Source organism: Neorhizobium sp. JUb45, assembly GCF_004343585.1.
Taxonomy (GTDB): Bacteria; Pseudomonadota; Alphaproteobacteria; order Rhizobiales; family Rhizobiaceae; genus Neorhizobium.
In genome coordinates this window covers 967,235-1,082,577 of sequence record NZ_SLYW01000001.1, presented here as the reverse complement: position 1 = coordinate 1,082,577, position 115,343 = coordinate 967,235, and the positions used below count along the sequence as shown (strand labels likewise).

Here is a 115,343-nt window from a genome sequence, read left to right as displayed (position 1 = left end):
GTCGGTCGGGCGTCTGATTTCGATCAGCGTTGGCACCAACCGCGTCGTCGCCATTTCCTATTCCATGTCGACCGAGAAGAACGAATGGATCGACGGTGGCGACAACGAATTCCGCATCGAGGTCGAACTGCTGGGCGAAGTCCGCGTCAGCCCGGACGGCCGTGAGGAATTTTCACGCGGAATTTCCCGCTATCCCTATCTCGGCGCTATCGCCCACCGCATCCGCGCGGCAGACCTCGTGCGCATTTACGATACCGGACAGAGCGAAAGCTGCGTTGTCGGCAAGCTGACGCAGGACGAAGCGATCGACGCGACAATTCATATTCCGTCGATGCTGTCGAAACACTTCGCTGTCGTCGGCTCCACCGGCGTCGGCAAGTCGACGGCGGTGTCGTTGCTGCTGAACAAGGCTATCGAAGCCGATCCTAAGCTTCGCGTACTCATCCTCGATCCGCACAACGAATTCGCGGCAGCCTTCCCGGAAAAAGCGGTCGTCATTGATACCGACACGCTCGACCTGCCGTTCTGGCTGATGCGGCTGGAAGAGTTTGCCGAGGTGGTTTTCCGTGGGCGCCCGCCGGTCGCCGACGAACTCGACATTCTGCGAGACGTCATTCCGGAGGCAAAACGCGCTTTCCGCGGCAGCGACTCCTCGCTGATGCGCCGCACCACCGAAAAAAGCTCGGTCACCGCCGACACGCCCGTCCCTTATCGCATGGCCGACCTTCTCGCCCTGATCGACGAGCGTATCGGCCGCCTTGAGGGCCGCAGCGAAAAGCCGGTGCTGCGCTCGCTGAAAATGCGCGTCACCTCTGCGATCAACGATCCGCGCTACCACTTCATGTTCTCCAACAACACGATCCAAGACACGATCATGGAGACCATTGCGCACATTTTCCGCATTCCCGGCGACGATCGGCCGATCTCAACGTTCCAGCTGGCCGGCATTCCGTCGGAAGTCGTCAATTCTGTCGTCTCCATCCTCTGCCGCATGTCGTTCGAACTGGCGCTATGGAGCAATGGCGCCATTCACATGCTGGTCGTCTGCGAGGAAGCCCACCGTTACGTGCCGGCCGACCGCGAACTCGGCTTCGTGCCGACCCGGCAGGCCATCGCCCGCATCGCCAAGGAAGGTCGTAAATACGGCGTTTCCCTCGGTGTTATCACCCAGCGTCCGGGCGAGCTCGACCAGACCATCCTGTCACAGTGCTCGACGGTTTTTGCGATGCGACTGGCCAATGACAAGGACCAGGACATCATCCGCTCGGCCATTCCCAACTCGTCGATCTCGACGACAAGTTTTCTATCGTCGATCGGCAACGGCGAAGCCATTGCCTTCGGCGAGGCCATCTCGGTGCCTATGCGCATGCGCTTCACCCGTGTCGACCAGAGCCATCTGCCGAAAGCCAATGGCGCAAGCGCTGCCCATTACGGGGATGACGAAACACCCGACACCGTGGATCTGCGTTCCGTCGTCTCGCGCATGCGCTCCGTCGCCGGCCCCGACATCAGCAATTTTCAGCGCAGCGTCAGCAGCCAGAGTTTTTCGCTCTCGCAGACGGATAACTACATCGATGATGCAGACGACGATGGCGCAAGCGATGCCGAACTGGCACGCTGGAACAACGAAATGCGCACCGAAGACATTCCACCGCTTGCACCCGGCCAGACCGCCCAGCCGCAATCGACGGAAGGTCTGGAGCCGTACCGCCCGGATATGCTGCCACGCCTTTCCCGCGATGCCGAGCCATCCCGGCCGACACGCTTTACGGAAGTCCGCCGCGACGCCGCATCCGATTTCACCGGACTTGGCCGCACAGACGCCTCGCGCCCCGCTTTCGGTCGTTCCGAAGGCAGCGGATCGCTGCGCGACAGCCTGCTGAAAAAGCCGCTCAGCAGCCTTTACGACAAGGACTGACCCGAAAAAGTTCAGTGGGCGTTGGCTGGTCCGTCAGGTCCCGGCCAGCGCTCCCAGCTGTCATCCATCTGATTGCGAAACCAGGTCATCTGGCGCTTGGCATATTGCCGGGTGAGCGCTGAGCCACGCTCAATCACCATCTCGCGACGCATCCGCCCGGCATCCATCTCGGCAATCTCGTTGACACCGATCGCCTTCATCACCGGCATGTCCGGCGCCGGCTGCAAGGCCATCAGCGCGCCAACCTCTTCGATGGCTCCGGTCTGGAGCATGATCTCGAAACGACGGTTTATCCGGTCATGCAATATCGGTCGTTCCGGCAGGACGACGATCTTTTTCGCCCGCGACGGATCGATGATCATCGGCCCCCGCGTTTCCTGAAAAGATGAAATGGAACGGCCGGTATGGATATGGGTTTCCAGCGCCCGCAAAATACGCTGCCCATCCTTCACCTGAAGTCGCGCCGCCGTCTCTGCATCGCGTGAAGCCAGTTCCGCGTGCAGAACTTCCGGCCCTTCCAGCGCCATCCGCTGGCGCAGCGATTCGCGCAGATCATCCGGTATCGCCGGCATATCCGACAGGCCGCCGGTCAGCGCCTTGAAATAAAGGCCGGTGCCGCCGACCAGAACCGGCAGACGCCCTTCGCGTTTCAGATCGGCCAGCAGCCGCTGTACATCACGCAGCCACTCACCTGTAGAATAGGCCGTTGTGGCCGGCACATGCCCGTAAAGCAGGTGCGGCACGCCTTCCATGTCTTCTTCCGCCGGACGAGCCGTCAGCACGCGCAAAGTGTCGTAAACCTGCATGCTGTCGGCATTGATCACCACGCCGTCATGGCGTTTGGCAAAATCAACCGCCAGCGCCGACTTGCCGCTGGCAGTCGGCCCGGTTATCAGGATCGCGTCGAAATCGTCCACAAGGTCGCTCATCATGGCTTTCGTTGCCACGCTCATTGCCCATCCGTCAAATCCCGTTCTGACCGCAGGGCTGGGAGAACAGGCAGCCGAAGCCGCAAACGCCTCCGGTCTTTACTGGCTGGCCGATGGTATCGCCTGCGATATCGCCCTGCGCGACGGTGCCGATCTCGTAGCGATCGAAGCCGCCATCCGGGCTGTCATTGCCGACAAGCCGATCGACCTTGTCATCCAGAACACCGAAACACGTCGCAAGAAACTCCTGCTCGCCGACATGGATTCGACCATGATCGGTCAGGAATGCATCGACGAACTGGCCGCCGAAGTCGACCTCAAGGACAAGGTCGCAAACATCACCGCCCGCGCCATGAACGGCGAGATCGAATTCGAGCCGGCTTTGCGCGAACGCGTGGCGCTGCTGAAAGGCCTGCCGATCACCGTCGTTGACGAGGTCATCGCCAAGCGCATCACGCTGACCTCGGGCGGCCCCGAATTGATTGCCACGATGAAGGCCAAGGGATTTTACACTGCACTCGTTTCCGGCGGTTTCACGGTTTTCACCAGCCGCATCGCGGCAACGCTTGGCTTTGACGAGGACCGCGCCAACATTCTTATCGAAAAGGACGGCGTGCTGACCGGTGAGGTTGCCGAACCGATCCTCGGCAAGCAGGCCAAGATCGACGCTCTGATGGACCTTGCGGAAAAGCTCGGGATTTCGCCGGAAGACGCCATGGCCGTCGGTGATGGCGCCAATGATCTCGGCATGCTTGGCGTAGCAGGTTCGGGCGTGGCGCTGCACGCCAAGCCCACCGTGGCGGCACAGGCCAGGATGCGCATCGACCATGGCGACCTGACAGCCCTTCTCTACATCCAGGGTTATCGCAAGACCGACTTCGCTCCCCTCGCCTGAAACACCGGATACAAGCCAGGGAGGCGAATGTGATCATTCTCGAGACCGAACGCCTCATTCTCCGCAACTGGCGGCCATCCGACCGCGACCTCTTTCGCGAGATCAATGCCGATCCGAAAGTGATGGAATTTTTTCCCTTCCGTCGCAGCTACGAGGAATCGGATTCTGTTCTGGAGAAGCTGAACGGCATGATCACCGAGACCGGCCTCGGTTTCTACGCGATGGCCCTCAAGGAAACCGATGAACCAATGGGCTTCTGCGGTCTGTCACCGACCAACCTGCCCGGCATTTTCCCTGAAGGCATGGTCGAGATCGGCTGGCGGCTCGCCACGCGTTTCTGGGGCAATGGATATGTGACGGAATCAGCGCTGGCCTTGCTGGACGACGCCTTGGTGAAACGCGGCATGAAGGCGGTCCTCTCCTTCGCCGTTGCCGAAAACCAGCGGTCCACGGCGGTCATGCAGCGCATCGGCATGCAGCGCCAACCATGGCTCGATTTCGAGCATCCGCGCGTGCCCGACACACACCCGCATTTGAAACATCATTTGGTGTATGCGGCGGCGACAGAATTGTGGCCCTCCAGACACGAAAAAGCCCGCTGACGAGATCACCAGCGGGCCAATATCTTTATCGGAAATCAGACTACTCCAGCGGCACCGCGACAATGCGCAATTCGCCATTGGCACCTGATACCATCATGTGCGCGAACCGGCGGCCTTCGCTTTTCAGCACCTGCACGCGCTTGGTCACATCCTCCGGGCTTTTCACCGCGTCCTGACCGACTTCAACGATCACATCGCCGGCCTTCAGGCCTTTTTCGGCAGCCGCGGTGTTGGGCTCGACGGCAGTGATCACGACACCGTTGACGGCAGCACCGATACCAAAACTCTTGCGCTGGTCTTCACCGAGAGACGACAGCGCCAGACCGAGGCTGCTGGGCGCAACCTTGTCCGCATCTGCCGGCGGCTTTACGTCCGGTGCCTGTTTTTCGGCCATATCGTTGTCCGGCTCCATGTCCTCGCCCTCGCCTTCCGGCAGGACCGGCTGGCCAGCGTTCTCCTCGGGCTCGGCACTGTCTTCCAGCTGACCGAGCGTCACCTTAACCGTCTGCTCCTTGCCATCGCGCATGACGACGACATCGACTTCCTTGCCGACCGGGCTTTCGGCCACCGCCAGCGGCAGATCACGCATTTCTTTCACCGGCTTGCCGTCGAAAGAGAGAATGACGTCGCCGGCACGGATCGTGCCGTTATCGACCGGGCCGCCCTTGATGACACCGGACACGAGTGCGCCCTGCGCCGCCTTCAGGCCAAGGCTTGCCGACACATCATCCGTTACCGGCTGAATGCGCACGCCGAGCCAGCCGCGACGGGTCTCGCCGAATTCGATCAGCTGCTTGACGATGTTTTCCGCAAGTTCGGTCGGCACCGCGAAACCGATACCAATGGAGCCACCGCTTGGCGAAATGATCGCCGTGTTGATGCCGATGACCTCACCCTTGGTGTTGAACAGCGGCCCGCCGGAATTGCCCTTGTTGATCGAGGCATCCGTCTGGATGAAATTGTCGTAAGGGCCGGCATTGATGTTACGGCCGCGCGCCGAAATGATGCCGAGCGTCACCGAGCCGCCAAGGCCGAACGGGTTACCGATCGCCATCACCCAGTCGCCGATCCGCATTTTGCGCGAATCACCGAACCGCACCGATTTCAGCGGCGCTTTCGGCTCCACTTTCAGAACCGAGAGGTCGGTCTTGGTGTCGGTACCGATCAGTTTTGCCTTCAGCTTGTCGCCGTTCGGAAAAACTACCTCGATATCATCGGCGCCTTCGATGACGTGGTTGTTGGTCACCACGAAACCGGCAGGATCGATGACAAAGCCGGAGCCGAGCGAATTGACCTTGCGGTTGCCCTCACCCTTGCCGTCACCATCGAAGAAGTCGTTGAAGAATTCCTGGAAGGGCGAGCCTTCCGGCACGACAGGCTTTTGCGGCCCCTCGCCCTCGTTCTTGACGCTTTGCGAGGTGGAGATGTTGACCACGGCATCCAGCAGGCCTTCTGCGAGATCGGCAACCGAGGCGGGGCCACCGCCGGGCGGCGGTGCGAGAGGCGAATTTGCCTGTGCCGCCTGGGCTTGCGCCCATGCCGCTGATGGCGTGACGAGAGCGCCCGAAAGCATGACGAATGCGGCACCTGCCGCAGCGGACCGTTTCAAGGACGACCGAAAGGAACGAGCCATCTATATCCTCGCTGAGAACCCGACTTATCTGGAACAGAAGCATAAGGCGGAATGAAGACCTGGGAAATTACCTTTTCGTGAGATAGCGCCGACAATCCCCACGAACAGTAGCGAATACGAAAGGGGCGGCCCGAAAGCCGCCCCTTCAATTGTCATGCCCGTGCCATCAGTTGTTGGCAGGCGCCGGCGTCTGGCCACCGGCGGCCGGGGCTGCAGGCGCGGTGCGAACCGGCCCCTGACCACCATTGCCGTCCGGGTTTGCGAAGAACCGGAAGAACTGTGAATCGGGCGACAGGACCATGGTCGTGCCGGCACCGCCAAGCGACGTGCCATAGGCCTGCATCGAACGATAGAATTCAAAGAACTGCTGATCGCGCGAGAACGCTTCGCCAAAGATGCGGTTCCGCTCGGCATCGCCCTGACCTCGGATGATTTCCGAATCACGGCTGGCCTGCGAAACAAGCTCAACCACCTGACGATCGGCGATAGCGCGACGGCGCTGTGCCTCTTCGTTACCGCGAGCACGGATCAGTTCGGCTTCCGCCAGACGTTCCGATTCCATCAGATTAAACGTCGTCTGCGAAAGCTCGGGCGTCAGGTCGGTACGGCGAATGCGAACGTCCTCGATCTTTACACCCAATGACTCGGCTGCGACGTTCAGGTCGCGGTGAATCTCGGTCATCATCGAAACGCGCTCTTCAGACAGAGCCGCCTCGAAGCCGCGAAGACCATAAACGCGGCGAAGACCGGAATCGAGACGTGTCCTCAGGCGCGACTCGGCCGACGCGCGGTCACCGGAAACCGTTTCCCGGAAACGACGTGGATCGGAGATCCGGTACACGACGAAAGCGTCGACATCGTAAAACTTACCGTCGCTGACCTGTACCCGGATGTTATCCAGATCAAGCCGCAAGGCACGTTTTTCGATATACTGGACGCGGTCGGCATCCATGAAGGCGAAAGGCAACTTCATGTAGAGGCCCGGCTCGCTCTTGACCGACTGGATCTCACCGAAACGGATGACGATGGCCTGCTCGCGTTCGCTTACCACGAACACGGACGAATAGACGATGAAAAGCAAAACGCCGAGGGCGATCAAGAAAGCGGGCAACTTGTTCGATACCATTAGTTTGCCCCCTGCTGCGTCGCTGCCGCCGCGCCAGCCGGCTGTTTCATGAGTTCATTGATCGGCAGGTAAGGCACAACACCCTTGCCGTCTTCAATGATCACCTTGTTGGAGTTTTTCAGAACGCCCTCCATGGTTTCCAGGAACAGACGCTGGCGAGTAACCTCGGGTGCATTCTTGTACTGGTCGTAAATCGCCACGAAACGCTGGGCTTCACCCTCTGCCTCGTTGACGACGCGGTCGCGATAGGCGGAAGCCTCTTCGCGGATCTGCGCGGCCTGACCACGGGCGCCACCAAGCTTCTGGTTGGCGTAGCGGTTCGCCTCTTCCTTCACCTGGTCCTCGGCCTGCGTTGCCTTCTGCACTTCTTCAAACGCGCCCGCGACTTCCTGCGGCGGAGATGCGCCTTCGATAGACACGGCATTGATGGAAATGCCGGAGCCATATCGATCCATCGTGCCCTGAATGATGTCACGCACCTGCGTCGAGATCGACTCGCGACCGGCACGGAAAATGTCCTGCGCGGGGCGGCGTCCGACGACTTCGCGCATCGCGCTGTCGCCAACCTGCTGCAGCGTTGCCGCCGGAGTTTCGATGTTGAACAGATAGGCTTTTGGATCATTGACCGTGAACAGAACGGAATACTGCACGTTGACGATATTCTGGTCGCCCGTCAGCATCCAGCCAGCGTTCGTGTTGGAACCACGTGGCGCGCCAATGTTCTGCTGCTGCTCGGTAACCTTGACGATCTCGACGGTCTCGAACGGCCACAGATGGAAATGAAGGCCAGGCATGGCGACTTCTTCCTTGGGCTTGCCGAATCGCAGCTCAACGCCGCGCTCATCAGGCTGCACCGTGTAGACCGACTGGAATGCCGCGAATGCAAGCACGACCAGCGCCAGAATGACGAAAATGCCGCCATTGAAGCCGCCGGGCATGACGCCGCGCAGACGATCCTGGCTGCGCCGGATCAGGTCTTCGAGATCGGGTGGGCCGCCATTGCCGCCGTTTCCACCGCCGCCGCCACCGCTGCGCGGTTTGTTCGGACCCTGCCCCCAAGGCCCGCCTTGATTATTGCCGTTGTTATTACCGCCGCCGCCCCCCCAGGGGCCGCCGCCATTCTGATTGCTCCAGGGCATCAAAACCTCTTTGTTGGTGTCACTCCCATGCCGGTGGCGCGCGAATTCCCCCGCACATTTCCCGATCTAGCCCGTTATAGGGTTCGCAACACGTGGTTTCAACGCGCGTTCAATAACTTCCCGGTGTTCAAGGGCTGTTTCGCAGGTCTTTGAAGCGATTTCGAAAATGAAACCTTTCAAAACACAACTTATCGGCGATGATAGGTGACGAAGCGAGTAGGGTAATTGTCTTTTTCACCGGCAGGCACAAAGAGCTCTTCGCCCCTCTCGAACACGGCCGGATCGATCGCCGGGAAAAAAGTATCGCCATCTGCGATCTCGGCCTCGACATGGGTGATGTAGAGAATGTCGGCGACATCCATCGCCTGCCGATAGATTTCTCCGCCGCCGATCACCGCCACCTGCGCGGCACCGGTCTGCGTCGCGATCTCGTCGGCGCGCTTCAAAGCAGCCTCAAGCGAGCAGGCGGTGTCAGCACCATCTACCGCCAGATCCGGATTGCGGGTCACGACCACATGCGGCCGACCCGGCAGCGGTTTTCCGCCGAATGATTCGAGCGTCTTGCGGCCAACCACAACCGGATTGCCCAGCGTGATCGCCTTGAAGCGCTTAAGGTCGGTGGACAGCTTCCACGGCATGTCGCCGTCCCTGCCGATGACACCATTGCTGGCAACCGCGACGACGATGGAAACCGGATGTTTTTTCAAACCGCCACCTGCGCCTTGATATGCGCATCCGCCTCATAATTCTCGAGCGTGAAATCCTCGAACTTGAAGCTGAAAATGTCCTTCACGTCGGGATTGATGCGCATGGTCGGCAGCGCCTTCGGCGCCCGCGTCATCTGCAATTCGGCCTGTTCGAAGTGATTGGCGTAGATATGCGCGTCACCCAGCGTGTGGATGAAATCGCCGGGTTTGAGGCCGACCACCTGCGCCACCATCAGCGTCAGCAGGGCATAGGATGCGATATTGAAGGGCACGCCCAAAAAAATGTCCGCCGAACGCTGATAAAGCTGGCAGGAAAGCTTGCCGTCGGAAACGTAGAACTGGAACAGGCAATGGCACGGCGGCAGGGCCATCTCGTCCACCAGCGCCGGGTTCCAGGCCGACACGATATGCCGGCGCGAATTCGGATTGGTCTTCAAACCCTCGATCAGATTGACGATCTGGTCGACATGGCCGCCATCCGGCTTTGGCCAGGAGCGCCACTGATAACCGTAGACAGGACCGAGATCGCCGTTCTCATCGGCCCATTCATCCCAGATGCGCACGCCGTTTTCCTTGAGGTAAGCGATATTGGTATCGCCCTGCAGGAACCAAAGCAGCTCGTGGATGATCGACCTCAGGTGCAGTTTCTTGGTGGTCAGAACCGGAAAACCGTCCGACAGGTCGAAACGCATCTGGTAACCGAAAACCGAACGCGTGCCGGTGCCGGTGCGATCACCACGGTCGCTGCCGGTTTCCATCACATGGCTGAGAAGGTCGAGATATTGTTTCATGGGTCGTGGTCGCCGATTCCTGAATTTCAGGCATACATAATAGCACGGCCGCCCCGCACCAATCACCTCCCGGTGAGCAAAAGGCGCTTTTCCCATCTTTTCATGATCATCACAACAAGATGACAAGACCTCTTTTCAACGGGCACGCAAACACCTATATCAGCCGTGCCGGACTTCGGTCCGGATATGGCGATAAATGGTCGGTGTAATAAACCTATTGGACCCGGGGGCGGTACCCGGCGCCTCCACCAAAAACCGGTCGGTCGAAATGGCCGGCTTTTGATGGGGGCGAAATAGGATCGACAAGGGCGTAAAGATCGTACTTTTGCTCGGCATGATACCGCCGTTATCGGGTCACAAGTGTAGTTGCAAATGACAACAACGCTAAGGAATACGCTCTCGCTGCCTAATGGCGGTGCGGGAATTCCGCTTTAAGTCCTTACGGTTAGCCCCGTAAGGCGGGGTTCGGAGGTACCTGGCAACAGAAACCTCCACCTTCTCCTTACCCCTGAAATTTTGTAGGATGCTCGGAATCGGGCGTGGACGGGGGCTTTTCCATAACCTTGCCCTGCCCTATAACGAGCAAACGCAACCGATCGAGAAAAGACGACAACGAATGGAAGACAGGCCGATGGGGCAGGATCATATCCGCTACGATATTCTGGCGCAGGACGCTCTGCGTGGCGTTATCCGCAAGGTTCTGTCCGAGGTCGCCACGACCGGCCGGCTTCCCGGTGAGCATCATTTTTTCATCACCTTCCTGACCGGTGCGCCGGGTGTTCGCATTTCGCAGCACCTCAAGCAGAAATATGCCGAGCAAATGACCATCGTCGTCCAGCATCAGTTCTGGGACCTGAAGGTGACTGAAACCCAGTTCGAGATCGGCTTGTCCTTCTCCGATACGCCGGAGCGACTCGTCATCCCGTTCAACGCCATCCGCGGTTTCTACGATCCGTCGGTGAATTTCGAACTCGAATTCGAAGTTCCGATGGCCGACGAGGACGAAAACGAGACCTCTGCCGAAATCACCGCATATCCCGTCGATGCCGTTTCCAAGCCTGCGGAAGGCGGCGAGACGGAGGAAAAATCCGACGAGCCGAAAAAGGAAGGGTCCGTCGTCTCGCTGGATTCGTTCCGCAAGAAGCACTGATCCAACCCACCGGCCGCATGGTCGATCCGGAGAGCACGCATATGGCCGACATCGTCAATCTGCGTCAGTTCCGCAAGACCAAGGCCCGGTCTGAGAAAGAAAAGCAGGCGGAGCAGAACCGCCTGACTTTCGGCCGGACAAAACCGGAAAAGTCTCTGACGCAGGCACTGAACGACAAGGCCGAGCGATCACTCGACCAGAAAAAGCTCGATAAGCCGGAAAACGACGCCTGATCCCGGCGTCACTGACCTTACGTTACCTCACCGCATGAACATCCCGATACGATCAGTCTCGTGTGCGAGTACGAAGCAATGATCCGCAAACATTCCGCGACCCTGCATGGGCACCGCACCAGTTTCACGCTGGAAGACGAGTTCTGGAGCGAACTCAAGACCATTGCCGTCGCGCGCCAGAAAAGCGTCGCCGGCCTGATCGCCGAGATCGACGACGGCCGCGATGCCGAAAGCAACCTGTCGTCGGCGCTTCGGGTGCATGTGCTGCGGCACCTGAAGGGTGAACACGCTTCCTGACCCGGCGACAATTACCGCTGGACGCCGGGCAGGTTCTGAAAATCGCCGTTGTTGAAATCGAGCGCTGGCGCACCGATCGCGTTGCCTGCAGGCGGCACGGTCAGGCGCGGTTCGGCCTCCTCGCGGCGACGGCGTTCTTCCGCTGCCTTTTCCTCGGCAAGACGTCGCTGCTCCTGTTCGGCGGCAAGCCGGGCCTCTTCCTCAAGACGCGCCTTTTCCTCCGCCTCGGCCTTTTCGCGAGCGATGCGGCGTTCGTTGTCGCGGAAGGCATAAAGGGCTGCCTCGCGGCGCAGGCGCTGCTTTTCAAGAACGCTCGCCTGCAAGGTCTCGACGCGGCGGCGTTCCTTCTCAAAGGCGCGCATGGAGAGGAAATTGGTCATGTCGCCAACATCAAGCGCTTCATCAGGCGCCGCCAGATCGCCGGAATAGATCAGCCTCAACGCCGAATCGCCACCGGCCAGTGATTCGTCGCCGGCATCGAAACCGAGACCGATGTCGCCGGCCACCGTCCCGTCGGCGAAATTCAGCCGCAGCGCGCCATTGAGTTTTGTCGAACCATCGACCGCGGCAATGTTTTGCGCACGCGCTTCGCCATCGGTCATGGTGAAGGGAATGGCGACATCACCGATACGGGTCTGGCCGGCATGCACGAGACCCGCCACCAGCGGCTGAACCTTTGCCGCCGTCACCTCGCCCTTGATGCCATCCGCCTTTTCGAGCAGAGGCGACAGCAGGGCTGGGTTGAGCCCGTTGATGGTGAGGTTGGAGAGGCGCACCTGTCCCGAACCGCTGGCAGAGCCGAGGAGATCGGCTACACTTTTGGCGGTCGCCTCCGCCACCAGATCGAAACCGATACCGCCGGTCGCAACCGGCGCACCATTGCCTGATTGCCAGACGACGGGCGCAAGATCGCCGCCTTCAAGCGTCAGGCGCGTCTGAAAGATGCCGACGCCCTGCCCGTTCGACATCATCAGACGGCCGCCGAGCTTGCCGCCGTTCCATGTGCCGCCAAGATTTTCGACGGTCAGATTGCCGCCACGATGGGTGATGCGACCGGCAAAATCAGTTACGGGTGCCGTGAAGTCGGTTCGCAGTGTCCCGGCCGTCACGTCAAGGGTCGCGTCCGTGCTGCCAAAAATCGGCAGGGCAAAATCCTTGCTCGACAGTTCGCCGGTGTCCGCATCGGTGAGCGGGCCATAGATCGCCTCGCCGAGCCATGCCAGATCGAGCGTATCCATGGAAAGCCTGCCGCTGGCCGCCCATGCCGGCGTGCTGCGGTCGAGACGGATTTCGCCCTTCAGCGTATTGCCTGCCAGCGTGCCGTCGAGGCCGGCAACGGTGATCGCCTCAGGCGTCAGCGCAACGTCGGCGACGAGCTTTGCCGGAAGGCCGGTGCCGAATTGCGGCAGGCCGATACCGGTCATAAGCAGATAGGGTTCGAGATCCGGGCTTGTCACCGAAATACGTGCCTTGCCGTTGCCGAAGCCGGGATCGAGAAGGTTGAGCTCTCCCTTGGCGGACATCAGCGTCTCGCCAGCCGCATAAGCGAGGTCGATCGTGGCAGGCTTGTCGCCACTGCCGGAGGCGGCAAGCGTCAACAGTCCATCACCTTCGACATCGAAGGGCAGCGGGTCGAGGCCGGCCTGGCCGAACAGCGTCGAGGCATTGGGGTTTTCAAGCGTGGCCTTCACATCGAATGTGTCGCTACCGGTGAGATCGAGCAGGTTCGGCAGGCGGATATCGCCGGCAACACGGCTGCCATTGCTGACGCCGGTGAGATCGGCGGCAAGGCCGTTGACGTTACCACCCACCGTGATCTCGGCCTTGAGGTCGGTCTGCGCATACCAGCCGGCGCTCTCCGCCAATCGCGCCAGTGCCGGGTTACGCGGCAGGTGGTCGCGCAACATCGCGAGAAACGGTGTCGGATCGGCGGATTTCAGCGAAACCGTGCCACCACCGGAATAGGCGAGCAACGAACCTTCCAGCTTGCCGCTGGCGGCGATTTCCGCACCGGCGAGATCGCCGACCGTCAGTTTTTCCAGCGACAGCGCGCCATCGGCAAAGGAAAAGGTCGTATCGACCTTGTCGGCGGCAACACCAAAGGCGTTGAAACGGTCGGCGCGCAGCGTACCGGCAAGCTTGTGGTCGAGAACGTCGCGGCCGGCATCGTCGCCGGTCAGCAGCGAGCCGAGCGCGCGCATGGCATCGATATCGATTTCGTTGCCGGACAGATCGATTGTCAGGCTGGGCGTCTGATCGGGGATGGACTGGCGTTCGATGCTGCCGGTCAGCGTGGCATTGCCGATCGCCAGTTCCAGCCCCTCGAAACGCTGGCGCTCGGTGGTGAGATCGACCTTGGCCGAAAAGCCTGCGGAACTCAGCCGGCGGATGGCCGGATCGACCTTGCCGGACAGCCAGTCGGCCAGGCCGGAAGGCTGGTTGGAGGCGAGCAGCATGCTGCCGGAAAAGGCGGCGTTGCCGACCAGTTGCAGACTACCCTTGGCCTCGACACGGGTCCGGCCTGGCAGTGTCGCCACGACATTATCGACCGCCCAGCCTTGGCCGGCCGGGCGCAAATCGAGGCGGATGTCGCGCAGCGTCGTGTCGTTGAGCACGATGGCCGGCAGGCGCAAGCTGGCCTTGCCCGGCACCTGCGGGATAGGGATCGCAGCCGCCATGCGGATCAGCGCATTCAGGCGACGTTGCGCCGACACGGCCGGATTGCGCGCCGTCTTGCCGCCCGCTTCCTCCTGCGTCAGGCGGTTGACGTCGATCTGCTGGCCATCGCCGGTGAGCAGGAATTCCGGCTTGTCGCCGGTATCGAGCGTCGCTTCGCCTGTCGTGACGTAAGGATTGTCGCCAGCGCCAAGCTCCAGCCGGTATTCGGGAATGCGGATGCGGTCATTGGTGAGTTCGAAACGGCCGCGCACGCGTGGCCCCGGCGGCGGCGGGGTGACAGGTTCCTCTTCCGTCTCTTCCGCCAGCGTCACCAGATTGAAGGCGCCCTGATAACCGGCACGACCTTCCTTGACGGCCAGCGCCCCATCGAGCTGCAATTCCACCGGCTGCTGATCGGGCCACAGACGCAGACGCAAGGGCACGCTGCCTGTCGCCGCATCCGGCTCTGCGCTCGAAAAATTGAATCGGGCATCATAGCCGTCGAGATTGGCGGTGCCATCGGCCCGCCATGGGCCGGCCAGCGATGCGGCGGCCATATCGGCATTGAACTCCGTCAGGCGACGGGTGCGGCCGGTTTGCTCGTCGATGAATTCGATCTCGGCATCGGTGATATGCACGTCTTCCAGCACGACATTGCGCGCCGGAATATCGACGCGGCCGGAACGGGTCCAGTCGAGCGTGCCGTCGCTCAGGACGCGGATGCGCGCCTTGGGGCGAACGATGCGCATGTCGAAAATGCGCGCCTCGCCGGACATGAAGGGTGCCAGTTCCATATCCATGGAAAATTCGGCGGCCTGCACCTGCGGCGTGCCATCGGTATCGCGGCCGATGCGCACGTCATGCATGGTGACCGACGGGAACGGCAGGATGCGGGCATCGACATTGCCGTGCACGGTGACCTTCTTGCCGAGGATACGGCTGGCCTGATTTTCGAACTCGGTGCGGAAACTCGACCAGTCGAGGAAGAACGGCGCAAACAGGGCCGTGAACAACGCCACGACCACGAGGCCACCGAGGAAGAGCATGATCCGTCCGAGCACTGCCTGTCGTCTCCCCTGTTACCGCTGTTGTGCCTGATCAGTCTGCCGGATGCCAGATTTTTCCCGGATTGAAAATATTGTCCGGGTCGAGGCTTTTCTTCACAGCCTGCATCAGACCCAGAGCCGGGCCGATTTCTTCGGCAAGCAGGCTCAATTTGCCCTGCCCCACACCGTGTTCGCCGGTGCAGGTGCCATCCATGGCCAACGCCCGCTGGCCGAGACGATGGGTGAAGGCTTCAACCTTGGCAACCGATGCCGGATCCTTGTCGTCGAACATCACCAGCACGTGGAAATTGCCATCCCCGGCATGGCCGACGATCGGCGCCAGCAGACCGGCTTGCTCGATATCGGCTTGGGTTTCCGCCACGCATTCGGCCAGTCGCGAGATCGGCACGCAGACATCGGTGGAAAAACCGCTGAGCGAGGGATCAAGCGCGCGGCCGGCCCAATAGGCATTGTGGCGGGCCTTCCAGAGTTTGGCGCGTTCTTCCGCATTGGCGGTCCAGACGAATTCATCACCGCCGAATTCGGCGGCGATTTCGGCGAACTGCGCCGATTGCAGTGCGACGGTTTCCTCGGTGCCGTGGAATTCGAGAAACAGCGTCGGTTTCTCCGGGTAGCTGAGATCGGAATAGGCGTTACAGGCACGGATCTGCATGGCATCCAGCAGTTCGATACGGGCGACCGGAATGCCCATCTGGATGGTCATGATGACGGCGTTACAGGCTGCCTCGACGCTTTCAAACGCACAGACACCGCCGCCGATCTTTTCGGGAATGCCCTGCAGGCGCAGCGTGACCGAGGTGATGATTCCGAGTGTGCCTTCCGAACCGACGTACAGGCGGGTCAGGTCATAACCGGCCGAGGATTTGCGGGCACGGGTGCCGACATGGATTTCTTCGCCATCGGCGGTGACGACGGTGAGCGCCAGAACATTGTCCTTCATCGTGCCGTAACGCACCGCATTGGTGCCCGAGGCGCGTGTCGCCGTCATGCCGCCGATGGAGGCGTTGGCGCCCGGATCGATCGGGAAAAACAGCCCGGTATCGCGCAGATGGACGTTGAGTTCCTCGCGGGTAATGCCGGGTTCGACGGTGACGTCGAGATCTTCCGGCGAAACGCGTAGAACCTTGTTCATGCGGGAAAAATCGATCGAAATGCCGCCATTGGCTGCATTGATCTGGCCTTCCAGCGACGAACCGGTGCCGAAGGCGATAACCGGCACCTTCTGGGCGGCGCAGGTTTTGACGACAGACTTCACGTCTTCGCTGGTTTCGACGAAAACGACACCATCTGGCAATTGCGCCGGCAGATAGGTGGTGGTGTGGGCATGCTGTTCGCGAAACGACTGGCCGGTCTGGAAACGCTCGCCAAACGCCTGCTTGAGAATGCCGAGAACGGCGGCGATGCCGTCTTCGTTGCGTTTGCCCTGCCGAACGTCCTTGATTGCCATGACCCAAAATTCCCGTTTCATCCGGGCGAACAATGCCCTCGCCCTTGTGGTATGGGAGCGGTCGGGCTTTGTCCAGTTTGAAGGCATTCAGGATGCGGCATATCCCTTCTCCCTGTCAAAACAGGGAGAAGCTGGCGGAGCGACGGCAAGCTCAAAACTCACACCCGCAAATCACACCCGCCGGCCGCAAACGACAAGCACCGCCGCCCCCAGCAGACCCGATGCAAGAGACCCCATCAGGATACCGATCTTCACATGATCCTGTACGGCCGGATTATTGAAGGCGAGCAGGCCGATGAACAGCGACATGGTGAAGCCGATGCCGCAGAGAAGCGCGGTGCCTGTCATCTGCGCCCATGTCGCCTTGGCGGGCAGTTGCGCCAGACCGAGCTTCACCAGCAGCGCCACCGTGCCGAGCACGCCGACCAGTTTTCCGGCCAGAAGACCGGCGGCGACGCCCATCGTCAGCGGTTCGGAAAACACAGCGGTGGAGAGGCCGGCCAGTGACACGCCGGCATTGGCAAAACCAAAGATCGGCACGATGACGAAGGCGACCGGCTTGTGCAGCAGGTGTTCCAGCCGGTGCAATGGCGATTCGGCGCGAGAGGCTTCCGGCGTGCCGGGTGTCAGCTTCAGCGGGATTGTCAGCGCCAGCAGCACGCCGGCCAGCGTCGCATGAATGCCGGAGGCGAAGACCAGCAACCACAGAACCACTCCAAGTGCGAGATAGACGGCAAGCGCCCTCACCTTCAGACGGTTTGCGGCAAACAGGGCGACCATCACGACGGCAGCGCCACCGAGCGCCAGAAGATCGAGATCGGCGGTATAGAATAGCGCGATGACGATGACGGCGCCGAGGTCATCGATGATGGCGAGTGCCGCCAGAAAGATTTTGAGCGAGGCCGGAACGCGTGAACCCAGCAACGAGATGACGCCGAGGGCAAAGGCGATGTCGGTGGCGGTGGGGATGGCCCAGCCGCGCAGGGCGGATGGATCGTGCCGGTTGAAGGCCACGTAAAACAGCGCCGGAAACAGCATGCCGCCGGCCGCGGCCGCACCGGGCAGAATACGCCGGCTCCATGTCGACAACTGGCCGTCGAGCATTTCGCGTTTGATCTCCAGCCCGACCAGCAGGAAGAACGCCGCCATCAGCGCGTCGTTGATCCAGTGCTGCAGGCTGAGCGGCCCGAGATAGACATGCAGGAGATGAAAATAGGTTTCAGCCAGCGGTGAATTGGCGATGACGATGGCGAGCGCCGCCACCACCATCAGCACGATGCCGCCGGAGGCTTCGTTGTCGAGAAAATGGCGCAGCGTCGAGCGGATCTTGCCTGTGGAGCCGGATGAAGACATCAGGTCGCACTCCCTTGGTGGAAGGTTGATCAAAGTCTCCGTCGGTTCCGGAAAATCCGTGGCGCACGCAGCACACGCCTTGATGAAACAGATACAGCAGACGGCGTGGGACTTCTATGAAAATCGGCGTTATCGGTGGATGTTCCATGCGAGTTGCGGCCATATATCCGTCGAACCATCGGGGCAGGATCGCCCCTCATATGGAGATTGCCTTGTTACCTTCATTCGAAACAGACCGACTTCTATTGCGTCCGCGCAAGATGGCGGATTTTCAGGCATGCCTGGCGATGGACCGCGACCCGGAAGTGACGCGGTTCGTGCCGGGACCGTGGCAAAACCCGGCTGAACATGAGGTATTTCTCCGTGGACGGATAGAGACGGACCACGGCAATGGCTTGGGTTACTGGTCGATTTTCGCAAAAAATGCGCCAGAAGACTTTCTCGGCTGGGTTTTGCTCATTCCGCGTGATGGCGTCGGCCCGGAGATCGAGATCGGCTGGCGTCTGAACAGGCTGGCCTGGGGAAAGGGATTTGCCTCAGAGGCAGCGCTGACGGTGGCGGCGCATGCCTTCCACACGCTCCGGCTTGACATGATCGTCGCGGATGTCATGCCGGGTAATGCTGCCTCGTTGCGGGTCGCTGAAAAACTCGGCATGTTACATATCGGCGAAGGGCATGACGACAATGCCGTCTTCGCATGTTATGCCGTCACGCGGGATGCATTTGTCGGCTGAAATTGCCAGACACCAAATTCAGCGCCGTTCCGCCAGAAAACCTTCGGCCATCAGGCGAAATGCTTCGATCGCCTTCGGTAGCACCGTTTTCGGATCATCGCTGGCCGCCACCCAGAGGGCAGCGTTGAGCGCCGCACCACAGAGAAGACGGCCGGCGGCTTCGGTGTCGCAGGGTTTCAGCCGGCCCGCTGCGTGGAGTTTTCGCACCGCCTGCATGGTTTCCTGAAGGCAGCTGTTCTGGCTGGGCCAGAGCGACGGATCGCCAAGCACGGCCGGGCCGTCAAGCAGCACGATGCGTTGCACTTCCGGGTCGAGCGCCATCTCGATATAGGCGGCCGCCTGTTGTTGCAGGCCCTCCCACAGATCCGCTGACTGCGCACCGATCGCCTCGGCGCGCGTCGCCATCTCGCCGTCGATCTGGTTGACCACAGCGGCAAGCAGGCCGCGCTTGTCGCCGAAATTGGAATAGAGCGCGCCGCGTGTCAGGCCCGCATCGGCTGTCAACTCATCCATCGAGGCGGCGGAAAACCCCTTTTCCGCAAAGGCTTTGCGTCCCGCCGCGATCAGTTTCGCGCGGTTTTCTTCCATTGTTTCGGCACGGGTTCTTGCCATCACAGACCTCGAGTTTCACATACGGTACGTATTTAAATTTGACATACGGCGAGTATGTCACTAGATAAATATACGCACCGTATATGAAATTGCAAACGCGACGTGACGTGCCGGCAGCACGAAGCGTGCGGTGCCCCGCAAAACCAAGCGAAACCAACACAAGGTGAAACTGATGACAAAACGCGAAGCAGTCTTTCCCGAGGGCCGGCATGCCCTTTATGAGAAACACGAATATTCGGCAGCGGTGCGCTCTGGCGAGCTTCTGTTCGTCTCCGGACAGGTGGGCAGCCGCACCGATGGCACGCCGGAACCGGATTTCGAGGCGCAGGTACGGCTCGCCTTCCAGAACCTGATCGCGGTGCTGAAGGCCGCCGGCGCGACGCTGGATGACGTGATCGACGTCACCTCGTTCCACACCGATCCGCAGGCGCAACTCGATACCGTCTTGAAGGTCAAATCAGAGATGTTCGACGAAAAGCCCTACCCGACATGGACGGCGATCGGCGTCAATTGGCTGGCCGGTTTCGATTTCGAAATCAAGGTGATTGCCCGAATTCCGTAACGGAAGGTGATCGAGACCAATCCGGCCGCGTGCGGACGCGGCCGGGATGATGATTGTCAATGACTGGCGCCGGCCATGGCCTGCAAGGTGCGTGTCACCTGAGCGTGGTCATAAGGTTTTGAGAAGAATTTTCCGTCGACCGGCATTTCGACCTCGCTGACATGGACATGGCCCGATGTCAGGATGATCTTGATCGGCGGCCAGCGGTCGCGCACGGCGGCGGCGAGCAGCAGACCGTCCATACTGCCCGGCATGTCGATATCGGTAAAAATCACCCTTATGTCGCTGCGACATTCGAGGATCTTGATCGCCTCGTCGGCATTGGCAGCCTCGACCGCCTCGAAACCGGCATCTTCCACCAGATCCACCGCCATCATGCGCAGGAGTGGTTCGTCTTCCACGACAAGGATCGTGGTTTTTGCGAACATCTGTGATTGGCCCATTATCAGCCTGCTTCCTGCAAATGCGACAGTGACGCGCGCATGATTACCATGATTCCCGGTGGCTCATAACGGATGTCGACGCCACCGGTTCCCAACAATCCCATGCGAATAAGACGCGATCCGAAACCGCGGCGCTCCGGCTCAACGACCGGAGGGCCTCCCGTTTCCTGCCAGGTAAAGGTCAGCTGTGTGTTTTCGGCTGGCCCGCTGATCTCCCAACGCGCAGTCACCTGCCCTGTTCCATTCGACAGACCGCCATATTTTACCGCATTGGTGGCAAGCTCGTGCAGGAGCAGCATGACCGACTGCGTCGCCTTCGGCCCGAGAAAGATGTTTGGGCCGGAAAGTTCCGAGCGCTCCAGCATGCCGAGCCGGTCCAGCGTGTCGGACACGAGGTGGCGGATCGAAGCCCCCGTCCAGTTCTGGTGGATGAGCACGTCATGGGCGGAACTGAGCGCCTGCAGGCGTTTTTCAAAGGATTCTATCGGGCCGCGATCGCCGATCGTTTTCAGCGTCTGGGTGGCGATGGCCTGCACCACGGATAGCGTATTCTTCAGACGATGGCTGAGTTCGCGGTTGAGGATATCCTGATCCTCCTCGGCAAACACACGGCCGATCGCCGCCTGCAGCCGGTCGCCGACACTGCGGACGAAATCGATCTCCTCGCGCCGCCAGGTATGCGGCTGATCGTAATGCACGAAAACGACGAGGTTGAAGCGTCCCTTGTCGAAAATCGGCACGTTGACCAACACGCGGATGCCGATATCGAGCAGGCTTTGGAAATGATCGCGGGTGCGCCGATCGGTGGTCACGTCGCCGATCAGCACGGTTTCGCCGCGCAGAAGATCCTCGATGAAGGAGCCGTAATCCCGAAAATGATGCAGGCCCTCCAGCGTGGCGACGCCGGGGGCGCGCCAGTCGCGATGCATCATCACCGTTTCCGCCTCGGCATCGACCATGCCGAAACCGGCGCGGGTGGCGCCCAGCGCCTGCGCCATCAGCTCGGCCGCATCGAAGGCTGCCTGCTGCACGTCGACAGTATCGCGCAACGCATCGCCAAGCCGGATCAGCGCCTGCATGCGGGCTTGGGCATTGCGCTGCTCGGTGACGTCCTGCAACGTGCCGACCATGCGCACGGCACGACCTTCGGCATCGCGGTGAAAGGCCGCGCGGCGGGAAATCCAGCGGATGCCCTCGTCCGGCGTGCGGATACGGTAGGAGGCTTCCAGCGAAGCGGTGCCATCCGTACGCGAGCTGTCGGCGGACGGAAGATGACGGTCCTCGGGCAGAATGAAATCGTAGATGATATTGGCCGGATATTCGTCCTGCACCGGCAGGCGAAAAATGCGGCAGCCTTCGGCCGAGATTTTCATCGTGCCGGTCGTCAAATCGATATCGAACGTGCCGATGCCACCGGCTTCCTGCGCCGCAATGCTGCTGGCGGCAATGGCGCGCACTTCCGAACTGATGCGTTTCTGACGGCGAAAAAGATCGTCCTTGCGGCTGGAATTGCGGCGCATTTCGAGAAGCGCCACCACCTGCCGGGCCAGCGCCGAAAGCGACCGCTTCTGCGTCAGGCTGAGGCCCTGCGGCCGCGGCTCGGTATCGATGACGCAGAGCGTGCCGATCGTCACACCATCGGGCGAGATCAGCGGTGCACCGGCATAAAAGCGGATATGCGGCGGCTGGGTAACAAGCGTGTTTTCGCTTGTGCGCGGATCGATAGTCAGGTCGGGAATGATCAGCAGATCCGGGCTCTGCAGCGCGTGCGAGCAGACCGACTGGCTTATGGGCGTTTCGGGCAGATCGAAACCGATACGCGCCTTGAACCATTGCCGTTCGGTTTCCACCAGGCTGACCAGTGAAACCGGCGTCTGACATATTTCCGAGGCAAGCAGGACGACGTCGTCGAACTCCGGCTCAGGCGGCGTATCCATGATGTCGTAGACGGCGAGCGCTTCCAGGCGTCGGGTATCGTCACGCTCAGATGTCACCGTTTACTCAACCTTTTGTCGGACTGTCTGCCAGTCGCCAACATGGCGCAAACTGCTAAAAAAGCAATATGCGCCATGTCGAACCGACACTTACTCGGCTGCCTGAAGCGGACGTTCCTTCGGGGCATTGGCGGCGCGGCCATGGGCGAGCGCCAGCTCGTCATGCAGGCGCTGCGCTTCCTGCGCATGCGGCTTGCCGAAGCGGGCGAGCAGCAGGTAGGCGACCGGGGTGATATAGAGGGTGACCAAGGTCGCCATGCCGAGACCACCGACGATGACCCAGCCGAGCGCGATACGGGCTTCAGCACCCGCACCTTGCGCCAGCACCAGCGGCACACCACCGAGGACGGCGGCAATCATCGTCATCATCACCGGGCGCAGACGAATGCTGCAGGCCTTTTCGATCGCCTCGCGGCAGGAGGCGCCGGCATCGCGCAGATGGTTGGCGAACTCGACGATCAGAATGCCGTTCTTGGCCATCACCCCGATCAGAAGCACGAGGCCGATCTGGCTGTAGACATTGAGGCTGGAACCGGTCAGCACCAGCGCGAAGACGGCGCAGGCCAAACCGAGCGGTACGGTCGACATGATGATGATCGACGACAATACGCTCTCGAACTGCGCCGCCAGAACCAGAAAGATGATCGCGATAGCAAAGCCGAAAGTGAGCGCCATGCCGGACGAATTTTCCTGCAGGGTGGCGGCTTCGGCAAGCGGGATCAGGCGCGAACCCTGCGGCATCAGCGGTTCGGCCAGCTGGGTGGCGACCTGAACGGCCTGACCGAGCGAGACGCCATCTTTCAGACCAGCGGAGAAGGACACGGCGGCCAGCTGCTGTTCGCGGCGCAGCGATGGCGACACGGCCCGCTCTTCCAGCGTGGCGACCGTGGACATCGGCACCATGCGGCCGTCCTTGGTCTTCAGAAAGATGTTTTCCAGATCGGTCGGATCGTCGATCGGTCGCGTGGTCGACTTCAGCTTGACCGGGATCGCCTCGCCATCGACGAACACATCCACCACCGAGCGGCCTTCGAGCAGCGACTGGATGGAGGTGCCGAGCGCCTTGATGTCGATACCGAGGTCGGATGCACGCTCGCGATTGACGGTAACGAAAATCTGCGCCTGATTGGGTTCATCATTGAGGCGCGGCGTGTCGAAGAGATTGGTCTGGCGCAGCGCCTCGACCAGCTTGATCGACGCTTCCGTCAGCTGTTCGTGATTGGTGCCGACCATCGCCATCTGCAGGCCGTTGCCGGCCCCGCGGATGCGCAGGCTGTTCTGCTGGATGGCATTACCGCGCAGCGCCGGAACCGAGGAAACGGCAGCGTTGATGTCCTTGACGATATCCGACTGCGTACGGTGACGCTCACTCCATGGCGCCAAAGTCAGCACCATAAAACCGCTATTGGATGCGCCGCCCTGCCCCGAGATGGAAAAAATGTTCTGGATCTCGCCACTGTCACGCAGCGGCTGCAGCTTTTCTTCGATCAGTTGCAGCTTGTCGCGTGTGTATTCGAGGCTGACGCCTTCCGGTGCAGTGGCGCGCAGCATGACCATGGCGCGGTCTTCCTGCGGCGTCAATTCGCTCTGCACCCGGCCGAACATCGTATAGGCGGCACCGGCGATGATCAGGCCGACGATGATGACCGCAAGCGGTGCGTTGAGGCAGGCCCGCAGCGTGGTGGCATACAGTTTCGCCAGCGCTGCCCCGAACCGTCCGAGCATGCCGTGATCCTCGCGCATCGGCTTGGTCAGCATGCGCGACGCCATCATCGGGCACAGCGTCAGCGCCGTCACCGAGGACAGACCGACGGCAAAGGCCAGCACGAAACCGAATTCGCGGAACAGACCGCCCATCTGGCCGGGCAGGAAGGACAGCGGAATAAATACGGCGGCAAGCGTGGCGGTCGTCGCCAGAACGGCAAAGAAGACTTCCTGCGTGCCTAGAACGGCCGCAGCGCGCGGCCCCATGCCTTCGGCGCGCCGACGCACGATGTTTTCCAGAACCACGATTGCATCGTCCACCACCAGACCGGTGGCGAGAACGATGGCGAGCAGCGTCAGGATGTTGATGGAAAAACCGACCATGTAGATCGCCACCAGCGTGCCGATCAGGGCGACCGGGATGGTCAGCGCCGGGATCAGCGTCGCCTTCCAGTCGCGCAGGAAGATGAAGATGACGATCACGACAATCAGGCTGGAGAGGCCGAGCGCGATCTCCACCTCGTGCAGCGCGCCCTCAATGAACACGGCGTCATCGCTGGTAATGGCGATACGCGTGCCTTCCGGCAGGTTCGGCTGCAGCGCCGCGACGGCCGCCTTGACGCCTTCGGAAATGCTGAGCGTGTTCGACTGCGCCTGACGCAGCACACCGAGACCGATGCCCGGCACGCCGTTGGAGCGCAGCGCCGTGGTGCCGTCATCCGGGCCGAGCATGACTGTTGCAACATCACGCAGGCGCACATTGTCGCCGATCAGGATGTTTTCAAAGTCTTCCGGCTTGGTGAGATTGGCGGTGGCACGGACGATGATGTCCTGCGTCGAGGATTCCAGCGATCCTGCCGGCACATCCATGGCGGCGGTCGAAAGTGCTGCGGACAGATCGGCGATTGTCAGACCACGGCCGGCAAGCGCCTCCTGATCGACGTCAACGCGAAAAACCTTCTCCTGATCGCCGTAAAGTTCGACGTCAGCGACGCCATCGACGGCGGCCAGACGGTCGGAAATCTCGTTTTCGACCAGCAGCGTCAGGTCTTCCATCGACAGCGTCGTAGAGGTGACGGCAAGGCGCATGATCGGCTGGCTGTCACTGTCTGCCTTGATGATGCGCGGCTCGTCGGCATCCTCAGGCAGCTGGTTGGTGACGCGGCCGAGCGCATCGCGCACATCGTTGGCGGCAACCGCGAGATCGGCGGTGTCGCTGAATTCGAGCGTCACCCGGCTCTGGCCGAAATCGGAGATCGAGGAAATGGATTTGAGACCGCTGACGCGGGCAACCGCGCCTTCGATAATGTCGGTTACTTCCTGATCCATCGTCTGGGCAGACGCACCGTCATAGGTGGTGCGCACGCTGATGACCGGCTGATCGACATCCGGCAGTTCGCGCACTTCGATGCCGACAAGGGCGGCAAGGCCGGCAACCACCAGCAGCGTGTTCAGGACCGCGGCAAGAACCGGGCGGCGCACGAACAATGCGGTAAAGGTCTTTTGGCTATCGGCGCTCTTGTCGTGGCCGGACTTGTTTTCCGTCTCGTCGTGATTGCTCATCGGCTGGCGACCTCCGGCGGCTTTTCACCGGCAATGCGGACATTGCCGTTTTCGCGGACACGCTGCAGGCCTTCGGTGGCGACGAGATCGCCTTCCTTCACGTCACCGGCAATCAGAATGGCATCAGGATTGCGCTGGATGATGCGCACACGTGCCTTGACCGACTTCTTTTCGACAATCTGCCAGACGAACGAACCCTTGCTGTCCCACTGGACGGCGAGCGGATCGACCGTCGCATAGGTCTCGCCGGGGAAGCGCATGGTGACACCAAACGACATGCCGGCGCGCAGCAGATCGTCTTCATTTTCGATCTTGGCGCGGATGCGGATCGTACGGCTGGCGGGATCGACGCGGTTATCGACCGCCTCGACCGAGCCCTCGAAGACGCGGCCCGGACGCGAGGCGGACGTCGCCTCGACCGGCATGCCAACCTTGACCTGCACGGCAAAACGTTCCGGCGCCCAGAAATCCACCAGCAGCTGCTGACGGTTATCCAGCTGCACGACATTGCTGGCAGTGGTGACGTTATCGCCGATATTGACCGCGACGATGCCGACAATGCCGTCGATCGGGGCGAGGACGGAACGGCGTTTCAGCGCCAGCTCGGCATTGGTGACGGCCAGCTGGGCAGTCTCCTTGGCGATCTGCGCATCGAGAACGTCTAAGCGGGAAAAGCTTTTCAGGGCCGAATAGCTCTCGGCCTTTTCGCGGGCGCTGCGCAGCAGGACCTGTGCCTGATCGCGCAAAATGATCTGTTCGTCGTCGTCAAGCTGGGCAAGCACCTGGCCCTTCTTGACCATGTCGCCGGACTTGACGTGGATCTCGTTGATCGTGCCGGATGCCTGCGGCATGACGATGACCGACTGGATGGCCTCGCCGCTGCCGATCGCCGAAAGCTGATCGTTGACAATACCCTTGCCGACCGGGCGGGTGGCGACGAGAACGGCCTGCTGGCCGCCGCCGGCACGCGGTGTTGCGGATCCAGCGGCACCACCGGCCGATGGTTCTGCGGAAACCGGTTCTATGGCGGCGGGGTTGATCTTTGCCACCACGCTTTCGGGAACGCCCATCGAGACCAGCGTACGGCCGGCATCTGCCGACAACCAGACCCACAGACAGAGGCCCGCAAGCAACAGTGCCACCGAGGTCAGGAGCTGGTTTCCGATCCGCATGCATTCCTCCGGCATTCAACTTGATTGGGTGAAGTATCTTCGTTTCGGCCTATTTGCGCAATGCTTGGCGAGACACCTTACCGATTTGTAACCTACGGGAATTTCACGCATATGTCAGATGCGAATGCCTTGGGCAGTTGCGATGATTTGCTGTGCATAGTGCCCGCCATAGGGCTGCCCGTTTCCGCCTTTACTGTGGCTACACCTGAAAAAGTCCACAGCGGACATGCGCAAATGGAATGAAACCAGAACATCTTTTCTGGCCTTTCGGTTCCGAATCACTACATTGGCCCCCATGAGCAACAGTTTCGATGATATTCCGTTCTTCGACGAAGAGCCGGAACCCCGCCGCCCCCAGAGCCGCGGCGCTTCAGCGCCTGTGCCGGCCGAACCGGCCCCGGCAGGCGGCGGACTTGGCCCAAGCGGTCTGGGCCCAAGCGGTCTGGGCATTGCTGCGCGTGCGATGGCAGCGCGCGGCCAGAGCCGTCCTGCCCCGGATTATCTCTCCGGCCTCAACCCGGAACAGCGCGAAGCGGTGGAAACAACCGATGGTCCGGTTCTGGTTCTTGCCGGCGCCGGCACCGGCAAGACCCGCGTGCTGACCACCCGCATCGCCCACATTCTCGAAACGGGCAAAGCCTGGCCCAGCCAGATCCTTGCGGTGACCTTCACCAACAAGGCGGCGCGCGAGATGAAGGAACGTATCGGCGTTCTGGTCGGCGGTGCCGTCGAGGGCATGCCTTGGCTCGGCACGTTTCACTCGATCGGCGTGAAACTTTTGCGCCGTCATGCGGAACTGGTGGGCCTGCGCTCAGATTTCACCATTCTCGATACGGACGACGTGGTACGGCTGATCAAGCAGCTGATCCAGGCCGAGGGTCTGGACGACAAGCGCTGGCCGGCCAAACAGTTTGCCGGCATGATCGACGGCTGGAAGAACAAGGGCTTGTTGCCGCCGGATATCCCGGAAGGTGATGCCCGCGCTTTTGCCAATGGCAAGGGCCGCGAACTCTATGCCGCTTATCAGGCGCGGCTGCGCACGCTCAACGCCTGCGATTTCGGCGACCTTCTGCTACATCCGATCGCGCTGTTTCGCAAGGCGCCGGATCTCCTGAAGGAATATCACGAGCGGTTCCGCTATATTCTGGTGGACGAGTATCAGGACACCAACACCGCCCAGTATATGTGGCTGCGGCTGCTCGCGCAGCGCCCCAAGGGCGTGCCGCAAAATGTCTGCTGCGTCGGTGACGACGACCAGTCGATCTATGGCTGGCGCGGTGCCGAAGTGGACAACATCCTCCGCTTCGAAAAGGATTTTCTCGGCGCCAAGGTGATCAAGCTGGAGCGCAATTATCGCTCCACAGAGCATATTCTGGGTGCCGCCGGCCATCTGATCGCCCACAATGAGGGGCGACTGGGCAAAACCCTGTTCACCGACCGCAGCGACCCGAACGATGAAAAGGTTCAGGTGCATGCCGCCTGGGACAGTGAGGAAGAAGCCCGCGCCGTCGGCGAGGAAATCGAGCGCCTTCAACGCGGCGACGGCCATGACGGCAAGAAACATGCGCTGAACGACATGGCGATCCTCGTGCGCGCCTCCTTCCAGATGCGCGAGTTCGAAGACCGGTTTGTCACGCTCGGCCTGAATTACCGCGTCATCGGCGGCCCGCGATTCTACGAGCGTCTCGAAGTGCGCGATGCGATGGCTTACTTTCGCCTCGTCTGCCAGCCGGCCGACGATCTCGCCTTCGAGCGGATCGTCAACACGCCGAAACGCGGCCTTGGCGACACCACCATCCGCAACCTGCATGATTATGCCCGCGCCCGCGACATTCCGATGCTGGCAGCCGCCACCGACATGATCGAGACGGATGAGCTGAAGCCGAAAGCCCGCAAGGCGCTGTTCGACGTCATCCAGAGTTTCAAGAACTGGCAGGAGCGGCTGGAAAACGCGCCGCATACCGAACTTGCCGAACAGATTTTGGAAGAGTCGGGTTACACCGACATGTGGAAAAACGACAAATCGGCGGAAGCGCCAGGGCGTCTGGAAAACCTGAAGGAACTGGTCCGCTCGATGGAGCAGTTCGAGAGCATGCGCGGTTTCCTCGAACACGTGTCGCTGGTGATGGACGCCGAAACCAACGAAAACCTCGATGCCGTGTCGATCATGACCCTGCACTCGGCAAAGGGTCTGGAATTCGACACCGTGTTCCTGCCCGGCTGGGAAGAAGGCCTGTTTCCGCACCAGCGCGCGCTGGACGAAGGAGGCCGCTCGGGGCTGGAGGAAGAACGCCGCCTCGCCTATGTAGGCCTGACGCGCGCCAAACACCGCTGCCATCTGTGGTTCGTCTCAAACCGACGCATCCACGGCCTGTGGCAATCGACGCTACCGTCGCGTTTCCTCGACGAACTGCCGCCGGCGCATGTCGACGTCGCCGAACCTTCGGATTCGAGTTACGGCGGCTATGGCGGGCGTGGCGGATACGGCCAGTCGCGCTTCGACAAGGCCGAACCGTTCGCCAATTCCTATTCGACGCCCGGCTGGAAACGCGCGCAGGCCAACAAGACCGACGCCACCCGCGACAACTGGGGCTCGCGCTCCGGTCACGCGGTGGAACGCATCGGTTACGGCGAAAGTGGCCCGCGCGGCCGCACGATCGACGGCGAACTGGTGGCGAAATCTGTCTCCGCCACGCCATCGAAATTTTTCGTCGGCGACCGGGTTTTCCATATCAAGTTCGGCAATGGCAATGTGTCGGCCGTGGAAGGCAACAAGCTGACGATCGAGTTCGACCGCGCCGGTGAAAAGCGTGTGCTGGACGGGTTTGTCGAGCGGGTGAAAACCTGATCTGAAAAGGGAAGTCGGGCATGCGTCTCTGGGTGATGTCCGACCTGCATCTCGAATTTTCCGCGCTACCGCTGCCGCTGACGATACCGGAGGCGGATGTCTGCGTGGTGGCTGGCGATGTGCTGACCAAGGGCGTGGTGCCTAGCCTTGAATGGATCACCCAAAATATAGCACCGCACATGCCGGTGGTGTTCGTGGCCGGCAATCATGAATTTTACGACGCCACCTTCGGCGAAAGCATTCTGGCTGGCAAGGCATATGCCGCCACCGTCGAGAACCTGTTTTATCTCGATGGCGAAACGATCGAGATCAGCGGTGTGCTGTTTGTTGGCGGCACTTTGTGGACGGATTTCAACCTGAACGGCTGGCAGGACAGCGCCATAGAAGACGCCAAAAGCCGCATGAACGATTATCGCAGGATCAGGCTGTCGAAAAAACCATTCAGCAAATTCCTGCCCTTTCAGAGCGTGCACAAGCACCGCCTTGACCGCACCGCCATCGAAGCAGCAACGACCGCCGAACGGAACGCCCCGCTGGCCGTCGTTACCCACCACGCACCCAGCGAACGATCACTACCGACAGCGGACCGCGGCACGCTGAGTGCCGCCGCCTATGCTTCAGATCTCACCGACCTGATTGCAGTCGGAAAGCCGGATCTGTGGATCCACGGCCACATCCATCACCACAGCGACTACATGATCGGCGACACCCGCGTGCTGGCCTACCCGCGCGGTTATCCGGGCGAAGAGACATTTGCCAATTTCGATCCGGCCTTTGTGGTGGAGGTGTAAAACCTCTACCTCACCCCCTGCCGGCGCAGAAACGCATCAACATCGGCGGTATAGATACCCGGCGTGCCAAGCCGTGCATTGATATCGCCGTGCCGCAGCGCCACAGGCAGGACTTCCGCCTTCGGGCCGGCCTTCTGCGCAAAGGCGCGGGCCTGATCGCAGGAGACGCGGCGCAGGCTGGAGCAGACAAGCAGAACCGGTGGTATGCTCCCGGCCTTATTCATCTGGGCCAGCGGTGAGGTCTTCTCCCAGAAAGCGGGGTCCTTGCCGAAAGCGCGGTCGAACAGGCGGGCGTGGCCGGCACGCATCAACGCTGTCACATCATAGGCGCCGCTGTCGAGTGCCACCGTGGCACGCCACGGCTTTACCCCTGCCGCAGCCTGAAGGTCCGGATCGGCGGTGACCAGCATGGCGACATGGGCGCCGGCCGAATGCCCCATCAGGACGATTTTTCGGCGATCACCGCCCCATGACACGGCTTTGTCCTGCACGAAGGCAAGGGCTGCCGCCACATCCTGCGCCTGCTGCAGTGGATCGGCCTTCGGCAGGAGCCTCGTTTCGACGGAGATAAAAATCACGCCCTTGGGCAGCCAGTGCGCCACCTTGTTGTCGACTACATTGGCGGCCGATTTCGATCCGAGCGCCCAGGCGCCGCCATGCACCATGACGATGACCGGCGCATCGCTGGGCAATCTGTCCGGCCGGTAGAGATCAAGACGCTGCTCCGCCGCCGGGCCATAGGCGATATCATGCTGGATGCGCACGCCCTCCGGCAGCCGGGTCGCTTCACTGACCGGCCCACCGCGACGGCGATCGGCATTGGCGGCCTCGAGTGCCGTGGCGCAACCGGCAGACAGGGAAGCGTGGTGTTCCCGAAGACAAGCGGCGATAGCTCCGCCGCCGGGACGCATGCCACGGCAGAACTGTCGATAATCGGCACGGCAGGCGGACGCTACGCCGAACGATCTTTCTGCCTGCGCCGAGACGCCGCCCGCAGCAAACAGGCTGACTGTGACCGCAAGGGCGGCGGCGGAAATGATGCGGCGCCGGCCGGTCAGGGACAAACGGCGTAGCGCAGAGCGCCAAGCGGCGCGGTATTCGAGGAACGGCAGAAACGGCATTTATCAGGGCTTTCCGGTCGCATTCGAAGTGGCTTGATTTGGGCGTGACGGATAATCGCGACCATGCAAGGCAATCGTCAAGTGCGCTTTTCATCCTGTTACAAAATGCAAACATCTGCATGCCTGAAAACGCAAAACGCCACCCTCTCGGGCGGCGCTTTCATCTGTCGGCGCCTGGTTTCAGGCGTCGTTATTGCCGCGGAACAGGTCGACCAGCGTCTTGCCGGAGGACGTGCCGCGACCGGGGCGCTTGCCGTTCCATTCATCGACGATCACCATATGGGTGACTTCGCCGCGGCGGAAGGCGGCCAGGAATTTGTCGTACTGGGCAAAGGCAACGCAGCCATGGCTGTCGCCACGGGTACGAAGCAGGTAGCTGTGGGCGAGAAGACCTGTACGGTTGAGTGGGTTCTTGCCATCGACGGGGTTCAGACGGATGGCGGCAACGCCGTGGAAAAGCGATTCGCGCATCGACAGCCTGTAGGTTCCGGCGGGCGTCGGGCCCTTCATCTTCACATGCGTCATCTTGGGGTCGTCACGCAGCTTGCCGATGCCGGAATGGGCTTCGAGCTTGCTGCCATCCGGCATGTACACGGTGGCGTTGGTGATGTCGTAGACCGCAACCTTAGTGCCGATGCCCGGCCAGTTGGGCGCCGAACGCGACGGAGCAGACGGTGCCGTCTGACGCATCGGATTATCGGGCTTGGCGTAGGCGAGAACCGTGTCGGGCTTTTCGTCACGCGCCGGCTTCTGCGGCGAAACGCGAGCGATGGCATCGAGACCGCTGCGCGGTGTGGCATTCTCGGTCGTCGGCTTGGCAGCGGCAACCACTTTTGCTGTTTCCGGACGGCCAAACGGCATCGGGCCATTTTTCGGCAGGGCATCGGCTAGAGCAAGCTCAGTCGACTTGGCAGGCGCAACCGGTTCGGCGGAAGCAAGCTCGACGGCCTCGACTTCAACAGGTTCGATAGTGTTCAGCTCGGCAACGGTGGTGGCCGGCGTGACATCCTGAAAGACATCCGGCATTTCGCCGCGCGGCGCGACGGCAACGATATTTTCCATGGCCGGCATCAGCGCATTGCGAATTGCATCGGCATCCGGCCGGGCAGCCATCAAGGCGGCGAACTGGCGTTCGTCGTCGGCAGACTTCGCCTTCTGTGCCGCCTTCGCCAGTGCGGCATCGAGACCGCCACGCACAGCATCATCGTGCGGACGCAGAGCCGCCATCACCGAGGCTTCGGCGCCTTCGAGGCGGCCCGCCTTCGGATCGACCGTTGTCGGGATCCGCGAAAATTTGGAAACATTGATCAGGCGCTGCGGATCGGCCTGTGCGGACAGCAGATGGTTCTGCTCGACCGGCACCGGCGAGGCGACACGCATGGACAGAACTGTCTGGAATTTTGGCTGCGGGGTCAGACCCGTCGTGCCGGCCATCTTGCCGACCGACAGAACCGCCGCGCCGACCCAGACGCCGCCGAGCAGCGTTGCGCCGAGAATGACGGTACCGAGGAAAGCGGCTTTTGATTTGCCCTTGCCAGCCTTGGCCTTGTGGCCAGCTTTTTTGCCGGCGGGGCGCTCATAAGGATTTTCGAAACTGTCTATCGTCAGCGCCATACTGGTTACCCGAACACTCTACGCAAACCGGGGGCGCGACCGAACGCTGCGCCACCGAAATCGGGTGAAACGCATGGCTGGAGACTCAAAGCCCCAGAACCATCGATCACCGGTTGACGAAGAGAATGCCGAATTATGGTAACCAAAATGTTGACGCCGCCCCTGATTTCGATCCCCGACCCGTATTCGACCGCGCTAATACAGTCGATTACGGACGAAAATTTAGCCAAAATGCGGCGCTGGAGCGGCAGATCATGATTAACGAGCCGCTCCCCAGGCCCACTAACCGTCTGTCCGCAGAACGTTCCGCCGCTCCATGAAGAACCATGGGCGCAGACGCACGCCGATGACATTGCCCGCAAAGGCTGCCACGGCCCAAAGGTAGCCGTGAAGGCTGCCGGATGCAATGCCTGAAAAATAGGCGCCGATATTGCAGCCATACGCAATGCGCGCGCCATAACCGAGCAGCAGACCACCAGCGACGGCCGCAAAGATCGAGCGCAGTGGAATGTCCAGGCTCGGCGCAAATTTACCGGCAAGCGCCGCCGCCAGCATGGCGCCAGCGATGATGCCAAAGTCCATGACCGAGGTGACATCGGCGAACACGCTCTGCGCCAGCGCCTTGGCATTGCCCGGCTGCTGCCAGTGCGGCCACGAGGCCACGTCGATACCGATCAGCTGCGCGCCCTTGGCGCCCCAGAGCGCGAAGGCCGAGGTGACGCCCCATGGACGACCGGCGATGGCAAGCGTTGCGAAATTGAGGATGACAAGCGCAATCGCACCGAACACCAGCGGCCAGGGACCGCGCAGATAACGCGCAAAACCGTGCCGCGGCGAAGGCGGCGCCTGTTCGAGCGCGCCATTGCGCTTCTTTTCGACGAAGACGGTGATGGCCGCGATCGCGCCAAAAATGGCAAGCGAGACGGCAATGCCACCGGCAGCACCAAAAGTCTGGAACAAAGCCGTCGGTGGCAGCGACGGCAGGGAGGCCCACCAGCCGGTATGCATCGTGCCGATCAGCGAACCGACGATGAAGAAAAACAGCGTCACCAGCATGCGGGCATTGCCGCCGCCGGCGGTAAACAGCGTGCCGGAGGCACAACCGCCACCCAACTGCATGCCGATGCCGAACATGAAGGCGCCAGCGATGACGCCGAGACCGGCAGGAGAAATGTTCCCACGCACTTCATTGCCGAACAGCGTGCCGCTGGCAAGGAAGGGAAAAAACAGGATGACGGCGAGCGCCAGCAGGATCATCTGCACGCGCAGGCCGCGCCCCCTGCCCTCGGCGATGAACACGCGCCAGGCGGAGGTGAAGCCGAAAGCGGCATGATACAGCGAAATGCCGAGTGCGCCGCCGACGAGAAACAGCGCGCCCTGCGCCGGGCCGTAAGTGGCGCCGAGTGCCAGCGTGCCGGCAACGAGGACGAGAAGTGCGCCGATGCCGGGCGCGCCAAGTGGCAGACCCGCGCGCGGTTCGGCGGGGGAAACGGATAAGGACATATAAAAACTCCTGAAACTGGAGTGGTTATAGGGTGGACGGCAAACGCTTTCGAGGCAAGATTTTCGGCAAGATTGACGCGAATGGGATTCATCTTGCTTCGATCATTCACACGGGAGAATGCACGCCTATCCGAAACGCATTTTTGAGAATTATCAAGACATGATCACTTCACTACGGCCCACGCATCCACCATCCGAACAGCGAATACCGCCAGCGGCGGAAACGGTTCCCTTTGACACTGATCCGCTTTAGACTTCAGCAAGCTGAGTGCGTCGCCCCATGGACGATGGCGCCGCGAAAAGACGAGTGGCTTGAGGGAGAAACGTCATGAAGGCGCTGTTGCTGATCGATATCCAGAACGGTTTTTGCCCCGGCGGCAATCTGGCGGTTCCGGATGGCGATGCGGTGGTGCCGGTGGCCAACCGACTGATCCGCGAGGGCGGATATGACGTGATCGTCGCCTCGCAGGACTGGCACCCCGCCAACCACGGCAGCTTTGCCTCTCAGCATCCCGGCAAGAAGGCTTTCGAGATGGGCAAACTTTCCGGTGAGCCGCAGGTCATGTGGCCTGACCATTGCGTGCAGGAAACGGTCGATGCCGAATTCCACCCCGATCTTGAGATGGATGACGTCGATTACATCCAGCAGAAGGGTGAGAACCCTGCCGTCGACAGCTATTCGGCTTTCCGCGACAACGATCATGCCGCACTGACCGGCCTTGCGGGATATCTGAAGGCACAACTCGTCAATGAACTCGATGTCTGCGGGCTGGCCACCGACTATTGCGTGAAATTTTCGGCGCTGGACGCGCGCGACATGCTGCCGGATGTGAAAGTTCGCTTCGTCTCCGATGCCAGCCGCGGCATCGATCCGCAGGGCGTCAAGGATGCGATCGAGGAAATGCGGGCACGCGGCGTCGGTATCGTCACCAGCGACGAGATCCTGGCTGACTGAGACTGCTTTACGTTGCGGCATCACCTCACGTGAGCCGCCCTGCCCGACCGATCAACGAAATCGATGGATTGAATAAGCGCAATTCGATTGCCAGCGAATGGTGTGGCTTCTACACGCTAGTTTCCAAGAAAAACGCGGGAATCGCGGCGCAGGGGAACGGCATATGGACAGACATGAGCAGTTGACGAGCGGCCTCAAAAAGGGGGCTGTGGTGGCCATTTCCTCCGCCCCTTTCGGCGTCCTGTTCGGCGCCATTGCCGTCGATAACGGGTTCAGCATCGGCGAGGCAGCGCTGATGAGCGGCCTTGTTTATGGCGGCGCCAGCCAGCTGGTCGGTATCGAGCTGTTTGGTCATCAAGTCGCCGCATGGGTGATCGTGCTCTCCATTCTGGCGGTCAATTTTCGCCATATCCTCTATTCGGCAGCACTTGCCACCATCATCGGCCGTTATCCGCATATCCAGCGCTGGCTGTCCTTTTTCCTGCTGGTCGATCCGCAATTCGCCGAAACGGTGAAGCGCGAGGAAGCGGGCAAGGCGGCGACCTTCCGCTGGTATTTTGCCATGGGTGCAGTGATCTGGGTGTCGTGGGTGATAACAACCGTGATCGGCGCCTATTTCGGCCGGATGATCGGCGATCCGAAGGCGCTCGGCATCGATGTGCTTCTGCCGGTCTATTTTCTCGGCCTGACCATGGGTTTTCGCAGCCGTCACAACTTTGTGCCGGTGATGCTGGCGGGTGCGGTCGGCTCCGTCGTCGCCTTCCATTTTATCGGCTCGCCCTGGCATATCAGTGTCGGCGCGGTTCTGGGCATTATCGTCGCCACCATCCTGCCGCCACCGAAGACACATGCGCAGCCGGATGTGTCAGAGATGGAAAAGGAGGCCATGTGAGATGGAAAACCAGATGAGCGCCCTCTCCATCGATCCGAACACGGCCCTGCTGATCGTGGTCGCCGCGATCGCCACCTATTTCACCCGCATCGGCGGTTACATTCTGATGAGCAGCATGAAGCAGATTCCGCCACGGCTGGAATCGGCGCTGAACGCCGTGCCGGCTGCCGTTCTGACGACGCTGGTAGCGCCGCCCTTCGTATATGGTGGCTGGGATATCAAGATCGCCATGGTGGTGGCGCTGGTGGTGGGCCTGCGTTTTCCAGGCCTCACCCTGCTGGCCGTCGGATGGGCGGCCGTGATGGCCGCCCGTTATGGTCTGGGTCTCGGTCTCTGATCAGGCCGCGATCGGCGCCGTTGCCGTTTCCAGCCATGCCTGCACGGCAGTATCGGTGATCAAAGGCGACAGCTTTTCACGCACGGTGACGTGATAGGCGTTCAGCCATTCCAGCTCTTCCGATGTCAACAGCGATGCGACCACCAGACGGCGGTCGATCGGGCACCAGGTCAGCGTCTCGAAACCGCGCATGGCCATGTCGCCGCCGGCAATCTCTTCCGCTTCACGCACAAAAATCAGGTTCTCGATGCGGATGCCATAGTGGCCGGGGCGATAATAACCCGGCTCGTTCGACAGGATCATGCCGGGCAGCAGTTCCTGCGTCGCAAGCCGCGAGATGCGCTGCGGGCCTTCATGCACAGAGAGATACGATCCGACGCCGTGGCCGGTGCCGTGAGCGAAATCGCCGCCTGCCTTCCACAGCGCGATGCGCGCCAGCGGATCAAGGTCGCAGCCACGCGTGCCCTTGGGGAAACGCGCCGTGCTGATGGCGATCATGCCCTTCAGCACCACCGTGAAGAAACGTTTGCGGTCCTCCGGCACAGCACCGACTGCCACCGTACGGGTGATGTCGGTCGTGCCGTTGATGTACTGAGCGCCCGAATCGATCAGAAACAGTTCGCCGGCCTCGATCGTGCGGTCGCTTTCGCTGGTGACACGGTAATGCATGATGGCGGCATGTTCGCCGGCACCGGCAATGCTGTCGAAGGACACATCGCGCAGCGGGTTCTGCATCGACTGGCCGATGCGGGCACGCACCGCCTCCAGCGCCTTGACGGCCTGGATTTCGGTGAGCGAGCCGGGCTGCGCCTGATCGAGCCAATACAGGAACTCGACCATGGCGACGCCATCCTGCACATGCGCATCGGCCGAGCCTTTCAGCTCGACCTCGTTCTTGATGGCACGCGGCAGGCGAGCCGGATCGGTGCCGTCAACGACCGTGCCACCGGCCACCTCGATGGCGATGATCAGGGACAGCGCCGTCAGTTCGGGATCGACGAGAATACGGCCGCCATCGGCTGCATAGGCGCCGATACGGCCTGTGAGCGCTGCCGGGGCATGAAGCGCCGTCAAAGGCTGCAGGTGAGCGCGGGCTTCCGTGCCGAGCTTGCGCTCATCGATAAAGAGTTCGGCCTTGCCCTCGGCGGAGATCAGCGCACGCGACAGCGGGTGCGGCGTGTGCGGCACGTCGGCGCCACGCACGTTAAAAATCCAGGCGACGGAGGACGGATCGGCGATCAGCGCCGCAGCCAGCCCCTTGGCATTCAAGCTCGCGGCGATTTCGGCGATCTTTTGCGCAGCCGGTTTGCCGGCATGGGCTTCCTGCTGCACGGCAACGGCACCGAGCGGTTCGGCCGGACGATCCGTCCAAGCCGTATCGAGCGGGTTTTCATTGAGAAGCACGATCGTACCGCCGATTTCGGACACCGCCTTGGCAAGTTTTTTCACTTCCGCACCGCCATGCAGCCACGGATCGACACCGAGGCGAAAGCCTTTTGGCGCATGCGCCGGCAGCCACAGATGCGGCGGCTCGTTGACGAGATCACCGCCGGTAAAGACCGTGCCATCCACCTGTTCGGCCAGCTGGGTGACGTAACGACCGTCGACAAACACCACCGCCTGAGATCGAGTGACGAGCGCAATACCGGCCGAACCGGTAAAACCGGTCAGCCACGACAGGCGCTCGGCGGATTTCGGCACGTATTCGCCCTGATATTCATCGGCACGCGGCACGAGGAAACCATCGATGCCGAGATCGTCGAAACGGGCGCGGATGGCATTGACGCGTTCGCGACCGAACTGCGGCATGGACGTGCTGTCGAAGGATTGAAACATGGCAATATTCCAGGTGATGTGATTCACAAAAAACGGCTGGCCACACTTAATCAATTTCGCGCCGTGATCGCCAGTGAAAGCGAAATTTACCATCCTGCCATGGCGATATTGTTGCCGGAGCCGCAGAACGCAGCCGCGCGAATGCCAAGACATGCGCTCAGCGCATGACACAAATGAAATGAGCCTACTCACTAGGCAATCAGGATTGTCTTATATTCTCCCCAGACACAGCGGCGACACCCAGCCCAAGGACGAGATCGATGGCCATTTCCTATTTCCGCAACGCCTTCAACCGTGCAGCCGCAGCGCGCAAGCATCAGGCTGACATTTTCATCAATGACACACTGATGAAATTCGACGACCGCACACTGAAGAACTTTGGCACAAGCCGCGAAGAATTGCTGCGCGATCGCTCAAAGCTCTGAGCGCAGGTTTTTCGGCACCTCAACGAACAGAATTTCTCGCTTGAGCCTCCCCTCCCGGGTTCGCGAGACGCTGGCAGCAAACCAGCAAGAGGCGGCATGAAAGTGCCGCCTCTTTTTTATATCCGGTGAACGTTACGTCACGCCATCAGCGACTGGAGAGATGGATCGTCACCCAGCCATTGCGCCAGATGGTGCGCACATGCGCGAGACCCGCGCCGGAATAAGCCGAAATCACCTTCCAGCGCTGTTCGGCCAGAATGCCCGACAGGATGACCGAGCCGCCCGGCGACAGATGATTGACCAGCTGCGGCGCCATCTTGATCAGCGGACGCGCCAGAATGTTGGCGATGATCAGATCGAACGGTCCGTAACGATCGAAGGCCGGGGAATGAAATCCCGGTGCGGTTTCGAGCGCGATGCCGGAAGCAATGCCGTTGCGGCGAACGTTTTCACGCGCCACACGCACGGCGACGGGATCGATATCGGTCGCCAGAACCGGGATCATCGGCCGCAGTTTTCTGACCGCGATGGCAAGCACGCCTGAACCGGTGCCGAGATCGAGCGCATTCCTCGGGTTTTCGGCATTCAGCACGCGTTCGATGGTTTCGAGGCAGCCGGCGGTGGTGCCGTGATGGCCTGTGCCAAACGCCTGACCCGCATCGATCTCGATGGCGATATCGCCGGAGCGCACCTTGTCGCGGTCATGGCTGCCATGTACGAGAAAGCGCCCTGCCCTGACGGGTTTCAGACCTTCCAGCGACTTGGCGATCCAGTCGATATCCGGGATGATTTCGCGCTCGATGACGGCATCGGGAAATTCTTCCGACAATGCGTCCCTGATGCGTTCATGCACCTCGGCCTCATCCTCGGCCAACATATAGACCGAGGCTTCCCAGATATCTTTCTTCTCGTCGATTTCCGTCGTGCCGACGGCAAAATCCTCTTCGCCGAAGCAGAAGGACAGAATGTCGAGGATCTGCTCCGCCTTCTTTTCGGTGGTGGAGACATAGAGGCGGATTTCGCTCACGGCCTGGTCCTTAGATTTCAATGTGCGGCCAGCCATGCCACACAAGACCGCTCCGCTTCAAGCCCGCGCGGGAAAAGCTCAGCCGCCAATCAGGCTCTGAAGCTTTTTAACCGCGCTGTCGGGGTTCTCGCCATAGGCGATTGTTTTGGAAAAACGGCCGCCCTTGTCGAGCAGGAAAACAGAGGCCGTGTGGTCCATCGTGTATTCGCCGTTCGGCTGTTTTTCATCCACCGGCACTTTTCGCGCATAGACCTTGTAGCCCTTGACCATGTCGGCGACCTTTTGCGGATCGCCGGAAATGCCGGTGATGCGCTTGCTGACATTGGAAATGTATTGGCCAAGCAGTTCCGGCGGATCACGTTCGGGATCGACGGAAACGAAATAGGCATTGATGCGGGAACCGTCCGGATCGACCTTTTCCAGCCAGCCGTTCAGCTCATAAAGCGTCGTGGGGCAGACTTCCGGGCAATGGGTAAAGCCGAAGAACAGAGCCGTCGGTTTGTCCTGAAACGCCTTTTCGGTAATCGGCTTGCCATCCTGCGCCACCAGTTCGAACGGCACGCCGAACGGAGCATCGGCGACCTGCTGCGTTTTGCCGGTGACCTCGAAGGTCAGCCAGCCGAGCACGCCGGCCAGCATCACGACGGCGATCCAAAGAACGATCCGAAAAGTCTTCATGAGAAGGTGGCCCGCATGCCTGTGCAAAGAATGATATGTTGCAGATAGCCTCAGTGATGCAAAGGCGCAAATCAACTGGCTGTTTTTATGAGAAGGTGGGCTTTTCGCCGCAGGCAGGCAAGCAAAGCTTCACAGGCACCAGGCCATGCCGGTTTCAGCCATGGCGATAAAAATCTCCGGCCCGTATTGCAGCCAGCCGGCGATACACAGAATCAGCAGCCCACCCGCCAGCAAAAGACCGGCGAGAAGAATGGGAAGGCGCAATGATGGTGCGTTGTCATGCATGCAATCAGTATAACAGGCTTTTTAGTCTGCCAGACAGCAGAAAAAGGCGGGTTCGCCACAAAGATTAGGGGAAGTTTAACCCGCGTCTGAGAGCGTGTGCCCAACGAAATCAGGATGATCGCCATGAGCAATGCCATCAAGCAGTCGGGAGCTTATCTCGAAATCGTCTCCTTCCATCTGGGCGACCAGGAATTCTGTATCGACATCATGGCGATCCGCGAAATCCGCGGCTGGGCGCCGGTGACACCGATGCCGCATACCCCGCCTTACGTTCTGGGCCTGATCAACCTGCGCGGCGCGGTTATCCCGGTCATCGACATGGCCTGCCGCCTCGGCATGAAGATGACGGAGCCTTCCGAGCGCGCCGCCATCATCGTCACCGACATCGCCGGCAAGCTGGTCGGCCTGTTGGTCGAACAGGTTTCCGACATGATGACCATCAAGAGCGAAGACCTGCAGCCGGCGCCGGAAATCATCCCGGAAGGCCAGCGCGCATTCTGCCGCGGCATCGTCGCGCTGGAAAAGACCATGGTCTGCTTCCTCAACCTCGACACCGTGATTGCCGACGAACTGACGCGCGAAGCCGCCTGATCGATCGCCATATCCCATCGAAAAAACACCCGCCGTGGCGACACGGCGGGTGTTTTTGTTTTCGTCATAGGTAAACGCTCAAGGCGCGGGCTTGCCCTTGGTCCATGTGACCTGCTGACCGTAAAGCGGCACGGTGGAAATCGCCATCTTGGCAGAGCCTTCGACCACCCGGCGCGAATGTGCCAGATAGATCAGCGTGTCATTGGTCTTGTCGTAGATGCGCTTGACCAGCAGATCCTTCCAGATCAGCGAACGTCCCTGCCTGAAAACTTCCTCACCGCCCTTGTCGAGTTCGATGTCACCGATCTCGATCGGGCCGGTCTGGCGGCAGGCGATGGAACTGTTGGACGGGTCCTCGAACCAGTTGCCGTTCTTCAGGCGGTCGATCATGCTGCGGTCGAAATAGGTAACGTGGCAGGTGACGCCCTTGACGGCCGGATCCGGCACGGCCTCGACGATGATGTCATTGCCGATCCAGTCCACACCGACCTCGCCAACCACTTCGGCCAAAGCGGGGGCGGCAAATATGCCGACGAAAACAGCAGCGGCTGAGGCGAGTGAAACAAGATGGCGGCCCATATTTGAAAAATCTCCGATCAACGATCCGTGAGGAGAGATAAGGTTTGCCGGGCCGCTTGCAAGTGAGCGCGGGCGTTTACTGCTTGCGCAGCGTGCAGGCGTCGTAACCGCCGGCAAACAGGCGGCCGGTGCGCATGCCGATCGCCGGCGCGATATCGCGGATCTCAGCCACGTTCAGCGACCGCGCAATGGCAATCGACGCCTGCGCGCAGATGGCGGCATCTTCGGCCGCATTGTGGTGCAGGAAATTCAGGCCCAGATGCTGCGCCAGAATGTTCAGCTTGTGCGAACCGAGATGCGGCCACACCTTCTGCGCCATCTTCACGCTGCACAGATAGGAGAGCTGCGGATAAGCCTGCCGGTATTGATCGAGGCAGGCCCGCCAGACGGAAAAGTCGAAGGAGGCGTTGTGGGCAATCATGGTGGCGCCGGCAAAATCATCGGCGAATTCGTCCATCACCTCGGGAAACTCGCCCGCGTCCTCGACCTGCTCCGGCCGGATGCCATGGATGGCGATATTGAAAGAGGAAAACCGCATGTCCTTCGGCCGGATCAGCCGCTCCTCCACCCGCACCACCTTGCCGTTCTCGATCCACGCCAGACCGACCGAACAGGCGCTGCCACGCTGCTCGTTGGCGGTTTCGAAATCGATGGCGATGGTTTTCAAATGCGCGGTTCCGGGTGGCGATGTTGGGGCGTTTTAGGATGGATGGGGTGATTCGGGGAAGCGTTTTGCCGTCAGGCCGCAGCCAGCGAATAGGGCTTGGCGAGACAATCAGCAGGCAATCCCCACTCCGTCGAGAGCTTATGGATCATCTCGACAGTCAGTGCGCGTTTTCGGTTGAGGATTTCGGAAGCACGCGAACGAGAACCGAGAAGTTCGGCAAGGTCTTTCTGGCTACGGCCGGTCAACGCCATGAAGCCGAGCAGAAATTCGACAGGCTCGCGATTATCGGCCGGAAAACTGCGGTTCTCATAGGCTTCGATGAGATCGGACAGGACGTCGAAACGATCCGCGTCCGCACTTCCCTTCGGCGGCGGGTCTTCGAAATAGGCGGCGACCTCGGCCACCGCCCATTCGAGATCGTCATCGTTTCTGATCGGCCTGATATTGTCCATCAAATCGTCTCCGGATCGATCCTGTCATAGTCGGCATGCGTTCCCACAAACTTGATCAGTACGCGCCCATACGGATAGGCAACGTGCACGATCAGCCGATATTTGTTGCCGGCGATATCGAAAATCAGTCGGTTGTCGGCAATAAAATCCACGCGATTGCCGAACATGCGCTTCACATCGGCAGGTCCATGCCATTCGGCTTTGCTGACTGCCTTGTGCCACAGCGACAATGGCTCGTGCGCCTGCGGATGGCGCTCCCAAAACGTCCTTAGGCTCGATTTCGCAATCACCTGCATGGCTGAACATATTCCCATTTCGGGAACATTTCAAGTCGACCACATTTCGCGACTTGACCGTATCGCAGTTTTGCGGCCTGATATCGCCATGACCAACCGCGCCATCCTCACCCACCTTACCGTGACCATTCGCCCTGCAGGGCGCGTGGCGGGTTTGGCGCGTTAGCCGGTCATCCGTCACCACCCTGCCGCATGATGGCAGGGTTCGGTTGCGTCCGCTCTGCCTTCGGCAAAAGCCAAGGAGAGCAGAGATGAACAGTCAGCAGGACATTGATGAAAAACCGCCCCGAGCCGGACGGCTCGAGGACGTGGAAATCCGCGCGGCCAGTCCGAACGACGCGGAAGCAATTGCCGCGCTGCATAATCTGCCGGGCTATCGCTACGGAACCCTGCGCACGCCCTTTCATACTGTGGCGGAAATCCGGCGTTATCTGGAAAGCCCGAGCGCCGGCGCCTATCGTCTGATGGCCGAGCATGACGGCCGCACGATCGGCGACATCGGCCTCAGTCCCGCCGGCAACCCGCGCCGCCGTCATGCCGCGACGATCGGCATGGGCGTGCATGACGAATTTGCCGGACGTGGCGTCGGATCGGCTTTGATGAAGGCGGTGCTCGATATTGCCGATAACTGGCTGGATCTTCACCGCGTCGAACTGACGGTCTTCACCGATAACGAAGCCGCAATCCGGCTTTACGAAAGGCACGGTTTTGTCACCGAGGGCTGCCTCAAACAGTTTGCCTTCCGCGATGGCCGTTATGTCGATGCCTTAACGATGGCACGGCTGAAAAGCTGATCCTCAGCCGCCGATGAAGATCAGCCATTCGTCTTCCGTCATCACCTCGACGCCGAGTTCCCTTGCCTTGTCGAGCTTGGAACCGGCGCCGGGGCCAGCAACGACATAATCCGTCTTCTTGGAAACCGAGCCGGCCACCTTGGCGCCCAGACCTTCGGCACGCGCCTTCGCCTCATCACGGGTAAAACGCTCCAGTGAACCGGTGAACACCACCGTCTTGCCGGCGACCGGGCTGTCGGAGGCCGCCACCTGTTCGGCCGCCTGCGGTGTCACCTCCTTGAGAAGCCGGTCGACGACATCGAGATTGCGCGGCTCCTTGAAGAACTCGACGATGGCGCGGGCGACGATTTCGCCAATGCCCTCGATATTGTTGAGATCGTTCCAGGCGTCGCCGGAAAGGTCTGCCGCCTCCTTCATCGCCTGCTCCAAGGCCTCATAGGTGCCGTAGTGGCGGGCAAGCAGCTTTGCCGTGGTCTCGCCGACATGGCGGATGCCGAGCGCATAGATGAAGCGGTGGAGCGCGATGGAGCGGCGCTCATCGATGGCATCGAACAATTTTTTGACGCTGACCTTGCCGAAACCGTCGATGTTTTCCAGCTTCATCAACGGCGAGGCTTCCTGCCGCTTCCTCAGCGTAAAGATGTCCGGCGCGGTGCGGATCTGCAAAGACGGATCTTCGGCCTCGAAGAAGAAATCGACCTGCTTGGTGCCAAAACCTTCTATGTCATAGGCATTGCGCGAGACAAAATGTTTCAGGTGCTCGGTCGCCTGCGCGCGGCAGACGAAACCGCCGGTGCAGCGGGTAACCGAATCGAGTTTGCCGGTCTTTTCGTTCTTCTCCCGCACTGCATGGCTTTTGCAGATCGGGCACTCGGTCGGAAACGGATATTTCTTCGCGTCTGCCGCACGCTTCTCCAGCACCACGTCCAGCACCTGCGGGATGACATCCCCTGCCCGCTGCACGATGACGGTATCGCCGATGCGGATATCGTGGCCTTCCTCACGAATGCGCTCGCCGGAATTGCCGATGCCTTCGATGTAATCGGCATTGTGCAGCGTCGCATTGGTGACAACGACGCCGCCGACGGTAATTGGCGTGAGGCGGGCAACCGGGGTCAATGCACCCGTGCGACCAACCTGGATGTCGATGTTTTCGACAGTCGTGAACGCCTGCTCGGCCGGGAATTTATGGGCCGTCGCCCAGCGCGGCGAGCGTGAGCGGAAACCGAGGCGGGCCTGCAGGTCGAGCCGGTCGACCTTGTAGACGACGCCGTCGATATCGTAATCGAGGTCCGGACGGGCAAGGCCGATCTCGTTGTAATGCGCCAGGATGTCGTCCAGCGAGGTCAGGCGTTTCATCAGATCATTGACCGGAAAACCCCAGTGCCGAAAAGTCTGCACCATCTCGAACTGCGTCCTCGGCAGATCGTTGGGTTCGGACATCTCGCCCCAGGCATAGGCAAAAAACTTCAGTTTTCTGCTTTCCGTCACCTTGGCGTCGAGCTGGCGCAGCGAGCCGGCCGCCGTGTTGCGCGGGTTGACGTAAAGCTGCTTGCCTTGCGCTTCCATCTCGGCGTTGAGCGCCATAAAATCGGTCTTGGCCATATAGACCTCGCCGCGCACCTCCACGACTGACGGCACGCCCTTGGGCAGACGTTGCGGAATTTCCTTGATGGTCTTGATATTGGCCGTGACGTTTTCGCCGGTCGTGCCGTCGCCGCGCGTTGCCGCGTTGACGAGAATGCCGTCCTCGTAACGGATCGACATCGATAGCCCGTCGATTTTCGGCTCGGCCGTGAAGGCAATCGAGTTGTCCGGCAGCTGGCCGAGGAAACGATAGACGGAATTGACGAAATCGCGCACGTCGTCGTCGGCAAAGGCGTTGTCGAGCGACAGCATCGGCCGCGAATGGGTGATCTGTGCGAAGGTCGGCAGCGGTGCGGCACCAACCTTGATCGACGGACTATCGGCGCGGATCAGCTGCGGAAACTTTTCCTCGATCGCCTGGTTGCGGCGCTTCAGCGCGTCATAGTCGGCATCGGAAATTTCCGGGGCATCATTACCGTGATAGAGCGCGTCGTGATGGGCGAGTTCCTTCGCCAGACGCTCCAGTTCGGCTGCCGCCGTCTGTTCTGTCAGGGTGTCGATTGCTGTCTGATCGGCGGCCATGCGGGAATCTCCATCTTCACCGCTTTTCTAGTGCAATCGCCGCAGATTGGAAGCAGCCGAGGCTTGAGGCTCGCCCAAAACTCACGAAGAAGTTTGGGAAACCCGGCTGCATGTGTCCGCGTCCGTCTGGACGCGTTGCGGCGCAGCATCGTAATACCCAACTCAAACAATCAGGTTCACAAGCAGCAATTTTCGGGGAATGGCCATGGCGCATCGCTGGCGGGATACGGGATTACGCTACGGTCTGGTGACCCGGCTGTTTCACTGGTCAATGGCGTTTCTTCTCTGTTGGCAGTTTTCCGGCCTGGTGCTTGGCCGGCTGTTTGGACGCTCATGGCTGACGGACGCCCTGAACGGCACGCACGGCTCGCTCGGTGTCACCATTCTCATCATGGCGGCAGTTCGGGCGTTGTGGGGCTTTTACAACCTGAAGGACCGCCCGGCGCATGAACATGGGCTTCTGGGCCTTGCCGCCCGCGCCGGCCATATCCTGCTCTATCTGCTGATGCTGGCCGTGCCCGGCATGGCACTGCTGCGTGCCTTCGGTTCGGAATGGGGCCTCACACTCTACGGGCTGGAAATCATGGCGAAAGGCGGCGAGCGGGTGGACTGGATGGTGGCACCTGCACGGCTGCTGCACGGCACGCTCGCCTGGACGCTGCTGACCATGATCGGCGGCCATATCGCCATGGTGATCATTCACCGTTTCGTCTGGAAGGACGAGGTGTTGTCGCGCATGGCGGGACCATCGCGGAACACCGGCGGCGTGGCCGCACCGGCGGAATAAACGGAAAAAATCAGCCTTCGGCGGCCAGCAGCGCCGCCGCAGCCGCCCTCGCCTCGGCGGTGACGGACGCGCCCGACAGCATGCGGGCGATCTCTTCGGCGCGGTGTTCCGGCGTCATGGTGGCGACGCGCGTGGCGATCTTGTCCGATCCGTCGCCGGCCGGTCCCTTTGAGATCAGCATATGGGTGGCGGCGCGGGCGGCGACCTGCGGTGCGTGGGTCACAGAGAGGACCTGAACCGTGCTGGATAGCCGCTTCAGCCGCTGACCGATCGCATCCGCGACCGCACCGCCGACACCACTGTCGATTTCATCGAAGACCAGCGTTGGCGCAGAACCGCGATCGGCAAGTGCAACTTTCAAGGCGAGCAGGAAGCGTGAAAGCTCGCCGCCCGAGGCAACCTTCATGATCGGGCCGGGACGCGTGCCGGGATTGGTCTGGACGTGGAATTCGACCGTATCGATGCCGTCGGCAGTCGCTGATTCGGCATCGGTCGTCACCTCGACCATGAAACGCGCGCGTTCCAGCTTGAGGGCCGGAAGTTCGGCCATGACGGCATCGGACAGCGCCGAAGCGCCCTTCTGGCGTTTTTTGGAGAGCGCAACGGCCGCCTGATCGAAGGTTACCCTAGCGGCTTCCGAAATCTTCTCCAGCTTGCCGAGCTTTTCCTCGCCGGCATCGAGATCGGCGAGATCAGCGATCATTTTTTCGGCAAGCGCCGGCAGTTCGGTTACGGGAACCGAATATTTGCGGGCGGCGGCGCGAAGCGCAAACAGCCGCTCCTCGACACGCTCCAGTTCGCGCGGATCGAATTCGGTGCGGCGCAAAGCCGCCTCCACTTCCATCTGGGCGTTGGAGAGATGGTTGAGCGCTTGGTCGAGCAGTTCGACGGTTTCTTCCAGCAGACCCGGCGCTTCGTGGCTCTTGCGCTCCAGACGTCGCACCATCGAGGCGATCAACGGTACCGGCGATCCGTGTCCGTTCAGGAATTCGGAGGCTTCGGAAATGTCGCCGGCAATGCGTTCGGATTTCTGCATGCGGGCGCGGTTGTCAGCAAGCTCGTCTTCCTCGCCGTCTCGCGGCGACAGGATTTGTAGCTCTTCGACCGAGGAGCGCAGGTAATCGGCTTCGCGGGCTGCGGCCTCCACGCGGGCTCTGTGGCTTTTCAGGGTGCGCTCGGCATCCTTCCATGTGCGGTAGAGAACGGACACCTGCAAAGCCTCGTCGCTAAGGCCTGCAAAGGCGTCGAGCAGGGTGCGATGGGCATTGGTATCGACAAGCGCGCGATCGTCGTGCTGGCCATGGATCTCGACCAGCAACTGACCGAGCTGGCGCATCATCTGCACGCTGACCGGCTGGTCGTTGACGGAAGCCTTGGTGCGGCCATCGGCCGATTGCACGCGCCGAAAAATCAGGTCGCCATCGTCATCGAGGCCGTTTTCGCGCAGCAGCAGACGGGCGGGGTGATCCATGCCGATATCGAAAACGGCGGTCACCTGCCCCTTGTCGCTGCCATGGCGCACAAGCCCGCCATCGCCGCGCCCACCGAGCGCCAGCGACAGACTGTCGAGAAGAATGGATTTGCCGGCACCGGTCTCACCGGTGAGCACCGAAAGGCCGGCCTCGAAATCGAGATCCAGCCGCTCGATCAAGACGATATCGCGGATCGACAACTGGATCAGCATGTTACCTCGATCCGGCCTTACCTGCCCTAAAACCGCCTGCCGTCAAAATCAGGAATCGCTGCCGGCGACCAGCCTGACAGCTGCGCGCGAAATCCACGAGCCACGGTTCTCACGCGGCTCAAGTCCGCCACCCTTCAGCAGCTTGTAGCTATCGGCATACCACTGGCTGTCCGGATAGTTGCGGCCGAGAACGGCAGCAGCGGTCTGTGCTTCCTCGGCGATACCCATGGCGTAGTAGGATTCGACCAGACGTGCCAGCGCTTCCTCGACCTGATTGGTGTTGCCGTACTGTTCGACGACGAGCCGGAAGCGCTGAATGCCAGCAAGGTATTCCTTGCGCTCGAGGTAATAACGGCCGATCTGCATTTCCTTGCCGGCGAGCTGGTCGCGGGCGAAACGGATCTTTGCCTGTGCGTCGTCGACATATTCGGAATCGGGGTATTCCTTGACCACCTTGGTCATGGCCTCGATCGTGCGCGATGCGGCGCGCTGGTCCTGCGTCACGTCGCTGATCTGCTTGGAATAGGACAGGCCAACGAGATACTGCACATAAGCGGTGTCGGCCGAACGTGGATACTGCTTCAGGTAACGGTTACCCGATGCGATCGCTTCGTCGTTGCGGTTCTGGCGTGTGTTGACGAAGGTCACCATCACCAGCGCCTTGCGGCCCCATTCGGTAAACGGGTTCTGCTTGTCGATGGCGTCGAACTTGCGTGCCGCCTCGCCCATATTACCGGCCTTCATATTGGCCAGACCTTGATTGTAAAGCTGCTCCGGCGGATCGGTGGCAAGGCCGAGTTTCGTGATGTCGATATCCGGGTCCGTGCCGCAGGCCGTCACGGTCATGCCGGCACCTGCCAGCACGAGGGAGATGGCCGCGATGCGGGCCGATTTCCCGATTACAGAAGACCTGACATTTGCCATGCAATAGTTCCCGATTGCCACGCGATAAAAAGAGCCACCGCCCTGACAGGCGTTCTAGCCATAAAAGCAGCATGAGGGCAACGCAATGATGGCCCATTCGCGCAATTTTGTGGCAGTGGCGTTACTTAAATTACCGTAAAAACAACAAAAAAGAAAAAGGCCGTCCACAGGGACGGCCAATTGGACTGGAGTTTGGAGTCGATCCCGAGGTCAGCCAACCCAGGGAGCGAATTCCGGAACGTTGACCGGAACGAACGCGCTGGCGCGAACACGCTGGCTGCGCGCAGGTGCCTCGACGATCTCGTAAGCCGTCGGATCGCTGAGCAGTGCCTTGAGCGCATTGGCGTTCATCTTGTGACCGCCGCGATAGGAACGGTAGCAGCCGATGAACTGCGCGCCGGCAAGCGCCAGATCGCCGACAGCATCGAGCGTCTTGTGACGAACGAATTCGTCCTTGGCGTAACGCAGACCCTCGACGTTGACGACGGTGTCATCGTCACCGATGACGACCGAATTTTCGAGCGACGAGCCGAGTGCGTAACCGGCGGCCCAGAGGCGCTCGACATCACGCATGAAACCGAAAGTACGGGCGCGAGACAACTCATCACGGAACACGGACGCGGTCAGGTCACCCTTCCATGACTGGCGACCGATCAGCGGCGAATCGAAATCGATTTCGACTTCGAAACGCGTGCCGTCATAAGGGCGGAATTCCGACCACGAAGCGCCGGCATCGATGCGAACCGGCTTGATGACGCGGATATAACGACGCTTCACACCGAGATTGACGATGCCGACCTGTTCGATCGCTTCGATGAAAGGAAAAGAGCTGCCGTCCATGATCGGCATTTCGGCGCCTTCGACTTCAACGATCAGGTTGTCGAGGCCAAGTGCATAGATTGCTGCCATGACGTGTTCGATGGTTGCAACGGAACGCGCCATATTGGTGCCGAGGACCGTGCAGAGATCGGTATTGCCGACCTGCGAGGACACGGCGCGGTATTCGGCGGCGGTGCCGTCGGAAAGCGTACGCGAGAAAATGATGCCGGTGCCGGCGTCAGCCGGCTGGAAGGTGATCGATACCTGGCTTCCCGAATGCACGCCGATACCCGAAAGGGTGACGGGCGAAGCGATAGTGGTCTGGAAACCGAGAAGTTCGATGCTCATTTCATATGCCTTTATTGAACCGGCCCTGCCAATCCGTGGCGGTCCGGGATCCTTGCCCATAAATCCGTTTGAATTAACAAACCGCGATTCATGGTCTCTTGATCATCTAGATACGTGTCCGCGCGGTACATCTCAAATCACTGTTCGTTTCGGATTGTTACGAAGCCAAGTACAGGGAGATGCTCAACAATTTTCCGCTTTTGCAACGAAATGTGAAAAGGCCCGGATCGCAGGATCCGGGCCTTTTCAACAGCATTTATTTAAAGGTCGATCAGGTGGACTGGCGGCGCAGGAAGGCCGGGATTTCCAGCTGATCGTCTTCGTGATGAGCACCTGCACGCGGAGTGTTGCGGCCGTGATCATCGAGGTTGCCACGACGCGGTGCGTAGAGGCTTGCTTCCGGCGACAGCGCGCGACGCTGCTGCGAGGAGGCGGCCGGAGCCTGCATCATTTCGCCCGAACCCTGCTCTTCTTCGTCACGACGACCGAGCGAGTTGGTGATGCGCTTCAGGAGACCCATCGGACCACGTTCTTCATGTGCCGGCTGCGACTGCTGGGCGCGATGATCCATCTCGGCCTTCACGACCGGCGGAAAGTCTTCGACGCGCGGCATGCGAACCTGCTCGACCGTGTCGCGAACCATCGGCTGGCTCATGACCGGCGCTTCCGGCTGCATCATGCGCGGTGCAGGTGCCGGCTGCGGAGCGACAGGAGCCTGCTGCTGCGGGGCGGCATAGGAAGGCTGCTGCGGAGCGGCGTAAGACTGCTGAACCGGCGTGGCACGCGGAGCTTCGACCGGAGCAGCACCGAAAATGCGGCTCTGCGGACGGAACTCTTCGGCCTGGGCAACCGGTGCCGGCGCAACAGGAGCGGGAGCGGCCGGGATGGCCAGTTCGCGTTCCATTTCGGATTCGGCGTGACGGATGGTCTCGGCAATCGGGTCAACCGGAGCCGGGGCAATCGCGCGGGGTGCCTGATACTGGGCAGGCTGCACTGCGGCCGGAGCCGGAGCAACGGCCGCGGAAGGACGGATAATCGGCTTCTGGGCTGCCTGCATTGCAGCGGCACGCAGATCGACCTGACCCATGCTGCGGTCGATGCCGGTGGCAACGACAGAAACGCGGATGATGCCTTCGAGCGCTTCGTCGAACGTGGCACCGAGGATGATGTTGGCGTCCGGATCGACTTCTTCGCGGATACGGGTTGCGGCTTCGTCGACTTCGAACAGGGTAAGGTCGCGACCACCGGTAATGGAGATCAGCAGGCCCTGTGCGCCCTTCATCGAGGTTTCGTCGAGCAGCGGGTTGGCGATCGCGGCTTCGGCGGCCTGCATGGCGCGGCCCGAACCGGAAGCTTCACCCGTACCCATCATGGCGCGGCCCATCTCGCGCATTACCGAGCGAACGTCGGCGAAGTCGAGGTTGATGAGGCCTTCCTTGACCATCAGGTCGGTAATGCAGGCAACGCCGGAATAGAGAACCTGGTCGGCCATCGCAAATGCGTCGGCAAAGGTCGTCTTGTCGTTGGCGATGCGGAACAGGTTCTGGTTAGGAATGACGATCAGCGTGTCGACCGACTTCTGCAGTTCCTCGATGCCCTGCTCGGCCAGACGCATGCGACGCGCGCCTTCGAAGTGGAACGGCTTGGTGACGACGCCGACGGTCAGGATGCCCTTGTTGCGGGCGGCCTGAGCCACGACCGGAGCAGCACCGGTGCCGGTGCCGCCGCCCATGCCGGCAGTGACGAAGCACATATGGGTGTTCTGGAGATGATCCAGGATTTCATCGAGGCACTCTTCCGCAGCAGCGCGGCCGACTTCCGGCTGCGAACCCGCGCCGAGACCTTCGGTGACCTGCACACCCATCTGGATGATGCGATCGGCCTTGGTCATGGTCAGGGCCTGGGCATCAGTGTTGGCAACAACGAAGTCAACACCTTCGAGGCCAGCGGTGATCATGTTGTTGACGGCATTGCCGCCGCCGCCGCCGACGCCGAACACGGTGATCCGAGGCTTCAGCTCGGTGATGTCCGGCTTGTTCAGATTGATGGTCATGTAACCGTTCCTTCTTAATCCTTGGGCAGCGTCGCCACGCCGCCGTTGATTCCTGCTTACCTCGACACGCTGGTGCGAAACCGGTGTGTCAGAAACTTTCCTTCAGCCACTGCCCCATTCGCGCCAGCCGGCCGTTGCCGCTGACCAGGCCCGACGCGAAACCGCCGTTTGCCGCATGCGTCTCCAGACCGGCGACCTGCGGGTAGATCATCAGCCCGGCCGCCGTCGAGAAGGCCGGTCCCTTTGCTGCGGTCGGAAGACCCGACAGGCCCATAGGACGCCCGATTCGGACGTTTCGGGCAAGGATTCGGCGCGCTGTTTCCGACAAACCGGTCAATTGGCTGGCGCCACCGGTCAGAACGACTCGCTTGCCGACGATCGGGCTGAAACCCGACTTCTGTATGCGGTCACGGATCAGTTCGAGCGTCTCTTCGAGGCGCGCGCGAACGATACGGGTGACCAGAGCCTTGGGGATCTGGGTAGGCTGATCACGGTCGTCCTCGCCGATCGGCGCAACCGAAATCAGGTCACGGTCGTCGGCACCAGTGGAGATGGCGGAGCCGTGAACGACCTTCATGCGCTCGGCGTCTTCGATTCGGGTCGAAAGACCGCGCGCAAGGTCGGTCGTGATGTGGTGGCCGCCCAGACCGATGGCATCGGTGTGAACCAGCTTGCCTTCGCAAAAGACGGAAATTGTGGTGGTGCCGCCGCCCATGTCGATGGCAGCGCAGCCGAGTTCGACCTCGTCATCGACCAGAGCCGCCAGACCGCTGGCATAAGGCGTCGAAACGAGACCTTCGACCGACAGATGCGCGCGGTTGACGCAGAGTTCGAGATTGCGGATCGCAGCGCGTTCGGCAGTGACGACATGCATGTCGACACCGAGTGTGTCGCCATACATCGACAGCGGATCGCGGATGCCGCGCTCGCCGTCGAGCGAATAACCGGTCGGCAGCGAATGCAGGATGACGCGATCCTGACGCTGCGACAGCTGGCTTGCATTGATCATCACCTTGCGCAGGTCGCCGGAGGCCACTTCCTGACCACCGAGATCGATGGTGGCGGTGTAGACATCGCTGGCCAGACGACCGGCCGAAACATTGACGATCAGGCTGTCGATGGTGAGACCGGCCATGCGCTCGGCGGCGTCGACGGCGAGGCGCACGACGCTTTCCGCCGCATCCAGATCAGCGATAACGCCCGACTTGACGCCACGCGAACGCTGGTGGCCGATGCCGATGATTTCGACATGATGAGTCCGGCCCGGCAGGACTTCGCTTTCCTGACGCGGCGTAAGCCGGCCGATCATGCACACGACCTTGCTCGATCCGATATCGAGAACCGAAACGACGTGACTGCGCTTGGAAGACAAAGGCTTCAGGCGCGGCAGACCGAGATTGGATGATCCGAACAGGCTCACGTTTCCCCTGCTTTCTTCAACGCTTTGGCGCGCGCCGCAACCGCCTGCTGGCGGCGTTCTGCGGCATCGGCCGTCAACTGTACTGTGGTGCGATCCTGAAGGCGGAGATCGACGGCTGCGACATCACGCTCCAGCATCTGCTGATTGGCTTCGAACTTGGCGAGACGCTTCAGCGCGCCGCCGACATTTTCTTCGGGCAGCTTGACGACGACGCCGTTGTCGAGATGCAGGTCCCAGCGGCGGCCGGCAACACGAACGAAAGCGCGAACACGCAGCTTCAGCTCCGGCCATTCCGCCATCTCATCTTCAAAACCCGACGCGGCCTTTTCCGCATCACGACCAACGAAGAGAGGCAGCGAAGCGAACTTGTTGTCGCGCAGAGGCGCGATGATGGCGCCGCTCTTTTCGATCAGCGAGAGTTCGCTGCCATGCTGCCAGATACCGAATGCCTCGCGCTCCTTGAGCATGACCTCGATCGTGCGCGGATAAACCTTGCGCACTTCCGCGTAGGCCACCCAGGGAAGCTCGGACAGCTGGCGGCGTGCCAGTTCGATATCGAGCGCGACCAGCGAGGTCGTGCCGTCGAGACCGAGCAGCTGAAGAATATCGATTTCCGATGTCTGGCTGTTGCCGGAGACACGCACGTCCTCGATGGCAAAACCGGCAGCGGCCGTTGTCGCCTGCGCCACCGTCTGCGTATGACCGCCGACCGACATGCCGTAGAGGCCGACAACTGCGAAGAAACCGAATGTGGCAACCGTCCCGGCATGGCGCGGAATATCGATGCGGCCAGTCGCAAGACTGACGCAAAAGCGCACGACACGACGCAGAGGGCGCGGCAGCACCATCCGATCGTCCGCAACAGGGCCATCCTCGTAAGGATTACGCGCCCCATCTGCCCTTTTGCCGTTCATCGCGAACAAGAAGCGTCCTCCACCATCCAACGGACGAGATCACCAAAGGAATGACCGGCATGAGCGGCCATTTCGGGCACCAGTGAGGTTGGGGTCATGCCCGGCTGCGTATTGACTTCCAGCCAGATGACCTCACCGTTTTCGGAGAAACGATCGTCGTAACGAAAGTCCGACCGACTCACGCCACGGCAACCCATCGCCAGGTGCGCCTTGAGTGCCAATGATTGAATCTTTTGGTAAATATTCGGTGAAATTCGTGCCGGAATGACATGGGTAGAGCCGCCCGCGGCGTACTTTGCGTCATAGTCGTAGAAGGTGTCGCCATTAGGCACCACTTCGGTGACGCCGAGCGCCACATTGCCCATCACACCACAGGTCAATTCGCGACCATAGACGTAACGCTCGACCATGACCTCCTCACCGTAACGCCATTCGGACGAGCCGATGATCTGCGGCGGATGCGCCTGATTTTCCTTCACGATAACGACGCCGAAGGACGACCCCTCGCGTACCGGCTTGACGACATAAGGGGGCTTGATCGGATGCGCACTGCCGAAGTCGAAACGGTTCAACACCTTGGCTTCAGCAACGGGAACACCGGCGGCCTTGGCGACATGCTTGGCCTGCTGCTTGTCCATCGACAGCGCCGACGCCAATACGCCGGAATGGGTATAGGGAATTTCGAGATATTCGAGGATGCCCTGAATGGTACCATCTTCACCAAACGGACCATGAAGCGCATTGAAGCAGACATCGGGACGCAATTCCGCCAGGACGGCGGCAATATTGCGATCGACATCGACGCGTGTGACTTTGTAGCCCTCACCTTCGAGAGCATCGGCACAGGCATTGCCGGAAGACAGACTGACGGGCCGCTCGGAGGAGAAACCTCCCATCAAAACAGCCACATGCTTGCCACTCATAAACCACTCCCAAGGAAATCACTCAAGGTTGAAGATCAACGCTTGTGCGAAACTTTCGCGGCATGATTCCAACCGTTTCCGATAGGCGCCCATTTAAGCGCCATTAAGGTTAATAAATCGTTTACTTTCGTTAACCAGAGCCTCCGGGAGGCGTTAACAAACCCGCACGGCGCAACCCCGCGCATGGCAGAAAAGCATCATAGCTTTCGCCCGAGGCTTGATTTTTTGCGCTTTATTGCGGAACGGCCATTTTATTCGATTTAAAATTACGCTATGGCCGCACCAACCCTCCTTAACAAAGGGAGGCGATACACCACTCACGGATATTAAGATGACACAGATGGATACCCCCGTGTCGTCGGCCGCTGAGCCGCTGGAACCTGTTGCAAAGAACTCTCCTGCACAAGTCCTGACGGCCAGCGTGGTCGGCACGACGATCGAATTTTTCGATTTCTACGTTTATGCGACGGCCGCAGTTCTGGTCTTCCCGACGCTGTTTTTCCCAGGCTCCGACCCGACTACGGCCCTTCTCGCATCCTTCGCGACCTTCTCGATCGCCTTTTTTGCGCGGCCACTTGGTGCCGTAGTGTTCGGTCATTACGGCGACCGCATCGGCCGCAAGACCACACTGGTCGCAGCGCTGCTGACCATGGGCGTTTCCACCGTCGTGATCGGCCTTCTGCCGACTTACGAGCAGATCGGCGTTTTCGCGCCGCTGCTTCTGGCGCTATGCCGTTTCGGCCAGGGTTTTGGTCTTGGCGGTGAATGGGGCGGCGCAGTGCTGCTTGCGACAGAAAATGCACCTCCGGGCAAAAAGAGCTGGTACGGCATGTTCCCTCAGCTCGGCGCACCGCTTGGCCTGTTCCTGTCTTCCGGCGTCTTCTGGGTCCTGCTGCACTTCATGTCACAGGATGCACTCCTGAGCTGGGGCTGGCGCGTACCGTTCATCGCCTCGGTCCTGCTCGTCGTCGTCGGCCTCTGGGTGCGTCTGTCCATCACCGAAACGCCGGCCTTCAAGGAGGCCATCGAAAAGCACGAGCGCGTTGACGTTCCCGTTGCGGAATTGTTCCGCAAGCACAAGCGCAGCCTCGTGCTCGGCACGTTCGTGGCGCTGGCAACGTTCGTTCTGTTCTACATCGGCACGGCCTATCTTCTGTCCTACAACGTCAAGGTCCTGAAGATGTCGTTCCTGGATGCGCTGGAAGTGCAGCTTCTCGGCTCGATCGTGTTCGGCATTTTCATCGTCGTCATCGGCAAGCTTGCCGAGCGTTACGGCCGTCGCGAAATGCTGATTGTCACGACTGTGCTGATCGCCGCATTCTCGTTCTTCCTGCCAGCCCTGATGACCAATGGTGAAGGCATGATCTTCCTGTTCGTCATTCTTGCCATGGTACCGATGGGCATGACCTACGGCCTGATCGGCACGGCACTCGCGGCCCCCTTCCCGGCCGCGGTTCGCTATACCGGCTCCTCGATCACCTTCAACATGGCCGGTATTTTCGGCGCCTCGCTTGCGCCCTATATCGCTACCTATCTGCAGGCAAACTACGGCATGGCCTATGTCGGCTACTATCTGCTGGTGGCTGCACTGATCACGCTGGCCTGCATCTTCCTGTCGGGTAAAGACAAAGTCTGATCCTGAGCGGAACGAACTGACGAAAAAGCCCGCGACGCCAATTGGTGTCGCGGGCTTTTCTTTGTTCGACGAAAAGGCTTATTCGCCGGGATGCAGCCGGTTTTTCCGGCGCTCCTGTCGCTTGTCAAAAACAATCCACGCCAAACCGATCACAGCAGTCGCAGCGGGCAGGATGTATAGATAGAAAGCCATCGTGACGGTCATATTCCCAGCTTTCCTAAAAGTTGTCTCGCTATCCAATGTAATATCAATGCAGCCAAAAGCCAAACCGCCGTTGATACGCCGATTTTCAGCGTGAGACTTTCCAAAGAGCTGCTCGATGAGAGAGATGTTATCGGAGCGATGAAACCCGCAACAGCGTAAGCGGTCGATAAGCGATCGAGATTGGCGGCCGCCAGCTTCAGCCGTTCGTTCTGGACAAGAACGCGTCGCCGCTCTTCATTCCTGTCATAACCGGCATCGGACATTGAGCACCCCGCCGATACGATAGCGTTAATCGCCCGAGCGAACTCGCACCTTGCGGCGAGCGCTGCGCTCGTTCAGGAGAACGGCAATCCATCCCGCGCCCGCGATCACGAACGGCAGTATATACAGGAAGAAAAACGTCGGGGCATTCATGATATCAGCCCTCCGAGAGCGCGCCTTGCACTCAAATGTAGTATCAAAGCACCCAAAAGCCAAGCGACAGTGGAAACGGCCGTCGATAGCGAGATGCTGAAAGACATGGCGCCACTCGAAAGTGACACCGCCGGCGCGATGAAACCGGCGGCCACGCAGGCCGTGGACAGCCTGTCCAGTGAATTGGCAAGCAGCTTGGTCCGTTCATTATGCACCAGCGTCATCAACGCCTCCCGAACGGACCAACCGAAGAGATCACTCCGTCGTCACGCCCTGGAAGGCGCGGACTTCGCGGCCGGGCATGAACATGCCGAGGCGCTTGATTTCCCATTCCAGCTTGATGCCGTGTTCTTCGAACACGCGCTGGCGCACCGTTTCGCCGAGATATTCGAGATCGTAACCGGAGGCGTGGCCTATATTGATCATGAAATTGCAATGCAGCGCCGACATCTGCGCGCCGCCATTCATCAGGCCGCGGCAACCGGCTTCATCGATCACCTTCCAGGCAGAATGGCCTTCAGGGTTCTTGAAGGTCGAGCCACCGGTCTTCTCCTTGACCGGCTGCACGGTTTCGCGGTGCAGGCGTACGGCATCCATTTCCGCGCGAATCTTGGCACGGTCGTCGGCGTAACCTTCGAAAATGGCGTGGGTGCAAATCAGGTCGGCAGCCGCCGAGGAATGGCGGTAGCTGTAGCCCATGTCGGCATTGGTCAACACATGCTTGTTGCCCTGACGATCGACTGCATGCACTTCGACAACGCGGTCCTTGGTCTCGGTGCCGTTGGCACCGGCATTCATGCGCAGAGCACCGCCGATCGAACCGGGAATACCGTAATAGAAGGCAAAGCCACCGATACCATTGTCCATGGCCATGGCGGCAACATGCTTGTCCGGGCAAATGGCGCCGGCCTTGATGCGGTTTTCGCCGACCAGTTCGACCTGACCAAACCCCTTGGCGGAGAGACGCAGCACGACGCCGTGAATACCGCCGTCGCGGACCAGCAGGTTGGAGCCGACACCGACGACCGTCAGCGGCACATCCGCCGGCAAAATCTTGAGGAAGGTGGCGAGGTCATCCACGTCATGCGGCTGGAACATCAATTCGGCCAGGCCGCCGGCCTGGAACCAGGTGACCCTGTCCATCGGCGCATCGGGCGTCAGCCGTCCGCGGATTTCCTTGACGCCCTCACCCAGAGACGCCAGCAACTGTTCCCCATTTACCTGCTTCATTGCGAATGCCCCGAAATGCCCTGCAATTCCTTGGGCAGCGATGCCGCCCAGTGAGTGATGTTACCAGCCCCCAAAAGAACCACGAAATCGCCAGGTTTGGCAATGGTGGCGATGATACCGGCCAATGCTTCCGGCGAGGCCATGAAACGGGCATCGCGGTGGCCGCCGGCGCGGATGCGCGATGCCAGCGTTTCGGAATCGGCGCCCTCGATCGGGTCCTCACCAGCTGCATAGACCGGCGCGAGAATAATGCTGTCGGCATCATTAAAGCAGGTGACAAAGTCCTCGAACAGGCTGTTCAGGCGCGAATAACGGTGCGGCTGGTGGACGGCGATGACGCGGCCCGAGCAGCTTTCGCGCGCAGCCTTCAGCACCGCCTTGATCTCGACCGGATGGTGGCCGTAATCGTCGAAGATCGACACGTCGTTCCAGGTGCCGGTCAGCGTGAAGCGGCGCTTTACGCCACCGAAAGCGGCCAACCCCTTGCGGATGTCCTCTTCCGAAATGCCGAGACGATTGGCGACGGCGATCGCGGCCGTGGCGTTGGAAATGTTGTGGCGGCCCGGCATGGGCAGCGTCAGGTCCTTGAACGAGAACACGCGGCCGGTACGGCGACGACGGATTTCCACGTCAAAAATCGCCTTGGTACCTTCCATGCGGACATTCGAGAACCGGGCATCGGCCTGCGGGTTTTCACCATAGGTGACGACCTTGCGGTCTTCGATCTTGCCGACCAAAGCCTGCACTTCCGGATGATCGATGCACATCACGCCAAAACCGTAGAACGGCACGTTTTCCACGAACTGGCGGAAGGCGGCGCGCACGGCGTCGAAATTGCCGTAATGGTCGAGATGTTCCGGATCGATATTGGTGACGACCGCAACGTCTGCCGGCAGTTTCAGGAAGGTGCCGTCCGATTCGTCGGCCTCCACCACCATCCACTCGCCCTCGCCCATGCGGGCATTGGTGCCGTAAGCATTGATGATGCCGCCGTTGATGACGGTAGGATCGAGATTGCCGGCTTCGAGCAGCGTTGCGACCATCGACGTGGTCGTGGTCTTGCCATGCGTGCCGCCGATGGCGATGGCATTGCGAAAACGCATCAGTTCGGCCAGCATCTCGGCACGGCGCACGATCGGCAGCGATTTTTCACGCGCGGCGATCAGCTCCGGATTGGTCTTCTTGATGGCGGTAGACACCACCACGACTTCGGAATCACCGATGTTTTCCGCCTGGTGGCCGACAAAAACCGGGATGCCCTTGTCACGCAGACGCTGCACATTGGCGCTGTCGGACTGGTCGGAGCCCTGCACCTTGTGGCCAAGGTTATGCAGCACTTCGGCAATGCCGCTCATGCCGATGCCGCCGATACCGATGAAATGGACGAGGCCGATGGCCTGCGGCATCTTCATGCCCGAACTCCTTTGAACTGCGCAATCCCTTGAGCCCCGGCAATAGCGATTACCATGTCGGCAAGCAAGGTCGCCGCATGTGGACGGCCGGCCTGCTTGGCTGCTTCAGCCATAGTGGCCAGACGCTCGGGTTCCTTCAACGCTGCCGACAGCTTTTGCGCCAGACGCTCCGGCGAAAGTTCTGCCTGCGGCACCACTTCGGCACCACCGGTCGCAACGAGTGCTGCGGCATTGGCGGCCTGATCGTGATCGAGCGCGTAAGGGTAAGGGACGAGGATTGATGGGCGGCCGATCACCGACACTTCCGAAACCGTGGACGCGCCGGAGCGGCAGACGACAAGATGGGCGGATGCGAGACGTTCGGCCATATCCGGGAAGAAGGCCGAAACATCCGGCGTCATCTTCAGCTTGGCAAAACACGATCCGACCTGACCCTGATCTTCGGGACGCGCCTGCTGGGTCAGCACGATGCGGCTACGCTCGCTTTCCTCCAGAAGGCTCAATGCTGTCGGAACGGCGCGTGAAAAGAACTGCGCGCCCTGGCTGCCGCCGAACACGACGAGGTTGAACGGCTGGCCTTCGAGGCTCGGCTGGTAAGGCGTGTTGGCGGCGGCCAGAACGGCTGGACGCACCGGATTTCCGGTCGTTATCGTCTTGTCGGCATACGCGCCCACACCTTCAGGCAGAAAACCGCCGGCAATCGCCTTGACGCGATTGGCGAGCGCCTTGTTGGCGCGGCCCATCACGGCGTTCTGCTCATGGATCATCGACGGCACGCCGAGGCCTGTGGAGGCCAGAAGCGGCGGAACCGTGGGGTAACCGCCGAAACCGACAACGGCCAGCGGCTTGATGCGCGAGATCAGTTTGCGGGCGGCGCGCAGGCCTGTCCACAGCTTGAACAGCGACTTCGCCACGGAAATCGGGTTCTTCGACCCGATCGTAGCGGACGGTACGACATGGATTTCGTCGGCCGGGAATTTGCCGGCGAAACGTTCAGCGCGGCTGTCGGTCACCAGATGCACGGAATAACCGCGCGCCTTCAACTCGTGCGCCAGTGCTTCGGCCGGAAACAGATGGCCGCCGGTTCCCCCGGCGGCAAGCAGGATAATGCCTTTGGTCATGAAAACCCTTTTACTCTGCCGGCACCGCGGATGTCACGCGGAACAGGCTGCGTTCCTGTGCACGCTTTTCCGGACGGTGGCGGGTGAGCGCCAGAATAAAGCCGGCAGTGACGGCAACCGCGATCATTGACGAACCACCATAGGAGATCAGCGGCAGGGTCATGCCCTTGGCCGGGATGAGTTCCAGATTAACGCTGATATTGATCATCGACTGCACGCCGAGCTGCAGCACGAGGCCTGCAACGGCAAAGCGGTTGAAATCGTTGCGCTCGCGGAAGGCGTGGCCAAGGCCTCTCAGCACGATGAAGGCAAAGATCGACACCAGAACGATGCAGAACAGGATGCCGAACTCTTCGGCCGCAACGGAAAAGATGAAGTCGGTATGGCTGTCGGGGATGATGCGCTTGTAGATGCCTTCACCCGGTCCGAGACCGAACCAGTTGCCGTTGATGATGGCGTCACGGGCGGTATCCACCTGAAACGTGTCGCCCTCGCCCGTCCAGAAACGGTCGATACGACCGGCCACATGCGGCAGCATATAATAGGCGGTCATGACGCCGCCGACACCCAAGCCACCGAGAAGCACAATCCACAGCCACGGCATGCCGGCCATGAAGAACATGCCGCCCCAGACGGCACTGGTGAGAATGGTCTGGCCGATATCCGGCTGGGCAACCAGCAGCGCACCGACGATGCCGAACAGGATGATGGCAAACAGGTTACCGGGGATTTCCGGCTGGCGAGCGTGCTCGGCAAACAGCCAGGCGCAGACGACCACGAAGGCCGGTTTCATGAACTCCGACGGCTGGATCGACAGGCTACCGAAATTGACCCAACGGCGCGCGCCCTTGACCTCGATACCGAAGAACAACGCCAGCACCATCATGGCCAGCGCCACGACCAGCAGGATGATGGCGGTGCGGCGGATCTGCCGCGGGCTGAACAGCGAAAGGCCCACCATCACGATGATCGAGGGCACGAGGAACATCGCGTGACGCTCGACGAAGTGAAAGCTGTTGAGGCCGAGGCGTTCGGCCACCGCCGGCGATGCCGCAAAAGACAGCATGAAGCCGATGCCCATCAACAGGATGAAGGCCGCCAGAAAGAAGCGGTCGATCGTCCAGAACCAGTCCGCAAGCGGACCGCGGTCTACGCGACTTACCATTATGCGTTCTCCTTCTTGACCTCGACCAGCATCGTCACGCCGTCAAGGCTAGCGACCTCGGCAACAAACACGTCACCGCGGACCTCGAAATTCTTGAACTGATCGAAGCTGGCGCAAGCGGGCGACAACATCACGGCGGATGCCACGCTGTCTTCGGCCGCATCGGCTGCCGCATGCGCGACGGCCTGGGCAAGCGTGCCGGAAATCTCGAATTTCACGGCATCACCCAGCGTCGCGGCAAATTGTGGTGCCGCCTCTCCGATCAGATAGGCTTTGACGATACGCGGAAAAAGTGGTGCGAGGCTTGTGATACCACCTTCCTTGGGCAAACCGCCCGCAACCCAGTAGATGCGCTCGTAGCTCGACAGCGCGGGGGCTGCGGCCTCGGCATTGGTCGCCTTCGAGTCGTTGACGAACACGACGTGGTCGCGACGACCAACCGGTTGCATGCGGTGTTTCAGGCCGGGGAAACTTTTCAAACCCGCACGGATGTCTTCGATGGAGACGCCGACCGCGAGGCAGGCGGCAATCGCTGCCGCTGCGTTCTGGGCGTTATGCGCGCCCTTCAGTGTGTCGATGCCTGCCAGATCAGCCACATCGGAAATCTTACCGCGCTCTGCGCCAAGGATACGGCTACCTTCGGCATAAAGCCCTTCGGCGACCGGATTGCGCTTGGAGATACGCTCAACCTTGACGCCGGCACGTTCGACACGATCAGCGATCAGCGCACAAAAACTGTCATCGACACCAATGACGGCGGTTTTGGAACCGGCGACCAGACGCTCCTTGATGTCGGCGTAATGCTGCATCGTGCCGTGACGGTCGAGGTGGTCGGGTGTCAGGTTGAGAAGAATGCCGGCAGATGGGTTTAGCGTCGGCGCCAGATCGATCTGGTAGGACGAGCATTCCACCACGTAATAACGTTCGGCCTTCGGCGGATCGAGCGTCAGGATGGCGGTGCCGATATTGCCGCCGAGCTGGGTATCGCGACCGCTGGATTGCAGGATATGGGCGATCAGCGCCGTCGTGGTCGACTTGCCGTTGGTGCCGGTAATGGCGATCAGCGGGCAATCCGGCGCATGGGCACGGCGTTCGCGGATGAAAAGCTCCACATCGCCGATGACCTCGACACCGGCTGCGCGGGCGAGATCGACCGTCCAGTGCGGTTTCGGATGGGTGAGCGGCACGCCGGGCGACAGCACGAACGCGGAAAGCGAGGGCCAGTCCAGCCCCCGCAGATCCGCCGTCTTGATACCCTCGGCATTCGCCTTGGCAACGCTGTCGGGATTGTCGTCCCATGCGGTGATATCAGCACCACCGGCCACCAGAGCCTTTGCCGTCGCCAATCCCGAGCCACCGAGGCCGAAGAGAGCGACTTTTTTGCCAGAAAACGTGGTGACCGGGATCATGATACAATCAGCGTAGCTTGAGTGTGGAAAGGCCGAGAAGGGCAAGACCGACGGCAATGATCCAGAAGCGGATCACCACCTGGCTTTCGGTCCAGCCGAGCTTTTCGAAATGGTGGTGGATCGGCGCCATCAGGAACACACGTCGGCCGGTGAGCTTGAAGAAACCGACCTGGATGATCACCGACAGCGTTTCCATAACAAACAGGCCGCCGATGATCGCCATGACGATCTCGTGCTTGGTGGCGACGGCAACCGAACCGATCAGGCCGCCAAGCGCCAGCGAACCGGTATCGCCCATGAAGATGGCGGCGGGCGGCGCGTTGAACCACAGGAAGCCGAGGCCGGCGCCGATAACCGCGCCGAGAATGACGGCGAGTTCACCTGTGCCCGGCACAAAATTGATCTGCAGATAGTTGGCGAAAACGGCGTTACCGGCAACGTAGGAGATGATGCCGAACGAGGCGGCCGCGATCATCACCGGCACGATGGCAAGACCATCGAGACCGTCCGTCAGGTTGACGGAATTGCCGGCCGCGACGATGACAAAACCGCCGAACAGCACGAAGAACATGCCGAGATTGACGACAAAATCCTTGAAGAACGGAAAGGCGATCGAAGAACCGAGCGTCGAGCCGCTCTGCCCGGTGGCGAGCGCCATGCGCATCATGAAGAACGTCGCGACACCGGCGATCAGGAACTCGATGCCGAGGCGCGCCTTGCCGGAAAAGCCCTTGTCCGACTGTTTCGTCACCTTGAGGTAATCGTCGTAAAAACCGATGGCACCGAAACCGAGCGTCACCAGCAGCGTCGAAACGACGTAGATGTTGGAGAGGTCGGCCCAGAGCAGCGATCCGCCGAGAATACCGGCAAGTATCATCAGGCCGCCCATGGTCGGCGTGCCGGCTTTCTTGAAATGGGTCTGTGGACCATCGGCGCGGATCGGCTGGCCCCTGCCCTGACGGACACGCAGGGAAGCGATGATGCTCGGCCCGAACATGAAAACGATGAAGGCGGAGGTGAACGCAGCAGCACCCGTCCGGAACGTGATGTACCGGAACAGGTTGAAAAATTGCACGTGGTTCGCCAGTTCGACAAGCCAGATCAGCATGAAGGCCCTTTCTCGGAAGCCGGTATCAGGAATGCGGCTCCGTGTCTGCGAAGGCCGGATAGTTGTCAATAAGAGCGTCGATGATCCTGCGGAAACCAAGGCCCAGCGAGGATTTGACCATCAGCACGTCACCCGGAACGACCGAGCGCACGCTGAAATCCGCGAGTTCCTGAGTCGTCTCGAAATAGGCGACATCAACGCTGTCGGGCAAAGAGTCGCGCAATGCGGCCATTTCGGGGCCGGCGAGCCAGACATGTTCGATACCCGCAGCCAAAAGCGCGCCGGTCAGGTTCTGATGAACTTTCGCGGAATGTTCGCCCATTTCCAGCATGTCGCCAAGCACGGCGATACGCCGGCCGGACAGTTCCGGCTGGTGGGTTGCAAGAAGCGCAATCGCCGCCCGCATCGAGGCCGGGTTGGCGTTGTAGCTTTCGTCGATCAGGGTCAGGTGCCCCTCGCCGATACCGAGCGTGTGGCGTTCGCCGCGACCCTTGACCGGCTTGAGTTCGGCCAGCGCCTGTTTTGCCGCATCCATGTCGGCACCAAACAGCGAAACGACGGCAAGCGCCGCCATCGCATTTTCGGCAATGTGGCGGCCGGGGGCGCCGATGCGCACTTCCGTCGTATCGCCCTGCAGTGTTGCCCAGATCACCGAGCCATCGGCATTGCCCTCGAAATCGGCAAGGCGAAAATCGGCCTTGGCATGCTGGCCAAAGGTCAGCACGTTTTCGACGCCGGCCGCCTGTGCCGCCTGATCGAGCAAACCGTATTGCGGAATATCGCGATTGATCAGCGCCGAACCGCCCGGCAACACGCCTTCGAAAATCTCCGCCTTGGCTTCAGCAATCTCGTCGAGATCGCGGAAATGGCCAAGATGGGCGGCGGCAATGGTGGTGACCACCGCCACATGCGGGCGCACCATGGCGGTGAGCGGACGGATTTCGCCGGGATGGTTCATGCCGATTTCGAAGACGCCAAAATAGGTGTCGATCGGCATGCGGGCGAGCGTCAGAGGTACGCCCCAGTGATTGTTGAACGAGGCGACGGCGGCATGCACCTTGCCGGAAGGGGCAAGCGCGTGGCGCAACATTTCCTTGGTGGTCGTCTTGCCGACCGAACCGGTGACGGCGACGATCTGCGCACGGCTGCGCTTGCGGGCGGCGACGGCGAGCTTGCCGAGCGCTTCCAGCACATCCTCGACGACGATCATCGGCACCGTCAGGCGTCCCATGGCCGGAAGCTTGCCTTCGGCAACGACAATCAGCGCCGCACCATTGGCAACGGCGACGCCTGCGTAATCGTGACCGTCAACGCGGTCACCCTTGATGGCGAAAAAGGCTTCACCTTCGCCAATCGAGCGGCTGTCGATGGAAATGCCGGTAATACCGGCCGGCAGTGCCCCGACCGGGCGGCCATCCATAACGGCCGTCATTTCCTGTGAGGTCCAGAGCAGCGTCACTGTTTCAGTCCCTCCAGCGCCTTGCGCACTTCTGCGTGGTCGGAAAACGGCAGCGTCGTCGAACCGACGGTCTGCCCCTCTTCATGGCCCTTGCCGGCCACGATCAACGTGTCGCCCGCATGCAGCCCGTTCACCGCATGGCGGATGGCTTGCGCACGGTCGGCGATTTCAGTGGCACCGGGAGCAGCCGCCATGATTTCCGAGCGGATCACCTCCGGCTGTTCCGAGCGTGGATTGTCGTCGGTGACGATCACTACATCGGCAAGCCGTGTGGCGATCTCACCCATGATCGGGCGTTTGCCCTTGTCGCGGTCACCGCCGCAGCCGAACACCACGACGACACGGCCGGTGGTGAAGGGACGCACGGAGGACAGCACGTTCTGCAGCGCATCCGGCTTGTGGGCATAATCGACATAGGCCGGCGCGCCATCCGGCGTCTGGCCAACCAATTCCAGGCGACCCGAGGCACCAACCAGCTTTTCGAGTGCCGCCATCGCCTTGTCAGCCGGAACACCGGTGGACATGGCAAGACCGGCAGCGACCAGCGCATTGGAGATCTGGAAATCACCGGCCAGCGGGATGTCGACTTCGAAGATGCGGCCTTCGGCGGTGATTTCGGCTGTCTGCTTGTGACGGAAATGTTCGACGCGCTTCAGCGTCAGGTAATTTCCCTTGCGGCCGACGGTGCGCACATCGAGGCCGGACGCCTTAGCGACCCGGATCGCTTCTTCCGACCACGGATCGTCGGAGAAAATCACGGCCGGTGCGCCTTTTTCCATCAGCGTATCGAACAGGCGCATCTTTGCCGCCATGTAGGATTCGACGGTCGGATGGTAATCCATGTGGTCGCGACCGAGATTGGTGAAACCGGCAGCGGCCAGTTTCACGCCATCGAGACGGCTCTGGTCGAGGCCATGGCTGGACGCCTCCATGGCGGCATGGGTGACGCCCTCGCCAGCAAGTTCCGCCAGCAGCGCATGCAGCGCAATCGGATCGGGCGTGGTCAGCGAACCGTAATCGTTGCGGGTCGGCGAAACGACACCGGTCGTGCCGATCATCGCAGCCGGATGCCCGGCATATGCCCAGATCTGGCGGGTGAAGGAAGCGACGGATGTCTTGCCGGCCGTGCCGGTCACGGCGACCATGGTTTTTGGCTGCGCGCCATAAAACCGGGCGGCGGCAATCGCCAGAAGCCGGCGCGGATTGTCCATCGTCAGGACCGGAATGCCGACATCGGCGGTATGCGCGGCGATCGCAACAACGGCACCGCGCGCGGCTGCATCACCGATAAAGCCCGCGCCATCGGCCTTGGTGCCGGCCATGGCAACGAACAAGGCGCCGGGCACAGCCTTGCGGCTGTCCGACGCGATCGCGGTAACGTCTATATCCCCTGCGGGACCTTTCACAGCTTCGGCAAGCTCGGGAAAATCAGCGCCGATCAGCTCTCTCAGTATCATCTCTGCCCTCTCCTTCCGGGGGCCGGATCAAACCGGCCCGCGAATCGTCGTGCTCATTCATTATGGCCTAATAGGACACGAGCAAGGCGGAGCCATTTTCACCAAACGAAGGTTGTACACCGAGAATAGGTGCAGACCGCGCGATGATCTCCTTGACCATAGGTGCAGCGGAGGTCGCAGCCAGCGCCGCGCCATTGCCCTTCTCTGTTTTCGGCTCGTCGGAGAAGCTCAACACGACGTAACGCGGATTGCTCATCGGGAAGGCCGCAAGGAAGGCGTTAAAATTCTTGTCGTGGGCGTAACGGCCGTTGACGACCTTGTCGGCCGTGCCGGTCTTGCCGCCAACGTCAAAACCTTCGACGCGCGCATTACGGCCGGAGCCCTTCGAACCGTTCCATTCGAACAGATAACGCATGTCCTTGCTGCTCGAAGGGTTCATCACCTGCGTTGCGAATTCGGTTGCCTGCTCTTCGGTGCGCGGCAGGAATGTCGGCGGATGCAGAACACCGCCGTTCACCAATGCCGCACCGGCCACCGCCGTCTGCAAAGGTGTGGTCGAAACGCCGTGGCCGAAGGAGATGGTGACCTGGTTGATCTTCTTCCATTCACGCGGCGCGCTCGGCGTGGCGATTTCCGGCAGTTCCGTCTTCATGCGGGTAAGAAGCCCGAGCTTGGTCAGGAATGCCTTGTGATCCGGAATGCCGACGGCATCTGCGATCTTGGCGGTGCCGATGTTCGACGAATACTGAAAGACTTCCGGCACGCTGAGGAAACGGCCCTTGCCGTGGAAATCCTTGACCGTGTAGCCACCCATGCGGATCGGGAAACGCGCATCGATGCTGTCGTTCAACGTGATCTTTTTTTCGTCAAGGCCCATGGCGATGGTGAAGGACTTGAAGGTGGAGCCCATTTCGAACGTGCTGTTCGTCATGCGGTTCATCCAGCCTTCCGGGCCATTGGCATTCGGATCGTTCGGATCGAAATCCGGTGCCGACGCCATGCCGAGGATTTCGCCGGTATGAACGTCGAGAACCACGGCGCCACCGCCGATCGACTTGTATTTGTCGATGGAACTGGCAACCACATCGCGAACGATCGCCTGAACGCGAACGTCGATCGACAGCTTGACCGGCTCCAGCGGCTGGTTCGAGGTCATACCGACGGCAGCAAGATCGGCGAGACCCTGGCTGTCGATATAACGTTCCATGCCGGAAACGCCGCGGTTGTCGATATTGACGTAACCGACGATATGGGCGGCGGTCGCACCGCCGGGATAGAAGCGACGTTTTTCCGGGCGAAAGCCGATACCGGGAATGCCGAGTGCCAGGATCTGGCTCTGCTGCTTTGGCGTCAGCTGCCGCTTCAGCCACTGAAAACGGCTCTTGGACGATAGCTTTGCGTAAGTACCCTTGATGTCGAGATCATGCAGCACCGTCGACAGCTTTTCGATGACCTCGTCGGCATCGACGATCTTGTGCGGCTCGGCAAACAGCGAAACGGTGCGGATGTCGGTGGCCAGAAGCGCACCGTTGCGATCGACGATATCCGGACGCGAAGCCATCAGCCGGTCGGCCGGCGGAATGCTCGATGTCGTCTGCGGCTCGCTCATCGCATAATAGACCATGCGGCCGCCGATCACGCAGTAAAGCGCGGTGAAACCGAAAATCACCAGACCGACGCGGTTACGGGCCTGCTGCGCCTTACGCTTGCGCGTTCCCTCGATATTGGCACCGGACTTGCGCGGAGAAGCTCCACGCGCCCCGGTGGAGAAATGCCCCCTGCTCTTCAGCACCATGATCCGGGATAGAAAAGACATCAGCGATTTACCGATCCGGTTGAAATTGAGTCCACGCGTACAGACCCACGTGCTACCGGAACGGGGATGCGCGAAGCTGGAGCCGACGCTTTGGCCGCGGCAACGCCGCGGATCGCCTTGGAGACTTCGTCATCTGCACCGGCGATCAGCTGCTCGATCGAGGTTTCGGGCTGCGGCAGCTGCGACTTCAGCATCGGCAGCTCGTTGGGCTGGGCGAGCTGGGTCGGATCGGTGGCCGCAAGCTGCAGTTCCTGATGATAGGCGCCGATCAGGTGCTGCAGGCGGTTGGGCTGGGTCTGCAAGGCCCAGTCGGCTTTCAGAAGATCGATCGTGTCGCGCTCGAGACGGATTTCCGTCTGCAGCCGGTGAACCTCTTCCAGCTTCAGCTCGGCACGATGCTTGATCGTGTAGGTGACGACGGCGGTTGCCGTCATGACGCCGATGAGAACGAGATCAAAACTTCTGAGCATGGTTACGCTCCCAACGTTGAAAGGCTGGCGAGATCAGGCAGATCGAAGATCGACATGTTGAAAGAGCCGTGCGCAGCCGCGGTACGCAAGCCCGCACGCAATTTTGCCGAACGAGCGCGCGGATTGATCTCGGCTTCCTCTTCGGTGGCGCCGATCATCGACTTGCCGATGGTTTCGAAAACGACCGGACGCTCCTCGACCAGCGGCATGTGGCGCGAACCTGTCGCCTTGCCCGAACGATCGGCGAAGAACTTCTTGACGATGCGGTCTTCGAGCGAATGGAAGCTGACGATGACCAGACGACCACCGGGCTTCAGAGCGCGCTCGGCGGCAAACAGCGCCTGCGCCAGTTCGCCGAGCTCATCGTTGACGAAGATGCGCAGCGCCTGAAAGACGCGGGTGGCCGGATGGATCTTGTCCTTGGCGCGGCGCGGATTGACCGTTTCGATCAGATTGGCGAGATCGCGCGTGGTGGTGAACAATTCCTGCGCCCGGCGCTTTTCAATGGCGCGGGCGATGCGGCCGGCATGGTTTTCCTCGCCGAGGAAACCAAAAATGCGGGTAAGATCGCCGACCTTGGCGCGATTGACGACATCGGCGGCGGAAACACCGCTGGCCGACATGCGCATGTCGAGCGGGCCATTGCGCTGGAAAGAGAAGCCGCGCTCGGCCTCATCGATCTGCATGGACGACACGCCGATATCGAGCACGACGCCATCGAGACCGCCGTCCGGCGTATAGGCATCGAGACCAGAAAATTGCGAATGAAAAAGTGACAACCGTCCGCCGCTTGCCTCGACCAGCGACTGACCTGCGGCAATCGCCGTCGGGTCGCGATCGAGCGCGATGACGTTGGCGCCGGCATCGAGAATGGCCGAGGTATAACCGCCTGCGCCAAACGTGCCATCGAGAATGACGTCGCCGGCCTTCGGCTGCAGCGAGGTCAGAACCTCGCGGAGAAGAACCGGGATGTGGCGAACCGATCCGCCATCGGCTTCAGGTGTCCCGTCGCCAAGATTCGCCGCCATCCCGTTTCCTCGTCCTATTGAGGGCGCGACATACTCAAGCGCCCTTCCCTTGCTGCCGCCTGCGCCTCGTGAAACGCCTGCGGCTGCCAAAGCTGAAAGTGATCCGAGCGCCCGACAAACGTCACGTCCGTACCGATGCCCGTAAAGTCCCGGATGAAATCCGTGACCATCAGCCGGCCTTCCGCGTCGAGCCTCATGAAAACGCCGCCACCGTGAACCAGCAGCGACATCCTGTTCGCTTCCGGCGAGAACGGATCGGCTGTCGCGATCTGCCGCTCGTAACGTTCGAGCAGATCCGGACCGCCGACGCTGATCGCCGGAAAGACGAGGTCCTGGAGACAATAAAGCTCCTGAACACCCCTCTGCGCCAACACGGCACGGAACAGCGCAGGGACGGAAACACGCCCCTTCGCATCGATCCGATTCGTCGCATTGGACAGGAAGCGGTTCATGACACCAAACATCCACTTCCGAAACCCGCCGGACCAAAAACATACCGGCAAACATGCCGCGCAAGGACACGAAGCGGACAACCGGGCGGACGACATGCCACCCAGCCTTCCGTTTCCGGAAAGAGCCGAAACTGTCTGATTGAGAGGCCTTTAGCAGCCCTTGCGCAGTGCAGTTTTGGGATAACATGGGACCATATGGGCGTCAATGGGAAGCATCCGCCAATCCGGAATGCCACATCGTTTATTCATAACCCGTTAAGTTTAACAAAGAGTTAGCGAACCATGCCCGCAGATTGCATGCGCAGACAGCCCGAAGTCAGCCAAGCGCAGGGGCTAAGCTGTTGGGCGATCGAAAAGATTAGAAAATGGGCGGATAAAAAAGCGCCACACAGGCACAATCTGGACGCGCAAATCCATGCGAGCAACTCTACGCCAGGACGTGAATCAGCCACACAGACCAAAGCCGCCCATGGCAGGACAAGGGCGTCGCATGGATCGCCAATGAGGGGAAAAATACCAGTTGGCCTGTAAGCCGGGTTCTGTATGGCCCCGGTGCAAGCACCGGAACGTGGCAGCCATTCATCTGGGACGCCGTTTGCACGTCGCCTCTCGCAACCCACCCGGATGACTGGCCCGAAAACCGGCTGTAGCCCCGCCTTGCGACAGGACCCGCGTCATCCCTATTCGGTTTTGCTCCCGGTGGGGTTTACCATGCCGCCGCTGTTACCAGAAGCGCGGTGGGCTCTTACCCCACCCTTTCACCCTTACCCGGTCGGAACCGGGCGGTATCCTCTCTGTGGCACTTTCCCTGGGGTCGCCCCCGCCGGACGTTATCCGGCACCGTGTTTCCGTGGAGCCCGGACTTTCCTCACCTTACCGTCTTTCGACATTGGTAAAGCGCGGCTGCCCGGCCAACTGGTCCGCGCTCCTTAGACGAGACCAAACACAATTGCCACAGCGAAAACGCCGAACGCAGCCTATCAGACGAAATGCGCGGGAAAACCGCCGGCCGCTGCGTAAGCCTCATCCTCGATGCGGCCACGCAAAAGCAGTTCCGCCCCCAGCCTGCCGATCTCGTCCGAACTTTTGGCCGCAGCACCACAGCCGCCGGTCAGCACGCCAATGCGCGCCGAGGTCATGGCGATGGCTGGATAGTCCGTGGGCGTGAACGAGGTGACGCAGGCGGCCATGGAATTGCGCGACAGATCGACATCCGGTACCAGCTTTCCGACCACCGCACTCAGGTGCTGGTTGGTGCTTTCGCGCCCACCGGAGCGGAACCATGCGCGGATCTCCGGCTCGGTCTTCAGTTCCACATCGTCGGGATCGCCGCCGATCTTGAGGTAGAGCTTGCCATCGGGATAACGCACAGGCGGCAGCATGTAGATGCCGTCGTCTTCCTCGGTCCACTTCCAGATCAGCGACGGCATCTTGCCGAACACTTCCATCTGCTTCTCATCGATCTCGAAGAAGGAGACGGTGCGGGCATAAACCTTCAGATCGAGCCGGGCACCGAGCAGCTTTTCGGCGATGGAAAAGCCGCCGGCCGCGACAAGCAATTTTTCCGCCGAATAGGTCCGTCCCTCAGCGGTGGCGACGGTCACAAGACCGCCCTCCTCCCGCGTCGAAACCACGGTCTCGCGGATCACCGTTGCCCCCTGCCGCTCGGCCAGAACCGTCTGCGCCTTCACCAGCCGGCGCGGATTGATATGGCCGGCATTTTTCTCTTCAAAAACGCCGTCGCTATCCTGCGGGAACGAGAAATATGGAAAGTATTCACCGAGACGGCTATCGCCCATGTTTTCCGTGGCGACGCCAAGCTGCGCCGCAGCCTTCTCGACGCGCCCGACATAGGTGGCATCGCCATTGCGCTGGGGGCCGACCACGAGGCACCCGACTTCGGAGTAAAAGTCCACGCCGCTTTTCCTGGCGATCTCGCCGTAGCGGGCGATGGAGCGATTGGCCAGACGCGCCCAGACGGCATTCTGATCGATGGTGCGGGTGATGCGGGCATCGTCGTAATGGCTGGCGAACACGCCCTCATGGCTGGCAGTATTTGCCGGCTCCGCAGGGCCGATGACGGCGACGCCATCCGTCCATTTCGAAAGATGCCGCGCGGCGGCGGCGCCCATCATGCCGCAACCGATGATGATATATTTGAAATGCCCGTCCATGAGATGCCTGCGTTCCCGTGATTATCGATCATGCGCAGACAGTTGTAGCCGTTTGCGGAATCAATTCCAGAGCAAGAAATGGCAGTTTTGGTCAGGCGTAATGCGGCAGCGAGGTCAAAAGCCGGTGCAGCGTATCGATGGTCGACATGTCGGCAATGCCATCCACGCGCTCGGTGCGGAAATGCCGCTGGAATGCCTCGACCACACCCTGTGTGTGCTCACAGAACTCGCCGGTGATTTCGATGCCGTAACCATAAAGCGCCAGCATGGACTGCAGCGCCTCGACCGGCTGGCCGCTATCTCCGCGCTGAAAAAATCGCCCACCGGAAATCGGCGTCGGTTCGACCCAATGGCCGATACCCGCCTGATGCAGCCTGCCCCACGGAAAATTCTCGCCCGGATCGACCTTGCGGATCGGCGCCACATCGGAATGGCCGAGAATACGCTGCGGCGCAATCGACCAACGTTTGGCGATATCGCGACAGAGCCCGATCACCGATTCGATCTGCGCGCCGGGAAACGGCGGCAGGCCACCGGGATGGCCGACATTGGCGATCTCGATGCCAATCGAACGGGAATTGGTATCGGCCTCGCCTTCCCACACACTCTTGCCCGCATGCCAGGCACGCTGGCCTTCCGGCACGAGCTGGAAGACCGTGCCGTTTTCGCGGACAAAGTAATGGCTGGAAACCTGGCTTTCCGGATTGCACAGCCAGGACAGAGCCTGATCCTCGCCGCCCATGCCGGTGTAATGCAGGAGAATCATATCCGGCTGGCGACCATCGGCACGCTCGCCATGGTTCGGCGACGGCATCAGCGATGCGCCGAGATATTCGGACTTGATCGCGCTCATGCTGCGCGGCGTTCCTTCTCGATTTCCGAATAGGCGGCGTTGAGGGCTGCCATACGCTCGGTCGCGGCCGCATGCAGTGCTGCCGGCACGCCGCGGGCATGCAGCTTGTCCGGGTGATGCTCGATCACCAGACTGCGGTAACGCTTGCGGATGGTGGCAAAATCGTCTTCCGGCGAAACGCCGAGAACCAGATAGGGATCACGGCCTTCCAGCTCGACATGACGCGCCATGATTCGGCGAAAGTGGTTTTCGTCGATTCGAAAAATTTCGGCGATGCGTGCGAGGAAGGACAGTTCCTTCTCATGCAGCAACCCGTCTGCCTTTGCGATATGGAAAAGGCCATCAACGACGTTTTCCAGCATCGGGCAATTGTGCGCACCGGTGCCGCAGAGATTGGCGAGCTTCGAGGCATAGGCCTCGTAACCGGCCACATCCTGACGCGCGAGATTATAAAGCCGCGCGACGTTCTGGGCTTCTTCCGGCGGGAAATCAAAAATCTGGCGGAAGGCGGTGACTTCCTTTTCGTTCACATTGCCATCGGCCTTGGCCATCTTGGCCGACAGCGCGATAATGGCAACCGAGAACGACACCTGACGCCGGGTTTCCGGATCGCCTTCGAACACGGTGCGAATAGCCTCGACCACGCGCCCGAGCGCGCTTCCTGCTGCGTCGCCAATGGCGCCGAGCAATTTTTCCCAGAGCGAGGAAATGTGGAGGCAGGCAAAATCCGTGATCATCGCGCTACATGACCAGTTTTTGCCGATTTTTGCAAGATGACCTGCAGGGCGGCAAAACGGCCCCGGCAATCACTTTAATGAGATGACCATCGCCTCCGGCAGATATAACTCCGCAGCAAACGGCACCTTTGACGACTTCGGCCTATGTCGCGGGTAACGTTACGGAAAGCCGCGCCGCATTTGAACCGATTGAATATTGGAAACGCCGTTATCGCACTGCGAAATAAAGGATTTCCTTGAGAAACCGGCTTTACAGCACCGTCGCCGTGTCGCATCCATCGACTATATTCCGGCGAGAGGAGCGCTTGAAGCGCGGAGGAGATTTTATGGCCAGACAAAAAGTAGCGATGCTGACAGCGGGTGGCCTTGCGCCCTGCCTTTCCTCGGCAGTCGGCGGATTGATCGAGCGTTACAGCGATGTCGCGCCGGAACTCGAGCTTATCGCCTACAGGTCGGGCTATCAGGGCGTGCTGCTGGGCGATTCGATCGAAATCACACCTCAGATGCGCGAAAAGGCGCCTCTTCTGCATCGTTATGGCGGCTCGCCGATCGGCAACAGCCGCGTCAAGCTGACCAATGCGGCCGACTGCGTGAAGCGCGGCCTCGTCAAGGAAGGCGAAAATCCGCTGAAAGTGGCGGCCGAACGGCTGGCATCCGATGGCGTGACCATCCTGCACACGATCGGCGGCGACGACACCAATACGACGGCGGCCGATCTCGCCGCCTATCTCGGCCAGAACGGTTATGACCTCACCGTCGTCGGTCTGCCAAAAACCGTCGACAACGATGTCGTTCCGATCCGCCAGTCGCTTGGCGCCTGGACGGCCGCCGAAGTCGGCGCGCAGTTTTTCGACAATGTCTCCAACGAACAGAGCGCCGCGCCGCGCACGCTGATCATCCATGAGGTAATGGGCCGGCATTGTGGCTGGCTGACCGCCGCCACCGCCCGCGCCTATATGCAGAAATCCAAAGCCAACGAATATGTCGAAGGCTTCATGATGGACGAGCAGCTGAAGAAGATCGACGGCATCTATCTGCCGGAAATGCGTTTTGACCGCGATGCCGAGGCGACCCGCCTGAAAGACGTGATGGACCGCTACGGTTACGTCACCCTGTTCATCTCCGAGGGCGCCTGCATGGATGTCATCGTCAAGGAATTCGAAGCCTCGGGCGAGAACATCAAGCGTGACGCCTTTGGCCATGTAAAACTCGACACCATCAATGTCGGCGGCTGGTTCCAGAAACAGTTCGCGTCACTGCTTGGCGCGGAACGCTCGCTGGTGCAGAAATCCGGCTACTTCGCCCGCTCGGCTCCCGCCAATGGCGATGACCTGCGTCTGATCCAGGGCATGGTCGATCTGGCTGTGGAAAGTGCGCTGAATGGCACCTCCGGCGTCACCGGACACGACGAAGATCAGAATGGGAAATTGCGCACGATCGAATTCCCGCGTATCAAGGGAGGCAAGCATTTCGATCTGTCGACCCCGTGGTTCGGCGATGTCATGACGGCGGTCGGCCAGAGTTTTGAAAAGGCCTGATTTTTAGCGGCAGCGGCCCGAAAGAGGAAGGGCCGGAGGAGAATTGGAATGTCCACCGATACAATGATAGTCTTCGCGGCGGCGTCGTTGTTTCTCGTCATTCTGCCCGGCCCGCTTGCTGACCTGACGGCTCGTTACACTTTATCACGCGGGAGGCTTACTGGCCTCCTGACCGTGCCGGCCATTGCGCTCGGCCTCGTTGCCGCCATGACGGTGGCGAGCATGCCGGTTGTCGCGATCGCCCGTTATCTTCCGCATCTGTTCGAACTCGTATCATGGATCGGCCTCACCTATCTGATGCTGCATGTCCTGTGGACGGTGCAGCATCCGGCCCGCGGTTATCTTGCCCACAATGACAACCTGCCCGAACGCCAGCCGGTGCGCATCTTTCTGCACATATTTCGCCTTGCAGCGCTGAAACCACGCTCCATTCTCGCCTTTATCGCGCTTTTGCCGCAGGCCTTTGATCCGCATGGCTCTCTGTCGTTGCAACTGGTTGAAATGGATGGCGTTTTCATCGGCGCAGCGCTGGCCGGCGGGGTCTTGAATGTGGCCTTGGCGGGCCGTCGCCTGAAGCGTCTGGAAAAACTGCGCTCCAAAAATCCAGCCTCGCGCAAGCATCGTACGCGATTCATATCCCGTCGTGCGGTCACGGCCGGTTACCGGCGGATCGCCGCCTGAGCAAGCAGATATGTTCGCAAACCGATAGTAGAACCCGTAAAATGCCCAGGCGTTTTGCTTGATAAACAGATACTTACGGAGCAACGGCGCAGTCCACTTGCCCGAATGCTACTGATCGGTTAATGGACGTAATGATCCGTTAGGATTCTTGAGCGGGCTGGGACAACCGATTTCATGAGAGCGACCCGATGGCTATAATCCGATTTGGCGGCTGCAAGACGGCCCTGGCTTTTGCTGTATCGTCCGCTCTTGCAGGTTGTTCGAGCATGGATCAGGCATCCGGGCCGAACCTCAAGACCAGCCAGACGGCAGCCCTGACGCCGACAGCCACGGATCCCAACGCACCGCAGACGGCAGACATGGCGGATGCCAGCGCCCCGGTTCTCGAAAAGACCGGCCGCATCCACATCGCTTCCCTGCCGACCAGCATCAGTGCTACTGAAATTCAGACCGCGGCACTTGCTTCGCCGGAACCGGCACCGCAGCCCGTGCCGCTTGCCATCGCGCCAGTTGCAGACGCCACCAATGCCGCGCAGGCCATCGCCAGTGCCGCCCCGGTTGCGGGCTCCGCACCCGTTGCCACGACCAGCACCGCTCTGGTCTCCGCGACACCCGCAGCCCATACGCTATCGACAAAATCCGGCCGCATCGTGCAGCCACAGATGACCGGCGGCCCGGTCGCCAACGAAACCGTGGCAACGGCAGAACTGCCAATCACCGCCGAAATGGTTGCCGTGCAATCGGTCGTGCCGACGCCAAAACCCAATTCGCCGAACATGATGCTGGCCTATGCCGGTCCATCCAACGCCGTGTCCGGCATGATGAATGCGGGCTTCTTCCCGCCGGCGCCGGGCGCGCCGATTCCGGAAACCGCCGATGCCAGCAATCCGCAGCTCAACAAGCTGATCACCCGCTATGCCGGCCTCTACGGCGTGCCGGAATCGCTGGTGCACCGCGTCGTGCATCGCGAAAGCCGCTACGACCCGAAAGCCTATCACAAGAACGGCTATTGGGGTCTGATGCAGATCACATATCCGACCGCCAAGTCGATGGGTTATGACGGCCCGGCCAAGGGCCTGCTCGATGCAGAGACCAACCTGAAATACGCGATCAAATACCTGCGCGGCGCCTGGCTGGTGGCCGGCAACAAGAGCGACGACGCCATCAAGCTTTATGCCCGCGGTTATTATTACGACGCCAAGCGCAAGGACATGCTGCACGTCCTCAAGTGAGGATGGGCCGGCGTGACGATGGAATTTTGATGACCCGCGCTTGCGGGTCTTTCTATTTTACCGCCTTAGCCGCTGCCGCAATCAGTTCCAGCACGTTGTAACCGCCGCCCAATGGCGTCAGCCCCATGCGCAGCACCACCAATCCCAGCGACGGCACCACCGCCACAGTCTGCCCGTCATGGCCGCTCAGCATGAACATGTCACCCGGCAGGCCTTCGGCATCGCGGCCGTAGAGTTTCAGCCAGGTCTGCATCTGCGAATAGCGGCCGCCCGATTGCGCCGAGGCCTTGCCCATCATCGCCACCGTGCCTTCCGGCAGAAGGCGCTCGCCTTTCCACATGCCGTCGGCCGCCAGAAACATGCCGAACCGGGTCCAGTCGCGCGCCGTGGCGTAGATGTAGGAACTGCCGGCATAGGTGCCGTTCGCATCCGTCTCGAACACCGCGCTTTGCATGCCAAGCGGCGCGAACAAAGATTGGCGCGGATAGACTAGCGCTCGGTCTTGATCGCCGATCCGCTCCATCCAGATTTTCGACAGCAGAACCGAGGTCCCTGACGAATAGGAAAATTTTGTACCCGGCGCGGCTTCCAGCGGCGTATCGATGGCGAATTCCGCCATGTCCTGTTCGAGGAACAGCATGCGCGTGACATCCGCCACCGTGCCGTAATTCTCGTTGAAACCAAGGCCGCTCTCCATCGCAAGCAGTTGCGCCAGCGTGATCTCGCCGCGCTCGTCACTCGCCCATTGCGCAAACAGATTGCGGTCGGTGTAGGCAAGTTTGCCCTCGCCCACCAGTCTGGCGATCAGCGCGGCGTTGATGGTTTTTGCCATCGACCAGCCGATCAGCGGCGTCTTTTCCGAAAATCCTTCGGCGTAACGCTCACCAAGGATGCGACCGTTCTGCGCCACGATAACGGCACGCATGCCGGGGCCGGTCAGCGCAGCGTTTTCCAGAAGCGGCGTGATCCGCTGATCCGACTCGATCTTGGTTCCGTCCGGAAACAGAACGTCGGCCGCACCTGATTCGGGGCCGACGATCGGCGGGCTCTGGTTCCGCTGGCCCTTGGCGGAAAGATCCTGCGTCACCGCGCATCCAAGATCATCGCGATAGATGGCGACGGACGGCGCGATGAAACCAAAAATCGCGGCACTCACCTTTGCCGACTGTTCATCGACACTCACCTGCATCAGCCGCAGCAGCGGATGCCCCGGCGCCTGCACATCGACGGCCAGCACCTCCTGCGCATCGCGATTTGCCAGAAAAACGTTGGAACACACGATCTTGGCGGCATAACCGCTGCCCACCCGCAACAGTTCGGGCGGCATGGTGACGAGCCAGATGAGGCAGGCCGCCAGCAGCGCGAGAATGGTGACGGCGACGATTTTGACGATGCGCATGGCAGGCTCCGGTTGCGGCCGCATGCAATCAGGAAAGTCTCGCCATGGAAAGAGCGGAGGCCGTCACGTTCGTCACAATGCACGTCATCAAACTGTAGCAGCGAGGGACTAGAGCCGTTTGAACTCATGAAGAGCAGGACCCGACCATGACTGATTTTGCCTCAGAAGCCGGTTATCTCAAGAATGAAAAACTCAAGAGCGCGCTCCTCCAGCACAATGCGTTCTCGGCAAAGGGTTTTTCAGAGCGCATGTTCGGCCTGCTATTTTCCGGTCTCGTCTACCCGCAGATATGGGAGGACCCGGATGTCGACATGGCGGCGATGGAGCTTTCCGAAGGTCACCGCGTCGTCACCATCGCATCCGGCGGCTGCAACATGCTCGCCTATCTCAGCCGCAGCCCGGAAAAGATCGACGTGGTCGATCTCAACCCGCATCACGTGGCGCTGAACCGTCTGAAACTGTCTGCCTTCCGTCATCTGCCCGGCCACGGTGACGTCGTGCGCCTGCTCGGCCAGCACGATATCGCCTCCAACATCTCCGCCTTCGACAATTTCATCGCACCGCATCTCGACGACACCACCCGCGCCTACTGGCAAAAACGCAGCTTGGGCGGCAAACGCCGCATCGACGTCTTCAAGCGCAACATCTATCGCACCGGTCTGCTCGGCCGCTTCATTGGCGTCGGCCACCTGCTGGCGCGCCTGCACGGTATCGACCTGACCAAGATGGCGGAAGCCAAGTCGCTGCGAGAGCAGCGCCAGTTCTTTGACAGCAGCATCGCGCCGCTGTTCGACAAGCCGTTCATCAAATTCCTCACCAGCCGCAAAAGCTCGCTGTTCGGCCTCGGCATTCCGCCGCAGCAATATGACGAGCTGGCAAGCCTTGCCGATGACGGCTCGATCGCTCCGGTCCTGCGCCAGCGCCTCGAAAAGCTCGCCTGCCATTTTCCGCTGCGCGACAACTATTTTGCCTGGCAGGCCTTTGCCCGCCGTTATCCGCAGCCGCATGAGGGCTCGCTGCCGACCTATTTGCGTGAAGAACATTATCCAGCCATCCGCGACAATGCCGATCGCGTCAACGTCCATCACGCCAGCTTCACCGAGCTTCTGAACCAGAAATCGGCCGCCTCCGTCGATCGTTACATCCTGCTCGATGCGCAGGACTGGATGAACGACGAGCAGCTGAACGACCTCTGGACCGAGATCAGCCGCACCGCCGCCCCCGGCGCCCGCGTCATCTTCCGCACCGCCGCCGAAAAGAGCGTCATTGATGGCCGCCTGTCGCCCGCGATTGCCGATCAGTGGACCTATCAGCAGGCCCGTTCCGAAGAGTTGAACCTGCAGGACCGCTCGGCAATCTATGGCGGCTTCCATATCTACACGAAGAACGCATGAGCGAGGCCGGGCAGATGGCATCGGCACATGAACACAATGGTCTCGAAAACGGTGACCACCAGCATGCGGCCCGCATGGACGGCATGTATCGTTACCAGCGGCACATCTACGATCTCACCCGCAAATATTACCTGTTCGGCCGCGACAAGGCGATCGTCAGCCTCGGCATGGAGCCGGAGCAGACGCTGCTGGAAGTCGGCTGCGGCACCGGCCGCAACCTGCTGCTCGCCCACAAGCATCACAAGGGTGCAAAGCTTTACGGACTTGATATTTCCGCCGAAATGCTGGAAAGCGCCCGCCGCAATTTTCGCGGCAAGGCCGAACAGCCGGTGCTCAAGGTGGCCGACGCCACCACGTTCAGGACATCGGATTTCGCGATCGGCGGCTTCGACCGCATCCTGATCTCCTATGCCCTGTCGATGATCCCCGACTGGGAAGGCGCAATCGATGCGGCGCTTGCAGCCGTGAAACCGGGCGGTTCGCTGCATATCGTCGATTTCGGCCAGCAGGAGCGTCTGCCCGCCTGGTTCCGCGCAGCACTGCAAGCCTGGCTTATCCGCTTCCATGTCACGCCACGCGCCAATCTGCATGAAGCGCTGGAGAAGCGGCTGGCAGACGCCAATGCCGACATGATGTTCGAGGAAATCGGTGGCGGTTACGCCTGGCATGCGATCATCCGCAAGCGGACCTGATCTGCTCCCTGACATGATTGTCATCACCGGCCGGCCTCGCCCGGCTCCAATTTTCCGGTCTTTGTGCTAAACCCGATTCGGCCACACCAGCGAGCATGTGCGGTCGAAGCAGCGCAGCCCCAAGACCGGACCTTTCATGCACCGAGCCCTTCTCGCCCTTGCCGTGACCGCAATGCTGGCCACAGGCTGCACCTCGACCGCTGACCTGCTCGACGCACCGTCGATCAAGGGCACGCGTTTCAAGGACAGCGACCCGCAGGACTTTGGCCGCAACCACCCCGGCCGCCATGAAGTGCACGGCATCGACCTGTCGAAATGGAATGGCACGGATATCGACTGGCAGACGGTGAAAAATTCCGGCGTCGCCTTCGTGTTCATCAAGGGCACCGAAGGCAAGGATCGCATCGATTCCGCCTTCACGACGCATTGGCGGGGTGCCGCCGCTGCCGGCATTCCCCACGCCGCCTATCATTTCTATTATTTCTGCTCGACGCCGGAAGATCAGGCCGACTGGTTCATCCAGAACGTGCCGAAGGAAGCCAACATGCTGCCGCCGGTGCTCGACATGGAATGGAACCATGCCTCGCCCACCTGCAAGCTGAAGCCGGACACGGAAACCGTACGCGATGTGATGCAGCGCTTCATGGACCGGATCGAGGCCCATTACGGCGTGCGGCCGATCATCTACACATCGGTCGATTTCCACCGCGACAGGCTGGTCGGCGCCTTCAGCAACCATCATTTCTGGGTCCGTTCGGTGGCTGCCCATCCGAGCCAGATTTACGCCAACCGCAAATGGACTTTCTGGCAATATACCGCCACCGGCATCATTCCCGGCATCAAGGGCCCGACCGATATCAACGTATTCTCCGGTTCGGAAAAGAGCTGGCGCCAGTGGGTTGCTTCCGCCAACAGGTAGAAGTGCTGTGGCATCTGAAGCAGAAGCGGCCTGCACTTGCAGAAATGACAAGGAACTGATGTAAGACGGCCCTTACTGCGGCCGTTTCCTTGTTTAGGTCACATTGTTTGCGTCACAACAGCCGACGAACCCGTATTCAAGCAATTCCAGCAAAAGTGGGAACCGTTTTTGCGTCCGGAATTGTGATAAACCAATGCCTAGCCACAACAGGAAACATTTTCCATGTCCGTTGCCCGCCGCCTTGCGCTCGCCCTCACCCTTCCCGCCCTTCTGGCCACCACCACGCTGACACAGGCCGCATCGCTGGAGCTTTCCGCCGGCAATGATACCAAGCCGGTTGCCTGCGGCGGCGAACTGCCGGCCTTCCTTGCCGGTATCAAGCAGGAAGCCGTTGCCAAGGGCATTCCGGCCAGCGCCGTCGATACCGCGCTTGCAGGCGCGCAGATCGACCAGAAAGTGCTGTCGCGCGACCGCGCGCAAGGCGTCTTCCGCCAGACTTTTCTTGAATTCTCGCAGCGTACCGTCAGCCAGGCCCGCCTCGATATCGGCCGCCAGAAGATGAGCCAGATGAAGGACATCTTTGGCCGCGCCGAAAGCGAATATGGCGTGCCAGCCGGCGTCATCACCGCCTTCTGGGCTATGGAAACCGATTTCGGCGCCGTGCAGGGCGATTTCAACACCCGCAACGCCCTCGTCACGCTGGCGCATGACTGCCGCCGCCCGCAGCTTTTCCGTCCGCAGCTGATCGCCCTCATCGAGATGGTCCAGCACGGCGACCTCGATCCTGCCACCAACACCGGCGCATGGGCCGGCGAAGTCGGCCAGGTGCAGATGCTGCCGAAGGACATCATCGCCCACGGCGTCGATGGCGACAATTCAGGCCATATCGACGTGAAGAAGTCGTCGGCCGATGCGGTTCTCACGGCCGCCGCCTTCATCAAGTCGCTCGGTTATCGCAAGGGCGAGCCCTGGATCCAGGAAGTGCAGGTTCCGGAAAACCTGCCCTGGGAAAAGACCGGCCTCGGCAACGAGATGCCCGCTTCGGAATGGTTTAAGCTCGGCGTCACCCCGCGTGACGGCGACACCAAGTTCGGAAACCTGCCGGCAGCGCTGATCATGCCGCAGGGCCGCAAGGGACCGGTCTTCCTGACCTACCCGAACTTCAACATCTATCTGGAATGGAACCAGTCGTTCATCTACACGACCTCGGCTGCGTATTTCGCCACCCGCCTGTCCGGCGCCCCGACCTATACCAAGGGCAATCCTGACCCGGCTCTCGATGACGCCGCCATGAAGGACCTGCAGACCAAGCTGCAGGCGCATGGCCACGATGTCGGCAAGATCGACGGCATTCTGGGCTCCGGCACGCGCACGGCCATCCAGAAGGAACAGCAGCGTCTCGGTCTGCCGGCAGACGGCTGGCCAACCCAGCAGCTGGTTCAGGGCCTCTGAGCCAGAACTTACGAACCGAATATCTGCACACGCGCCGCCATCCGTCAAAAATCGGGTGGCGGCGTTTTCATTGCGGGTCTATCCCTGATCATCACAGGAGATTCTGAGCCGCCATGAACGCCTCGACCATGCCAAAACCGGGCGCCAGCGCCTGGGCACTTCTTTTCGTCCTCGGCCTGCTCTGGGGCGGCTCGTTCTTTTTCGCGCGTATCGCGGTCGCCGAAGTCCCACCCTTCACATTGGTCTTCTTCCGGCTGTTCCTCGCGGCTCTTGCGCTGCACATCTTTCTGCGCGGTCGTTTTGGCACATATTCGCTGCTGAGAGAGCATTGGCGCTCCTTTGCCGTGCTCGGCCTCATCAACAACGCCATCCCGCACACGCTGATCTTTTTTGGCCAGACAGAGATTGGCGCCGGGCTTGCCGCCATCCTCAATGCCACCACGCCGATATTCACCGTGCTGATCACCAACCGGTTCACCGAGGATGAAAAGCTCTCGACGGCCAAGATCGTCGGCTGCCTGCTCGGCCTTGCCGGCACCATCGTGCTGATCGGCCCCGGCGTCTTTACCTCCACCGCAGCGCCGCTCTGGGCGCTGATCCTGCCCATTCTGGCCGCGCTCTCCTACGGCTTTGCCGGCACCTATGGAAAACGCTTTCGCGGCCTGCCGGCACCGGTCACCGCCGCCGGCCAGATGACGGCATCGTCGCTGATGATGCTTCCCGTCATGCTGATCGCAGACCAGCCATGGACGCTCGCCTTCCCGTCGATGACGGTCGTCGCCGCCATTCTGGCGCTGGCGCTGCTGTCCACCGCGCTCGGCTATCTCATCTATTTCCGCATCCTGGCGCTGGCCGGCGCCACCTATACGTCGCTGGTGACGCTGCTGGTACCGCCAAGCGCCATTCTTTTAGGCGCCATATTCCTGCATGAACGGCTGGATATCGCCGAAGTGGCCGGCATGGCGCTGATCGGTCTGGGACTTCTGGTGCTCAACGGCATGCTCAAGATCCGTCGCTGATGCGGATCTCGATTCGGATATCCACAGGCCAATTGTGGCAAAGCATCACGGAACGTAACGCTTGTTAACAGCGCGAGCATTTAATTTAAGGGGTGGTTAAGCCTGTTCGTTAATTCGATTTATCCATTTAAATCAGCTAATTAACATGGAGAAAAAGGAGCTTTAGCGTAGGTAACGCCGCATTGCAGCGTAAATTACTGTTTGCAATTGCGGCCAAACCCGCCACAATTAATCTGTCAACGCAAGGAGGCAGATATGGGACGCACTCATTCTCTCAATGTTCTGGTGGTTGGTGCAGCGTTCGTTTTCGTAGCCTCGATGCTTTTCATCTGAGGCCAGCCGCGCCCTTCAACCGGTCATTATCGCATCCATTGACCGTTTGATCTTCAATGCACTTCAAATTGAAAAGGCCCATGATCCGAAAGGAACATGGGCCTCTTTTTTGTGGTTATGGCTGTGCCTTCTCAGGCAGCCGCACCGGCCTTCACCGGCACGCGCTGGCGTCCGAGACGCTCGAGCACGGCATTGGTCAGCGCCGAACGGTTCATCGTGTAGATGTGGAACTCGCCAAGCCCGCGACGGATCAGATCCTCGATCTGCTCGGCGGCAACATCGGCCGCCACTTCGGCACGCGCCACGGCATCGTCCTCGGTGCCGGCAAAACGCTGATCGAGAAATTCCGGCACGGTCGAGCCGCAACGACCGGCAAAACGCTTCAGCATGGTCAGGTTCTGGATCGGCATGATGCCCGGTACGACCGGCAGCGTGATGCCCGCCGCCCTCACCTTGTCCATGTAGCGTTCAAAAACGTCGTTATCGAAGAAGAACTGGGTCAGCGCGCGGTCGGCACCGTTATCGGCCTTGCGTTTCAGCATCTCGATATCGGCATTGGTGTCGAGGCTCTCCGGGTGCTTTTCCGGATAGGCAGAGACGGAAATCTCGAAACCGCCAACGTCCTTCAGCGCCGCCACCAGTTCGGCGGCATTCGCGTAACCATCGGGATGCGGCTGATAGGCAGTGCCGATACCGGCCGACGGGTCGCCGCGCAGCGCCACGATATGGCGCACACCGGCGGCACGCAGTTCCTCGATGACGCCCAAAGTTTCCTCGCGCGCGGCATCCACGCAGGTCAGGTGCGATGCGGCAGCCAGTGGCGTTTCTGCCAAGAGGCGCTGGATCGCAGTCATGGTCGGCGCCTTGGTGGAACCACCGGCGCCGTAGGTCACCGACACGAATTCCGGATTCCAGTCCGTCAGATCGGCCACGGATTCCCACAACTGGGTTTCCATATCGGCCGATTTCGGCGGAAAGAATTCGAAAGAGAGCCGGAAGTTTTTTCCACTCTTCTGTTCGGGGGCTTTCGTCTGCATGGGCGTGAAGTCTCCGATATCAAATAGTGTGTTCCGCAACCTTGCGGTCCGGGGCCTGTGTGTCGGCAAGCAGCAGGCGGCGGTCGCGCGCCAGCCATACGGTCGCCGTCAGCGCGGCCTCGCTTTTGTTGTCGGCATCGAGATCGATCATCTGTTCGACATCGAGACCGGCCTTGTTCATCCATTCGGCCACCAACTGGTGCGAAAAGCCGAGACGGACATGCGCATGTTCATCGCGCAGATATTCGAGGTTATGTGGCGCCAGATCGACGATCAGCAGGCGACCGCCGGGACGCAGCACGCGCGCCGCCTCGCCGATCGCCAGTTCAGGCTGATCGAGGAAATGCAGGACCTGATGGATGGTGACGAGGTCGAAATCCTGTCCTTCCAGCGGCAGATTCAGAATATCGCCGTGCCGCACGGAGGCTTTTACGATGCCGGCCCTGTCGAGATTGGCACGGGCGACCGACAGCATATCACGGCTGGCGTCGATACCAACTGCATGGCGATATACGTTGTGCAGCACCTGCAGAATCAGACCGGTACCGGTGCCGAGATCGAGAAGTGCATCGACCGGATTGGAGCCGACCAGCCGCAGCACGGCATGCTCGACGGCGGCATCGCTCACCAGCAGGCGGCGAAGCTCGTCCCATTCGGAAGCGTTGCGGCTGAAATAGGCTTGAGCACGATCGGAGCGGGCGCGCTTGACAGACGCCAGACGTTCGCCATCGCGCAAGAGAACCGGATCATTGCGATCGGTGCCCGCCAAAAGCGTGCGCACCAGCGTCGCGCCGTCACCCTCGTGGCGCAGGCGAAAATAGGCCCAGGCGCCTTCCTGATACCGTTCAATCAGGTCTTCTTCGGCCAAAAGCTTCAGGTGGCGTGAAATGCGCGGCTGTGACTGTCCGAGAATTTCGGTCATGTCGCTGACCGTCAGGTCTCCGGAGGCCAGAAGCGCCAGCAGGCGGAAACGGGTCTGCTCGCCCGCCGCCTTCAGAACGTCCACCAATGCATCCAGCCCAAGGGCCATGTTTTTCACCAACTCTCAATCAAGATATAAAGATATCTTTATGTGAAGAGTCGTGTCGTTGCAAGTGGAAAGCTATGGGTAGCGCAGATGATTGGCAAAAATGGGAAGGGGCCGTCACCGGCCCCTTCCCTGCAATTTTCACCGATCAGCGCGTCAGGCGCTTGTAGGCCTGGCTACCGGCATTGAGCGCATCCGGGCCGAGGCGGCGGATCTTGTCCTGCTCGTAGTCTTCAAAGTTGCCTTCGAACCATTCGACATGGCCATCGCCTTCGAAGGCGAGGATATGCGTCGCCAGACGGTCAAGAAACATGCGATCGTGGCTGATGATGATGGCGCAACCAGCGAAGTTTTCGAGCGCCGTTTCCAGCGCGCCGAGCGTTTCGGTATCGAGGTCGTTGGTCGGTTCGTCGAGGAGGAGAACGTTGCCGCCAGCTTTCAGCATCTTGGCAAGGTGAACGCGGTTACGCTGACCACCCGAAAGATTGCCGACCTTCTGCTGCTGATCGCCGCCCTTGAAGTTGAAGGCGCCGCAATAGGCACGGGAGTTCATGTCGAACTTGCCGAGCTTGATGATTTCGGCGCCACCGGAGATTTCTTCCCAGACGGTCTTGTCGGCACCCAGCGCATCGCGGCTCTGGTCGACATAACCGAGATGTACGGTATCGCCGACGCGGATCGAACCGGCATCCGGCTTTTCCTGGCCGGTGATCATCTTGAACAACGTGGTTTTACCAGCACCGTTCGGGCCGATGATGCCGACGATACCGCCCGGCGGCAGCTTGATCGACAGGTCGTTGATCAGCGTGCGGCCTTCAAAGCCCTTGGTGATGCCTTCCATTTCGATGACGACATTGCCGAGACGTTCCGACACCGGAATGATGATCTGCGCGTCGCCGGGACGGATGCCGTCGGCGGCGTCCACCAGCTGTTCGTAAGCCTTGATACGGGCCTTGGACTTGGCCTGGCGCGCCTTCGGGCTGGATGCAATCCATTCCTGTTCGCGCGACAGCGCCTTCTGGCGACCGGCTTCCTCGCGATTTTCCTGAAGCATGCGCTTGGCCTTGGCCTGCAGGTAAGCGGAGTAATTGCCTTCGTACGGAATGCCACGGCCGCGGTCGAGTTCGAGAATCCAGCCGGTCACGTTGTCGAGGAAGTAGCGATCGTGGGTAATCATCATCACGGCGCCCGGATAATCGCGCAGGTGCTTTTCCAGCCAGGCGATGGTTTCGGCGTCAAGATGGTTGGTCGGTTCGTCGAGCAGCAGCAGGTCCGGCTGCGACAAAAGCAGGCGGCAAAGCGCGATACGGCGACGTTCACCACCAGAGAGAAGCGTAACGTCGGAATCCTTCGGCGGGCAGCGCAGGGCTTCCATCGCCATTTCGACCTGCTGTTCGAGGTCCCACAGGTTCTGGCTGTCGATGATGTCCTGGAGCTTTGCGCCTTCATCGGCGGTCTCGTCGGAATAGTTCATCATCAGTTCGTTGTAGCGCTCGAGCACGGCGGTCTTGTCGGCAACGCCGACCATGACGTTCTCGAAGGCGGTCTTGGCCGGGTCGAGATGCGGTTCCTGCTCGAGGTAACCGACGGTCGCGCCTTCGGCGAGCCAGGCTTCACCGGTATATTCCTTGTCCTGACCGGCAATGATGCGCAGAACGGTGGACTTACCGGCGCCGTTCGGGCCGAGAATACCGATCTTGGCATCCGGGTAGAAGGACAGGTTGACGTTTTCGAGGATCTTCTTGGCGCCGTAGGACTTGTTCAGTCCCGACATGTGGTAGATGAACTGACGTGCCATCGGTAAAACTGCTCCGGGGAAATTGGTTTGCCGCTATGTAGGCGAAGATCAGGCCCGGGGCAACGCGTGGCGCACCGAAAGCCGCAGCTTTCGATGTCTTAATTGCGTTATTGCAAGGTCGCGTGGTCGATCCGGAACAACTGGAACGGGTTGTCGGCGCCCGTCGGCAGACGGATCAGGCCGGGCCAATCCTGGCCTGCGGACAGAGCATCGTAAAGCGGCGCAGTGCCGATATCGGGTTTGATCGGGAAACGGCAGGCTGCGACATAGTCGAACGGCGCCAATGCGGCGAGACGAATGGCCGGATCGGAGGACAGGAACGCCTCGAACACGCGTTTCATGCCGGGCGATGCGCGATGGAATGGTACCGCAGCAACGGAAAAGCCGGAGGGAAGCGATGGCAAAAGCGTCATTGCCAGTCCTTCGGGCGCAACGATCTTACCTGCCGGCACCGTAGAAAGCGCACCGAAGCTCGCCCGCTTGCACGCATCAAACGACATGAAAGTAGCAGCGTCGAGAATTACCTCGCGGCGCGGCGCCACCGCAACAGCCAAGACTATGACTGCAAGCACAAAGCCGGTTGAGATCATTACGCCGAGATTGGCAAATCTGGAGTACTGAAAACAGGCATTTCTACTGTAGGACATTGCCACGGGAAGAAGGAGGGGAATGAAGGCGAATGCGAAACGCAGATAGCGCCCCATAAAAACGGTGAGCAGAAGGCTGAGCGCGGCAAAGCCCCACATCGCCAGCAACGCATTCCGCCCGGCCTTGAATTCTCTGAAAACGGGAGGCGCACTGAGGATCAAAACCGCCGCCATCAGCGCCTCGAAGGCGATGTTGTTAAATTGACTTTCCTGAATGAAATAGAGAGAACTCGCTTCCTGTGGAATACGATCGAACCAATAGTTTTTTGAGACAGGATCGATCATCCAATAGGGGCCGGAAAGGCAATCTGGAAAGAGACAGATAAACAGCATTATAAAGGCAGCACCCGATAGCAACATCGGAACCAGCCAACCCTTGTGCCTGGCGACCAGCGGCGACAACCCGCCCAGAATTGTTGCGCAGCCGACGAGAAGAAGGATGTATGGCGCAGAAAAGGCGTCGCATTGGGTTGATTTGATGCCGGCAGGCCCAATCAGCACGAATGCTAAGGGAAGCGTCAGCACCAGCATGGATAGGCTCGCGGCATGCAGCACCAAGAGCGCCAGCCTGTCCCTTGCCAGCACGCAGATAAAAAGGCTGGCGAAAGCCATCGCAACGAACGGTATTCCCTCCAGCGCAACGGCAACAGAGACGACACTACCGGTCCCGATCAACACACCGCCACATCGGTCCCAACGGCTTAGGCCGGCAAAAACCGCAGACAAGGCAACGAGTTGAACATTGTGATGGTCTATCCGACCCGGCGCAAACTCCCAGATTGAAAGCACCATCAAAATCGACGTCGCGACCAGAAGCAAGATGCCGATGAGAGAGGATGGTGGGGCAAATCGGCGACAGACGGACGCGGCAAAAAAACAGTAGACGGCAAGCAAGACCGGAGGCCAGATGTTAAAAGCCAGCGAGAACGCAATCTCCTGCCCAATCAGCGGCTTCAGCGCGGAGGCAAGCAGGATGTAAGGGAGATCAACGAGCCGGGACCACGGCGACACATAAGGTTGCGGCAGGTTTATGGACGGCAACGTAAGATCCCACCACCGACCGCCAGGGAGCATGAAAGCGCGAATCTGCGATGCCCGCATGCTATCGTCGATGTCACCGAGATAAAGCAGCCCGTCAACCAGATCCAGCATACAGAGCACGAAAGCGGTAGAGTATAGGATCAGAAAGATCTTCGACAACGAAAGTCGGGAAACGTCGGTTTTATCCACACCAACCAGCGGCTCAAAGGTCGTCACAGTTTTTCCCATCCCCACGCGGAAGATTTGTTCATAACCGTGAAGCGATTAAAATTGCACTACAGCCGCGGCTTCGCGAGACATGATATAACTAACGCGTAACGAGGTCTCGACCGAAAGCAAAAGAAAATCTTATGTTCGAAACAACCTCAAAAATACCAAGCCCGAGCGGCGCCACACTCGCCTATCACCACCAGCCGGCCACGGCATCCGCCATCGGCATCCTCATCATCTGCCACGGGCTGGCCGAACATTCCAAACGCTACCGCGCCTTTGCAGAGGCGATGGCCGCAGCTGGTTTCCATGTCTACGCCCACGACCACCGCGGCCATGGCGAGACGACGGCGGAAGGCGCACCGATCGGCCGGTTTGCCTGGCGTGACGGCATCACTGCCACCATTCGCGACGTCAAGGCGATGCGGGACTTTGCGGCGACGGCACATCCCGGCCTGCCGGTCGTCCTGTTCGGCCATTCGATGGGCGGGTTGATTGCGCTTAATGCCGTACAGGATTTTCCGGCAAGCTTCGATGCTCTGGCGATCTGGAATTCCAATTTCAATCCGGGCCTTGCCGGCCGCGCCGCGCAGATCGTGCTGAAGACCGAGCGGGCACTGAAGGGCTCGGATGTACCAAGCACACTATTGCCAAAACTCACTTTTGGCGCCTGGAACAAATCGATCGGCGAAGGCCGTACCGATTTCGACTGGCTGAGCCGCGACCACGCCGCCGTCGATGCCTATATCGCCGATCCGCTTTGCGGTTTTAATGCCAGCGTTTCCCTGTGGCTGGATATTTTCGATCTGACATTTCGCGGCACCGAAACCGATCGTCTGGAAACGCTGCCCAAGACGCTGCCCATCCATCTCGTCGGCGGCGGGCGCGATCCGGCAACCGGTAACGGTCAGGCCATCAAGTGGCTCAGTCGCCGCCTGCAGACACTCAGCATGACCAATGTCACCTGCAATATCGACCGCGACATGCGCCACGAAACACTGAACGAGATCGGCGCAGAGGCAGCGATCACCGAATTTGCAGCATGGGCCACGCGCGTTTTGCCAAAACAATCCGCCACCCTCGTACCCGACTAGGAATGACCTCATGATTTAAAATCACGTGCCGGCCTGAGGACTTGCCGCTATCAAGTTGATCGAGGACATGCCCTGCCGAAAACCGCGGCGGCATGATGACGGCACGGCGGAGGAGAACGCATGACGGACATAGAGACGAAAAAACCGCCACTTTCCGGCATTCGCGTTCTCGAACTCGCCCGCGTTCTCGCCGGACCATGGGCCGGCCAGATGCTGGCCGACATGGGGGCCGATGTCATCAAGGTGGAAAACCCCGATGGTGGCGACGATACCCGCGCCTGGGGGCCGCCCTTCGTCGAAAGTGTTTCCGGCGAAAACCTGTCCGCCGCCTATTATCATTCCACCAATCGCGGCAAACGCTCGATCGCCATCGACCTCAAGACTGAGGAAGGTCAGGCGACCGTCCGCGAATTGGCGGCCCGCGCCGACGTGCTGATCGAAAACTTCAAACGCGGCGGACTGGAAAAATACGGGCTCGATTACGAGAGCCTCAAAAAGACCAATCCCAAGCTGGTCTATTGCTCGATCACCGGTTTTGGTCAGGACGGCCCTTATGCCGATCTCGCCGGTTACGATTACATCGTACAGGGCATGTCCGGTTTCATGTCGGTCACTGGCACGCCAGACGGAGAGCCGATGAAGGCGGGCGTCGCCATTGCCGACATTTTTACCGGCATCTATGCCGTCACCGCCATTCAAGCCGCGCTGATCCATGTGATGAAGACCGGCGAAGGCCAGTTCGTCGACATGGCGCTTCTCGATGTGCAGGCCGGCATCCTTGCCAACCAGAACATGAATTATCTGGTCTCCGGCAATGCCCCGACGCGGCTCGGCAATGCCCACCCCAATATCAGCCCTTACGAAGTGGTGCCGGTGGCCGATGGCCATATCATTCTCGCCATCGGCAATGACGGCCAGTTTCGTCGCCTGACAAAAATTCTCGGCATCGAATCGATGGCCGACGACCCGCTTTTCGCCACCAACAAGGCGCGCGTCGCCAACCGCGCCGGCGTGCGCGGCATGGTCACGACGGAAACAGCCAAATGGCAAAAGGCCGACCTGCTGGAGGCCTGCGGCAAGGCCGCAGTGCCGGCCGGACCGATCAATTCCATCGCCGAAATGTTCGACGACCCGCAGGTGATTGCGCGCCGACTGCGCATCGATCTCGAGGCCGAGGACGGCACCGTCATCCCCGGTGTGCGCAGCCCGATCGTGCTGTCGAAAACGCCGCTCAGCTATCATCGGCCAAGCCCCGCGCTCGGCCAGCACACGGACGAAATTCTGGCGGAGCTGAAAGAGCCCGCAGCAAAACCATCGAAAGGACAGATGTGATGAAGACCGGTGGCCAGCTCATTGTCGAGGCACTGAAGGCGAATGGCGTCAAACGCGTTTCCTGCGTTCCCGGCGAAAGTTATCTCGCCGTGCTCGATGCGCTGCATGACAGTGACATCGACGTCCTTGTCTGCCGTCAGGAAGGCGGCGCGGCGATGATGGCGGATTGCTGGGGGCGCCTCACCGGCGAGCCGGGCATCTGCATGGTCACCCGTGGTCCCGGTGCCACCAATGCCTCTGCCGGCCTGCATGTGGCCAAACAGGACAGCATCCCGATGATCCTGTTCGTCGGCCAGATCGGCCGCGACATGAAGGAGCGCGAGGCCTTTCAGGAGGTCGAATACCGCCGCGCCTTCACCGAATTTGCCAAATGGGTGGGTGAGATCGACGATGCCCGCCGCATCCCGGAATTCGTCACCCGCGCCTTCAGCGTGGCCACCTCGGGCCGTCCCGGCCCGGTCGTGCTGACACTGCCGGAAGACATGCTGGTGGAAGAGGTCGAGGCCGTTGCGGCAAAACCCTATACACCGGTCGAAAGCCATCCCGGCGCCTCGCAGATCGCCACCTTCGCCTCGGTTCTGTCCAAGGCCAAACGGCCGATGTTCATTCTCGGCGGTACCCGCTGGAGCGAACAGGCGGTGGCGGATTTCCAGACATTTGCCGAAAAATTTCAGGTGCCGGTCGGCTGCTCCTTCCGCCGTCAGATGCTATTCGATCACGCCCACCCGAACTATGCCGGCGATGTCGGCATCGGCATCAACCCGGCACTGTCGAAGCAAATCAAGGAATCCGATCTCCTTATCCTGCTCGGCGGACGACTGTCGGAAATGCCGTCCTCGGGCTACACGCTGGTCGATATCCCCTACCCGGCACAGGCGTTTGTCCACGTCTACCCAGACCCGGAGGAACTCGGCCGCGTCTATCGCCCCGATCTCGCCATCTGCGCGGCACCGGCCGAATTCGTGGCGGCGCTGAAAGATCTTCCGGCACCGAAAAAGCCGGTCTGGGCGGAACGGACCGCCGAGATGCACGCGGCCTACGAGACATGGTCGACACCGCCCAAGACCGGCCCCGGCAATGTGCAGATGGGTCCGATCATGGAATGGATCGAAGCCAACACACCGAAGGATGCGATCTTCACCAATGGTGCGGGCAACTACGCCACCTGGCTGCACCGTTTCCACCGTTTCCAGCGGTTCAACACGCAGGCCGCCCCCACATCCGGCTCGATGGGCTACGGCCTTCCCGCAGCCGTTGCCGCCAAGCAGTTGTTTCCGCAGCGTGAGGTCGTGTGTTTTGCCGGAGACGGCTGCTTTCTGATGCACGGGCAGGAATTCATCACCGCCGTGCGTTACGACCTGCCGATCATCACCGTTCTGGTCAATAACGGCATCTTCGGCACGATCCGCATGCATCAGGAACGCGAGTATCCCGGCCGTGTCAGTGGTACCGATCTGGTGAACCCGGATTTCGTGGCCTACGCCCAGGCCTTTGGCGGCCATGGCGAACTGGTGGAGACGACGGAAGATTTTGGCCCGGCCTATGAGCGGGCACGCGCCAGCGGCAAGCCTTCCATCATCGAGGTGCGGCTTGATCCCGAGGCGATCACGCCAGCCAAAACGTTGACACAGATCCGCGACAAGGCTTGAACGAAAAAGGCCGGGGCATCAAATGATGCCCCGGCCTTTTCATTGAACAGTCAAAAGAATCAGATCGCCGCGGTGACGATGAATTCGACCTTGTACTTCGGCGCAGCCAGCTTGGCTTCGCTGGTGGCGCGTGCTGGCGTGTTTGCCGGATCAACCCATGCTTCCCAGGCAGCGTTCATTTCCGCGAAGTAGGAAATGTCCGAGATGTAGATCAGCGTCTGCAGGATCTTGGACTTGTCCGTACCGGCAGCAGCCAGCAGACGGTCAACTTCGCCCAGCGCGTCCTTGCACTGTTCGGTAACCGTTTCACCTTCGCCAACCTGGCCAGCCAGATAAACGGTGTTGCCGTGGACGACTGCGCCGCTCATGCGGGCGCCGGAATCGATACGCTTGATGGTCATGGGAATGCTCCTCGAGAAAAATGCGAGCGTGGAGAAGCCGGCACCGGAAGGGTGCCGGAGGCGAAAATCAGCCGCGGAAACGCTGGCTCTGTTCGTAAATGGCGGTCGAGCGGGCGCCCGAGCGGCAATAGCCGAGCATTGGCTTGGGCAGGTCTTCCAGCGCATCGACCATTTCGGTTACGCCTTCAGGCGTAAGCCCCATGCGGCCGACCGGGATATGGCGGATCTGGATACCCAGTTCCTGCGCCCGCGCGGCAACATCGGCAAAAGCGGGCTGACCCGGCTCTTCCTCGTCAGGACGATGGCAGACGATCGACTTGAACCCTTCAGCCTTCACCTGATCGACGTCCTCGACTGTGATCTGGCCGCTGACCGAATACTCGTCGTTGACCTGGCGGATATCCATGCGTGAGCCTCCAGCTTTTTCAGTTGCCGCACACTTAGCGTGATGCGCCGCGAAGCGTCAATGCGAGCCGCGGCAATGATTTAGACAAAAACAAAACGCAGCGCGTAGTCGGCACTTTCGCCGGGCTGCAGCATGGCAAGCTCGCCGCTTCTGGCAAGTTCGCCACGCTCCGCCAGCCGATGCGACACCGGCTCGATGCCGAGCACATGCGCCGGCGCCTTCTGGTTTCGCCACATCTGCAGATAAGGCAACGTATCGGTCCTGAACCTGACGTGCAGCGTGCGGCCATCGAGCGCGGCGATCGGCCCAAGCGTCACTTCCGCCCATTCCTCGCCGTCCGGGGCAGCCGGCAGGCAAAACACGCTGCCCGGTTCCTCGCCGAAATTCCACGGCAGCGCGCCACCTTCGAACATCTTGCCGCCAAGCCGAACACCATCATCGAACAGCCATGCGCCGAGGTTCATATGATACATATGAACGCGCGCAAATGGCGTCGAACCGGCATTCGTCACGCGGTCTCTGAGAGACACTTCCCCCGTCTGCCCGTCGATGCGCCAGTGGCGTTCCAGCAGCGCGGAACCACCGTCGGCAAGCGCGACTGCCACCTTTGCATGGCATTCGGCATCGTCACCCTGCGCATCCCAGAACAGGATGTCTGCCGGGTGGGCGGAGAAGGATCCATGCAGCGGGTATTTTTTGCCATCCATGCGCCCGGCGATCGCATCGGGGTGACGGATATGATCCGGCCCGCAGGTGAACAGAAATCCTTCGAGCGAATGATCGATACGCGGATCGCCATCGTCGGGGATAGCCCTGCCCGGCGCAACATCGATGCCATCAACGATGCACGAACCGATATCGAGAACCGAAACGGGGTCGAGGAACAGTTTTGGCCCTGCGCCAGTGGAAAATGCCTTCATGCTTGCCTCCCCCCGAGACTATGTTCATTGGTAAACGAACAAACACGTGAATTTTAACAGGACCTTCACCACGAATTCATTTTTTCCATACTAGAGTCGCAATTAACTAGTCAGGAACAAAGAGCTCGAACGTTGGAACGAGGCGCCACCCTTGCGGGTTGGTGAAGAAGTTTAAGGATCGGTGATATCGTGAAGCGCAGTCTCGTTACAAGTCTCAGCCTCATTGCCCTGACCGCGGTTGCTGCTCCGGTTCAGGCGCAGGTCATGTATCGTGATTATGGCGGCGCGCCGCAATACCAGTACGAGCGCCAGTATGGCGGCGAGCAGCCAACCCTCGTCACGCCCGAAGGCTATATCCTCGATTACACGCCGGAGCCCGGCGAATTCGTCGTGACGCGAGACCGAAATGGCCGGCGGACCTATATGGACCGCGCCGGCAATGTGGTTGCCACCGAAATGCAGCAGCAGAACCGTCGTGATCGCGGTGGTTATGCGCGCAGCGAGCAGATGCCCGGCGTCTCCCCCGGCTATCGCGATTACCGTGATTATCGCGGCAATGGCAGCAATGGCGGCCAGTATGATGGCGAAGTCACCGGCTCGGTGCCGGATCGCGGCTCGATCACCCGCCTGCCGCTCGATGCGCCGTCCAACGATCCGGCGCAATACGATCCGAACTACGCCTCGATCGAACCGAACCAGACCCAGCCTCTCGGCCCCGAGCCGAGACATTCCGGCACGACGATCACGGTCACCAACAAGCCGCAGGCCGAGATCGCCGCACTGCAGGTATTCCTCGACCGCGAAGGCATTTCGCCGGGCGTGATCGACGGCCGTCTCGGCGATAACGTCAACAAGGCTATCGCCGCCTGGCAGGAAATGACCGGCGAGACACTCGACCCGAACAATGCCGAGGATATCGTCCAGCGCCTCTCCTATTCTGGCGGCATGCCGATCGTCGAATACACGATCACCGCTGCCGATGCGGCCGGGCCCTACGTCGCCTCCATTCCCGACGATTACGCCCACAAGGCGCAGCTGCCGGCCCTTTCCTACACCTCGACCAGCGAAAAACTGGCCGAGCAGTTTCATATGGACGAGGGCTACCTGAAGGCGATCAATCCCAATGTCGACTTCACCATTCCGGGGACGATCATCAAGGTGATCAGCCCCGGCCAGCCCAAGACGGGCGAAGTCACCCGCATCATTGCAGACAAGGGCCGCAAGCAGGTGTTTGCCTATGGCGCGGACGGCAAGCTGATTTCGGCCTATCCGGCGACGATCGGCTCTTCGGACACGCCCTCGCCCGTCGGCAACCACACGGTTGCCCGCATCGCCCTGAACCCGGGTTATACCTACAATCCGAAAATCAATTTCACGCAGGGTGAAAACCGCGAAATCCTGCAGATCCCGCCGGGTCCGAACGGCCCGGTCGGCACGGTCTGGATCGCCTTGTCAAAACCTACCTACGGCATCCACGGCACGCCGGAGCCATCGAAGATCGGCAAGACCAACAGCCATGGCTGTATCCGCCTCACCAACTGGGATGCGACGGAACTGGCCAAGATGGTGAAGCCGGGCACGACGGTAGAGTTCGTCGAATAATCGCCAAGTGATCAAACAAACAAAGGCCCCGGAAGCACGCTTCCGGGGCCTTTGTTTTTACGATGTGACTCAAGCAGCCTGACGGCGGAACGAAAAGATGCGCGGCAGACCGGAGCGCACCACCCGCACCGGCATCAACCGCATCACTTCGGTCGCAAAAGCCGCCGCGTTTTCACGCGCCTTGTCGACATTGCTGACCTTGGCCGGATCCAGCGTGTGCAGCGTGCCACCCACTTCAAAAAGCTCCTTGAAGGCGTTGCGTTCGTTGATCGGCGTGTTCAGCACATTGACGCCGCGTGCGGCCAGCAGGCCCTTGATGGCCACCAGCGCTTTTGTCGTCACCATCGAGGCGACACGCGTCAGAACCACCGAATGGGCGATGTCGAGACCCGCCTTTTCCTTCATCATCGCGAGAAGATCGAGAATCTGCGCCGCACCCTTGGCGTCCATGGCCGAACCCTGAACCGGGATCATCACGTGGTCGGACAGACCGATGGCCGTCGTCACCAGCGCGTCACGAGCACCGGCGAGATCGATGATGAAATAGTCGGTTCGATCCGCCATATCGCGCAAATGACATTGCAGCGAGGCGAGACTGACCTCGGAGATCACGTCGATATTGCGCAACGCCCCCGACATCTGCGCCCATTGGCTGATCCAGCGCTGCGGATCGGCGTCGATCAGCGTGACGCGATGACCGGAATGGGCAAGCTCGGTGGCCAGCAGAAGTGCTGCCGTCGTCTTGCCGGCGCCGCCCTTGGCATTGGCGAATGAAATCACTGGCATGCGAAAATCCTTGAAAAGGTGCGAGCCGCATCGCTCCTGGAGGCACCGGGAAACATGGTGCCGAGATTCACATCCTTTCCAAACATGGTTAACGAGATATTAATTCAGGTGTCGTTAATATAATCATTGAGTTTTGAGCTTAGGCTTCAGAACGTAAAAACCCGCAGCCAAGCCGCGGGTTTTGCTCCATATTTTCATGGCCGATTAAAAACGCCTCGACAACGGAACAGTTAAAAGCAGTCGCGAAACAGAGCTTTTGTGTTTTCCAGCGTTAACGGAACCGGATTGCCGCCGGCACTCGGATCCTCGATCGCCATCGCCGCAAGCTCGTCGATACGGTCAGGCGTGATTCCCATGGCCGTCAGCGTATCGGGCACGCCAAGCTCGGAGCGCAGTGACAGGACGTAATCGTAAAATCCGTCAAACCCGCCGGTTATGCCGAGATAAGCAGCAGCGCGAGAAATCTTGTCCTCGATCGCAGCGCGGTTGAAACGCAGCACGGCCGGCATCACCACCGCATTCGTCATGCCATGATGGGTGTTGTAGACGGCGCCGATCGGGTGCGACAGCGCATGGATGGCGCCAAGCCCCTTCTGGAAGGCGACGGCACCCATGGCGGCGGCCGACATCATGTTGGTACGGGCTTCCAGATCGGTCCCTTCCCTGTAGGCGCGCGGCAAAAATTCCTTCACCAGTCGTAGGCCTTCAAGCGCGATGCCGGCCGACATCGGGTGATAGAAGGGCGAGGAATAGGCTTCGAGGCAATGCGCGAACGCATCCATGCCGGTGCCGGCGGTGATCACTTTTGGCATGCCGACCGTCAGTTCCGGATCGCAGATCACCACGCCGGGCAAAAACTTCGGGTGAAAGATGATCTTTTTCACATGCGTCTGCGAATTGGTGATGACCGAGGCGCGACCGACTTCCGAACCGGTGCCGGCCGTGGTCGGAACGGCGACGATCGGCGCGATGCCCTCGACCGACGCCCGCGTCCACCAGTCGCCGATGTCCTCGAAATCCCAGACAGGCCGGGTCTGCCCGACCATGAAGGCCACGCATTTGCCGAGATCCAGCCCTGAGCCGCCACCAAAGGCCACGACGCCGTCATGCCCGCCATCGCGAAACGCCTTGATGCCTGCTTCGAGGTTGATCTCGTTCGGGTTGGGATCGACATTGGCAAACAGCGCGCGCCCGAGACCCGCCTCCTCCAGCACGTCGAGAGCCGTCAGCGTGATCGCCATGGTCGACAGGCCGCGATCGGTAATAAGCAGCGGCTTTTTCATGCCGAGCGACTTGGCTGCCTCGGCCAGTTCCCTGATCCGGCCACGGCCCATCTTGACGACGGTGGGATAACTCCAGTTCGCAACGATGTTCATGCTGTGACCTTCTTCAGGTGATAGGACTTTGGACGCGTGAGATTGTGGAAGCCGAGAACCGAGAGCGAACCGCCCCGGCCGGTCTGCTTGACGCCGGTCCAGACCAGCGCAGGGTCGAGATAATCGGCGCGGTTCATGAACACGGTGCCTGTCTCGATTTCGGCACCGATCCGCGACGCCCGCTCGACGTCCTTTGTCCAGAGCGAAGCGGTGAGGCCATACTGGCTGTCGTTCATGAGCGCCAAAGCCTCGTCATCGCCCTTCACCTTCATGATGCCGACCGCCGGCCCAAAGGTTTCCTCGCGCATGAAGGCCATGGAGTGATCGACATTCACCAGAACCTGCGGCGCGAGATAGGCGCCACCATCATCGGCCGGAAACAGTTTTGCATCGACCAGCGCCTTGGCGCCCTTGGCAACGGCATCCGCCACCTGCTCGCGCACCAGTTTGGCAAACCGCTTATTGGCCATCGGCCCGAGTGTTGTCTCCGCATCCAGCGGATTGCCAAGCTTGTAGTTAGACACCCACGCCACCGACTTTTCGACAAAGGCGTCGTAGAGGCTTTCATGCACATAGACGCGTTCGATACCACAGCAGCACTGGCCCGAATTGAAGGTCGCACCGTCCATCAGCGTATCGACCGCCGCATCCAGATCGGCATCCTCCATCACGTAACCGGGGTCCTTGCCGCCAAGCTCCAGTCCCAACCCGGTAAAGGTGCCGGCAGCGGCCCGCTCGATGGCACGCCCGCCCTCCACCGAACCGGTGAAATTGATGAAGTTGAAGGAGCCAGCCGCAATCAGCGCAGCACTCGTCTCGTGATCGAGAAAGACGTTCTGAAACACGTCATCCGGCACGCCGGCCTCGATAAAGGCACGCACCATCCGCTCGCCCACCAGCAGCGTCTGCGCCGCATGTTTGATGATGACGGTATTGCCGGCCATCAGCGCCGGCGCCACCGTGTTGATGGCGGTCATGTATGGATAGTTCCATGGTGCGATGACGAAGACGACGCCATGCGGCTCGCGTTCGATGCGGCGGGCAAAATTTTGGCTGTCCTCCACCTCGATCGGTTTCAGCGCATCGGCGGCGATGGAGGCGACATAGTTGGAGCGTTCGTTGAAGCCGCGAAATTCACCGCCATAGCGCACCGGCCGTCCCATCATCCAGGCCAGTTCCGGCACCACCTCGTCCACCATCTCGTTCAGCCGGGCGACACCTTTCATCACCAGTTGCACGCGGTCTTCCAGCGGCCGCTTCGCCCAGCTTTTCTGTGCCTTTTTTGCCCGCGCGACAGCCTCTTTCGCGGCATCGAGAGAGAGCACCGGCCGCTCGGCATAAACCGAGCCATACACCGGCGAAATGCATTGGATCATCGTCATTTCCAGAAAGTCTCCCAGATTTCAGCAGAGGTATCAGCAGGCGAGCGTGCGGACATGACCCGCAGCACCGTAGTCGAGAATGGCACGGTCACGCGTGATGATGGTGAGGTCGTGTTCGCGGGCGGTGGCGATGAGAATGCGGTCCGCTGGATCGCGATGGATAGGATCGGGCAGGAAACAGGATTTCATGAGAATGTCGGAGGACACATTAGCAAGCCGCGCGGCCAGTCTCGCGACGGCTTCTTCGAACCACAATTTCGGATCCCTGCGGATGATCAGGCGTCCCTTGCCGACCAGCATGCCGATTTCCCATGCGGAGAAAATCGAAACCCACACGCGATCGGAAACCGGTTCGATACTACGCATCACGCGCTGCGCCTCGGCGCCAATGGCTTCGTCCTCGGCAAGATAGATCAGGGCGCAGGTATCGAACAGATAACGCTCAGTCCTCATAGGCTTCGACCCAATCCGGCTCGACAGGAGCAGTCAAATCCACCCCCGCGGCGATCGTGACGGTGCCCTTCATGCATCCTCGCACACGATCGTAAAAATTGGTCGCCTCGAGATCGAGGCCTTCCTGCCGCATACGCCGGGGACGTTGTTCGGCAGGGAACTCGGAAACATCCGTCGCACTGTCATAACTGGTTTGATTATCCTCAGCGAAACCAATGACACCTCCCCGCCGATGCGCGGCGATTTCAAGCGGCGATACCTTGAGATATTCCGCCACGCCATCCTGCTCCTCGGCGCTCATCTTGCGCTCGCCCTTCAGCATGCGGGAAACGGAACTCGGATCGAGCTTCAGATGTTTGGCCAGCTCGCTACTCGACGAGCCGATTTCCTTCAGCCTTGCGAAAAACCAGTCACTGTCGATCTTGACCATGGCGCCATCCTCGAAAACCAAATTCAACCTAGGCGATTATCGAGAAAAACTCAACAATCGCCGGAAATCGGTTGCAGTTTCCTCACGCCCTTTCGAACCCGCGCGCCACCTCCCAGTCGGTCACCCGCCGGTCATATTCCTCCTGCTCCCACTGCGCCGCACGCGTATAATGATCAATCACGTCATCGCCAAAGGCTCGGCGCAGCATGGCGGATGTCGTCATCGTTTCGGTTGCAGCGCGCAGCGTCACCGGGATTTCGCGCACGTCCTTGACACCATAGGCATCCCCCACGAAAGCCGGCTCCAGCGCCATCTTCTGCTCGATGCCGTCAATACCCGCCGCGATCAGTGCCGCCATGGCGAGATACGGGTTGAGATCGGCCCCACCGACACGGCATTCCACACGCACCGCCTTGGTGTCCTCTCCGCAGAGCCTATAACCGGCGGTGCGATTGTCCTTCGACCACACGGCCTTGGTGGGCGCAAACGTGCCGGCCACGTATCGCTTGTAGGAATTGATGTAGGGCGCCAGAAAATAGGTGATCTCGCCGGCATGGGCGAGCAGGCCGGCAATATAGTGCCGCATCGTTTCCGACATGCCGTGTTCGCCATTCTTGTCGAAAAACAGCGGCGTCTTGCCATCCGCGCTCCACAGCGACTGATGGATATGCGACGATGAACCGGCGGCCGAATAATGCCACTTGGCGAGAAACGTGATGGCCTTGCCCTTGAGGAAGGCGATTTCCTTGCAGCCGTTTTTGACGATCACATGCCGGTCGGCCATGGTCAGCGCGTCGGTATAACGGACGTTGATCTCCTCCTGCCCCGCCGATGCCTCACCCTTGGAATTTTCCACCGGAATACCCGCGCCCTGCAGGCCGGTGCGGATGGCCCGCATCACATCCTCTTCCTTGGTGGTCTGAAAGATGTGGTAGTCCTCGTTATAGGCGCTGGCGAGTTTCAGGCTGCGATAACCGCTCTGCTCCGCCTGTTCATAGGTCTGGTCAAACAGAAAGAATTCCAGCTCCGTCGCCATGAAGGCCTTCATGCCCATGGTTTCCAGCCGCGCCACCTGCTTCTTGAGAATGGCGCGCGGCGAATGCGGCACTTCCTCATGGGTGTGGTGATCCAGCACGTCGCACAGCACCAAAGCCGTGCCCTCCAGCCACGGAATGCGCCGCAGCGTCGAAAGGTCCGGCTTCATCGTATAATCGCCATACCCCTTCTCCCAGCTCGTCGCCTTGTAGCCGGAAACGGTCTCCATCTCGATATCGGTGGCCAGCAGATAGTTGCAGCTATGGGTCTCCTTCCAGGCGCTTTCGACGAAAAACTCCGCCTGAAAACGCTTGCCCATCAGCCGGCCCTGCATGTCCACCTGACAAGCAAGAACAGTATCGATGACGCCATCGGAGACGTCAGCCTTCAGGTCTTCGAATGTGTATGCGGTGGTCATGCTGCTCCCACTTTCATGTCCATGTCGGATAAATCGGCCGGCGGCATTGCCGCCGGCCCCTCCTCATCATCCGGTCAGGCGCGCGCTGCCGCCGAAGCTGCGATCGCCTTTTCCTTGTGTTCCAGCGCAAACTCCTCTTCCGGCGACAGGATCAGCTTGTGACGGCCGATCAGCGCGAAATAGGCAATGGCGACTGCGAACCATACGGCCACCCACAACACGCCCTTGGTGAAGTTCGGATCCTGCACCTGATAGACCAGCGTCACGCAGGCGATGATCACCGTCAGCGCCGCACCCGGAATTCCGAGCGGCGAACGGAACGGCCGTTCGATGTTCGGCAGGTTTTTGCGCAGCAGGATGAAGGAGATCGCCTGCATGATGTAGGAGAACATTGCTCCGAACACCGCCATGTTGAGCAGCACCGCGCCGATGACGCTGCCGCCGGCTTCTGCCCCCAGCGAGAACCAGATGACCAGCATGACGGCGAGACCGACGGCTGCACCGGTCAGCATGGCAATATGGGGTGTGCGGAATTTCGAGTGCGTGATCGACAGCACGGTCGGGAAATAGCCCGCACGCGACAGCGAATAGATCTGACGGCCCTGCGCATAAAGGATCGTATGGAAGCTGGCGATCAGGCCGGTGAGCGCCACGAGGCCGAGAACCACCACGCCGCTATCGCCGTAAACCGCCTTGAACCCGTCGAGCAGCGGCTCCAGCGCCGAACCGAGATGGAAGGCGCCGACGCCCGGCAGCGACGGGTTGAGCAGCACGATCATGAAGGCGGACACCATCAGCGTGATGATGCCGAGAATGATGCCCTTGGGCATGTCACGCTTGGGATCGACCGATTCTTCGGCAGCCAGCGGCAGCTGCTCGATGGCGAGGAACAGCCACACGGCAAAAGGCAGTGTCGCCAGCACGCCGGAAAAGCCGAAGGGGAACCAGGAACCATTGCCTTCCGGCAGTTCGATCGCCGCACCGTCCGGCCCGACGCCGATATTCAGCGCCCAACGCGAAAAATCCATGTTCGGGATGGCGCTGATCCAGAAGAACACCAGCACAGCCAGCGAAATCAGCGTGATCACCAGTGTCACCTTGAACGACAGTTCCAGCCCAAAAATGTTGAGTCCGAGGAAGACCGCGTAGAAGAACACCCACAAGAGCGGCGAATAGACCGGGTCCAGCCCTAGAATGGTGTTCACGTAAGCGGTAATGAACGTCACGATGACGGCGGGCGTCAGCACATATTCGACGTTTTCGCAAAGCCCGGTGATGAACCCGCCCCATGGACCCATGGCGGTACGGGCAAAGGAATAGGCCGCACCGGTATGCGGCAAAGCCGGGCTCATTTCGGCGATAGAGAATGTCAGGCCGAGATACATGATGGCGATGATGATGCCGGCCACCAGCATGCCGCCCCAGCCGCCCGTGGCAAAACCAAAGTTCCAGCCGGAGAAATGGCCGGAAATGACCGCGCCGACGCCGAGCGCCCAGAGCGACCATACGCCCGCATAACGGGATAGATGTCTTTTTTCGAAATAGGATGCGTCAGCCTTTTTGTAGCTGACCCCTGATGATGAATTGTCCATGCCTTCTCTCCTGATCAAAGAAAAAACAGGCGACCGGCCGGAATGGCCGAGCAACGCCCCCAGTACGATTTTCGGCATCGCCCGATATTTCGGTGTCGGCGCCGGACATTAGCTGTTTCCCTAGAAGTCTTTCGTCAGGCGTCCACGAGGCTTTCGCGCAGCAGACCCGTCAGGAAATCGGCCACGAATCCTTGGCCGACATCATCTGTAATCAAATCGTTCCTTATCTCGATCATGACATTGAGAAGCCCTGGCCCGATGGCATGGACTTCCAGCGTGTGGGTCACGCCATCGGCGGCCCCGTAAGGTTCGTTGCGGGCGATCAGGTACAGGTTTGTATCGGCAGCCGCCGCCAGCATGCGATCGGCCAGCCGACTGTCCCGATCATGCAGAAAGCCGATCTCCACTTCGCGCTTCTGGCCGTAATAGACCGGCGTAAAGCTGTGCACCGTCACCAGCACAGTCGCCCTGCCCGCTTTTGTCCGGGCAGCAATTTCCTGTGCAATCCGTCCCTGAAACGGCAGATAGAGCGCCGCAGTTCGCCGCGCCTTCTCCGCCTCCGACAGGTTCTCGTTGCCGGGAATGCGAAACACTTCACTGACATCGCGCATCGCAGCCGGCGACGTCGGCGGCCTGTTGCAATCATAGATCAGCCGAGAAAATCGCTGGTAGACCAGCACGGCATCCAGATTTTTCGCGATGCGTTGGGAAACAGCAAGAGCGCCGGGGTCCCAGGCGATATGCGATGTCAGCGCATCGGCCGGCAGACCGAGATCGCCATAGCCTTCGGGCAGCCGGTTGGAGGCATGTTCGCAGACCAGCAGCACATCGCTGCGACCACCGGCATTGTCGACCGCAACCGGATCGCCATCCGCCTCTGTCAGAACTGCAGACTGCACCAACATGCATGCCCCGCCGGGTTGGTTAAAAAACCATCAAGAAAAGAATTCTTCATCTTTTGGTTGAGGTCAATCGCCTTTCTGAAAGAATCTTTTCAATGCCGCCATTGACAGGAGCCACCGCTCGATTGTTAATTTCGCTCAAACCGGCAAAGACCGGAGGGGAACATAGCATCCGTGCCAGAGACCTCGCGCACAGTGTCAGACGTCATACGCCGCGGCTACGACGGACTGACGCCGACCGAGAGGAAACTGGCGGATAGCCTGCTGGAGAACTATCCGGTGTCTGGGCTTGGCAGCATAACCGCGACTGCGGAAAACGCCGGTGTTTCGACGGCGACGGTGGCGCGCGCCGTGCAGAAACTTGGCTTCAAGGGTTATCCCGAATTCCAGCTGCGCCTGCATCAGGAGCTGGAAGCAACGATTTCCAACCCGATCGCCAAGCACGATCACTGGCAGGACCGCTGGGCCGCGCGTGCCCCCGATACCCATATCCTCAACCGCTTTGCCGAAGCCGTGACCGACAATTTGCGCGACACGCTAGCCGAGATCGACATCGCGGCGTTCGACGGCACGACGGCTCTGCTGCAGGATCTGGATCGCCACCTCTATTTCATCGGCGGCCGCATCACTGGCTCGCTTGCCGAGTATTTTTTCACCCACATGCAGGTGATCCGGCCACGCACCACGCTGATTTCCAACAATTCCAGTTCATGGCCGCAGCATGTGCTCAACATGAATGCCGGCGACGTTCTGGTGATCTTCGATATCCGCCGTTACGAGCAGGAGATGGCGACGCTGGCGGAAGCCGCCAAAGCGGCCGGCGTCGTCATTGTCTTGTTCACCGACCTCTGGGCCTCGCCGGTGGTCCGCCATGCCCGCCACACGTTCAAATCCCGCATCGAGGCGCCCTCCGCTTGGGATTCTTCGGTGGTCACGCTGTTTATTGTGGAAGCGCTGATCGAGGCGGTACAGAGTGCAGGCTGGGAAACCACCCGCAAACGCATGCATTCCTTGGAAAATCTTTTCGAGCGAAGCCGTCTTTTCCGCCGTTTGGGGAAAAACGATCGCGTAAAAGAGGAGTGATCCACTAAAATCCGTGGAAATCCAAAGCTTTGCATTGATGCATGCTCAGCTGTGCATACTGTCACATACGATACATGAACCGGCTCTACGAGTGTCGCCCGACACGAACTGAAAACCTCAGGAGGATCCCGTGATCACCAAGACCAAACGTCTTCTGTCCATCACCACCGCCATGGTCGTTGCTTCGACCAGTTTTGCCTTCGCCGAGCCGAGCGCAGAGCTGATCGCAGCCGCCAAGAAGGAAGGCTCGCTCACCACCATCGCTCTGCCCCACAGCTGGTGCGGTTACGGCGACATCATTGCCGGCTTCAAGGCCAAGTACGGCATCGAAGTCAACGAACTGAACCCGGATGCAAGCTCGGGCGACGAAATCGAAGCCATCAAGGCCAACAAGGGCAATACCGGCCCGCAGGCGCCTGACGTCATCGACGTCGGTCTCTCCTTCGGCCCATCCTCCAAGGCTGAAAAGCTGATCCAGCCCTACAAGGTATCGACCTGGGCTTCGATCCCGGACGACGCCAAGGATGCTGAAGGTTACTGGTACGGCGATTATTACGGCGTTCTCTCCTTCATCGTGAACACCGACATCGTCAAGAAGGTCCCGAAGGACTGGAAAGACCTGACCGGTTCGGACTACGCCAACTCGGTTGCTCTCGCCGGTGACCCGCGCTCGTCCAACCAGGCCGTTCAGGGCGTTTACGCCGCCGGTATCGCCGCTGGCGAAACCGATGCCACCAAGGCTGGTGAAGCCGGCCTTAAGCTGTTTGCCGAAATCAACAAGGCCGGCAATTTTGTGCCCGTCATCGGCAAGTCCGCTTCGCTCGCTCAGGGCTCCACCCCGATCGTCATCGCCTGGGACTACAACGGTCTGTCCTGGCGCGACACGCTGAAGGGCAACCCGCCGCTCGAAGTCGTCGTTCCGGAAACCGGCGTTGTAGCCGGCGTCTACGTACAGGCGATCTCGGCCTTCGCACCGCACCCGAACGCTGCCAAGCTGTGGATGGAATACATCTACTCCGACGAAGGCCAGCTGGGTTACCTGAAGGGCTATTGCCACCCGATCCGCTTCAACGATCTTGCCAAGAACAACAAGATCCCGAAGGAAATGCTCGACGCCCTGCCGCCGGCCGCTGCCTATGAAAAGGCAAAGTTCCCGACGCTCGACGATCAGGCCGCTGGCAAGACCGCAATCACCACCCAGTGGGACAAGGTTGTTGGCGCCAACATCCAGTAATGTCTGAAATCGGCCTCCCCGTTTCAACGCGGGGAGGCTTTTATTCCTCCGGCAGAAACGGCGGCATTGATGTCCACCGCATCCCCCTTCATCGACCGTCGCACGATCATCGACTGGCTCGGCATCGCGCCGTTCATGATCTTTGCCCTGATGTTCCTGATCGTTCCGACGCTTTATCTCGTCACCGGCGCGTTTTTTAACGCCGAAGGTCAGTTCACCTTCCAGAACATCGCCGACCTGTTTACGCCGACCATTCTGTCCGCCTACTGGATCTCGATAAAGGTCTCGCTTGCCTCCTCGCTCGGTGGCGCGCTGATCGGCTTTGCGCTGGCCTGGGCGATCGTGCTCGGCGGCCTGCCCTCGTGGATCCGCAACGGCCTTTTGACCTTTTCCGGCGTCGCCTCCAACTTTGCCGGCGTGCCGCTCGCCTTCGCCTTTATCGCCACGCTGGGCCGCACCGGCCTCGTGACGGTCTTCCTGCGCGACTGGTTCGGCTTCAATCTCTATTCGACCGGCTTCAACCTTCTTTCCTTTTTCGGCCTGACCATCACCTACATGTTCTTCCAGATCCCGCTGATGGTGCTGATCCTGACGCCAGCTTTGGACGGCCTGAAAAAGGAATGGCGTGAGGCTTCCGAAATCCTCGGTGCCTCGACATGGCAATACTGGAGGATGATCGGCCTGCCGATCCTGTGGCCGAGCCTGCTCGGCACATCCCTGTTGCTGTTCGCCAACGCCTTTGGCGCCATCGCCACGGCCTATGCGCTGACTGGCGCCTCGCTCAACATCGTGCCGATCCTGCTGTATGCGCAGATCCGCGGCGACGTGTTGCATAACCCCAATCTTGGTTATGCACTGGCGCTCGGCATGATCGTCATCACCGGCCTCTCCAACGTGCTGTACATCTGGCTGCGTATGCGCGCCGAACGCTGGCAAAAGTGAGGGCGCGACCATGAAGATGAGCAAATTTTTCGCCTGGCTCGCCATCGCCGTCGGCGTCACCTATTTCTTCGTGCCGCTGCTTGGCACGTTCGAATTTTCGCTGCGCATGCGCCGAGGCGAATATTCGCTGGATGCCTATGGCTCGGTGTTTTCCGACGTGCAGTTCCAGCAGACATTTGGCTTCTCGATGCTGATGGCGCTGTTCACCATCGCCTTCGGCATGCTGCTGGTCGTGCCCACCGCCTATTGGGTACGCCTGCGCCTGCCGCAGATGCGCCCCTTCGTGGAATTCGTCACGCTGATGCCGCTGGTCATCCCGGCCATCGTCATCGTGTTCGGTTATCTCAGGCTCTACAATTCCTCATCCTACATCCCCTTCACCGGCTCGACCTTCGGCACCAATATCCTGCTGGTGATGTCCTATATCACCCTGTCGCTGCCCTATATGTACCGCTCGGTCGATACCGCCATGCGCACCATCGACGTGCGCACGCTGACGGAAGCTGCCGAAATCCTCGGTGCCAAATGGCCGACCATCCTGTTCAAGTGCATCTTCCCGAACGTCATGTCGGGCGTGCTGTCGGGCGCCTTCATCACATTCGCCATCGTCATCGGCGAATTCACCATGGCAGCGCTGCTCAACCGTCCGGCCTTCGGCCCCTATCTGCAGTTGGTCGGCGCCAACAAGGCCTATGAGCCTTCGGCACTCGCCATCATCGCCTTTGCCATCACCTGGCTTTCCATGGGCCTCATCCAGCTCGTGTCGCGCTTCGGCAAGCTGACACAGTCCCGTCCTTAAAGGTTTTCCCAATGCCCTTTCTCGCACTCGCAAACATCAAGAAGAGCTTTGGCCAGACCCAGGTCGTCCATGATTTCAACATGGCGATCGAAAAGGGCGAGTTCATCTCCTTCCTCGGCCCGTCCGGCTGCGGCAAGACGACGATCCTGCGCATGATCGCCGGCTTCGAGCAGCCGAGCGGCGGCACGATCCATATCAACGGCAAGGATCAGACGCGACTGAAACCCAACCAGCGCAATATCGGCATGGTGTTTCAGGCCTACGCGCTCTTCCCGAACATGACCGTGTTCGACAACGTCGCCTTCGGCCTCAAGGTCGCAGGCCAGCCGAAAGCCGAAATCGAGACGCGGGTGAAGGAGATGCTGAAACTCATCCATCTCGAACATCTGGCCGACCGTTACCCCTACCAGATGTCCGGCGGCCAGCAGCAGCGCGTGGCACTGGCGCGCGCGCTTGCGCCAAAGCCGCAGGTCCTGTTGCTGGACGAGCCACTCTCCGCTCTCGACGCAAAGATCCGCGTGTCGCTGCGTGAGGAAATCCGCCAGATCCAGCGCCAGCTCGGCATCACCACCGTTTTCGTTACCCATGACCAGGAAGAGGCGCTGTCGATCTCCGACCGCATCGTCGTCATGAATGCCGGCCGCGCCGACCAGATCGGCACGCCATCTGACATCTACAACCGCCCGACCACACGCTTCGTCGCCTCCTTCGTCGGCACGCTCAACATCATTGAGGCAACGATCGTCGATCCGGCCGCCGGCACCGTGATGATCGGCGACCAGACGATTGCACTGCGCGAATCGATAGCCGACAAGACCGGTGGCGAAACCATCTCGCTGGCTTTGCGCCCGGAAGCGGGCTCGCTGTCCGAAAGCGCCAAGGGCGACACCGCCCTGACCGGCAAGGTGGTTTCGGCAAACTTCCTCGGCTCGGTGGTGCGAACCCGCATCGCGGTGGGCAAGAACACTGTCTCGTTCGACATGTTCAACTCGCCGGATCTCGTCATGCCCGCGCCCGACGAGGTCGTAACCCTGCGCTTTTCGGCCGGCGATCTTCTCGTGATCCGCGACTAATTTTAGCGGGCGCTTGTGGAAAAAGCGCCCGCGCCGCAATTTGTGATCACCGATTACGAAAAATCGTAAAAGGCCGTGAGGGCAGAAGAACGGGCGACGCGGCCTGTTTTATGACTTCGGGCCGAAATGACAACATAAGCCCTGTTTTCCCGGCATTCTGGGCTGCAAGACAATGCGGCAGCGCACAATAAATTGGACCATCGAGCGCCACTCCGTTTCGCCCAAATCTCGCCAAGCAGCCTACTTTCACCGGCTTTCTACCCTTGCCAAGCTAAAAACTTTTTGAAAGACCGGAGAGGCACAAGAAAGAAAGGCAGGGTTCATGCGGAACACCGACAGCGTTTCAATCTTCGAGATGTTCTCCGAGATCGCCGTGGCGATCAACGAAAACAGCCACCGGCTGGTGCACCTGACGGACCAGGAAGGCCGCGGCGACCACGGTGCGATCACACCCGACATGTTCGACGCCATCGAGGCAGCTCTTGCCGGCCTTGAACCGTCCGAATGGACCCCCGGCCGCTATTTCGACCTTGCTGCCGAAACCCTGCTGACCATACCAGGCGTCGCACCTCGCCTCTATGCCAGCGCATTCCGCCGCGCCGGCAGCGCGCTGATGCGCAAGCGCTCCATTCTGGCTGAAGACTTTGGCAACGCCTTCGCCGCGATGGCGACAAGCTTTCGCGACCATGCCGAGCGTGAACCCGGCGGTGCCGAGATCGCCAGCGTCTGGCTGCGGGCGGCAAAAGCCTATTCCGCAGAGGCGCAGGCGGGTGGTGGAATTCCGGCCTGCCTCGAGGCGGCCACCACGGCGGCCGAAGACAAGCCGGCAGGGTTTCCCGCACGCGGCGCAGGTGAACTGTCATCCATCCTCGTCATCCGCGCCATGCGGGATGCACTGAGCCAGGAAAATTGAAATCTTCGAAGGCACGCGTCATGCGGGTGTCATTTGTCTTTTCTAGCGTCGGCCCATGCATGATGATGACATCTTTATCGACGACGCCCTGATCGCCCGTTTGCTGCGCCAGCACACACCGCAATGGGCCGATCTGCCGTGCGAGCGGATCACGTCCTCCGGCACGGATAATGCGCTTTACCAACTGGGTGATACGCTTTTGCTGCGGCTTCCACGCCGTGGCCACGCCATTGATTTGATCGCCAAGGAACTCGACTGGCTGCCGCACATGCAGGGCCTCCCGCTCTCCGTGCCCAACCTGCGCTACCGCGGCACGGCCGATCTTAGCAAACCGGTCGATTTCGGCATTTTCGACTGGCTGGACGGTGATCTTGCGACACCGGACAAGCTTGCCGATCCTGTTGAGGCCGCAGACGATCTCGCCGCGTTCCTGCGCGCGCTGCATGAAAAAGACACGACAGGCGCCCCACGTTCCGGCCCGCTTAACAACCGGCGT

106 protein-coding genes and 2 other RNA genes (2 of these 108 running past the window's edge) are annotated in these 115,343 nt (G+C 60.5%); 40 read left to right on the top strand and 68 right to left on the bottom strand.

Annotated features, from left to right (window positions below; genetic code table 11):
• Positions 1-1,918, top strand: partial view of an ATP-binding protein gene (locus tag EDF70_RS05145; protein WP_165931953.1) — the 3' portion only. 140 nt of this gene lie to the left of the window's left edge; only the last 1,918 of its 2,058 coding nucleotides appear in the window; the start codon falls outside the window, past its left edge; it ends in the stop codon at positions 1,916-1,918.
• A gap of 11 nt (positions 1,919-1,929) precedes the next feature.
• Here EDF70_RS05145 and miaA read toward each other — a convergent pair whose 3' ends face one another.
• Complete coding sequence (gene miaA, locus EDF70_RS05140) at positions 1,930-2,850, bottom strand: tRNA (adenosine(37)-N6)-dimethylallyltransferase MiaA (RefSeq protein WP_132272577.1); 921 nt, start codon at positions 2,848-2,850, stop codon at positions 1,930-1,932.
• On the opposite strand from miaA, the gene serB reads away from it, so the two are divergent.
• Together serB and EDF70_RS05130 are read left to right on the top strand one after the other, a co-directional pair.
• Positions 2,849-3,742, top strand: a complete 894-nt coding sequence (serB, locus tag EDF70_RS05135) for a phosphoserine phosphatase SerB (RefSeq protein WP_132272223.1) — start codon at positions 2,849-2,851, stop codon at positions 3,740-3,742. The genes miaA and serB overlap by 2 nt on opposite strands.
• A gap of 29 nt (positions 3,743-3,771) precedes the next feature.
• The gene (locus EDF70_RS05130; RefSeq protein WP_132272222.1) at positions 3,772-4,344 is read left to right on the top strand and encodes a GNAT family N-acetyltransferase; all 573 of its coding nucleotides are present in this window, start codon (positions 3,772-3,774) and stop codon (positions 4,342-4,344) included.
• 40 nt (positions 4,345-4,384) lie between these two features.
• Here the strand turns inward: EDF70_RS05130 and EDF70_RS05125 are convergent, their stop codons facing one another.
• The 5 genes from EDF70_RS05125 to EDF70_RS05105 form a co-directional block, all read right to left on the bottom strand.
• On the bottom strand, positions 4,385-5,977 hold the full coding sequence (locus EDF70_RS05125) for a Do family serine endopeptidase (RefSeq protein WP_132272221.1): 1,593 nt from the start codon (positions 5,975-5,977) through the stop codon (positions 4,385-4,387).
• Between the two features lie 166 nt (positions 5,978-6,143).
• Positions 6,144-7,103 (bottom strand): protease modulator HflC, encoded by a 960-nt coding sequence (locus EDF70_RS05120; RefSeq protein WP_132272220.1) that lies wholly within the window; start codon positions 7,101-7,103, stop codon positions 6,144-6,146.
• On the bottom strand, positions 7,103-8,242 hold the full coding sequence (hflK, locus tag EDF70_RS05115) for an FtsH protease activity modulator HflK (protein WP_132272219.1): 1,140 nt from the start codon (positions 8,240-8,242) through the stop codon (positions 7,103-7,105). The genes EDF70_RS05120 and hflK overlap by 1 nt, the downstream gene beginning before the upstream one ends.
• Positions 8,243-8,430: 188 nt before the next feature.
• A complete protein-coding gene (locus EDF70_RS05110; RefSeq protein ID WP_132272218.1) occupies positions 8,431-8,949 on the bottom strand; it encodes a dihydrofolate reductase in 519 nt (172 codons plus the stop codon).
• On the bottom strand, positions 8,946-9,740 hold the full coding sequence (locus tag EDF70_RS05105) for a thymidylate synthase (RefSeq protein WP_132272217.1): 795 nt from the start codon (positions 9,738-9,740) through the stop codon (positions 8,946-8,948). Before EDF70_RS05105 ends, EDF70_RS05110 begins: the two co-directional genes overlap by 4 nt.
• A gap of 128 nt (positions 9,741-9,868) precedes the next feature.
• On the opposite strand from EDF70_RS05105, the gene ssrA reads away from it, so the two are divergent.
• The 4 genes from ssrA (at position 9,869) to EDF70_RS05085 (ending at position 11,420) form a co-directional block, all read left to right on the top strand.
• Positions 9,869-10,236, top strand: a transfer-messenger RNA (tmRNA) gene (gene ssrA, locus EDF70_RS05100).
• 135 nt (positions 10,237-10,371) lie between these two features.
• The gene (locus tag EDF70_RS05095; protein WP_132272576.1) at positions 10,372-10,890 is read left to right on the top strand and encodes an SspB family protein; all 519 of its coding nucleotides are present in this window, start codon (positions 10,372-10,374) and stop codon (positions 10,888-10,890) included.
• Between the two features lie 41 nt (positions 10,891-10,931).
• A complete protein-coding gene (locus EDF70_RS05090; protein ID WP_132272216.1) occupies positions 10,932-11,123 on the top strand; it encodes a DUF4169 family protein in 192 nt (63 codons plus the stop codon).
• A 78-nt stretch (positions 11,124-11,201) separates the two neighbouring features.
• Positions 11,202-11,420 carry a ribbon-helix-helix domain-containing protein gene (locus tag EDF70_RS05085; protein WP_132272215.1) on the top strand — a complete coding sequence of 73 codons (219 nt, stop codon included), beginning with the start codon at positions 11,202-11,204 and terminating at the stop codon, positions 11,418-11,420.
• Between the two features lie 11 nt (positions 11,421-11,431).
• Here the strand turns inward: EDF70_RS05085 and EDF70_RS05080 are convergent, their stop codons facing one another.
• From EDF70_RS05080 to nhaA, 3 genes are all read right to left on the bottom strand, one after another.
• Complete coding sequence (locus EDF70_RS05080) at positions 11,432-15,124, bottom strand: AsmA-like C-terminal region-containing protein (protein WP_132272214.1); 3,693 nt, start codon at positions 15,122-15,124, stop codon at positions 11,432-11,434.
• A gap of 52 nt (positions 15,125-15,176) precedes the next feature.
• Positions 15,177-16,592 carry an FAD-linked oxidase C-terminal domain-containing protein gene (locus EDF70_RS05075; protein WP_132272213.1) on the bottom strand — a complete coding sequence of 472 codons (1,416 nt, stop codon included), beginning with the start codon at positions 16,590-16,592 and terminating at the stop codon, positions 15,177-15,179.
• A gap of 171 nt (positions 16,593-16,763) precedes the next feature.
• Positions 16,764-17,945, bottom strand: coding sequence for a Na+/H+ antiporter NhaA (nhaA, locus tag EDF70_RS05070; protein ID WP_132272212.1), 1,182 nt, complete (start codon positions 17,943-17,945; stop codon positions 16,764-16,766).
• 212 nt (positions 17,946-18,157) lie between these two features.
• Between nhaA and EDF70_RS05065 the strand changes: the two genes are divergently transcribed.
• Positions 18,158-18,679 carry a GNAT family N-acetyltransferase gene (locus tag EDF70_RS05065; protein ID WP_132272211.1) on the top strand — a complete coding sequence of 174 codons (522 nt, stop codon included), beginning with the start codon at positions 18,158-18,160 and terminating at the stop codon, positions 18,677-18,679.
• A gap of 18 nt (positions 18,680-18,697) precedes the next feature.
• On the opposite strand, the gene EDF70_RS05060 is transcribed toward EDF70_RS05065, so the two are convergent.
• Positions 18,698-19,291, bottom strand: a complete 594-nt coding sequence (locus tag EDF70_RS05060) for a TetR/AcrR family transcriptional regulator (RefSeq protein WP_132272210.1) — start codon at positions 19,289-19,291, stop codon at positions 18,698-18,700.
• A gap of 172 nt (positions 19,292-19,463) precedes the next feature.
• Here EDF70_RS05060 and EDF70_RS05055 point away from each other — a divergent pair, with 172 nt between their 5' ends.
• Positions 19,464-19,853, top strand: coding sequence for a RidA family protein (locus EDF70_RS05055; protein ID WP_132272209.1), 390 nt, complete (start codon positions 19,464-19,466; stop codon positions 19,851-19,853).
• A gap of 56 nt (positions 19,854-19,909) precedes the next feature.
• Here EDF70_RS05055 and EDF70_RS05050 read toward each other — a convergent pair whose 3' ends face one another.
• The 4 genes from EDF70_RS05050 to EDF70_RS05035 all read right to left on the bottom strand — a co-directional run bounded on the left by EDF70_RS05050 (position 19,910) and on the right by EDF70_RS05035 (position 26,729).
• Positions 19,910-20,296 carry a response regulator gene (locus EDF70_RS05050; protein WP_245519041.1) on the bottom strand — a complete coding sequence of 129 codons (387 nt, stop codon included), beginning with the start codon at positions 20,294-20,296 and terminating at the stop codon, positions 19,910-19,912.
• A 2-nt stretch (positions 20,297-20,298) separates the two neighbouring features.
• Positions 20,299-22,290, bottom strand: a complete 1,992-nt coding sequence (locus tag EDF70_RS05045; protein WP_132272208.1) for a GAF domain-containing protein — start codon at positions 22,288-22,290, stop codon at positions 20,299-20,301.
• A gap of 90 nt (positions 22,291-22,380) precedes the next feature.
• Positions 22,381-25,557, bottom strand: coding sequence for an efflux RND transporter permease subunit (locus EDF70_RS05040; RefSeq protein ID WP_132272207.1), 3,177 nt, complete (start codon positions 25,555-25,557; stop codon positions 22,381-22,383).
• A complete protein-coding gene (locus EDF70_RS05035) occupies positions 25,554-26,729 on the bottom strand; it encodes an efflux RND transporter periplasmic adaptor subunit (protein ID WP_132272206.1) in 1,176 nt (391 codons plus the stop codon). Before EDF70_RS05035 ends, EDF70_RS05040 begins: the two co-directional genes overlap by 4 nt.
• Positions 26,730-27,024: 295 nt before the next feature.
• On the opposite strand from EDF70_RS05035, the gene EDF70_RS05030 reads away from it, so the two are divergent.
• A complete protein-coding gene (locus tag EDF70_RS05030; RefSeq protein ID WP_132272205.1) occupies positions 27,025-29,577 on the top strand; it encodes a UvrD-helicase domain-containing protein in 2,553 nt (850 codons plus the stop codon).
• A 20-nt stretch (positions 29,578-29,597) separates the two neighbouring features.
• Positions 29,598-30,368: a metallophosphoesterase gene (locus EDF70_RS05025; RefSeq protein WP_132272204.1), complete on the top strand. Its 771-nt coding sequence runs from the start codon at positions 29,598-29,600 to the stop codon at positions 30,366-30,368.
• Between the two features lie 5 nt (positions 30,369-30,373).
• Here EDF70_RS05025 and EDF70_RS05020 read toward each other — a convergent pair whose 3' ends face one another.
• The 3 genes from EDF70_RS05020 to EDF70_RS05010 all read right to left on the bottom strand — a co-directional run bounded on the left by EDF70_RS05020 (position 30,374) and on the right by EDF70_RS05010 (position 34,606).
• Positions 30,374-31,489, bottom strand: coding sequence for an alpha/beta hydrolase (locus EDF70_RS05020; protein ID WP_207908219.1), 1,116 nt, complete (start codon positions 31,487-31,489; stop codon positions 30,374-30,376).
• A gap of 180 nt (positions 31,490-31,669) precedes the next feature.
• Positions 31,670-33,103: a DUF2778 domain-containing protein gene (locus EDF70_RS05015; RefSeq protein ID WP_132272203.1), complete on the bottom strand. Its 1,434-nt coding sequence runs from the start codon at positions 33,101-33,103 to the stop codon at positions 31,670-31,672.
• A gap of 282 nt (positions 33,104-33,385) precedes the next feature.
• Positions 33,386-34,606 (bottom strand): YeeE/YedE family protein, encoded by a 1,221-nt coding sequence (locus EDF70_RS05010; protein ID WP_132272202.1) that lies wholly within the window; start codon positions 34,604-34,606, stop codon positions 33,386-33,388.
• A 328-nt stretch (positions 34,607-34,934) separates the two neighbouring features.
• Between EDF70_RS05010 and pncA the strand changes: the two genes are divergently transcribed.
• The 3 genes from pncA to EDF70_RS04995 all read left to right on the top strand — a co-directional run bounded on the left by pncA (position 34,935) and on the right by EDF70_RS04995 (position 36,790).
• Positions 34,935-35,561, top strand: coding sequence for a bifunctional nicotinamidase/pyrazinamidase (gene pncA, locus EDF70_RS05005; RefSeq protein ID WP_132272201.1), 627 nt, complete (start codon positions 34,935-34,937; stop codon positions 35,559-35,561).
• Positions 35,562-35,724: 163 nt separating this feature from the next.
• Positions 35,725-36,453: an AzlC family ABC transporter permease gene (locus EDF70_RS05000; protein WP_132272200.1), complete on the top strand. Its 729-nt coding sequence runs from the start codon at positions 35,725-35,727 to the stop codon at positions 36,451-36,453.
• 13 nt (positions 36,454-36,466) lie between these two features.
• Positions 36,467-36,790 (top strand): AzlD family protein, encoded by a 324-nt coding sequence (locus EDF70_RS04995; protein ID WP_132272199.1) that lies wholly within the window; start codon positions 36,467-36,469, stop codon positions 36,788-36,790.
• Here the strand turns inward: EDF70_RS04995 and EDF70_RS04990 are convergent, their stop codons facing one another.
• A complete protein-coding gene (locus EDF70_RS04990) occupies positions 36,791-38,626 on the bottom strand; it encodes an aminopeptidase P family protein (protein WP_132272198.1) in 1,836 nt (611 codons plus the stop codon).
• 260 nt (positions 38,627-38,886) lie between these two features.
• Between EDF70_RS04990 and EDF70_RS29900 the strand changes: the two genes are divergently transcribed.
• Positions 38,887-39,051 carry a hypothetical protein gene (locus EDF70_RS29900; RefSeq protein WP_165931937.1) on the top strand — a complete coding sequence of 55 codons (165 nt, stop codon included), beginning with the start codon at positions 38,887-38,889 and terminating at the stop codon, positions 39,049-39,051.
• Between the two features lie 145 nt (positions 39,052-39,196).
• Here EDF70_RS29900 and EDF70_RS04985 read toward each other — a convergent pair whose 3' ends face one another.
• From EDF70_RS04985 to EDF70_RS30615, 3 genes are all read right to left on the bottom strand, one after another.
• Entirely contained in the window at positions 39,197-40,078 is an 882-nt protein-coding gene (locus EDF70_RS04985; RefSeq protein WP_132272197.1) for a 50S ribosomal protein L11 methyltransferase, read from the bottom strand.
• Between the two features lie 78 nt (positions 40,079-40,156).
• Positions 40,157-40,756 carry an SCO family protein gene (locus EDF70_RS04980; protein WP_132272196.1) on the bottom strand — a complete coding sequence of 200 codons (600 nt, stop codon included), beginning with the start codon at positions 40,754-40,756 and terminating at the stop codon, positions 40,157-40,159.
• Between the two features lie 129 nt (positions 40,757-40,885).
• Positions 40,886-41,020 (bottom strand): hypothetical protein, encoded by a 135-nt coding sequence (locus tag EDF70_RS30615; RefSeq protein ID WP_281033529.1) that lies wholly within the window; start codon positions 41,018-41,020, stop codon positions 40,886-40,888.
• A 144-nt stretch (positions 41,021-41,164) separates the two neighbouring features.
• Here EDF70_RS30615 and EDF70_RS04975 point away from each other — a divergent pair, with 144 nt between their 5' ends.
• Complete coding sequence (locus tag EDF70_RS04975) at positions 41,165-41,632, top strand: chemotaxis protein CheW (RefSeq protein ID WP_132272195.1); 468 nt, start codon at positions 41,165-41,167, stop codon at positions 41,630-41,632.
• A gap of 78 nt (positions 41,633-41,710) precedes the next feature.
• Here EDF70_RS04975 and EDF70_RS04970 read toward each other — a convergent pair whose 3' ends face one another.
• The 4 genes from EDF70_RS04970 to EDF70_RS04955 form a co-directional block, all read right to left on the bottom strand.
• Entirely contained in the window at positions 41,711-42,211 is a 501-nt protein-coding gene (locus tag EDF70_RS04970; RefSeq protein ID WP_132272194.1) for a CreA family protein, read from the bottom strand.
• A 76-nt stretch (positions 42,212-42,287) separates the two neighbouring features.
• Entirely contained in the window at positions 42,288-42,878 is a 591-nt protein-coding gene (locus tag EDF70_RS04965; protein WP_132272193.1) for a 3'-5' exonuclease, read from the bottom strand.
• 71 nt (positions 42,879-42,949) lie between these two features.
• Entirely contained in the window at positions 42,950-43,330 is a 381-nt protein-coding gene (locus tag EDF70_RS04960) for a helix-turn-helix domain-containing protein (protein WP_132272192.1), read from the bottom strand.
• The gene (locus EDF70_RS04955; protein ID WP_132272191.1) at positions 43,330-43,626 is read right to left on the bottom strand and encodes a type II toxin-antitoxin system HigB family toxin; all 297 of its coding nucleotides are present in this window, start codon (positions 43,624-43,626) and stop codon (positions 43,330-43,332) included. The genes EDF70_RS04960 and EDF70_RS04955 overlap by 1 nt, the downstream gene beginning before the upstream one ends.
• Here EDF70_RS04955 and EDF70_RS30180 point away from each other — a divergent pair.
• Both EDF70_RS30180 and EDF70_RS04950 read left to right on the top strand, forming a co-directional pair.
• On the top strand, positions 43,625-43,792 hold the full coding sequence (locus tag EDF70_RS30180; RefSeq protein WP_207908218.1) for a hypothetical protein: 168 nt from the start codon (positions 43,625-43,627) through the stop codon (positions 43,790-43,792). The two genes, EDF70_RS04955 and EDF70_RS30180, sit on opposite strands and share 2 nt — an antisense overlap.
• Before the next feature lie 85 nt (positions 43,793-43,877).
• Positions 43,878-44,420 carry a GNAT family N-acetyltransferase gene (locus EDF70_RS04950; RefSeq protein ID WP_132272190.1) on the top strand — a complete coding sequence of 181 codons (543 nt, stop codon included), beginning with the start codon at positions 43,878-43,880 and terminating at the stop codon, positions 44,418-44,420.
• 3 nt (positions 44,421-44,423) lie between these two features.
• On the opposite strand, the gene ligA is transcribed toward EDF70_RS04950, so the two are convergent.
• The gene (ligA, locus tag EDF70_RS04945; protein WP_132272189.1) at positions 44,424-46,589 is read right to left on the bottom strand and encodes an NAD-dependent DNA ligase LigA; all 2,166 of its coding nucleotides are present in this window, start codon (positions 46,587-46,589) and stop codon (positions 44,424-44,426) included.
• Positions 46,590-46,794: 205 nt separating this feature from the next.
• On the opposite strand from ligA, the gene EDF70_RS04940 reads away from it, so the two are divergent.
• On the top strand, positions 46,795-47,376 hold the full coding sequence (locus tag EDF70_RS04940; RefSeq protein WP_132272188.1) for a cytochrome b: 582 nt from the start codon (positions 46,795-46,797) through the stop codon (positions 47,374-47,376).
• A 10-nt stretch (positions 47,377-47,386) separates the two neighbouring features.
• Here EDF70_RS04940 and recN read toward each other — a convergent pair whose 3' ends face one another.
• The 7 genes from recN to EDF70_RS04905 all read right to left on the bottom strand — a co-directional run bounded on the left by recN (position 47,387) and on the right by EDF70_RS04905 (position 56,461).
• Positions 47,387-49,060, bottom strand: a complete 1,674-nt coding sequence (gene recN, locus EDF70_RS04935) for a DNA repair protein RecN (protein ID WP_132272187.1) — start codon at positions 49,058-49,060, stop codon at positions 47,387-47,389.
• A 48-nt stretch (positions 49,061-49,108) separates the two neighbouring features.
• Entirely contained in the window at positions 49,109-49,984 is an 876-nt protein-coding gene (locus EDF70_RS04930; protein ID WP_132272186.1) for an outer membrane protein assembly factor BamD, read from the bottom strand.
• A 210-nt stretch (positions 49,985-50,194) separates the two neighbouring features.
• Positions 50,195-51,151, bottom strand: coding sequence for a UDP-3-O-acyl-N-acetylglucosamine deacetylase (lpxC, locus tag EDF70_RS04925; RefSeq protein ID WP_132272185.1), 957 nt, complete (start codon positions 51,149-51,151; stop codon positions 50,195-50,197).
• Positions 51,152-51,422: 271 nt separating this feature from the next.
• Positions 51,423-53,204: a cell division protein FtsZ gene (gene ftsZ / locus EDF70_RS04920; protein ID WP_132272184.1), complete on the bottom strand. Its 1,782-nt coding sequence runs from the start codon at positions 53,202-53,204 to the stop codon at positions 51,423-51,425.
• Positions 53,205-53,292: 88 nt separating this feature from the next.
• Positions 53,293-54,624 (bottom strand): cell division protein FtsA, encoded by a 1,332-nt coding sequence (gene ftsA / locus EDF70_RS04915; RefSeq protein ID WP_132272183.1) that lies wholly within the window; start codon positions 54,622-54,624, stop codon positions 53,293-53,295.
• The gene (locus EDF70_RS04910) at positions 54,621-55,538 is read right to left on the bottom strand and encodes a cell division protein FtsQ/DivIB (protein WP_132272573.1); all 918 of its coding nucleotides are present in this window, start codon (positions 55,536-55,538) and stop codon (positions 54,621-54,623) included. The genes ftsA and EDF70_RS04910 overlap by 4 nt, the downstream gene beginning before the upstream one ends.
• A complete protein-coding gene (locus EDF70_RS04905; protein WP_132272182.1) occupies positions 55,535-56,461 on the bottom strand; it encodes a D-alanine--D-alanine ligase in 927 nt (308 codons plus the stop codon). The genes EDF70_RS04910 and EDF70_RS04905 overlap by 4 nt, the downstream gene beginning before the upstream one ends.
• Before the next feature lie 331 nt (positions 56,462-56,792).
• Between EDF70_RS04905 and EDF70_RS04900 the strand changes: the two genes are divergently transcribed.
• Positions 56,793-58,097, top strand: coding sequence for an MFS transporter (locus EDF70_RS04900; RefSeq protein ID WP_132272181.1), 1,305 nt, complete (start codon positions 56,793-56,795; stop codon positions 58,095-58,097).
• 78 nt (positions 58,098-58,175) lie between these two features.
• Here EDF70_RS04900 and EDF70_RS30610 read toward each other — a convergent pair whose 3' ends face one another.
• From EDF70_RS30610 to mraZ, 15 genes are all read right to left on the bottom strand, one after another.
• On the bottom strand, positions 58,176-58,301 hold the full coding sequence (locus EDF70_RS30610) for a hypothetical protein (protein ID WP_281033528.1): 126 nt from the start codon (positions 58,299-58,301) through the stop codon (positions 58,176-58,178).
• Positions 58,298-58,564 (bottom strand): hypothetical protein, encoded by a 267-nt coding sequence (locus EDF70_RS04895; protein WP_132272180.1) that lies wholly within the window; start codon positions 58,562-58,564, stop codon positions 58,298-58,300. The genes EDF70_RS30610 and EDF70_RS04895 overlap by 4 nt, the downstream gene beginning before the upstream one ends.
• A 25-nt stretch (positions 58,565-58,589) precedes the next feature.
• Complete coding sequence (locus EDF70_RS30605) at positions 58,590-58,715, bottom strand: hypothetical protein (protein ID WP_281033527.1); 126 nt, start codon at positions 58,713-58,715, stop codon at positions 58,590-58,592.
• A 255-nt stretch (positions 58,716-58,970) separates the two neighbouring features.
• Positions 58,971-59,945 (bottom strand): UDP-N-acetylmuramate dehydrogenase, encoded by a 975-nt coding sequence (murB, locus tag EDF70_RS04885; protein WP_132272179.1) that lies wholly within the window; start codon positions 59,943-59,945, stop codon positions 58,971-58,973.
• Positions 59,942-61,357 carry a UDP-N-acetylmuramate--L-alanine ligase gene (gene murC, locus EDF70_RS04880; protein ID WP_132272178.1) on the bottom strand — a complete coding sequence of 472 codons (1,416 nt, stop codon included), beginning with the start codon at positions 61,355-61,357 and terminating at the stop codon, positions 59,942-59,944. Before murC ends, murB begins: the two co-directional genes overlap by 4 nt.
• Complete coding sequence (gene murG, locus EDF70_RS04875; RefSeq protein WP_132272177.1) at positions 61,354-62,478, bottom strand: undecaprenyldiphospho-muramoylpentapeptide beta-N-acetylglucosaminyltransferase; 1,125 nt, start codon at positions 62,476-62,478, stop codon at positions 61,354-61,356. Before murG ends, murC begins: the two co-directional genes overlap by 4 nt.
• Before the next feature lie 10 nt (positions 62,479-62,488).
• The gene (gene ftsW / locus EDF70_RS04870; protein WP_132272176.1) at positions 62,489-63,643 is read right to left on the bottom strand and encodes a putative lipid II flippase FtsW; all 1,155 of its coding nucleotides are present in this window, start codon (positions 63,641-63,643) and stop codon (positions 62,489-62,491) included.
• The gene (murD, locus tag EDF70_RS04865) at positions 63,643-65,052 is read right to left on the bottom strand and encodes a UDP-N-acetylmuramoyl-L-alanine--D-glutamate ligase (RefSeq protein ID WP_132272175.1); all 1,410 of its coding nucleotides are present in this window, start codon (positions 65,050-65,052) and stop codon (positions 63,643-63,645) included. The genes ftsW and murD overlap by 1 nt, the downstream gene beginning before the upstream one ends.
• Before the next feature lie 7 nt (positions 65,053-65,059).
• Complete coding sequence (gene mraY / locus EDF70_RS04860; RefSeq protein WP_132272174.1) at positions 65,060-66,160, bottom strand: phospho-N-acetylmuramoyl-pentapeptide-transferase; 1,101 nt, start codon at positions 66,158-66,160, stop codon at positions 65,060-65,062.
• Between the two features lie 25 nt (positions 66,161-66,185).
• Positions 66,186-67,619, bottom strand: coding sequence for a UDP-N-acetylmuramoylalanyl-D-glutamyl-2,6-diaminopimelate--D-alanyl-D-alanine ligase (locus EDF70_RS04855; RefSeq protein ID WP_132272173.1), 1,434 nt, complete (start codon positions 67,617-67,619; stop codon positions 66,186-66,188).
• Positions 67,616-69,076, bottom strand: coding sequence for a UDP-N-acetylmuramoyl-L-alanyl-D-glutamate--2,6-diaminopimelate ligase (locus tag EDF70_RS04850; protein ID WP_132272172.1), 1,461 nt, complete (start codon positions 69,074-69,076; stop codon positions 67,616-67,618). Before EDF70_RS04850 ends, EDF70_RS04855 begins: the two co-directional genes overlap by 4 nt.
• Before the next feature lie 67 nt (positions 69,077-69,143).
• A complete protein-coding gene (locus tag EDF70_RS04845) occupies positions 69,144-70,892 on the bottom strand; it encodes a penicillin-binding protein 2 (RefSeq protein ID WP_132272171.1) in 1,749 nt (582 codons plus the stop codon).
• Positions 70,892-71,362, bottom strand: coding sequence for a hypothetical protein (locus EDF70_RS04840; protein WP_132272170.1), 471 nt, complete (start codon positions 71,360-71,362; stop codon positions 70,892-70,894). Before EDF70_RS04840 ends, EDF70_RS04845 begins: the two co-directional genes overlap by 1 nt.
• Positions 71,363-71,364: 2 nt before the next feature.
• Positions 71,365-72,390, bottom strand: coding sequence for a 16S rRNA (cytosine(1402)-N(4))-methyltransferase RsmH (gene rsmH, locus EDF70_RS04835; protein ID WP_132272169.1), 1,026 nt, complete (start codon positions 72,388-72,390; stop codon positions 71,365-71,367).
• 14 nt (positions 72,391-72,404) lie between these two features.
• On the bottom strand, positions 72,405-72,842 hold the full coding sequence (gene mraZ / locus EDF70_RS04830; RefSeq protein WP_245519040.1) for a division/cell wall cluster transcriptional repressor MraZ: 438 nt from the start codon (positions 72,840-72,842) through the stop codon (positions 72,405-72,407).
• Between mraZ and EDF70_RS29895 the strand changes: the two genes are divergently transcribed.
• Complete coding sequence (locus EDF70_RS29895) at positions 72,841-72,981, top strand: hypothetical protein (protein WP_165931903.1); 141 nt, start codon at positions 72,841-72,843, stop codon at positions 72,979-72,981. The genes mraZ and EDF70_RS29895 overlap by 2 nt on opposite strands.
• Before the next feature lie 373 nt (positions 72,982-73,354).
• On the opposite strand, the gene rnpB is transcribed toward EDF70_RS29895, so the two are convergent.
• From rnpB to EDF70_RS04810, 4 genes are all read right to left on the bottom strand, one after another.
• Positions 73,355-73,761: RNase P RNA component class A (gene rnpB / locus EDF70_RS04825), an RNA gene on the bottom strand.
• A 61-nt stretch (positions 73,762-73,822) separates the two neighbouring features.
• The gene (locus EDF70_RS04820) at positions 73,823-75,016 is read right to left on the bottom strand and encodes an FAD-dependent oxidoreductase (RefSeq protein ID WP_132272167.1); all 1,194 of its coding nucleotides are present in this window, start codon (positions 75,014-75,016) and stop codon (positions 73,823-73,825) included.
• A gap of 91 nt (positions 75,017-75,107) precedes the next feature.
• On the bottom strand, positions 75,108-75,869 hold the full coding sequence (locus EDF70_RS04815; protein WP_132272166.1) for an N-acetylmuramoyl-L-alanine amidase: 762 nt from the start codon (positions 75,867-75,869) through the stop codon (positions 75,108-75,110).
• Entirely contained in the window at positions 75,866-76,606 is a 741-nt protein-coding gene (locus tag EDF70_RS04810) for a DnaJ family molecular chaperone (RefSeq protein ID WP_153354659.1), read from the bottom strand. The genes EDF70_RS04815 and EDF70_RS04810 overlap by 4 nt, the downstream gene beginning before the upstream one ends.
• Positions 76,607-76,932: 326 nt before the next feature.
• Here EDF70_RS04810 and EDF70_RS04805 point away from each other — a divergent pair, with 326 nt between their 5' ends.
• From EDF70_RS04805 to EDF70_RS04795, 3 genes are all read left to right on the top strand, one after another.
• Positions 76,933-78,144 (top strand): pyrophosphate--fructose-6-phosphate 1-phosphotransferase, encoded by a 1,212-nt coding sequence (locus tag EDF70_RS04805; protein WP_132272165.1) that lies wholly within the window; start codon positions 76,933-76,935, stop codon positions 78,142-78,144.
• Between the two features lie 48 nt (positions 78,145-78,192).
• On the top strand, positions 78,193-78,825 hold the full coding sequence (locus EDF70_RS04800; protein WP_132272164.1) for a LysE family translocator: 633 nt from the start codon (positions 78,193-78,195) through the stop codon (positions 78,823-78,825).
• A gap of 266 nt (positions 78,826-79,091) precedes the next feature.
• Positions 79,092-80,057, top strand: a complete 966-nt coding sequence (locus EDF70_RS04795; protein WP_207908217.1) for a lytic transglycosylase domain-containing protein — start codon at positions 79,092-79,094, stop codon at positions 80,055-80,057.
• A 52-nt stretch (positions 80,058-80,109) separates the two neighbouring features.
• On the opposite strand, the gene EDF70_RS04790 is transcribed toward EDF70_RS04795, so the two are convergent.
• Positions 80,110-81,456 carry a serine hydrolase gene (locus EDF70_RS04790; RefSeq protein ID WP_132272162.1) on the bottom strand — a complete coding sequence of 449 codons (1,347 nt, stop codon included), beginning with the start codon at positions 81,454-81,456 and terminating at the stop codon, positions 80,110-80,112.
• A gap of 146 nt (positions 81,457-81,602) precedes the next feature.
• Here EDF70_RS04790 and EDF70_RS04785 point away from each other — a divergent pair, with 146 nt between their 5' ends.
• The 5 genes from EDF70_RS04785 to EDF70_RS04765 all read left to right on the top strand — a co-directional run bounded on the left by EDF70_RS04785 (position 81,603) and on the right by EDF70_RS04765 (position 86,932).
• A complete protein-coding gene (locus EDF70_RS04785; RefSeq protein WP_132272161.1) occupies positions 81,603-82,850 on the top strand; it encodes a DUF3419 family protein in 1,248 nt (415 codons plus the stop codon).
• A gap of 14 nt (positions 82,851-82,864) precedes the next feature.
• A complete protein-coding gene (locus EDF70_RS04780) occupies positions 82,865-83,542 on the top strand; it encodes a class I SAM-dependent methyltransferase (RefSeq protein ID WP_132272571.1) in 678 nt (225 codons plus the stop codon).
• Between the two features lie 136 nt (positions 83,543-83,678).
• Complete coding sequence (locus EDF70_RS04775; protein ID WP_132272160.1) at positions 83,679-84,461, top strand: GH25 family lysozyme; 783 nt, start codon at positions 83,679-83,681, stop codon at positions 84,459-84,461.
• Between the two features lie 222 nt (positions 84,462-84,683).
• The gene (locus tag EDF70_RS04770; RefSeq protein WP_132272159.1) at positions 84,684-85,913 is read left to right on the top strand and encodes a lytic murein transglycosylase; all 1,230 of its coding nucleotides are present in this window, start codon (positions 84,684-84,686) and stop codon (positions 85,911-85,913) included.
• A gap of 113 nt (positions 85,914-86,026) precedes the next feature.
• Positions 86,027-86,932, top strand: a complete 906-nt coding sequence (locus EDF70_RS04765) for a DMT family transporter (protein ID WP_132272158.1) — start codon at positions 86,027-86,029, stop codon at positions 86,930-86,932.
• Positions 86,933-87,396: 464 nt separating this feature from the next.
• Here the strand turns inward: EDF70_RS04765 and metF are convergent, their stop codons facing one another.
• From metF to EDF70_RS04745, 4 genes are all read right to left on the bottom strand, one after another.
• Entirely contained in the window at positions 87,397-88,302 is a 906-nt protein-coding gene (metF, locus tag EDF70_RS04760; protein ID WP_132272157.1) for a methylenetetrahydrofolate reductase [NAD(P)H], read from the bottom strand.
• 19 nt (positions 88,303-88,321) lie between these two features.
• On the bottom strand, positions 88,322-89,332 hold the full coding sequence (locus tag EDF70_RS04755) for a metalloregulator ArsR/SmtB family transcription factor (protein WP_132272156.1): 1,011 nt from the start codon (positions 89,330-89,332) through the stop codon (positions 88,322-88,324).
• 145 nt (positions 89,333-89,477) lie between these two features.
• Complete coding sequence (gene ettA / locus EDF70_RS04750) at positions 89,478-91,127, bottom strand: energy-dependent translational throttle protein EttA (protein WP_132272155.1); 1,650 nt, start codon at positions 91,125-91,127, stop codon at positions 89,478-89,480.
• A gap of 107 nt (positions 91,128-91,234) precedes the next feature.
• On the bottom strand, positions 91,235-93,031 hold the full coding sequence (locus EDF70_RS04745; protein WP_132272154.1) for a hypothetical protein: 1,797 nt from the start codon (positions 93,029-93,031) through the stop codon (positions 91,235-91,237).
• Positions 93,032-93,165: 134 nt separating this feature from the next.
• Here EDF70_RS04745 and EDF70_RS04740 point away from each other — a divergent pair, with 134 nt between their 5' ends.
• The 3 genes from EDF70_RS04740 to EDF70_RS04730 all read left to right on the top strand — a co-directional run bounded on the left by EDF70_RS04740 (position 93,166) and on the right by EDF70_RS04730 (position 97,100).
• Entirely contained in the window at positions 93,166-94,119 is a 954-nt protein-coding gene (locus EDF70_RS04740; RefSeq protein WP_132272153.1) for an alpha/beta hydrolase, read from the top strand.
• 120 nt (positions 94,120-94,239) lie between these two features.
• A complete protein-coding gene (locus EDF70_RS04735; protein WP_132272152.1) occupies positions 94,240-95,451 on the top strand; it encodes a CaiB/BaiF CoA-transferase family protein in 1,212 nt (403 codons plus the stop codon).
• Positions 95,451-97,100, top strand: a complete 1,650-nt coding sequence (locus tag EDF70_RS04730; RefSeq protein ID WP_165931936.1) for a thiamine pyrophosphate-binding protein — start codon at positions 95,451-95,453, stop codon at positions 97,098-97,100. Before EDF70_RS04735 ends, EDF70_RS04730 begins: the two co-directional genes overlap by 1 nt.
• Before the next feature lie 59 nt (positions 97,101-97,159).
• Here the strand turns inward: EDF70_RS04730 and EDF70_RS04725 are convergent, their stop codons facing one another.
• The 3 genes from EDF70_RS04725 to EDF70_RS04715 form a co-directional block, all read right to left on the bottom strand.
• Positions 97,160-97,501, bottom strand: a complete 342-nt coding sequence (locus EDF70_RS04725; RefSeq protein ID WP_132272150.1) for a RidA family protein — start codon at positions 97,499-97,501, stop codon at positions 97,160-97,162.
• 67 nt (positions 97,502-97,568) lie between these two features.
• Positions 97,569-97,907 carry a TIGR01244 family sulfur transferase gene (locus EDF70_RS04720; RefSeq protein WP_132272149.1) on the bottom strand — a complete coding sequence of 113 codons (339 nt, stop codon included), beginning with the start codon at positions 97,905-97,907 and terminating at the stop codon, positions 97,569-97,571.
• Positions 97,908-97,987: 80 nt separating this feature from the next.
• Entirely contained in the window at positions 97,988-98,827 is an 840-nt protein-coding gene (locus EDF70_RS04715; RefSeq protein ID WP_132272148.1) for a DUF4432 family protein, read from the bottom strand.
• A 189-nt stretch (positions 98,828-99,016) separates the two neighbouring features.
• Between EDF70_RS04715 and EDF70_RS04710 the strand changes: the two genes are divergently transcribed.
• Positions 99,017-100,429: a L,D-transpeptidase gene (locus EDF70_RS04710; RefSeq protein ID WP_165931935.1), complete on the top strand. Its 1,413-nt coding sequence runs from the start codon at positions 99,017-99,019 to the stop codon at positions 100,427-100,429.
• Between the two features lie 69 nt (positions 100,430-100,498).
• On the opposite strand, the gene EDF70_RS04705 is transcribed toward EDF70_RS04710, so the two are convergent.
• From EDF70_RS04705 to EDF70_RS04670, 8 genes are all read right to left on the bottom strand, one after another.
• On the bottom strand, positions 100,499-101,215 hold the full coding sequence (locus tag EDF70_RS04705) for a ParA family protein (protein WP_132272147.1): 717 nt from the start codon (positions 101,213-101,215) through the stop codon (positions 100,499-100,501).
• Between the two features lie 230 nt (positions 101,216-101,445).
• Positions 101,446-102,591: an iron-containing alcohol dehydrogenase gene (locus tag EDF70_RS04700; RefSeq protein ID WP_132272146.1), complete on the bottom strand. Its 1,146-nt coding sequence runs from the start codon at positions 102,589-102,591 to the stop codon at positions 101,446-101,448.
• Entirely contained in the window at positions 102,588-103,973 is a 1,386-nt protein-coding gene (locus EDF70_RS04695) for an aldehyde dehydrogenase family protein (RefSeq protein WP_132272145.1), read from the bottom strand. Before EDF70_RS04695 ends, EDF70_RS04700 begins: the two co-directional genes overlap by 4 nt.
• 33 nt (positions 103,974-104,006) lie before the next feature.
• Positions 104,007-104,426, bottom strand: a complete 420-nt coding sequence (locus EDF70_RS04690) for a type II toxin-antitoxin system VapC family toxin (protein ID WP_132272144.1) — start codon at positions 104,424-104,426, stop codon at positions 104,007-104,009.
• Positions 104,416-104,856, bottom strand: coding sequence for a helix-turn-helix transcriptional regulator (locus EDF70_RS04685; protein WP_132272143.1), 441 nt, complete (start codon positions 104,854-104,856; stop codon positions 104,416-104,418). Before EDF70_RS04685 ends, EDF70_RS04690 begins: the two co-directional genes overlap by 11 nt.
• Positions 104,857-104,938: 82 nt before the next feature.
• Entirely contained in the window at positions 104,939-106,309 is a 1,371-nt protein-coding gene (locus tag EDF70_RS04680) for a glutamine synthetase family protein (RefSeq protein ID WP_132272142.1), read from the bottom strand.
• A gap of 74 nt (positions 106,310-106,383) precedes the next feature.
• Positions 106,384-107,901: an amino acid permease gene (locus EDF70_RS04675; RefSeq protein WP_132272141.1), complete on the bottom strand. Its 1,518-nt coding sequence runs from the start codon at positions 107,899-107,901 to the stop codon at positions 106,384-106,386.
• Between the two features lie 134 nt (positions 107,902-108,035).
• Positions 108,036-108,806, bottom strand: coding sequence for an N-formylglutamate amidohydrolase (locus EDF70_RS04670; protein WP_132272140.1), 771 nt, complete (start codon positions 108,804-108,806; stop codon positions 108,036-108,038).
• 171 nt (positions 108,807-108,977) lie between these two features.
• On the opposite strand from EDF70_RS04670, the gene EDF70_RS04665 reads away from it, so the two are divergent.
• From EDF70_RS04665 to EDF70_RS04635, 7 genes are all read left to right on the top strand, one after another.
• Positions 108,978-109,886: a MurR/RpiR family transcriptional regulator gene (locus EDF70_RS04665; RefSeq protein WP_132272139.1), complete on the top strand. Its 909-nt coding sequence runs from the start codon at positions 108,978-108,980 to the stop codon at positions 109,884-109,886.
• A 130-nt stretch (positions 109,887-110,016) separates the two neighbouring features.
• Positions 110,017-111,120: an ABC transporter substrate-binding protein gene (locus tag EDF70_RS04660; protein ID WP_132272138.1), complete on the top strand. Its 1,104-nt coding sequence runs from the start codon at positions 110,017-110,019 to the stop codon at positions 111,118-111,120.
• Positions 111,121-111,189: 69 nt separating this feature from the next.
• On the top strand, positions 111,190-112,062 hold the full coding sequence (locus tag EDF70_RS04655; RefSeq protein WP_132272137.1) for an ABC transporter permease subunit: 873 nt from the start codon (positions 111,190-111,192) through the stop codon (positions 112,060-112,062).
• Between the two features lie 10 nt (positions 112,063-112,072).
• Positions 112,073-112,861, top strand: a complete 789-nt coding sequence (locus EDF70_RS04650) for an ABC transporter permease (RefSeq protein WP_132272136.1) — start codon at positions 112,073-112,075, stop codon at positions 112,859-112,861.
• An 11-nt stretch (positions 112,862-112,872) separates the two neighbouring features.
• Positions 112,873-113,934, top strand: a complete 1,062-nt coding sequence (locus EDF70_RS04645; RefSeq protein ID WP_132272135.1) for an ABC transporter ATP-binding protein — start codon at positions 112,873-112,875, stop codon at positions 113,932-113,934.
• A 322-nt stretch (positions 113,935-114,256) separates the two neighbouring features.
• Complete coding sequence (locus EDF70_RS04640) at positions 114,257-114,847, top strand: DAK2 domain-containing protein (protein ID WP_132272134.1); 591 nt, start codon at positions 114,257-114,259, stop codon at positions 114,845-114,847.
• 55 nt (positions 114,848-114,902) lie between these two features.
• Positions 114,903-115,343 carry the start of an aminoglycoside phosphotransferase family protein gene (locus tag EDF70_RS04635; RefSeq protein WP_132272133.1) on the top strand. Its footprint extends 447 nt past the window's final position, so 441 of the gene's 888 nt are visible here — the first part of the coding sequence; it begins with the start codon at positions 114,903-114,905; its stop codon lies beyond the right edge, outside the window.

Excerpts from the sequence above, each read along its gene's own strand:
- ettA (WP_132272155.1), bottom strand. The coding sequence starts at position 91,127 with ATGGCACGTCAGTTCATCTACCACATGTCGGGACTGAACAAGTCCTAC.
- EDF70_RS05035 (WP_132272206.1), bottom strand. The coding sequence starts at position 26,729 with ATGCGGATCGGAAACCAGCTCCTGACCTCGGTGGCACTGTTGCTTGCG.
- rsmH (WP_132272169.1), bottom strand. The coding sequence starts at position 72,390 with ATGGCGGCGAATCTTGGCGACGGGACACCTGAAGCCGATGGCGGATCG.
- EDF70_RS04785 (WP_132272161.1), top strand. The coding sequence starts at position 81,603 with ATGACTGATTTTGCCTCAGAAGCCGGTTATCTCAAGAATGAAAAACTC.
- EDF70_RS04700 (WP_132272146.1), bottom strand. The coding sequence starts at position 102,591 with ATGAACATCGTTGCGAACTGGAGTTATCCCACCGTCGTCAAGATGGGC.
- nhaA (WP_132272212.1), bottom strand. The coding sequence starts at position 17,945 with ATGTCTTCATCCGGCTCCACAGGCAAGATCCGCTCGACGCTGCGCCAT.
- EDF70_RS04650 (WP_132272136.1), top strand. The coding sequence starts at position 112,073 with ATGAAGATGAGCAAATTTTTCGCCTGGCTCGCCATCGCCGTCGGCGTC.
- murB (WP_132272179.1), bottom strand. The coding sequence starts at position 59,945 with ATGAAGCAGGTAAATGGGGAACAGTTGCTGGCGTCTCTGGGTGAGGGC.
- EDF70_RS04820 (WP_132272167.1), bottom strand. The coding sequence starts at position 75,016 with ATGGACGGGCATTTCAAATATATCATCATCGGTTGCGGCATGATGGGC.
- EDF70_RS04970 (WP_132272194.1), bottom strand. The coding sequence starts at position 42,211 with ATGGGCCGCCATCTTGTTTCACTCGCCTCAGCCGCTGCTGTTTTCGTC.
- EDF70_RS04805 (WP_132272165.1), top strand. The coding sequence starts at position 76,933 with ATGGCCAGACAAAAAGTAGCGATGCTGACAGCGGGTGGCCTTGCGCCC.
- EDF70_RS05125 (WP_132272221.1), bottom strand. The coding sequence starts at position 5,977 with ATGGCTCGTTCCTTTCGGTCGTCCTTGAAACGGTCCGCTGCGGCAGGT.
- EDF70_RS05050 (WP_245519041.1), bottom strand. The coding sequence starts at position 20,296 with ATGGGCCAATCACAGATGTTCGCAAAAACCACGATCCTTGTCGTGGAA.
- EDF70_RS04735 (WP_132272152.1), top strand. The coding sequence starts at position 94,240 with ATGACGGACATAGAGACGAAAAAACCGCCACTTTCCGGCATTCGCGTT.
- EDF70_RS05020 (WP_207908219.1), bottom strand. The coding sequence starts at position 31,489 with ATGCCGTTTCTGCCGTTCCTCGAATACCGCGCCGCTTGGCGCTCTGCG.
- EDF70_RS05080 (WP_132272214.1), bottom strand. The coding sequence starts at position 15,124 with ATGCTCTTCCTCGGTGGCCTCGTGGTCGTGGCGTTGTTCACGGCCCTG.
- EDF70_RS04695 (WP_132272145.1), bottom strand. The coding sequence starts at position 103,973 with ATGACGATGATCCAATGCATTTCGCCGGTGTATGGCTCGGTTTATGCC.
- EDF70_RS04770 (WP_132272159.1), top strand. The coding sequence starts at position 84,684 with ATGTCCGTTGCCCGCCGCCTTGCGCTCGCCCTCACCCTTCCCGCCCTT.
- EDF70_RS04995 (WP_132272199.1), top strand. The coding sequence starts at position 36,467 with ATGAGCGCCCTCTCCATCGATCCGAACACGGCCCTGCTGATCGTGGTC.
- EDF70_RS04715 (WP_132272148.1), bottom strand. The coding sequence starts at position 98,827 with ATGAAGGCATTTTCCACTGGCGCAGGGCCAAAACTGTTCCTCGACCCC.
- mraZ (WP_245519040.1), bottom strand. The coding sequence starts at position 72,842 with ATGAACCGCTTCCTGTCCAATGCGACGAATCGGATCGATGCGAAGGGG.
- ftsZ (WP_132272184.1), bottom strand. The coding sequence starts at position 53,204 with ATGACCATCAATCTGAACAAGCCGGACATCACCGAGCTGAAGCCTCGG.
- serB (WP_132272223.1), top strand. The coding sequence starts at position 2,849 with ATGGCTTTCGTTGCCACGCTCATTGCCCATCCGTCAAATCCCGTTCTG.
- EDF70_RS04810 (WP_153354659.1), bottom strand. The coding sequence starts at position 76,606 with ATGATCACGGATTTTGCCTGCCTCCACATTTCCTCGCTCTGGGAAAAA.
- EDF70_RS05095 (WP_132272576.1), top strand. The coding sequence starts at position 10,372 with ATGGGGCAGGATCATATCCGCTACGATATTCTGGCGCAGGACGCTCTG.
- EDF70_RS30610 (WP_281033528.1), bottom strand. The coding sequence starts at position 58,301 with ATGACCGTCACGATGGCTTTCTATCTATACATCCTGCCCGCTGCGACT.
- EDF70_RS04780 (WP_132272571.1), top strand. The coding sequence starts at position 82,865 with ATGGCATCGGCACATGAACACAATGGTCTCGAAAACGGTGACCACCAG.
- miaA (WP_132272577.1), bottom strand. The coding sequence starts at position 2,850 with ATGATGAGCGACCTTGTGGACGATTTCGACGCGATCCTGATAACCGGG.
- EDF70_RS04740 (WP_132272153.1), top strand. The coding sequence starts at position 93,166 with ATGTTCGAAACAACCTCAAAAATACCAAGCCCGAGCGGCGCCACACTC.
- ftsW (WP_132272176.1), bottom strand. The coding sequence starts at position 63,643 with ATGGTAAGTCGCGTAGACCGCGGTCCGCTTGCGGACTGGTTCTGGACG.
- EDF70_RS05010 (WP_132272202.1), bottom strand. The coding sequence starts at position 34,606 with ATGTCCTTATCCGTTTCCCCCGCCGAACCGCGCGCGGGTCTGCCACTT.
- EDF70_RS05000 (WP_132272200.1), top strand. The coding sequence starts at position 35,725 with ATGGACAGACATGAGCAGTTGACGAGCGGCCTCAAAAAGGGGGCTGTG.
- lpxC (WP_132272185.1), bottom strand. The coding sequence starts at position 51,151 with ATGAGCATCGAACTTCTCGGTTTCCAGACCACTATCGCTTCGCCCGTC.
- EDF70_RS29895 (WP_165931903.1), top strand. The coding sequence starts at position 72,841 with ATGACACCAAACATCCACTTCCGAAACCCGCCGGACCAAAAACATACC.
- EDF70_RS04640 (WP_132272134.1), top strand. The coding sequence starts at position 114,257 with ATGCGGAACACCGACAGCGTTTCAATCTTCGAGATGTTCTCCGAGATC.
- EDF70_RS04655 (WP_132272137.1), top strand. The coding sequence starts at position 111,190 with ATGTCCACCGCATCCCCCTTCATCGACCGTCGCACGATCATCGACTGG.
- murC (WP_132272178.1), bottom strand. The coding sequence starts at position 61,357 with ATGAAGATGCCGCAGGCCATCGGCCTCGTCCATTTCATCGGTATCGGC.
- EDF70_RS30180 (WP_207908218.1), top strand. The coding sequence starts at position 43,625 with ATGGCTGAACATATTCCCATTTCGGGAACATTTCAAGTCGACCACATT.
- EDF70_RS04895 (WP_132272180.1), bottom strand. The coding sequence starts at position 58,564 with ATGTCCGATGCCGGTTATGACAGGAATGAAGAGCGGCGACGCGTTCTT.
- EDF70_RS04690 (WP_132272144.1), bottom strand. The coding sequence starts at position 104,426 with ATGAGGACTGAGCGTTATCTGTTCGATACCTGCGCCCTGATCTATCTT.
- EDF70_RS04905 (WP_132272182.1), bottom strand. The coding sequence starts at position 56,461 with ATGAGTGGCAAGCATGTGGCTGTTTTGATGGGAGGTTTCTCCTCCGAG.
- EDF70_RS04670 (WP_132272140.1), bottom strand. The coding sequence starts at position 108,806 with ATGTTGGTGCAGTCTGCAGTTCTGACAGAGGCGGATGGCGATCCGGTT.
- EDF70_RS04755 (WP_132272156.1), bottom strand. The coding sequence starts at position 89,332 with ATGGCCCTTGGGCTGGATGCATTGGTGGACGTTCTGAAGGCGGCGGGC.
- EDF70_RS04725 (WP_132272150.1), bottom strand. The coding sequence starts at position 97,501 with ATGACCATCAAGCGTATCGATTCCGGCGCCCGCATGAGCGGCGCAGTC.
- EDF70_RS04950 (WP_132272190.1), top strand. The coding sequence starts at position 43,878 with ATGAACAGTCAGCAGGACATTGATGAAAAACCGCCCCGAGCCGGACGG.
- metF (WP_132272157.1), bottom strand. The coding sequence starts at position 88,302 with ATGCAGACGAAAGCCCCCGAACAGAAGAGTGGAAAAAACTTCCGGCTC.
- EDF70_RS04705 (WP_132272147.1), bottom strand. The coding sequence starts at position 101,215 with ATGCCAGTGATTTCATTCGCCAATGCCAAGGGCGGCGCCGGCAAGACG.
- EDF70_RS04680 (WP_132272142.1), bottom strand. The coding sequence starts at position 106,309 with ATGACCACCGCATACACATTCGAAGACCTGAAGGCTGACGTCTCCGAT.
- EDF70_RS05075 (WP_132272213.1), bottom strand. The coding sequence starts at position 16,592 with ATGGCAATCAAGGACGTTCGGCAGGGCAAACGCAACGAAGACGGCATC.
- EDF70_RS04795 (WP_207908217.1), top strand. The coding sequence starts at position 79,092 with ATGGATCAGGCATCCGGGCCGAACCTCAAGACCAGCCAGACGGCAGCC.
- EDF70_RS04975 (WP_132272195.1), top strand. The coding sequence starts at position 41,165 with ATGAGCAATGCCATCAAGCAGTCGGGAGCTTATCTCGAAATCGTCTCC.
- EDF70_RS04900 (WP_132272181.1), top strand. The coding sequence starts at position 56,793 with ATGACACAGATGGATACCCCCGTGTCGTCGGCCGCTGAGCCGCTGGAA.
- EDF70_RS05040 (WP_132272207.1), bottom strand. The coding sequence starts at position 25,557 with ATGAGCAATCACGACGAGACGGAAAACAAGTCCGGCCACGACAAGAGC.
- recN (WP_132272187.1), bottom strand. The coding sequence starts at position 49,060 with ATGCTGATCCAGTTGTCGATCCGCGATATCGTCTTGATCGAGCGGCTG.
- EDF70_RS04815 (WP_132272166.1), bottom strand. The coding sequence starts at position 75,869 with ATGAGCGCGATCAAGTCCGAATATCTCGGCGCATCGCTGATGCCGTCG.
- EDF70_RS04845 (WP_132272171.1), bottom strand. The coding sequence starts at position 70,892 with ATGTCTTTTCTATCCCGGATCATGGTGCTGAAGAGCAGGGGGCATTTC.
- EDF70_RS05030 (WP_132272205.1), top strand. The coding sequence starts at position 27,025 with ATGAGCAACAGTTTCGATGATATTCCGTTCTTCGACGAAGAGCCGGAA.
- EDF70_RS04685 (WP_132272143.1), bottom strand. The coding sequence starts at position 104,856 with ATGGTCAAGATCGACAGTGACTGGTTTTTCGCAAGGCTGAAGGAAATC.
- EDF70_RS04960 (WP_132272192.1), bottom strand. The coding sequence starts at position 43,330 with ATGGACAATATCAGGCCGATCAGAAACGATGACGATCTCGAATGGGCG.
- EDF70_RS04730 (WP_165931936.1), top strand. The coding sequence starts at position 95,451 with ATGAAGACCGGTGGCCAGCTCATTGTCGAGGCACTGAAGGCGAATGGC.
- EDF70_RS05055 (WP_132272209.1), top strand. The coding sequence starts at position 19,464 with ATGACAAAACGCGAAGCAGTCTTTCCCGAGGGCCGGCATGCCCTTTAT.
- EDF70_RS04840 (WP_132272170.1), bottom strand. The coding sequence starts at position 71,362 with ATGCTCAGAAGTTTTGATCTCGTTCTCATCGGCGTCATGACGGCAACC.
- EDF70_RS04930 (WP_132272186.1), bottom strand. The coding sequence starts at position 49,984 with ATGGCAAATGTCAGGTCTTCTGTAATCGGGAAATCGGCCCGCATCGCG.
- murG (WP_132272177.1), bottom strand. The coding sequence starts at position 62,478 with ATGACCAAAGGCATTATCCTGCTTGCCGCCGGGGGAACCGGCGGCCAT.
- EDF70_RS04940 (WP_132272188.1), top strand. The coding sequence starts at position 46,795 with ATGGCGCATCGCTGGCGGGATACGGGATTACGCTACGGTCTGGTGACC.
- EDF70_RS04850 (WP_132272172.1), bottom strand. The coding sequence starts at position 69,076 with ATGATACTGAGAGAGCTGATCGGCGCTGATTTTCCCGAGCTTGCCGAA.
- EDF70_RS05060 (WP_132272210.1), bottom strand. The coding sequence starts at position 19,291 with ATGGCAAGAACCCGTGCCGAAACAATGGAAGAAAACCGCGCGAAACTG.
- EDF70_RS05085 (WP_132272215.1), top strand. The coding sequence starts at position 11,202 with ATGATCCGCAAACATTCCGCGACCCTGCATGGGCACCGCACCAGTTTC.
- EDF70_RS04645 (WP_132272135.1), top strand. The coding sequence starts at position 112,873 with ATGCCCTTTCTCGCACTCGCAAACATCAAGAAGAGCTTTGGCCAGACC.
- EDF70_RS05105 (WP_132272217.1), bottom strand. The coding sequence starts at position 9,740 with ATGAAACAATATCTCGACCTTCTCAGCCATGTGATGGAAACCGGCAGC.
- hflK (WP_132272219.1), bottom strand. The coding sequence starts at position 8,242 with ATGCCCTGGAGCAATCAGAATGGCGGCGGCCCCTGGGGGGGCGGCGGC.
- EDF70_RS04955 (WP_132272191.1), bottom strand. The coding sequence starts at position 43,626 with ATGCAGGTGATTGCGAAATCGAGCCTAAGGACGTTTTGGGAGCGCCAT.
- EDF70_RS04790 (WP_132272162.1), bottom strand. The coding sequence starts at position 81,456 with ATGCGCATCGTCAAAATCGTCGCCGTCACCATTCTCGCGCTGCTGGCG.
- EDF70_RS04775 (WP_132272160.1), top strand. The coding sequence starts at position 83,679 with ATGCACCGAGCCCTTCTCGCCCTTGCCGTGACCGCAATGCTGGCCACA.
- EDF70_RS04990 (WP_132272198.1), bottom strand. The coding sequence starts at position 38,626 with ATGTTTCAATCCTTCGACAGCACGTCCATGCCGCAGTTCGGTCGCGAA.
- EDF70_RS29900 (WP_165931937.1), top strand. The coding sequence starts at position 38,887 with ATGGCCATTTCCTATTTCCGCAACGCCTTCAACCGTGCAGCCGCAGCG.
- EDF70_RS04910 (WP_132272573.1), bottom strand. The coding sequence starts at position 55,538 with ATGAACGGCAAAAGGGCAGATGGGGCGCGTAATCCTTACGAGGATGGC.
- ligA (WP_132272189.1), bottom strand. The coding sequence starts at position 46,589 with ATGGCCGCCGATCAGACAGCAATCGACACCCTGACAGAACAGACGGCG.
- pncA (WP_132272201.1), top strand. The coding sequence starts at position 34,935 with ATGAAGGCGCTGTTGCTGATCGATATCCAGAACGGTTTTTGCCCCGGC.
- murD (WP_132272175.1), bottom strand. The coding sequence starts at position 65,052 with ATGATCCCGGTCACCACGTTTTCTGGCAAAAAAGTCGCTCTCTTCGGC.
- EDF70_RS04675 (WP_132272141.1), bottom strand. The coding sequence starts at position 107,901 with ATGGACAATTCATCATCAGGGGTCAGCTACAAAAAGGCTGACGCATCC.
- EDF70_RS04765 (WP_132272158.1), top strand. The coding sequence starts at position 86,027 with ATGAACGCCTCGACCATGCCAAAACCGGGCGCCAGCGCCTGGGCACTT.
- EDF70_RS05090 (WP_132272216.1), top strand. The coding sequence starts at position 10,932 with ATGGCCGACATCGTCAATCTGCGTCAGTTCCGCAAGACCAAGGCCCGG.
- EDF70_RS04800 (WP_132272164.1), top strand. The coding sequence starts at position 78,193 with ATGTCCACCGATACAATGATAGTCTTCGCGGCGGCGTCGTTGTTTCTC.
- mraY (WP_132272174.1), bottom strand. The coding sequence starts at position 66,160 with ATGCTGATCTGGCTTGTCGAACTGGCGAACCACGTGCAATTTTTCAAC.
- EDF70_RS05025 (WP_132272204.1), top strand. The coding sequence starts at position 29,598 with ATGCGTCTCTGGGTGATGTCCGACCTGCATCTCGAATTTTCCGCGCTA.
- EDF70_RS04980 (WP_132272196.1), bottom strand. The coding sequence starts at position 40,756 with ATGAAGACTTTTCGGATCGTTCTTTGGATCGCCGTCGTGATGCTGGCC.
- EDF70_RS05015 (WP_132272203.1), bottom strand. The coding sequence starts at position 33,103 with ATGGCGCTGACGATAGACAGTTTCGAAAATCCTTATGAGCGCCCCGCC.
- EDF70_RS04720 (WP_132272149.1), bottom strand. The coding sequence starts at position 97,907 with ATGGATATCCGCCAGGTCAACGACGAGTATTCGGTCAGCGGCCAGATC.
- EDF70_RS05120 (WP_132272220.1), bottom strand. The coding sequence starts at position 7,103 with ATGGTATCGAACAAGTTGCCCGCTTTCTTGATCGCCCTCGGCGTTTTG.
- EDF70_RS30605 (WP_281033527.1), bottom strand. The coding sequence starts at position 58,715 with ATGAATGCCCCGACGTTTTTCTTCCTGTATATACTGCCGTTCGTGATC.